At 71.0% G+C, this 111,821-nt stretch carries 107 protein-coding genes, 3 tRNA genes, 1 other RNA gene and 1 riboswitch (2 of these 112 cut by a window edge); of the genes, 44 read left to right on the plus strand and 67 right to left on the minus strand.

All coding sequences use genetic code 11. The features are described from left to right. The 4 genes from IM770_RS15260 to IM770_RS15275 form a co-directional block, all read right to left on the minus strand. Positions 1–54, minus strand: partial view of a glycoside hydrolase family 43 protein gene (locus IM770_RS15260; protein ID WP_203582015.1) — the 5' portion only. The gene continues 1,485 nt to the left of window position 1, outside the view; only the first 54 of its 1,539 coding nucleotides appear in the window; its start codon is at positions 52–54; the stop codon falls past the left edge of the window. A gap of 63 nt (positions 55–117) precedes the next feature. Further along, entirely contained in the window at positions 118–1,401 is a 1,284-nt protein-coding gene (locus tag IM770_RS15265) for a DUF1593 domain-containing protein (protein WP_203582016.1), read from the minus strand. Continuing rightward, positions 1,398–2,513 (minus strand): Gfo/Idh/MocA family protein, encoded by a 1,116-nt coding sequence (locus IM770_RS15270; RefSeq protein WP_203582017.1) that lies wholly within the window; start codon positions 2,511–2,513, stop codon positions 1,398–1,400. The genes IM770_RS15265 and IM770_RS15270 overlap by 4 nt, the downstream gene beginning before the upstream one ends. Beyond that, on the minus strand, positions 2,510–3,412 hold the full coding sequence (locus IM770_RS15275) for a nucleoside hydrolase (protein ID WP_203582018.1): 903 nt from the start codon (positions 3,410–3,412) through the stop codon (positions 2,510–2,512). The genes IM770_RS15270 and IM770_RS15275 overlap by 4 nt, the downstream gene beginning before the upstream one ends. Before the next feature lie 247 nt (positions 3,413–3,659). Between IM770_RS15275 and IM770_RS15280 the strand changes: the two genes are divergently transcribed. Then, on the plus strand, positions 3,660–5,282 hold the full coding sequence (locus IM770_RS15280) for a M20/M25/M40 family metallo-hydrolase (RefSeq protein WP_307785480.1): 1,623 nt from the start codon (positions 3,660–3,662) through the stop codon (positions 5,280–5,282). A gap of 179 nt (positions 5,283–5,461) precedes the next feature. Here the strand turns inward: IM770_RS15280 and IM770_RS15285 are convergent. Continuing rightward, positions 5,462–5,537, minus strand: a tRNA-Thr gene (locus IM770_RS15285). 256 nt (positions 5,538–5,793) lie between these two features. Between IM770_RS15285 and IM770_RS15290 the strand changes: the two genes are divergently transcribed. The 3 genes from IM770_RS15290 (at position 5,794) to IM770_RS15300 (ending at position 8,480) form a co-directional block, all read left to right on the plus strand. Then, positions 5,794–6,702: a MetQ/NlpA family ABC transporter substrate-binding protein gene (locus IM770_RS15290; RefSeq protein ID WP_203582019.1), complete on the plus strand. Its 909-nt coding sequence runs from the start codon at positions 5,794–5,796 to the stop codon at positions 6,700–6,702. Positions 6,703–6,790: 88 nt separating this feature from the next. Beyond that, complete coding sequence (locus IM770_RS15295) at positions 6,791–7,828, plus strand: methionine ABC transporter ATP-binding protein (protein WP_203582020.1); 1,038 nt, start codon at positions 6,791–6,793, stop codon at positions 7,826–7,828. Beyond that, positions 7,821–8,480, plus strand: coding sequence for a methionine ABC transporter permease (locus IM770_RS15300; RefSeq protein ID WP_203582021.1), 660 nt, complete (start codon positions 7,821–7,823; stop codon positions 8,478–8,480). The genes IM770_RS15295 and IM770_RS15300 overlap by 8 nt, the downstream gene beginning before the upstream one ends. 73 nt (positions 8,481–8,553) lie before the next feature. On the opposite strand, the gene IM770_RS15305 is transcribed toward IM770_RS15300, so the two are convergent. The 9 genes from IM770_RS15305 to IM770_RS15345 all read right to left on the minus strand — a co-directional run bounded on the left by IM770_RS15305 (position 8,554) and on the right by IM770_RS15345 (position 18,421). Next, a complete protein-coding gene (locus tag IM770_RS15305; protein WP_203582022.1) occupies positions 8,554–10,137 on the minus strand; it encodes an alpha/beta hydrolase in 1,584 nt (527 codons plus the stop codon). A 5-nt stretch (positions 10,138–10,142) separates the two neighbouring features. Beyond that, positions 10,143–11,339, minus strand: coding sequence for a DNA polymerase III subunit delta' (locus IM770_RS15310; protein ID WP_203582023.1), 1,197 nt, complete (start codon positions 11,337–11,339; stop codon positions 10,143–10,145). A gap of 188 nt (positions 11,340–11,527) precedes the next feature. Next, positions 11,528–12,187 carry a dTMP kinase gene (tmk, locus tag IM770_RS15315; RefSeq protein WP_203582024.1) on the minus strand — a complete coding sequence of 220 codons (660 nt, stop codon included), beginning with the start codon at positions 12,185–12,187 and terminating at the stop codon, positions 11,528–11,530. Further along, positions 12,184–14,907: a type I DNA topoisomerase gene (gene topA / locus IM770_RS15320; protein WP_203582025.1), complete on the minus strand. Its 2,724-nt coding sequence runs from the start codon at positions 14,905–14,907 to the stop codon at positions 12,184–12,186. The genes tmk and topA overlap by 4 nt, the downstream gene beginning before the upstream one ends. A gap of 66 nt (positions 14,908–14,973) precedes the next feature. Continuing rightward, positions 14,974–15,291, minus strand: coding sequence for an Rv3654c family TadE-like protein (locus tag IM770_RS15325; RefSeq protein ID WP_203582026.1), 318 nt, complete (start codon positions 15,289–15,291; stop codon positions 14,974–14,976). A 37-nt stretch (positions 15,292–15,328) separates the two neighbouring features. Then, positions 15,329–15,661 carry a TadE family type IV pilus minor pilin gene (locus IM770_RS15330; RefSeq protein ID WP_203582027.1) on the minus strand — a complete coding sequence of 111 codons (333 nt, stop codon included), beginning with the start codon at positions 15,659–15,661 and terminating at the stop codon, positions 15,329–15,331. Continuing rightward, positions 15,661–15,903: a DUF4244 domain-containing protein gene (locus tag IM770_RS15335; protein WP_203582028.1), complete on the minus strand. Its 243-nt coding sequence runs from the start codon at positions 15,901–15,903 to the stop codon at positions 15,661–15,663. Before IM770_RS15335 ends, IM770_RS15330 begins: the two co-directional genes overlap by 1 nt. Positions 15,904–16,121: 218 nt before the next feature. After that, on the minus strand, positions 16,122–17,063 hold the full coding sequence (locus tag IM770_RS15340; RefSeq protein ID WP_307785481.1) for a type II secretion system F family protein: 942 nt from the start codon (positions 17,061–17,063) through the stop codon (positions 16,122–16,124). Beyond that, entirely contained in the window at positions 17,060–18,421 is a 1,362-nt protein-coding gene (locus tag IM770_RS15345) for a TadA family conjugal transfer-associated ATPase (RefSeq protein ID WP_372430687.1), read from the minus strand. Before IM770_RS15345 ends, IM770_RS15340 begins: the two co-directional genes overlap by 4 nt. Before the next feature lie 420 nt (positions 18,422–18,841). Between IM770_RS15345 and acs the strand changes: the two genes are divergently transcribed. Next, positions 18,842–20,836 carry an acetate--CoA ligase gene (gene acs / locus IM770_RS15350; protein WP_203582031.1) on the plus strand — a complete coding sequence of 665 codons (1,995 nt, stop codon included), beginning with the start codon at positions 18,842–18,844 and terminating at the stop codon, positions 20,834–20,836. Between the two features lie 171 nt (positions 20,837–21,007). On the opposite strand, the gene IM770_RS15355 is transcribed toward acs, so the two are convergent. After that, positions 21,008–21,475: a RidA family protein gene (locus IM770_RS15355; protein WP_203582032.1), complete on the minus strand. Its 468-nt coding sequence runs from the start codon at positions 21,473–21,475 to the stop codon at positions 21,008–21,010. Positions 21,476–21,477: 2 nt separating this feature from the next. Beyond that, positions 21,478–21,693 carry a Sp36 family protein gene (gene sp36 / locus IM770_RS15360; protein WP_109210113.1) on the minus strand — a complete coding sequence of 72 codons (216 nt, stop codon included), beginning with the start codon at positions 21,691–21,693 and terminating at the stop codon, positions 21,478–21,480. A 109-nt stretch (positions 21,694–21,802) separates the two neighbouring features. On the opposite strand from sp36, the gene IM770_RS15365 reads away from it, so the two are divergent. The 4 genes from IM770_RS15365 (at position 21,803) to IM770_RS15380 (ending at position 26,510) form a co-directional block, all read left to right on the plus strand. After that, positions 21,803–24,628, plus strand: a complete 2,826-nt coding sequence (locus IM770_RS15365) for a transglycosylase domain-containing protein (protein WP_203582033.1) — start codon at positions 21,803–21,805, stop codon at positions 24,626–24,628. Beyond that, positions 24,628–25,578 (plus strand): metallophosphoesterase, encoded by a 951-nt coding sequence (locus IM770_RS15370; protein WP_203582034.1) that lies wholly within the window; start codon positions 24,628–24,630, stop codon positions 25,576–25,578. The genes IM770_RS15365 and IM770_RS15370 overlap by 1 nt, the downstream gene beginning before the upstream one ends. Positions 25,579–25,607: 29 nt before the next feature. Further along, positions 25,608–25,684 (plus strand) — tRNA-Pro (locus IM770_RS15375). A gap of 52 nt (positions 25,685–25,736) precedes the next feature. Next, positions 25,737–26,510, plus strand: coding sequence for an HAD-IIB family hydrolase (locus IM770_RS15380; RefSeq protein ID WP_203582035.1), 774 nt, complete (start codon positions 25,737–25,739; stop codon positions 26,508–26,510). Positions 26,511–26,571: 61 nt separating this feature from the next. Here IM770_RS15380 and IM770_RS15385 read toward each other — a convergent pair whose 3' ends face one another. Together IM770_RS15385 and IM770_RS15390 are read right to left on the minus strand one after the other, a co-directional pair. Then, positions 26,572–27,957 (minus strand): alpha-hydroxy acid oxidase, encoded by a 1,386-nt coding sequence (locus tag IM770_RS15385; protein ID WP_203582036.1) that lies wholly within the window; start codon positions 27,955–27,957, stop codon positions 26,572–26,574. Positions 27,958–27,975: 18 nt separating this feature from the next. Continuing rightward, positions 27,976–28,758, minus strand: a complete 783-nt coding sequence (locus IM770_RS15390; protein ID WP_307785482.1) for a FadR/GntR family transcriptional regulator — start codon at positions 28,756–28,758, stop codon at positions 27,976–27,978. 140 nt (positions 28,759–28,898) lie between these two features. On the opposite strand from IM770_RS15390, the gene IM770_RS15395 reads away from it, so the two are divergent. Next, entirely contained in the window at positions 28,899–29,729 is an 831-nt protein-coding gene (locus IM770_RS15395; RefSeq protein WP_203582037.1) for a DUF1295 domain-containing protein, read from the plus strand. Positions 29,730–29,747: 18 nt separating this feature from the next. Here the strand turns inward: IM770_RS15395 and IM770_RS15400 are convergent, their stop codons facing one another. From IM770_RS15400 to IM770_RS15420, 5 genes are all read right to left on the minus strand, one after another. After that, positions 29,748–30,395 (minus strand): thymidine kinase, encoded by a 648-nt coding sequence (locus IM770_RS15400; protein ID WP_203582038.1) that lies wholly within the window; start codon positions 30,393–30,395, stop codon positions 29,748–29,750. 61 nt (positions 30,396–30,456) lie between these two features. Beyond that, positions 30,457–30,894, minus strand: a complete 438-nt coding sequence (locus tag IM770_RS15405) for a pyrimidine dimer DNA glycosylase/endonuclease V (RefSeq protein WP_203582039.1) — start codon at positions 30,892–30,894, stop codon at positions 30,457–30,459. 9 nt (positions 30,895–30,903) lie between these two features. Beyond that, positions 30,904–32,406: a malate:quinone oxidoreductase gene (locus tag IM770_RS15410; RefSeq protein WP_275403190.1), complete on the minus strand. Its 1,503-nt coding sequence runs from the start codon at positions 32,404–32,406 to the stop codon at positions 30,904–30,906. A 169-nt stretch (positions 32,407–32,575) separates the two neighbouring features. Then, a complete protein-coding gene (locus tag IM770_RS15415; RefSeq protein WP_203582041.1) occupies positions 32,576–33,646 on the minus strand; it encodes an aspartate-semialdehyde dehydrogenase in 1,071 nt (356 codons plus the stop codon). 250 nt (positions 33,647–33,896) lie between these two features. Further along, positions 33,897–34,466: a dihydrofolate reductase family protein gene (locus tag IM770_RS15420; protein ID WP_203582042.1), complete on the minus strand. Its 570-nt coding sequence runs from the start codon at positions 34,464–34,466 to the stop codon at positions 33,897–33,899. Positions 34,467–34,539: 73 nt separating this feature from the next. Here IM770_RS15420 and IM770_RS15425 point away from each other — a divergent pair, with 73 nt between their 5' ends. Next, entirely contained in the window at positions 34,540–35,136 is a 597-nt protein-coding gene (locus tag IM770_RS15425) for a TetR/AcrR family transcriptional regulator (protein ID WP_203582043.1), read from the plus strand. Positions 35,137–35,182: 46 nt separating this feature from the next. On the opposite strand, the gene IM770_RS15430 is transcribed toward IM770_RS15425, so the two are convergent. Then, entirely contained in the window at positions 35,183–36,484 is a 1,302-nt protein-coding gene (locus IM770_RS15430) for an aspartate kinase (protein WP_203582138.1), read from the minus strand. Between the two features lie 221 nt (positions 36,485–36,705). Between IM770_RS15430 and IM770_RS15435 the strand changes: the two genes are divergently transcribed. Beyond that, positions 36,706–37,194, plus strand: coding sequence for a hypothetical protein (locus IM770_RS15435; RefSeq protein WP_203582044.1), 489 nt, complete (start codon positions 36,706–36,708; stop codon positions 37,192–37,194). A gap of 30 nt (positions 37,195–37,224) precedes the next feature. Here IM770_RS15435 and IM770_RS15440 read toward each other — a convergent pair whose 3' ends face one another. The 3 genes from IM770_RS15440 to IM770_RS15450 all read right to left on the minus strand — a co-directional run bounded on the left by IM770_RS15440 (position 37,225) and on the right by IM770_RS15450 (position 41,341). Further along, positions 37,225–38,154, minus strand: a complete 930-nt coding sequence (locus tag IM770_RS15440) for a DMT family transporter (RefSeq protein ID WP_203582045.1) — start codon at positions 38,152–38,154, stop codon at positions 37,225–37,227. Between the two features lie 265 nt (positions 38,155–38,419). After that, a complete protein-coding gene (gene recR, locus IM770_RS15445; RefSeq protein ID WP_203582046.1) occupies positions 38,420–39,013 on the minus strand; it encodes a recombination mediator RecR in 594 nt (197 codons plus the stop codon). 3 nt (positions 39,014–39,016) lie between these two features. Then, on the minus strand, positions 39,017–41,341 hold the full coding sequence (locus tag IM770_RS15450) for a DNA polymerase III subunit gamma and tau (protein ID WP_203582047.1): 2,325 nt from the start codon (positions 41,339–41,341) through the stop codon (positions 39,017–39,019). A gap of 133 nt (positions 41,342–41,474) precedes the next feature. Beyond that, a riboswitch (TPP riboswitch) is annotated at positions 41,475–41,569 on the plus strand. Here IM770_RS15450 and thiM point away from each other — a divergent pair. The 3 genes from thiM to IM770_RS15465 all read left to right on the plus strand — a co-directional run bounded on the left by thiM (position 41,560) and on the right by IM770_RS15465 (position 44,560). After that, positions 41,560–42,390 (plus strand): hydroxyethylthiazole kinase, encoded by an 831-nt coding sequence (gene thiM, locus IM770_RS15455; RefSeq protein ID WP_203582048.1) that lies wholly within the window; start codon positions 41,560–41,562, stop codon positions 42,388–42,390. Its footprint overlaps the riboswitch before it by 10 nt. Continuing rightward, a complete protein-coding gene (thiE, locus tag IM770_RS15460; RefSeq protein WP_203582049.1) occupies positions 42,387–43,082 on the plus strand; it encodes a thiamine phosphate synthase in 696 nt (231 codons plus the stop codon). Before thiM ends, thiE begins: the two co-directional genes overlap by 4 nt. Further along, positions 43,079–44,560 carry a bifunctional hydroxymethylpyrimidine kinase/phosphomethylpyrimidine kinase gene (locus IM770_RS15465; protein WP_203582050.1) on the plus strand — a complete coding sequence of 494 codons (1,482 nt, stop codon included), beginning with the start codon at positions 43,079–43,081 and terminating at the stop codon, positions 44,558–44,560. The genes thiE and IM770_RS15465 overlap by 4 nt, the downstream gene beginning before the upstream one ends. 205 nt (positions 44,561–44,765) lie before the next feature. Here IM770_RS15465 and IM770_RS15470 read toward each other — a convergent pair whose 3' ends face one another. The 4 genes from IM770_RS15470 to pta form a co-directional block, all read right to left on the minus strand. Then, complete coding sequence (locus tag IM770_RS15470; RefSeq protein ID WP_203582051.1) at positions 44,766–47,291, minus strand: glycoside hydrolase family 65 protein; 2,526 nt, start codon at positions 47,289–47,291, stop codon at positions 44,766–44,768. Then, positions 47,288–48,019, minus strand: a complete 732-nt coding sequence (locus tag IM770_RS15475; RefSeq protein WP_203582052.1) for an HAD family hydrolase — start codon at positions 48,017–48,019, stop codon at positions 47,288–47,290. Before IM770_RS15475 ends, IM770_RS15470 begins: the two co-directional genes overlap by 4 nt. Before the next feature lie 94 nt (positions 48,020–48,113). After that, positions 48,114–49,361 carry an acetate/propionate family kinase gene (locus IM770_RS15480; RefSeq protein WP_203582053.1) on the minus strand — a complete coding sequence of 416 codons (1,248 nt, stop codon included), beginning with the start codon at positions 49,359–49,361 and terminating at the stop codon, positions 48,114–48,116. Between the two features lie 115 nt (positions 49,362–49,476). Continuing rightward, complete coding sequence (pta, locus tag IM770_RS15485) at positions 49,477–51,642, minus strand: phosphate acetyltransferase (RefSeq protein ID WP_203582054.1); 2,166 nt, start codon at positions 51,640–51,642, stop codon at positions 49,477–49,479. Positions 51,643–51,753: 111 nt separating this feature from the next. Between pta and IM770_RS15490 the strand changes: the two genes are divergently transcribed. Then, complete coding sequence (locus IM770_RS15490) at positions 51,754–52,425, plus strand: NUDIX domain-containing protein (RefSeq protein WP_203582055.1); 672 nt, start codon at positions 51,754–51,756, stop codon at positions 52,423–52,425. 124 nt (positions 52,426–52,549) lie between these two features. Here IM770_RS15490 and ffs read toward each other — a convergent pair. Further along, positions 52,550–52,646: signal recognition particle sRNA small type (gene ffs, locus IM770_RS15495), an RNA gene on the minus strand. 204 nt (positions 52,647–52,850) lie between these two features. Here ffs and IM770_RS15500 point away from each other — a divergent pair. The 4 genes from IM770_RS15500 to IM770_RS15515 all read left to right on the plus strand — a co-directional run bounded on the left by IM770_RS15500 (position 52,851) and on the right by IM770_RS15515 (position 57,523). Then, positions 52,851–53,861: an AAA family ATPase gene (locus IM770_RS15500; RefSeq protein WP_372430697.1), complete on the plus strand. Its 1,011-nt coding sequence runs from the start codon at positions 52,851–52,853 to the stop codon at positions 53,859–53,861. 7 nt (positions 53,862–53,868) lie between these two features. Continuing rightward, positions 53,869–55,128, plus strand: a complete 1,260-nt coding sequence (locus IM770_RS15505; protein ID WP_203582057.1) for a DUF58 domain-containing protein — start codon at positions 53,869–53,871, stop codon at positions 55,126–55,128. Then, complete coding sequence (locus tag IM770_RS15510) at positions 55,115–57,394, plus strand: transglutaminase TgpA family protein (RefSeq protein WP_203582058.1); 2,280 nt, start codon at positions 55,115–55,117, stop codon at positions 57,392–57,394. The genes IM770_RS15505 and IM770_RS15510 overlap by 14 nt, the downstream gene beginning before the upstream one ends. Before the next feature lie 41 nt (positions 57,395–57,435). After that, a tRNA-Ser gene (locus IM770_RS15515) sits at positions 57,436–57,523 on the plus strand. Between the two features lie 263 nt (positions 57,524–57,786). Here IM770_RS15515 and IM770_RS15520 read toward each other — a convergent pair. The 5 genes from IM770_RS15520 to IM770_RS15540 are packed head-to-tail and all read right to left on the minus strand — an operon-like array spanning position 57,787 to position 61,288. Continuing rightward, positions 57,787–58,203: an arsenate reductase ArsC gene (locus IM770_RS15520; protein ID WP_203582059.1), complete on the minus strand. Its 417-nt coding sequence runs from the start codon at positions 58,201–58,203 to the stop codon at positions 57,787–57,789. 49 nt (positions 58,204–58,252) lie between these two features. Further along, the gene (locus IM770_RS15525; protein ID WP_203582060.1) at positions 58,253–59,146 is read right to left on the minus strand and encodes a metalloregulator ArsR/SmtB family transcription factor; all 894 of its coding nucleotides are present in this window, start codon (positions 59,144–59,146) and stop codon (positions 58,253–58,255) included. Positions 59,147–59,178: 32 nt separating this feature from the next. Continuing rightward, entirely contained in the window at positions 59,179–59,457 is a 279-nt protein-coding gene (locus tag IM770_RS15530) for a hypothetical protein (RefSeq protein ID WP_203582061.1), read from the minus strand. Positions 59,458–59,459: 2 nt separating this feature from the next. Further along, the gene (locus IM770_RS15535; protein ID WP_203582139.1) at positions 59,460–59,972 is read right to left on the minus strand and encodes a GNAT family N-acetyltransferase; all 513 of its coding nucleotides are present in this window, start codon (positions 59,970–59,972) and stop codon (positions 59,460–59,462) included. Positions 59,973–59,974: 2 nt separating this feature from the next. Then, on the minus strand, positions 59,975–61,288 hold the full coding sequence (locus IM770_RS15540) for an NAD(P)-binding domain-containing protein (RefSeq protein ID WP_203582062.1): 1,314 nt from the start codon (positions 61,286–61,288) through the stop codon (positions 59,975–59,977). Positions 61,289–61,376: 88 nt separating this feature from the next. On the opposite strand from IM770_RS15540, the gene IM770_RS15545 reads away from it, so the two are divergent. From IM770_RS15545 to IM770_RS15555, 3 genes are read left to right on the plus strand one after another with little or no spacing between them, the layout of a single operon-like run. Next, positions 61,377–61,727 (plus strand): ArsR/SmtB family transcription factor, encoded by a 351-nt coding sequence (locus IM770_RS15545; protein WP_203582063.1) that lies wholly within the window; start codon positions 61,377–61,379, stop codon positions 61,725–61,727. After that, a complete protein-coding gene (locus IM770_RS15550) occupies positions 61,724–62,413 on the plus strand; it encodes an aquaporin (protein ID WP_203582064.1) in 690 nt (229 codons plus the stop codon). Before IM770_RS15545 ends, IM770_RS15550 begins: the two co-directional genes overlap by 4 nt. After that, positions 62,413–63,564 carry an MFS transporter gene (locus tag IM770_RS15555; RefSeq protein WP_203582065.1) on the plus strand — a complete coding sequence of 384 codons (1,152 nt, stop codon included), beginning with the start codon at positions 62,413–62,415 and terminating at the stop codon, positions 63,562–63,564. The genes IM770_RS15550 and IM770_RS15555 overlap by 1 nt, the downstream gene beginning before the upstream one ends. A gap of 71 nt (positions 63,565–63,635) precedes the next feature. Here IM770_RS15555 and IM770_RS15560 read toward each other — a convergent pair whose 3' ends face one another. Continuing rightward, positions 63,636–65,150 carry an FAD-dependent monooxygenase gene (locus IM770_RS15560; protein WP_203582066.1) on the minus strand — a complete coding sequence of 505 codons (1,515 nt, stop codon included), beginning with the start codon at positions 65,148–65,150 and terminating at the stop codon, positions 63,636–63,638. 359 nt (positions 65,151–65,509) lie between these two features. On the opposite strand from IM770_RS15560, the gene IM770_RS15565 reads away from it, so the two are divergent. Further along, positions 65,510–66,955, plus strand: a complete 1,446-nt coding sequence (locus tag IM770_RS15565) for a metallophosphoesterase (protein ID WP_203582067.1) — start codon at positions 65,510–65,512, stop codon at positions 66,953–66,955. 162 nt (positions 66,956–67,117) lie between these two features. On the opposite strand, the gene IM770_RS15570 is transcribed toward IM770_RS15565, so the two are convergent. Beyond that, positions 67,118–67,360 carry a hypothetical protein gene (locus IM770_RS15570; protein ID WP_203582068.1) on the minus strand — a complete coding sequence of 81 codons (243 nt, stop codon included), beginning with the start codon at positions 67,358–67,360 and terminating at the stop codon, positions 67,118–67,120. A 267-nt stretch (positions 67,361–67,627) separates the two neighbouring features. Here IM770_RS15570 and IM770_RS15575 point away from each other — a divergent pair, with 267 nt between their 5' ends. The 3 genes from IM770_RS15575 (at position 67,628) to IM770_RS18110 (ending at position 68,522) form a co-directional block, all read left to right on the plus strand. Further along, complete coding sequence (locus tag IM770_RS15575; RefSeq protein WP_203582069.1) at positions 67,628–67,987, plus strand: PRC-barrel domain-containing protein; 360 nt, start codon at positions 67,628–67,630, stop codon at positions 67,985–67,987. A 156-nt stretch (positions 67,988–68,143) separates the two neighbouring features. Beyond that, a complete protein-coding gene (locus IM770_RS15580; protein ID WP_203582070.1) occupies positions 68,144–68,335 on the plus strand; it encodes a hypothetical protein in 192 nt (63 codons plus the stop codon). A gap of 55 nt (positions 68,336–68,390) precedes the next feature. Next, entirely contained in the window at positions 68,391–68,522 is a 132-nt protein-coding gene (locus tag IM770_RS18110; RefSeq protein ID WP_275403184.1) for a hypothetical protein, read from the plus strand. Between the two features lie 52 nt (positions 68,523–68,574). Here the strand turns inward: IM770_RS18110 and IM770_RS15585 are convergent, their stop codons facing one another. The 4 genes from IM770_RS15585 to IM770_RS15600 all read right to left on the minus strand — a co-directional run bounded on the left by IM770_RS15585 (position 68,575) and on the right by IM770_RS15600 (position 71,775). Beyond that, on the minus strand, positions 68,575–69,636 hold the full coding sequence (locus tag IM770_RS15585; RefSeq protein ID WP_203582071.1) for a winged helix DNA-binding domain-containing protein: 1,062 nt from the start codon (positions 69,634–69,636) through the stop codon (positions 68,575–68,577). Positions 69,637–69,706: 70 nt separating this feature from the next. Further along, positions 69,707–70,288 (minus strand): dihydrofolate reductase family protein, encoded by a 582-nt coding sequence (locus IM770_RS15590; protein WP_203582072.1) that lies wholly within the window; start codon positions 70,286–70,288, stop codon positions 69,707–69,709. Positions 70,289–70,342: 54 nt separating this feature from the next. Further along, positions 70,343–70,804 (minus strand): anthrone oxygenase family protein, encoded by a 462-nt coding sequence (locus IM770_RS15595; protein ID WP_203582073.1) that lies wholly within the window; start codon positions 70,802–70,804, stop codon positions 70,343–70,345. Continuing rightward, positions 70,801–71,775, minus strand: a complete 975-nt coding sequence (locus IM770_RS15600) for an alpha/beta fold hydrolase (protein WP_203582074.1) — start codon at positions 71,773–71,775, stop codon at positions 70,801–70,803. The genes IM770_RS15595 and IM770_RS15600 overlap by 4 nt, the downstream gene beginning before the upstream one ends. Before the next feature lie 80 nt (positions 71,776–71,855). Between IM770_RS15600 and IM770_RS15605 the strand changes: the two genes are divergently transcribed. Beyond that, a complete protein-coding gene (locus IM770_RS15605; RefSeq protein ID WP_203582075.1) occupies positions 71,856–72,425 on the plus strand; it encodes a TetR/AcrR family transcriptional regulator in 570 nt (189 codons plus the stop codon). A 30-nt stretch (positions 72,426–72,455) separates the two neighbouring features. Here IM770_RS15605 and IM770_RS15610 read toward each other — a convergent pair whose 3' ends face one another. Further along, a complete protein-coding gene (locus tag IM770_RS15610; RefSeq protein ID WP_203582076.1) occupies positions 72,456–72,743 on the minus strand; it encodes a hypothetical protein in 288 nt (95 codons plus the stop codon). 83 nt (positions 72,744–72,826) lie between these two features. Further along, positions 72,827–73,351, minus strand: a complete 525-nt coding sequence (locus tag IM770_RS15615; RefSeq protein WP_203582077.1) for a TetR/AcrR family transcriptional regulator — start codon at positions 73,349–73,351, stop codon at positions 72,827–72,829. A 111-nt stretch (positions 73,352–73,462) separates the two neighbouring features. Here IM770_RS15615 and IM770_RS15620 point away from each other — a divergent pair, with 111 nt between their 5' ends. Continuing rightward, complete coding sequence (locus tag IM770_RS15620) at positions 73,463–74,176, plus strand: MBL fold metallo-hydrolase (RefSeq protein ID WP_203582078.1); 714 nt, start codon at positions 73,463–73,465, stop codon at positions 74,174–74,176. A gap of 25 nt (positions 74,177–74,201) precedes the next feature. Here the strand turns inward: IM770_RS15620 and IM770_RS15625 are convergent, their stop codons facing one another. The 5 genes from IM770_RS15625 to IM770_RS15645 all read right to left on the minus strand — a co-directional run bounded on the left by IM770_RS15625 (position 74,202) and on the right by IM770_RS15645 (position 79,562). Beyond that, on the minus strand, positions 74,202–75,596 hold the full coding sequence (locus IM770_RS15625) for an FAD-binding oxidoreductase (RefSeq protein WP_203582079.1): 1,395 nt from the start codon (positions 75,594–75,596) through the stop codon (positions 74,202–74,204). A gap of 137 nt (positions 75,597–75,733) precedes the next feature. Continuing rightward, positions 75,734–76,225 carry a bifunctional nuclease family protein gene (locus tag IM770_RS15630; protein WP_203582080.1) on the minus strand — a complete coding sequence of 164 codons (492 nt, stop codon included), beginning with the start codon at positions 76,223–76,225 and terminating at the stop codon, positions 75,734–75,736. Positions 76,226–76,322: 97 nt separating this feature from the next. Continuing rightward, positions 76,323–77,189 (minus strand): alpha/beta fold hydrolase, encoded by an 867-nt coding sequence (locus IM770_RS15635; RefSeq protein WP_203582081.1) that lies wholly within the window; start codon positions 77,187–77,189, stop codon positions 76,323–76,325. Further along, the gene (locus tag IM770_RS15640; RefSeq protein ID WP_203582082.1) at positions 77,189–78,430 is read right to left on the minus strand and encodes a glycosyltransferase; all 1,242 of its coding nucleotides are present in this window, start codon (positions 78,428–78,430) and stop codon (positions 77,189–77,191) included. The genes IM770_RS15635 and IM770_RS15640 overlap by 1 nt, the downstream gene beginning before the upstream one ends. Positions 78,431–78,485: 55 nt before the next feature. Then, positions 78,486–79,562 (minus strand): class I SAM-dependent methyltransferase, encoded by a 1,077-nt coding sequence (locus IM770_RS15645; protein ID WP_203582083.1) that lies wholly within the window; start codon positions 79,560–79,562, stop codon positions 78,486–78,488. A gap of 124 nt (positions 79,563–79,686) precedes the next feature. Here IM770_RS15645 and IM770_RS15650 point away from each other — a divergent pair, with 124 nt between their 5' ends. After that, positions 79,687–82,452: a helix-turn-helix transcriptional regulator gene (locus IM770_RS15650; RefSeq protein ID WP_203582084.1), complete on the plus strand. Its 2,766-nt coding sequence runs from the start codon at positions 79,687–79,689 to the stop codon at positions 82,450–82,452. Positions 82,453–82,470: 18 nt separating this feature from the next. On the opposite strand, the gene IM770_RS15655 is transcribed toward IM770_RS15650, so the two are convergent. Further along, complete coding sequence (locus IM770_RS15655) at positions 82,471–82,776, minus strand: monooxygenase (protein WP_203582085.1); 306 nt, start codon at positions 82,774–82,776, stop codon at positions 82,471–82,473. 299 nt (positions 82,777–83,075) lie between these two features. Here IM770_RS15655 and IM770_RS15660 point away from each other — a divergent pair, with 299 nt between their 5' ends. Further along, positions 83,076–84,107, plus strand: coding sequence for an LLM class flavin-dependent oxidoreductase (locus IM770_RS15660; protein ID WP_203582086.1), 1,032 nt, complete (start codon positions 83,076–83,078; stop codon positions 84,105–84,107). Between the two features lie 30 nt (positions 84,108–84,137). Here the strand turns inward: IM770_RS15660 and IM770_RS15665 are convergent, their stop codons facing one another. Continuing rightward, positions 84,138–85,832 carry a Na+/H+ antiporter gene (locus tag IM770_RS15665; RefSeq protein ID WP_203582087.1) on the minus strand — a complete coding sequence of 565 codons (1,695 nt, stop codon included), beginning with the start codon at positions 85,830–85,832 and terminating at the stop codon, positions 84,138–84,140. Positions 85,833–86,026: 194 nt separating this feature from the next. On the opposite strand from IM770_RS15665, the gene IM770_RS15670 reads away from it, so the two are divergent. Together IM770_RS15670 and IM770_RS15675 are read left to right on the plus strand one after the other, a co-directional pair. Then, complete coding sequence (locus tag IM770_RS15670; RefSeq protein ID WP_203582088.1) at positions 86,027–86,968, plus strand: helix-turn-helix domain-containing protein; 942 nt, start codon at positions 86,027–86,029, stop codon at positions 86,966–86,968. An 84-nt stretch (positions 86,969–87,052) separates the two neighbouring features. Then, positions 87,053–87,388 (plus strand): cupin domain-containing protein, encoded by a 336-nt coding sequence (locus IM770_RS15675; protein ID WP_203582089.1) that lies wholly within the window; start codon positions 87,053–87,055, stop codon positions 87,386–87,388. 25 nt (positions 87,389–87,413) lie between these two features. Here the strand turns inward: IM770_RS15675 and IM770_RS18115 are convergent, their stop codons facing one another. From IM770_RS18115 to IM770_RS15685, 3 genes are all read right to left on the minus strand, one after another. Then, complete coding sequence (locus IM770_RS18115) at positions 87,414–87,542, minus strand: hypothetical protein (protein WP_275403185.1); 129 nt, start codon at positions 87,540–87,542, stop codon at positions 87,414–87,416. A 95-nt stretch (positions 87,543–87,637) separates the two neighbouring features. Continuing rightward, the gene (locus IM770_RS15680) at positions 87,638–88,723 is read right to left on the minus strand and encodes a DNA glycosylase AlkZ-like family protein (protein WP_203582090.1); all 1,086 of its coding nucleotides are present in this window, start codon (positions 88,721–88,723) and stop codon (positions 87,638–87,640) included. Positions 88,724–88,753: 30 nt separating this feature from the next. Continuing rightward, positions 88,754–89,962: an epoxide hydrolase family protein gene (locus IM770_RS15685; protein WP_203582091.1), complete on the minus strand. Its 1,209-nt coding sequence runs from the start codon at positions 89,960–89,962 to the stop codon at positions 88,754–88,756. Positions 89,963–90,023: 61 nt separating this feature from the next. On the opposite strand from IM770_RS15685, the gene IM770_RS15690 reads away from it, so the two are divergent. Then, complete coding sequence (locus IM770_RS15690) at positions 90,024–91,004, plus strand: helix-turn-helix transcriptional regulator (RefSeq protein ID WP_203582092.1); 981 nt, start codon at positions 90,024–90,026, stop codon at positions 91,002–91,004. Here IM770_RS15690 and IM770_RS15695 read toward each other — a convergent pair. Further along, entirely contained in the window at positions 90,980–91,582 is a 603-nt protein-coding gene (locus IM770_RS15695) for a dihydrofolate reductase family protein (protein ID WP_203582093.1), read from the minus strand. The genes IM770_RS15690 and IM770_RS15695 overlap by 25 nt on opposite strands. Positions 91,583–91,771: 189 nt before the next feature. On the opposite strand from IM770_RS15695, the gene IM770_RS15700 reads away from it, so the two are divergent. Then, the gene (locus IM770_RS15700; RefSeq protein WP_203582094.1) at positions 91,772–92,761 is read left to right on the plus strand and encodes an LLM class F420-dependent oxidoreductase; all 990 of its coding nucleotides are present in this window, start codon (positions 91,772–91,774) and stop codon (positions 92,759–92,761) included. 30 nt (positions 92,762–92,791) lie between these two features. Here IM770_RS15700 and IM770_RS15705 read toward each other — a convergent pair whose 3' ends face one another. The 3 genes from IM770_RS15705 to IM770_RS15715 all read right to left on the minus strand — a co-directional run bounded on the left by IM770_RS15705 (position 92,792) and on the right by IM770_RS15715 (position 95,500). Next, entirely contained in the window at positions 92,792–94,021 is a 1,230-nt protein-coding gene (locus tag IM770_RS15705) for a glycosyltransferase (protein WP_203582095.1), read from the minus strand. Between the two features lie 45 nt (positions 94,022–94,066). Continuing rightward, positions 94,067–94,834 carry a 23S ribosomal RNA methyltransferase Erm gene (erm, locus tag IM770_RS15710; protein WP_203582096.1) on the minus strand — a complete coding sequence of 256 codons (768 nt, stop codon included), beginning with the start codon at positions 94,832–94,834 and terminating at the stop codon, positions 94,067–94,069. 264 nt (positions 94,835–95,098) lie between these two features. Next, positions 95,099–95,500 carry a PPOX class F420-dependent oxidoreductase gene (locus tag IM770_RS15715; protein ID WP_203582097.1) on the minus strand — a complete coding sequence of 134 codons (402 nt, stop codon included), beginning with the start codon at positions 95,498–95,500 and terminating at the stop codon, positions 95,099–95,101. Positions 95,501–95,574: 74 nt separating this feature from the next. Here IM770_RS15715 and IM770_RS15720 point away from each other — a divergent pair, with 74 nt between their 5' ends. Then, entirely contained in the window at positions 95,575–96,150 is a 576-nt protein-coding gene (locus IM770_RS15720) for a DUF2510 domain-containing protein (RefSeq protein ID WP_203582098.1), read from the plus strand. A gap of 10 nt (positions 96,151–96,160) precedes the next feature. Here the strand turns inward: IM770_RS15720 and IM770_RS15725 are convergent, their stop codons facing one another. The 4 genes from IM770_RS15725 to IM770_RS15740 all read right to left on the minus strand — a co-directional run bounded on the left by IM770_RS15725 (position 96,161) and on the right by IM770_RS15740 (position 100,294). Further along, positions 96,161–96,910 carry an NUDIX hydrolase gene (locus tag IM770_RS15725; protein WP_239066312.1) on the minus strand — a complete coding sequence of 250 codons (750 nt, stop codon included), beginning with the start codon at positions 96,908–96,910 and terminating at the stop codon, positions 96,161–96,163. Positions 96,911–97,020: 110 nt separating this feature from the next. Further along, complete coding sequence (locus IM770_RS15730) at positions 97,021–97,611, minus strand: hypothetical protein (protein WP_203582099.1); 591 nt, start codon at positions 97,609–97,611, stop codon at positions 97,021–97,023. Between the two features lie 21 nt (positions 97,612–97,632). Then, a complete protein-coding gene (locus tag IM770_RS15735) occupies positions 97,633–98,778 on the minus strand; it encodes a zinc-dependent alcohol dehydrogenase (RefSeq protein ID WP_203582100.1) in 1,146 nt (381 codons plus the stop codon). A gap of 220 nt (positions 98,779–98,998) precedes the next feature. After that, a complete protein-coding gene (locus tag IM770_RS15740) occupies positions 98,999–100,294 on the minus strand; it encodes a M18 family aminopeptidase (protein ID WP_203582101.1) in 1,296 nt (431 codons plus the stop codon). Positions 100,295–100,539: 245 nt separating this feature from the next. On the opposite strand from IM770_RS15740, the gene IM770_RS15745 reads away from it, so the two are divergent. After that, a complete protein-coding gene (locus IM770_RS15745) occupies positions 100,540–101,523 on the plus strand; it encodes an aggregation-promoting factor C-terminal-like domain-containing protein (protein ID WP_203582102.1) in 984 nt (327 codons plus the stop codon). A gap of 110 nt (positions 101,524–101,633) precedes the next feature. On the opposite strand, the gene IM770_RS15750 is transcribed toward IM770_RS15745, so the two are convergent. After that, positions 101,634–101,978 carry a DUF2200 domain-containing protein gene (locus tag IM770_RS15750; protein ID WP_203582103.1) on the minus strand — a complete coding sequence of 115 codons (345 nt, stop codon included), beginning with the start codon at positions 101,976–101,978 and terminating at the stop codon, positions 101,634–101,636. 338 nt (positions 101,979–102,316) lie between these two features. Between IM770_RS15750 and IM770_RS15755 the strand changes: the two genes are divergently transcribed. Next, positions 102,317–103,165: a glycosyltransferase family A protein gene (locus IM770_RS15755; protein WP_203582104.1), complete on the plus strand. Its 849-nt coding sequence runs from the start codon at positions 102,317–102,319 to the stop codon at positions 103,163–103,165. Here IM770_RS15755 and IM770_RS15760 read toward each other — a convergent pair. Together IM770_RS15760 and IM770_RS15765 are read right to left on the minus strand one after the other, a co-directional pair. Then, on the minus strand, positions 103,117–104,778 hold the full coding sequence (locus IM770_RS15760; protein ID WP_203582105.1) for an alpha-amylase family protein: 1,662 nt from the start codon (positions 104,776–104,778) through the stop codon (positions 103,117–103,119). The genes IM770_RS15755 and IM770_RS15760 overlap by 49 nt on opposite strands. After that, positions 104,775–105,740 (minus strand): TIGR03885 family FMN-dependent LLM class oxidoreductase, encoded by a 966-nt coding sequence (locus IM770_RS15765; protein ID WP_203582106.1) that lies wholly within the window; start codon positions 105,738–105,740, stop codon positions 104,775–104,777. The genes IM770_RS15760 and IM770_RS15765 overlap by 4 nt, the downstream gene beginning before the upstream one ends. Before the next feature lie 341 nt (positions 105,741–106,081). On the opposite strand from IM770_RS15765, the gene IM770_RS15770 reads away from it, so the two are divergent. From IM770_RS15770 to IM770_RS15780, 3 genes are all read left to right on the plus strand, one after another. Beyond that, the gene (locus IM770_RS15770; protein ID WP_203582107.1) at positions 106,082–107,587 is read left to right on the plus strand and encodes a SulP family inorganic anion transporter; all 1,506 of its coding nucleotides are present in this window, start codon (positions 106,082–106,084) and stop codon (positions 107,585–107,587) included. 122 nt (positions 107,588–107,709) lie between these two features. Further along, on the plus strand, positions 107,710–108,552 hold the full coding sequence (locus IM770_RS15775; protein ID WP_203582108.1) for an endonuclease/exonuclease/phosphatase family protein: 843 nt from the start codon (positions 107,710–107,712) through the stop codon (positions 108,550–108,552). Beyond that, entirely contained in the window at positions 108,549–109,136 is a 588-nt protein-coding gene (locus IM770_RS15780; protein ID WP_203582109.1) for a DUF2238 domain-containing protein, read from the plus strand. Before IM770_RS15775 ends, IM770_RS15780 begins: the two co-directional genes overlap by 4 nt. On the opposite strand, the gene IM770_RS15785 is transcribed toward IM770_RS15780, so the two are convergent. Beyond that, positions 109,102–109,617 carry a metallophosphoesterase family protein gene (locus IM770_RS15785; protein ID WP_203582110.1) on the minus strand — a complete coding sequence of 172 codons (516 nt, stop codon included), beginning with the start codon at positions 109,615–109,617 and terminating at the stop codon, positions 109,102–109,104. The two genes, IM770_RS15780 and IM770_RS15785, sit on opposite strands and share 35 nt — an antisense overlap. A 229-nt stretch (positions 109,618–109,846) precedes the next feature. On the opposite strand from IM770_RS15785, the gene msrB reads away from it, so the two are divergent. The 3 genes from msrB to IM770_RS15800 form a co-directional block, all read left to right on the plus strand. Further along, positions 109,847–110,353 carry a peptide-methionine (R)-S-oxide reductase MsrB gene (msrB, locus tag IM770_RS15790; RefSeq protein WP_203582111.1) on the plus strand — a complete coding sequence of 169 codons (507 nt, stop codon included), beginning with the start codon at positions 109,847–109,849 and terminating at the stop codon, positions 110,351–110,353. After that, entirely contained in the window at positions 110,350–110,904 is a 555-nt protein-coding gene (gene msrA / locus IM770_RS15795; protein WP_203582112.1) for a peptide-methionine (S)-S-oxide reductase MsrA, read from the plus strand. The genes msrB and msrA overlap by 4 nt, the downstream gene beginning before the upstream one ends. Before the next feature lie 126 nt (positions 110,905–111,030). Continuing rightward, positions 111,031–111,821, plus strand: the 5' portion of a protein-coding gene (locus IM770_RS15800) for a hypothetical protein (RefSeq protein ID WP_203582113.1). It continues 133 nt past the right edge of the window; only the first 791 of its 924 coding nucleotides appear in the window; it begins with the start codon at positions 111,031–111,033; the stop codon falls past the right edge of the window.

Below are 111,821 nucleotides of genomic sequence, written 5' to 3' on the forward strand. Positions count from 1 at the left end.
ATCGGCGTCGATGATCGGGTTGCGGTACAGGCTCGCGTCGTCGACGAGTGACATACGCTTCACGCTAGCCGAGAAACCGGTTCCTGTCCAAGCGATACGGGGGTGCGGCACGGCGGTTCACGCGCCAGGCACGGGCAGCTCAGCCGCGCTGCGGCACCACTCCAGCCGCTGGGCGAAGTCGGCCATCGCCGCGGTGCGCCACGGGCTCAGCGTGCCGGTCCCGGGCATGCCTCCCTCGGCCAGGTCGGCGCGCTGATCGTCGCACCACCAGTCCGCGTAGGCGTCGGAAGGATGCTTCCAGCGCTCGGGTGGCGGCGGCGCGCTCGTGAACGACCCGGTGATGCCGTCCAGGCCGGGGTGCGTGCTGCGGATGAGGTACGGCATCCGCCGGTAGTCGCGGGGGGCGAAGCGGAATCGCAGCGTCGACTCGTCCACGCGGACCGCAGGCGAGAACGGCCCCTGCACGCGATTGTCGAACATGAGGTCGGTCACGTGATCGGCCGGGAGGTCGCCGGGGGCTTCCACCAGGAGCTCGACCACGCCGTAGTTCTCGACGACATCGGCATCGGCGTGAGCGGGGTGCCGCAGCACCGAGTGGCGACCATCCCAGATCCGAACGAACCGGCCTCCCCAGCTGTCCTGATCCGGACGCTGCGCACCGCCCAGCACCCAGGTCACCGTGGGCGTGTCGCCCATCTTCGCGTACCAGTGCTGACCGGCGAAGAACTCCCCGAGCGCGCCCCGGCCCTCCGCGTGAGCGGCGATGAACTCCTTCGGCGCCAGCGTCCCCTCGCCGGCCCGGAAGAACCCGAGGTACGTCGAATTGGACTCGATGAACGACAGGTCGCGATGGTTCTGCTCGAGGTAGTGATAGGCGTCCACCCCCATCGTCTTGTTCGGCCCGCCGACCCAGTGGATGCGGACCCGGCCGGCGATATCGGGCGCATCGTGCAGGGCTTGCGCGATGTCTTCGAGCCCGCCCCACGCGAGCACATGAAGTGGCCGCGGATCTTCACGACGCGCAGCGCGGACGAGCAGCTCCGAACCCTCGGTCGCGTCTGAGACACCGCCGTCGGGCGGAAGCTCGAGAGCCCCTTGCGCCACCACGGCGCGGAGCTGATCAGCGTCGGGGTACGTCGGGCGATGCGTCCGCAGGTTGCGCAGATCCTCGGCATAGGCGTCGATCACGGCGTGGATGTCGGCCGCACGCCCGTTCCCGTACGGTGACGAGATCAGCCCTTCGATGTCGAGCATGTCGGCGTAGAGCAGCAGATGGACCATCGACTGGAAGTCGTCGGGATCCGTTCCGCCGATGTCAGTCGTGACGACCACACGCGTCCGCTCGCCGAGGCCAAGGGAAGGGGCGGGACCGATCGAGGGCTGCGAGTTCGCGTCGTTCACCAGGACACCCCCGCCTCTGCGAACGTCCGGCCTTCCCACGCCGCTCGCTCGACCAGCTCCTCGATGCCGCGCACCACGCGGAAGACCTCACCGCCCCGCTCGACGACGTCGATGTGCTCGGGTGAGATCCTCACGGGCTCGGGCGAGGCCACGATCGCTTCCAGCACCCGCGTGAACGCGCCGGTCGTCGCGAGTGGGACCGACAGCGGCGCGCCGCGGCGGATGTGCGCGACCATCTCGTCCAGCAGATCCGACCGCTCGAACGCGTACGTGCGCGGAACGGGAGCGCCGCCGGGGTGCACCTGCAACAGGTCGCGCGTGTAGAAGTAGAGCGCGTGACCCCCCGATCCCCGGAGCAGGACGTAGGGCTCCTGCTGCAGCGGAGCGGTGACGCTCAGAGCCGCCGCGATCCGAGTGCCCGAGGTCAGCTCGATCACGAGCGAAGACGTATCGTCGGTGTCGATGTCGTTCGCCCGCCGCATATCGGTGCGGACGTCGCGCACATCGCCCGATTCCGCCGCACCGGCGATCGCGAGCGCCGTCGCGATCGCATGACTCAGCGGATTGGTCGCGGCGCCGTCGGCACTCACCCGACCGTCCGGCAGGCGACGCCGCCCGGCCCACGGACTGCGACGCCAGTACTCCTCCGAGCGGGACCACAACCCGACAACGCCGATGTGGTGGAGCTCGCCGAGTCCGCCCGACGCGATGAGCTCGCGCGCGGCGGGGACCCCTGTGCTCGCCAGCGATTGGAAGCCGACCTGGACCGAGCGGCCGGCGGCCCGGGCCGCGGCATCCACTCGACCGTGTTCCGCCGTCGAGACCACCGGCGGCTTCTCGAGGAGGACGTGCGCGCCGGCTTCCAACGAGAGCACGGCGAGATCGGCGTGGTACGGGATGGGGGTGCTGACGACGGCGAGGTCGACCTCGGTCGCCTCGAACATGGCCGACGCTTCCGTGAAGACCCGCACCCCCTCCGGCAGGTCTCCTCCGCCGCGCGGATCAGCAACCGCGACCAGCTCCAGTTCGTCGCCGCGCGTGAGCACTCGGTCGATATGCCTGCGTCCGTACCCGTGCGCGCCGATGACGCCGACTCGCAGTCGTCGCGTCATCGCTCCGCCTCCGCCTCGGCGAACTCGGCGAGCTTGGCGAACATGTCCTCGAGGAAGAAGCGCACGTCGATCTGGTCCACCACGAGCACGTCGCCGCCCTTCTCCGACGGGACGCAGTGCCCGTCCGGGGTGAACGAGACGGGGCTCTGGCGGCGGAACGAGGCGCACCACGGGTCGAGCATCAGCGCGATCGCCGGCGAGTCGCCGAGCGACCGCGACTCGACCGGTACGCGGTGGTGCGCGGTGTTGAAGTCGACCACCGTCTGCGCGAGGTACCGACCCAGCTCCCCGCACGGCTCGACCCGGCGACGCAGCTCGGCATAGCTCACGCTCGCCAGCCTGTAGATGTTCGACGGCACCTGCCAGATGTCGATGCCGGAGCCGAACACGACGTTGGCGGCGGGGATGTCGTTGCGCAGGTTGAACTCCGGCCACGTCCCGCGCCACTCGCGGTCGCCGTACGGTGGGCCGCCGATCCAGATCACGGTGGTGTCGCTCTCGGCGATGTCGGGCGCCAGCAGCAGCGCGCTGGCCATATCGGTGAGCGGGCCGAGAAAGCCGATGAAGAGCGGCCCGGCATCCGTTCGCCGCGCCTCCTCGATGATCAGCTGCGCCCCGGGACTGTCGACCGGAGTCGCCTCGTCGGGCAGCGGGTCGGCGGCGCCGTTGGCGATCGTCACATCGCTGCCGCCCAGCAGGGTGATGAGGTGGTCGAGCTCCTCGCGGGAGTCGAGCATCGAGCGCTGCGAACGCCCCGACCCGAAGTGCGCGGGGATGATCCCGCGGATGTCGAGACTCGGCGACAGCAGCGCGTGCACGACCGCGAACTGGTCGTCGGCCTCGTTCTTCACGTCGGAATTGATGATCACACGACGGGTGCGTGGGTCGTCGATCTTCATTGATCCTCCTTCGGCCCCCGATCCGTGGTGATGAGACGGAGGGAGGCTGGGAAACCGGTTACTCACCGAGTCTAGCGAAGGCGAACAGTCGCGCCAACCGCGTCGGCCGGATCCCGCCGTGGCGATCGCACAGTCGAGCATGCTGTGTGCGCGCGAACGCTAGGCGATCGAGCCGATCCGGACTACCGTCGTTCTCGTCGGTGCCCACAAGAGCATCGCACCGCAGAGATAGGCAAAGGAGCCCGTCGTGAACAAATCCACCACCCTGGAACGCGTCAAGAGCACGAAACGCACGGTCGGCGCCGTGGCAGCCGTGGGAGCGATGGTGAGCATGACGCTCATCGCCGCAGCTCCGAGCGCCGCCGCGCCCGCCCAGAACGGCTGTGACTCCCGCACCAACAACACTCAGCAGAAGCTCCTGGAGTGCGTGCGAGTCGACGGAGTCGTCGAGCACATGGCGCAGTTCCAGGCCATCGCCGACGCGAACGGCGGGACCCGTGCCGACCAGACGCCCGGTTACGACGCCAGCGTGGATTACGTCGTCGGCGTGCTCGAAGACGCGGGATGGTCGGCCGATGTTGTGCCGTTCACATATGAGGCCGCGGAGGTCGTCCTCAAGCAGACAGCCCCTGTCACCGCCACCTACGAAGCCAACGACGCGACCGGGACGGGCGAGGGCGATGTCACGGGCAACGTGATCCCCGTCGACATCGTGCTCACGGGAGACCGCGTCAACTCCAGCGGCTGCGAGGCCACCGACTTCGACGCGGCGCTCTTCGCCGGACCGGACGACATCGCCCTCATCCAGCGCGGCACCTGCGGATTCATCGTGAAGGCGCAGAACGCGCAGGCAGCGGGTGCCGAGGCCGTCGTCCTGTTCAACCAGGGCGACTCCATCGGCGCAGGCGACCGGTTCGGTGCGGTGAATCCCACCCTGGCCCCGTTCGAGGCCTCGATCCCGGTCGTGGGCACGACGTTCGCAGCCGGTGTGGCGCTGGCAGTGCCTGGTTCCACAGCGCAGGTCAAGGTCGACTTCTTCGAGGTGACCTCGGCCAACGTGATCGGCGAGCTGGCGGGCACCAACGACTCCAACGTCGTGATGGCAGGTGCGCACCTCGACTCGGTGCCGGCAGGACCGGGCATCAACGACAACGGCAGCGGCTCGGCCGCGCTGCTCGAGGTGGCTCAGCAGATGGCCAAGACCACGCCGCAGAACACGGTGCGCTTCGCATGGTGGGGCGCGGAGGAGCTGGGACTCATCGGGTCCACGCAGTGGGTCGCGCAGCGCACCCCCGCCGAACTCGAGGAGATCGCCCTCTACCTCAACTTCGACATGATCGGCTCGCCGAACTACTACTTCGGCGTGTACGACGCGAACGAGTCGAGCTTCGTCGCGCCTGTGGTCGTTCCGGAAGGGTCCGTCGACATCGAGCAGACCTTCGAGGAGTTCTATACCCTGCTCGACGAGCCCTACGACGACTCGGCGTTCAGCGGACGCAGCGACTACTCGGCCTTCATCGCTGCGGGCATCCCCTCCGGCGGCCTCTTCACCGGTGCCGAGCAGGTCAAGACCGCCCAGCAGGCGGCGATCTGGGGCGGCACCGCGGGAGCGTGGTTCGACCCGTGCTACCACCAGGCGTGCGACACGATCGCGAACTACAGCCAGCACGCGCTCGAGGTCAACTCGGATGCGGTCGCGTTCGCCGTCTCGACCTACGCGGCTTCGACGGAGAGCGTCAACGGCGTGGCGGGTGTCAAGATCCCGGGCAACTTCCCGGTGCCCGCACCGGCCGGACCGGAGCACACCTTCGCCGGCCCGCTGGGCGGAGATGACCACGGTCACGACCACGGTCACACCGACAGCGAGTGAGCTGACCTGATCGAGGGGTGGGCGGACTGACCGTCCACCCCTCGATTGCGCATGGCTGCCCGCGTGCACCGGGCCCGATCGCGGGTCGAGCAATGCGGAGATCACCGAAGAGCGCGGTCCGTTGCCGACGTGCACCGCGCGCCGACATCGAGGCGATACCGTCGCCCGATCAGAGGATGTGGAGCCACCTAAGGGAATCGAACCCTTGACCTATTCATTACGAGTGAATCGCTCTGCCGACTGAGCTAAGGTGGCGCGCTTCGCTTGCGCGATGCACAAGCAACGATCTTACAGGGTCTCGAGAGTGCTCGCGAACACGGCGCATCCGACTCGCACCGCGGCACCCGATGCCGCTGCCGTCGCGACTCGGTGTCGACGTGTTACGCCTCGGTTCGAGATGCCCCTGCCGCCCACGTAGGTTCGTACGCGGTCCGCGACGAAGCGTGCGCGGTCCGTGGATCGTGTGCGCGGTCACAAGCCGAGACGGACCTCGATCCACAGGAGCACGCACATGTCCACACCGAAGAAGCTCACCGCCGCCGCAGCGCTCGCCCTTCCCCTCGCTCTCCTCCTCGCCGGCTGCGCCGGTGGCGGAGCGGATGCCGACGCCTCCGGCTCGGCCGCAGAGAACGAGGTCGTCCGCATCGGCGTCGTCGGCGCCGGCGACCCCTACTGGGAGACCTACACCGAGGCCGCCGCCGAGGAGGGCATCGAGGTCGAGCTCGTGGACTTCAGCGAGTACTCGCAGCCCAACCCCGCACTGTCGGCGGGCGAGCTGGACCTCAACCAGTTCCAGCACATCATCTACCTCGCCACGTACAACGTGCAGAGCGGCGACGATCTGCAGCCGATCGGCGCCACGGCGATCTACCCGCTCGGCCTCTACTCCACCCAGTACGACTCGGTCGACGACATCCCCGAGGGCTCGACGATCGCGATCCCCAACGACGAGTCCAACGGCGCACGCGCCCTGCTCGTGCTCCAGTCCGCGGGCCTCATCGAGCTCGAGGACGGCGGCTCGGCCTTCTCGACACCGGCCGAGGTCATCGAGGACGAGTCGAAGGTGCGCGTCGAGGCCGTCGCCGCGGACTTCACCGCCTCGTCGCTGCCCGACTTCGCGGGCGCCGTCGTCAACAACGACTTCGTCACGAAGTCGGGCCTGACCGAGGACGAGCTGCTCGCGCAGGACGACCCTGCCGACCCGTCGGCCTTCCCGTACATCAACATCTTCGCGGCCAAGGCCGAGGACGCCGACAACCCGACGTACCTCAAGCTCGTCGAGATCTACCAGAACACCCAGGCGGTGCAGGACGGCGTCCTCGACGTGTCGGGCGGGACCGCCGTGCTCGTCAAGACGCCCGTCGACGACCTGCTGACGTCCCTGAAGGACGTCGAGGACGACATCCGCGCCGACTCGTAAGACCCGCCACACCGCGGCACCCGGCTGTGCGGTCCGTCGCGCTTCGCGCGCACGGGCCGCACACGCGCGTTCCGCCCAGGAGCATCGAATGACCCTCATCCGCCTCACCGGCGTGACCAAGACCTTTCCGCCGTCAGGCAAGGGCGGCTCCCCCGTCCTCGCCGTCGACGACGTCTCGATCGACATCGCCGCCGGCGAGGTGTGCGGCATCATCGGCTACTCGGGGGCTGGCAAGAGCACCGTCCTGCGCCTCGTCAACGCCCTCGAGACGCCGACCGCCGGCACCGTCGAGATCGACGGGCGCGACGTGACGAACCTGCGCGAGCGCGAGCTGCGCGAGCTGCGGGGCGACATCGGCATGATCTTCCAGCAGTTCAACCTGTTCGACTCGCGCACGGTCGCGGGGAACGTCGCGTATCCGCTGGAAGTGGCCCGACGGCCCCGGGCCGAGATCGCCGCCAGGGTCGACGAGCTGCTGCGGTTCGTCGGACTCTCCGACAAGGCGCGCAACTACCCCGAGCAGCTGTCCGGCGGGCAGAAGCAGCGCGTCGGCATCGCCCGCGCGCTCGCCACGAGCCCTCGCATCCTCCTCGCGGACGAGGCCACCAGCGCTCTCGACCCCGACACGACGCAGGAGGTGCTGGGCCTGCTCCAGCGCATCAACCGCGAACTCGGCGTCACGATCCTGGTGATCACGCACGAGATGGACGTCATCCGCACGCTGGCCGACCGCGTCATCGTGATGGAGCACGGCCGCATCATCGAGAGCGGCGACGTCTTCGACGTGTTGTCGGCGCCGCAGCACCCCGCCACGCGGCGGTTCGTGGCGAGCATCATCGAGGACGTGCCGGTCGGCGACCAGCTGCGGACCCTGCACGACCGCCACCCCGGACGCATCGTCACCTTCTCCGTCCGCGACGGCAATGTGACCCAGGCCGACGTGTTCGCCGCGCTGTCGTCGCACGGCGTGCGGTTCGAGCTCGTGCACGGCGGCATCAACGACATCGGAGGTCGTGTCTTCGGGCACCTCACGCTGGCGCTGACCGGAGAGGCGGATGCCGTGCAGCAGGCGATCCGGGCCGCATCGGCGTTCGCGCCGCTCATCGAGGAGGACGTCCGTGGATAGGCTCCTCGATCTCCTCCCCGAGCTGTGGGCCGCCACGGCCGAGACGCTGTACGTGGTGTCGCTGAGCCTCGTCTTCGGCGGCATCGCGGGGCTGTTCGTCGGCCTCGCGCTCTACGCCACGCGCCCCGGCAGCCTCTTCCCGAACCGGTTCCTGTTCGGGACGCTCAACGTCATCGTGAACTTCTTCCGGCCCATCCCGTTCGTGATCCTGCTCGCGGCGGTGCAGCCGATCGCCCGCAGCCTCGGCATCCCGGGCATCGGCCCCGAGTTCGGCATCTTCGCGATCACCATCGCCTCCCTCTTCGCGATCAGCCGCATCGTCGAGCAGAACCTGCTGACGGTGCGGCCCGGCGTGATCGAGGCAGCCCGCGCGACGGGAGCGAGCCGGTCACGGATCCTGCTGCGTCTCCTCCCCCGCGAGGCCCTCGGCCCGCTCATCCTGGGCTACACCTTCATCGTCGTCGCGCTGGTCGACATGACGGCCATCGCCGGTGCCGTCGCCGCCGGTGGTCTCGGCGAATTCGCGATCGTCTACGGCTTCAAGCAGTTCAACCCGTGGGTGACGTGGGCGGCGGTGCTGGTCATCATCGTGATCGTCCAGCTCGTGCAGTTCGTCGGCAACGCCCTCGCCCGCCGCGTGCTGCGCCGCTGAGCGAGCTGCCCACCCGGATTGAGGAGAGCGGATGCCGCGGGTCGCGGCATCCGCTCTCCTCATCCCTCGCTCGTCACTCGCAGCGCAGGTCGTCCTCGGGGGCGGTCCCTTCGAGCAGGTAGGTCTCGACGGCGGTGTCGACGCAGTCGTTGCCCTTGTTGTAGCCGGTGTGGCCCTCACCCACCCGCGTCACCAGCACGCCCGAGGAGAGCTGCTCGGCGAGTGAGACCGACCACTCGTACGGCGTGGCGGGATCGTTCGTCGTGCCGACGACGACGATGGGCGCGGCCCCGTCGGCGGCGATGGGCTCACGCACGCCCGTGGCCGGATACGGCCAGACCTCGCAGGGATCGGACCCGCCCCAGAAGGGAGCGATCGTCGGAGCCTCGGCGGCGAGGAGCGCCTCGGCCTCGGCGCGGTCGTCCTCGGTCGCTTCGAGCGGATAGTCCATGCAGTTGTACGTCGTGAACGCCTCGGTCTGGTTGTCGACGTAGACGCCGTCGACCCGGGAGTTGTAGTCATCGGCGAGGAGGAATGCGAAGGTCGGGTCGCCCTCCAGCACGTCCGTCAGTGCGGTGGTGAGATAGGGCCACGTTCCCTGCGAATACAGGGGGCGGATGATCGCGGTCATGAGCGTGTCAGCCCCGAGCATCCTGCCGTCGGCGTTCGGCAGCGGATCACGGTCGACGCTTGCGAGCAGGGTGCCGAGGTCGGCCATCGCGTCGTCGACGCTCCCCCGGAAGGGGCACTCGTCGTCGGCGAGGCACGACGCCATGTAGGCGCGCAGGGCGGACTCGAAGCCGATGGCCTGCGTCGTGCCGATGTCCTCGCCCGGGATCGCCGGGTCCACCGCACCGTCGAAGACGAGGCGGCCGACCTTCTCGGGGAAGAGCTTGGCGTAGGTCGCCCCGAGGAAGGTCCCGTACGAGTACCCGAGGTAGTTGAGCTCGGTATCGCCGAGCACGGCGCGCATCAGATCCAGGTCGCGCGCGGCGTTGTCGGTGGTGATGTACGGCAGGATGCCGTCGCTGTTGGCTTCGCAGGCGTCCGCGAAATCGCGGTTGCGCTCGCGCAGCTCGTCCGACCACGCCTCGGTCCCGCGAGGGTCGGCCGGGATGTCGTAGAGGTACGCGTCCATCTCCGGGGCGTCCAGGCAGGTGACAGCCGTGGACTCGCCCACTCCTCGCGGATCGAAGCCGACGGTGTCGAACTGCGCGCGCACCGCGTCGCCGACAGCGAGCTGCACCGCGTCGCGGACGTACGCCACACCGCTCACGCCGGGTCCGCCGGGGTTCATGAGCAGCGAGCCGATCGGCTCGTCCGTCGCCTCGGCGCGGCTGCGGATGAGCGACAGCTCGATGTCGCCCTTCGTCGGGTCGGCCCAGTCGAGCGGCGCGCGCACCGTCGTGCAGTCGAAGTCGGCGCACGCCTCCCAGTCGAGGGTCTGCTCGTAATACGGCAGCAGCTCGGCAGGCACCCCGTCGACATCGGGAGCCTTGCTCGTCGTCGGACGCGGTGCGGTGTCGGGGATCAGGGCCGAGAGGCAGCCGCTGAGGACGAGGGATGCGGCGACCAGCCCGGCGAGCACCGACGGGATGCGGAATCGAGCACGACGCGTCGACGTGCGCTCGAGACGCGCGGGACGACTCCTGGGCATACGGTTCACGGGATCCTTCCGCTCGCGACGGTGACGAGCATGCTCTCGAGGGCCAGTGCGGGCGCGGCGTTGAGCTCGAGGTTCTCGCGTGTGACCCCGATGCGGTCGACGACCGTCAGCGTCCGCTCGGGAGTCCACGCGGTCGCCAGGGCGCGCAGCTCGGACTCGAGCTCGCGATTGATGAGAACGCCGTCCCGGCCGAACTGCAGCATGAGCACGTCGCGGAACATCGACTCCAGGTCGGTGAGCACGCGGTCGATGCCGTCGCGGAGGCTGCGGGTCGCGCGACGCTTCTGCTCGTCCTCCAGCGCCGACAGCTGGGACCGGACCGCCGGCGGGACCGGCGCCCCCTCGGCGATGCCCAGCGTGCGCAGGAGCGTCGCGCGCTCCGCCTCGTCGCGTTCGGCCGTCAGCGCCTTCGCGTCGTCGGTGGCCGCGGCCACGATCGCGCCGGCGACCTCGACCGCGTCGCCCACGCCACGCACCGCGAGCACGCCGCGCAGCGTGGCATCACGGCGGGCGCGGGCCGCGGCATCCGTCGCCAGCCGCTGCGCCATGCCGATGTGGCGCTGGGCGTGCCGCGCGGACTGCTCGGCGATGGCCGGGTCCACGCCGCTGCGGCGCACGATCAGATCCGCGACATCGTCGACGTCGGGCTCACGGAGCCGCAGGGTGCGCACGCGTGAGCGGATCGTGGGGAGCAGATCGGCGTCGCTCGGCGCGCACAGCACCCACACGGTGCGCTCGGGCGGCTCTTCGAGCGCCTTCAGAAGGACGTTCGAGGTGCGCTCCGCCATGCGGTCGGCGTCCTCCATGACGATGACGCGATACCGCCCCAGCGACGGCGCGAAGTACGAGCGCTCGACCAGGGCGCGGGCGTCCTTGATGGAGATGATGACGCCCTCGGTGCGCAGCGCGGTCAGATCCGGATGGGTGCCGGCGAGCACTTGGCGCATCGTGCGCTCGTCACCGGGCTCGGCGATGAGCGCCGCGGCGAACGCGTGCGCGAGTGTCGAGCGACCCGAACCGGGCGGACCGGTGATCAGCCACGCGTGCGTCATCGATGCGGGGTCGGATGCCGCCTCGCGAAGCGCCTGGACCGCGGCGTCCTGCCCCCACACGTCGCCCCACGGGACGCCGTCGACCGTGGCGTCGCGCGCATCGGGTGCGCTCGCGTTCGCGGGCTGGGTCGCGGCATCCATCCCGCCCAGCCTAACCGGGGCCGCCGACGCCCCCGCTCGTCTCCGAGATCAGGCGATCTGGCCTGCGCAGGACGATCTCGCGCACAGCGTCCTGCCTCCGCCGGATCTCCTGATCTCGGAACCAGTCAGGCGGGCGCCGGGCGCCGGGCGCCGGGCGCCGCGGCCACGGGGCGTCGGGATGCCGGATGTCAGACCAGCAGCGCGGCGAGGCGCTCGCGCACTGCCGCCGCCAGCTCCTCCGCCGGGAGCGAAGCGTCGAGCACGAGGAACCGGCCGGGCTCCGCGGCGGCGAGCGCGAGGAACTCCTCCCGCACGCGGGCGTGGAAGTGCTCCTTCTCGGCCTCGAGCCGGTCGAAGGGCTTGTCGTCGGCGTCCAGCCGGGCACGCGCGACCGACGGATCGAGGTCGAGGAGCACCGTCACGTCGGGCAGCAGGCCGCCGGTCGCCCACAGCGAGAGCTCGCGCACCTCGTCGCGCCCGAGGACGCGACCTGCGCCCTGATACGCGACGGAGGAGTCGAGGTAGCGGTCCTGGATCACGACCTCGCCGCGCGCGAGCGCCGGCCGCACGAGCGTCTCGACGTGATGCGCGCGGTCGGCCGCATACAGCAGCGCCTCGGCGCGCGGCGCGACCTCGCCCCGATGGTGCAGCACGATGTCGCGGATGAGCACGCCGACCTCGGTGCCGCCCGGCTCGCGCGTGCGCACGACGGTGCGTCCGGCATCCGTCAGCCACCGCTCGAGCAGCGCGGCCTGCGTCGTCTTGCCGACGCCGTCGCCGCCTTCGAATGTGACGAACAGCCCTTCGACCGGATCAGGGACCGGTGCGGTGTCGCTGCCGACCGTCACTTCTTCGCCGCGGGCTTGCGCGTGGTGGTGCGGCGGGCAGGACGCTTGGCCGGGCCCTTGGCCCGCTTGTCGGCCAGCAGCTGCACCGCGCGCTCGAACGTGACCTCCATCGCGTCCTCGCCGCGCGGGATCGTCGCGTTCGTCTCGCCGTCGGTGACGTACGGGCCGAAGCGGCCGTCCTTCAGCTTGATCGGCTTGCCGCTGGTCGGGTCGGCGTCGAACTCCTTGAGCGCCGAGCTCGCGCCGCGTGCGCCGTACTTCGGCTGCGCGTACACGGCGAGCGCCTCCTCGAGCGTGATGTCGAAGATCTGCTGCTCGCTCTGCAGCGTGCGCGAGTCGGTGCCCTTCCTGAGGTACGGTCCATAGCGCCCGTTCTGTGCGGTGATCGGGGCTTCCGTCTCGGGGTCGATGCCCACGGTGCGCGGCAGGTCGAGCAGCTTCAGCGCGGTGTCGAGGTCGATCGTGTCGACCGACATCGACTTGAAGAGCGACGCGGTGCGGGGCTTGGGCGCCGCCTCCTTCTTGGCGCCGCGCTTCTTCGGAGCGGGCGCTTCGACGGGCTCCGCGACCGGGAGCACCTCGCCGGTCTCCTCGTCGACCTCTTCGGCCGCGGGCGGGTCGGTCTCCTGCACGTAGGGCCCGAAGCGGCCGTCCTTCACGACCACGAGCTTGCCGTTGGCCGGGTTCTCGCCGAGGACGCGGTCGCCCGCGACCGGCGCATCGATGAGCTCCTGCGCCTTGGCCGGGGTCAGCTCGTCGGGCGCGAGATCCTCGGGGATGTTGACGCGGCGGGGCTCGGCCTCCGGGTTCGCCGTATCGGGCACCTCGAGATACGGGCCGTACTTGCCGAACCGCAGCGTCGCGACATCGCCGATCGGCGTGGAGTTCAGGGCACGCGCGTCGATCTCGCCGAGGTTGTCGACGATGTTGCGGAGCCCGACGTGATCGGTCGATCCGAAGTAGAACTCCCGCAGCCAGTCCTGGCGCTTCTGCTCACCGCGGGCGATGGCGTCGAGGTCGTCCTCGAGCGCCGCGGTGAAGTCGTAGTCGACGAGGTCTGCGAAGTGCTGCTCCAGCAGCCGGACGACACTGAAGGCGAGCCAGCTCGGGATGAGCGCCTGACCTCGCTTGGTGACGTAGCCGCGGTTGAGGATGACGTCGATGATGCTCGCGAACGTCGAGGGGCGGCCGATGCCCTTCTCCTCGAGCGCCTTGACGAGGCTGGCCTCGGTGTAGCGCGGCTTGGGGCTGGTGGCGTGCCCCTTGGGCTCGACGTCGCGCAGTCGCAGCACGTCGCCCACGGCCATGGCCGGCAGCGCCTGGTCGTCGGTCTTGTCGGCGTCGCCGCGCTTCTCGTCGCGGCCCTCCTCGTAGGCCTCGAGGAATCCCTTGAACGTGTAGACGGTCCCGGATGCCGCGAACTCGGCGCGGCGGCTCCCCGCCGCGACCTCGAGCGTGACGGTGGTGGTCTCGTACTTCGCGTCGGACATCTGGCTGGCCATCGTGCGCTTCCAGATGAGGTCGTACAGGCGCAGCTCGTCGCGGTCGAGCTGACCCGACACCTCGGACGGCGTGCGGAAAGTCTCACCCGACGGGCGGATGGCCTCGTGCGCCTCCTGCGCGTTCTTGCTGTTGTTGCGGTACGAGCGCGGGTTGGGCGGAACCGCCTTGTCGCCGTACAGCGCCACCGCCTGCTCGCGCGCGGCCTGCACGGCCTGCGTCGACAGCGCGGTCGAGTCGGTGCGCATATAGGTGATGTACCCCTTCTCGTAGAGACGCTGTGCGACGCCCATAGCGTGCTTGGCGCTCATCGAGAGCTTGCGCCCGGCCTCCTGCTGGAGGGTCGAGGTGGTGAAGGGAGGCTTGGGGCTGCGGGTGCCCGGCTTGGATTCGAGAGCGGTGACGGATGCCTCGGCCGCCGCCTCGATCGCGGCAGCGAGTTCGCGCACCTCGGCCTCGTCGAGGACGAGCACCGCCTTCTTCAGCTGACCGCGGTCGTCGAAGTCGGTGCCGCGGGCGAGGCCCGCGCCGTCGACCCGGGCAAGACGCGTGGAGAAGGACTCGTCGAGCCCCTGCGGCCGGTTCGGCGCGGCGAGCGCCTCGATGTCCCAGTAGGACGCGGAGACGAACGCCATGCGCTCGCGCTCCCGGTCGACCACCAGCCGGGTCGCCGCCGACTGGACGCGGCCGGCGGATGTGCCCTGCTGGACCTTGAACCAGAGCACCGGGCTGACGTCCCACCCGTACAGACGGTCGAGGATGCGCCGGGTCTCCTGTGCGTCGACCAGGGCGAGATCGAGCTCGCGCGTGTTGCCGACGGCCGCCTGGATCGCGTCCTTGGTGATCTCGTGGAACACCATGCGCTTGACGGGGACCTTCGGCTTGAGGGTCTGCAGCAGGTGCCACGCGATGGCTTCGCCCTCGCGGTCTTCATCGGTGGCGAGCAGGAGCTCGTCCGCCCCCTTCAGCGCGCGCTTGAGCTCGGCGACGGTCTTCTTGCCGCGCTCGCTCTCGACGTAATACGGGTCGAAGCCGTTGTCGATGTCGATCGAGTACTTCCCGTACGCCTGCTTCTTGTCTGCCGGGATGTCGCGCTTGTCCGCGAGGTCGCGGATGTGGCCGACTGAGCTGAGCACCTCGTAGCCGTCGCCGAGATACCCCTGGATCGACCTCATCTTCGTCGGTGACTCGACGATGACGAGCTTCTTGCCTTCTGCCAACGGGGGCGTCCTTTCTTCGACGCAAACCATACACGCCGCTGATCGGTGCGGGCGCTGTGAGCCGGATCACGGGGGCGGTCCGGCACGGGCCGAAGCCCGGGCGTGGAGCGGTCCGAACCGCGTGGAGACCGTCACCGTCGCGATGAGTTCGTCGAGATCGCACGTCTCGATCTCGACGCCGTGGGCGGTGGCGATCTCGTCCGCCCGATCGCACGGGACGCCGGGAACCGCCCCGGAGGCGGCGTCCGCGGCGGCGAGCGCGCCGGCGTCGGCGGCCGCCGCGAGACGCTGGCCGGCGACCGCCGCGGCGCCGACCGCGGCGAGACCGCCCGCGAGCACGACGCACGCCGCCACAGCCCCCACCGCCACCACCGTGCCGGCCATCAGCCCACCCGCCGCCGGGCGGCCGACGCGCCGCCGTTCACAGCCCGCCCGCCAGCGCGCATCCCGACGCCGTCACGGTGAAGCCGAGCAGCACGGGCGCCGACGCGGTGACGCACACGAGGTCGCCGCGCGGCTGGATGTCGACGGTGGCCTGCGCCACGGCGCCGGCGACAGTGCCCCGCACCCGCTCGTGGGACTCGCCCCGCGCGCTCAGACGGGCCGCGTCGGCGACGGCGTCCTGCAGCCGCACCTGCCGCCCGGCCGCGGCGAGCGCGCCGACGCCGAGCACCAGTACCAGAGCGATCGCGGGGAATGCGACCGCGAACTCGGCGACGACCGACCCGCGGTCGTCGCCCAGCCGCGGCCGCATCACGCGACCGTGAGCGCGCGCCGGACGAGCTCGGTCAGGATGCCCCGCACCTCATCGGACCTCATGATCACGACGAGAAGGCCCGCGAACGCCACCGCCGCCATCGTCGCGATCGCGTACTCGGCGGTGGCGGCACCGGTGTCATCGGAGCCGGCGGGATCCTCGCCGCGCGGGGCGAACAGGCGCTCCGCGCGACGCCGAGTGAGGCGCGGGATCGTGGTCGGGTTCGGGGTGTGGGACATGATGTCTCCGTTCGATCGATCGAGTGGTGTGGGCACGGTCTGGGGGCGATGCGCACGGCGGTGCGATCGCGCGGGGTGCAGCCGGTCGGACAGCGGCGGAGCGACGCCGCTCGCGGATCGCCGGCGCCGGTCGGGCGACGCTGAGGTACGGCGCGACACGCATGGGTGCCGTGCGACGCGACGCGGGCGGGGCGGCCCCTCGCGAACCCGGCGGCCGATCACAGCGACACCGACATCGTCGACATGACGCTGAGCAGCATCGGTCCCACGCCGAGGACGAGGAAGGCGGGCAGCGTGCACACGCCCAGCGGCAGGAGCAGCCGCGACGAGAGCCTCGCCGCCCGCAGCCGTCCCTCGATGCGCGCTCGGTGACGCGCATGCGCCGCCGAGGCGCGCAGCAGCTCGACAGCCGGAAGGCCGGCCGTCCGCGAGAGCGCGAGCACCTCTTCGACGTCGTCGACCGCGGGTTCGACCGGTCCATCGCCGTCGCCCCCGGCACCCGCGGCGCGCAGCGTGGCCGCGGCCCGCACGACCGCTCGCGCGCGGTCGATCGACACGCCGCCGCTGAGCGCGATGGCCACGAGCTCGGCGTCGAGCCCCGGCATCCTGTCCCCCGCCTCCGCGCCGCGCACCAGGCGTGAGGTCCAGCGGCGCGAGAGCGCGATGAGCACCGCCCCCGCGACGAGGCAGGCGATCCCGAGGGGCTGGGTGAACAGCGTGCCGAACGTGTCGAACCCCAGTGCGGCGCCCAGGCCGACCGCGAGGAGCGGGAGCCAGCCCATGAGCCGTGCCGTCGCGGCGGGCTCGGCCAGCGCGACGCGGACGTCATCCGCCGCCTCCTGCGCGTCGCGCAGAGCGGCGGCGAGCCCGCGGAGGGATTCCGCGAGCGGCGCGCCGACCACCACGGCGACCTGGCACGCCACTCCCACCTCGCGCCAGGCCCAGGTCCCCGCCGTGGCGATCGCCTCGGCCAGCGGCATCCCGTCGCTCATCGACGACACGACGCGGGCGGCGGCCGGATCCCCCGCACGCGCCAGGTGCTCCCACGCGCGGGCGGGCGCGACGCCGGCCTGCAGCAGCACGGCGAGGCGGAGAACCGCTTCGGCGGCATCCGCTTCCCGGTGCGTGCCAGTGACGCGACGCCGAGTCCGGGCCGTCACGCGGCCTCCCATCGCTCCTCCTCGATGGAGAGCCGGCCCGCACCGTCGACGACCGGGCGACCCAGACCCGCGACGCGGCGCGCCCCGTCCGCGCCGCGCTGGACATGGACCACGACGCCGATCGCGCTCGCGGCCTGACGGGCGAGCGCCCGATCGTCCAGTCCGGCGAGGGCGCCCAGCGCCTCGAGGCGTGCGGGCACGTCGTGGAGACTGTTCGCGTGCAGGGTGCCGGCCCCGCCGTCGTGGCCCGTGTTCAGCGCACCCAGCAGCTCGCGCACCTCTTCACCTCGGCACTCGCCCACCACGAGCCGATCCGGGCGCATGCGCAGCGCTTCGCGCACGAGCCGCGCGAGATCGATGCCGCCCGCGCCCTCGATGTTGGGCTGCCGGGCTTCGAGGCGCACGTGGTGCGGATGAGAGATGCGCAGCTCGGCGACGTCTTCGATCGTGACGATGCGCTCTTCGGCCCGGGCCTCGCCGAGCAGCGCGGCGAGCAGGGTCGTCTTGCCGGCGCCGGCGGCTCCGGTCACCAGCAGGTTCTCGCGGCGAGCGATCGCCGCATCGAGGCGGCCCCGCACGCGGTCGTCGAACATGCCCGCGCGCTGGAGGTCGGCCAGCGTCGCCTCCCCGAAGCGGGGTACACGGATCGAGAGAACGGTCCCCTCGGGAGAGATCGGGGGCAGCACCGCGTGCACACGGATGCCGCCCTCCACGCGCACGTCGACGCACGGCGACGCGTCGTCGATGTGCCGCCCGCCGAGCCCGATCAGTGCGACGGCGAGGTCGCGCACCTCTTCTTCTGTCGCTCGCCACTCCCGGGCCGCGACCGCCCCCGCCCCGCGGTCGACGAACAGCCCTGCCGCGCCGTTGACGAAGAGGTCGGTGACCTGGGGATCGTCCAGGTACATGGCGAACGGCTCCAGCGCCGCATGTCGCTGCGCCGGCGCCGCCGCGCGCTCCCCGCCCCGGCGGCTCGTCGGCGCCGACCCGCGGGGGGCGTCCCCGGCCGAGCGGCCGGGCACGACGCGAAGCGCGCCCTCGAGGTCTTCCCCACCCTCAGTGCGCTGCGGAACCCACGCCCGCGCCGCTGCCACCGGCCGTTCCGACTCCGTGGAGCCGATCCGCCGAGCACACTCCCCCGTCGGGACGGTCGCCAGCGCCGTCGGGCCGACCGCCCGAGCCGGCGGGACAGTCGCCAGCGCCGTGGGTCCGACCGCCGGAGCCGCCGGGACACCCGCCCGCACGCTCGGGCCAGCAGCGCGGGCCGCTCCCCCGCTGGTCGCGGCATCCCTCCCGCTCACACCGCCGGGTCGTTCGCCCGCCCACGCGCGGGGGCTGACGACGAACGGTACGGACATGCTTCGACGCTAGGAGCGTGCGTTGCGCCGGCAACGGCGCCGGAGAGCATCCGTGGAAGACCGCGCTCACTCGCTCGATGTGGAGGAGCCGAGGGCAGAGCCAGCGTCGGGATCGCTCCCAAGAATTGAAGGCGGCATCCCATGGGGGGAATGGGATGCCGCCGTGCGCGGACCCGAATTCGGGGGGTGACGTCGGGTGCCGCAATGCCAGAATCGATGTTCGGCCACCGGTCAGCATATGCGAGGCAGGGATCCTGACAAAACGAAAAGGAGAGGATTCTCACTGATATATCGGTCGAGTCCAAAATTCCGGCACACCCACTATCGGGGGTAGTCCGCTCCGGAAGCCCTGGGTACATTTCCTGGCAGACTCGCCGACACTCTTCGGCCTCCACCTCAGCCCGCAAAGGAGCGCGCTCGATGAGCGAACAGACCCCTGTCACTCAGCCCGCAAGCAGCCAGATCGATCACCTGCTGAACGAGGACCGGCGCTTCGCGCCCGCGCCCGAGTTCGCGGACAACGCGATCGCGAACGCGGCGCTCTACGAGCAGGCCGCGACCGACCGGCTCGGGTTCTGGGCCGACCAGGCGCGCGCCCTGCACTGGCACAAGCCCTTCACGGAGGTGCTGGACTGGTCGAACCCGCCGTTCGCCCAGTGGTACGCCGACGGCGAGCTGAACGTCGCCTACAACTGCCTCGATCGCCACGTCGAGGCCGGCAACGGCGATCGCGTGGCACTGCTGTGGGAGGGCGAGCCGGGCGACGAGCGCCGCGTCACCTACGCCGAGCTCACCGACGAGGTCAAACGCGTCGCGAACGTGCTGCAGGGCCTCGGCATCGGGCAGGGCGACCGCGTCGCCATCTACCTGCCCATGATCCCCGAGGCCGTGGCCGCGATGCTCGCCGTGGCGCGCATCGGAGCGATCCACTCCGTCGTCTTCGGCGGCTTCTCGGCCGACAGCCTGCGCGCCCGCATCGACGACGCCGGCGCGAAGCTCGTCATCACGGCGGACGGCGGCTACCGCAAGGGCAAGGTCTCGCCGCTCAAGCCGGCCGTCGACCTCGCCCTCGCCGACCGGGGCAACGGCGCCCAGGAGACCGTGGAGCACGTGCTCGTCGTCAAGCGCGGCGAGAACGAGGTGGACTGGACCGACGGCCGCGATCTCTGGTGGCATGACGCCGTGCCCGCGGCGTCGGCCGAGCACGAGGCGCAGCCTTTCCCGGCCGAGAACCCGCTGTTCATCCTCTACACCTCGGGCACCACCGGCAAGCCCAAGGGCATCCTCCACACGTCCGGCGGCTATCTCACGCAGGCGGCGTTCACCAACAAGGTGGTGCACGACATCCACCCCGAGACCGACGTCTACTGGTGCACCGCCGACATCGGCTGGGTGACGGGTCACAGCTATGTCACGTACGGCCCGCTGGCCAACGGTGCGACGCAGGTGCTCTACGAAGGCACTCCCGACACCCCCCACCCGGGCCGCTGGTGGGAGATCGTGCAGAAGTACGGCGTCACGATCCTCTACACGGCGCCGACGGCGATCCGCTCGTTCATGAAGCTCGGCCGCGCCATCCCGAAGCAGTTCGACCTCTCGTCGCTGCGCCTGCTCGGATCGGTGGGCGAGCCCATCAACCCCGAGGCGTGGATGTGGTACCGCAAGATCATCGGCGGCAAGACGGCACCGATCGTCGACACCTGGTGGCAGACCGAGACCGGCGCGATGATGATCTCGGCACTGCCGGGCGTCACCGAGACCAAGCCGGGCTCGGCGCAGGTGCCTCTGCCGGGCATCTCGATCGACGTGGTCGACGAGGACGGCACGCACGTCGGCAACGGCAACGGCGGACTCCTCGTGATCACCGAGCCCTGGCCGTCGATGCTCCGCGGCATCTGGGGCGACCCCGAGCGCTTCGTCGAGACGTACTGGGAGAAGTTCCAGAAGCAGGGCTACTACTTCGCGGGGGACGGCGCGCGCCTCGACGACGACGGCGATGTGTGGCTGCTCGGCCGCGTCGACGACGTGATGAACGTCTCGGGACACCGCCTGTCGACCACCGAGATCGAGTCCGCGCTCGTGGGCAACGAGGCGGTCGCCGAGGCGGCGGTCGTCGGAGCCTCGGACGAGACCACCGGTCAGGCGGTCGTCGCGTTCGTCATCATCAAGCAGTCCTACCTCGACGAGAACCCCGTGGAGGGCCTCGGCGACACGCTGCGCCGGTGGGTCGGCGATCAGATCGGCCCCATCGCGCGCCCGCGCGACGTCTACATCGTGGGCGAGCTGCCGAAGACCCGCTCCGGCAAGATCATGCGCCGCCTGCTGCGCGATGTCGCCGAGGGCCGCGAGGTCGGCGACACGACGACCCTCGCCGACACCGCGGTCATGTCGGTGATCTCGGCGCAGGTCAAGTAGCGAACGACAGAGCGGATGCCGCAGCCCGGAGCTGCGGCATCCGCTCCGGCATTCCACCCGGTCGTTGAGCGGAGGGCTCCAGCGCCTGCAGACGAAACGCCCCGGACTGTTCGGACAGTCCGGGGCGCTTCGTCTCGCTCGTTCCTCGCTCGCGCAACGAGCGGGCACACCTCAGGCGTACGTGAAGACGACCTCGACCTCGACGGGGGCGTCCAACGGCAGCACCGGGACGCCGACGGCCGAGCGGGCGTGCTTGCCCGCGTCGCCGAAGACCTCGCCGAGCAGCTCGCTCGCGCCGTTGATCACACCCGGCTGGCCGGTGAACTCGGGGACGGATGCCACGAACCCCGTCACCTTGAGCACGCCGGTGAGGCGGTCGACGCCGCCGACGGCGGCCGCGGCCGCGGCGATGGCGTTGAGAGCGCTCTGCCGCGCGTAGCCCTGGGCGTCGGTCGCGGGGACGAGTCCGTGCCCTTCCCCCACCTTGCCGGTCGCCGGCAGCGCACCCTGGACCATCGGCAGCTGTCCCGCCGTGTAGACCAGGTCGCCGTGGGCCTTGGCCGGGACGTAGGCCGCCACGGGCGGGACGACGTCGGGCAGGAGGATGCCGAGCTCGGCGAGGCGGTCGCTCACGGCCATGCTCAGGCCTCCTCGAACTGCTTGGCGGCCTGAGCCGCGGCACCCAGCCCCGCGTTCTGCTCGCCGCCGCCGGCGGGCCGCTTGAAATAGGCGACCAGACCGCCCTCGGGGCCGGGCACCACCTGGACGAGCTCCCACCCCTGCTTGCCCCAGTTGTTGAGGATCGCGGCGGTGTTGTGGATCAGAAGGGGCGTGGTGAGGTACTCCCACGTCGTCATCGCGACTCCTCGAGTAGGCGGAAGGGGACGGCTGGTGAAGGCTGGGAAACACCTTGGCGGGCGCACGTCGGTGGGGGATCGCCCAGGTAGTTCCCCTACGATCAAGCCTATGCCTGATACCAAACGCACGGCCACCGGTGTGCTCGGCGGTCTCGCCGGGCTCGTCGGGCTCAGCGCCGCAGCCGGTGTCCTCATCGCCGCGACCGTCACCCCCGCCGTCGCGATCACGAGCACCGCGGCAGAGCGCGCGATCACGATGTTCGACAATCTGCCGAGCTCGCTCGAGATCGACAAGCTCATGCTTCCGAGCAACTTCTACTACACGAACCCCGACACGGGTGAGTCCGTCCTGCTGACAAAGTTCCTGGAGCAGGACCGCACCACGGTCAACTACGACCAGATCAACCCGGCCATGTACGACGCGCTCCTCTCGAGTGAGGATCCGCGCTACTACCAGCACGGCGGCATCGACCTCATCGGCACGACCCGTGCGCTGCTCTCCAACGCCGGCGGCGCAGCCGAGACGCAGGGTGGTTCGTCGGTCAGCCAGCAGTACGTCAAGAACGTGCTGATCCAGAAGTGCGAGCAGGACGCCAAGACGATCTATGTGCTCGACGGCGAGGGCAAGCAGGTCCTCAACGAAGACGGCACGCCGAAGACCGAGATCACCCGCGACGAGGCTCTCCGCAAGTGCTGGGAAGAGGCGACCACGGCCGAAGGCTCCGACGGTTACGCCCGCAAGCTGCAGGAGATGCGCTACGCCATCGCGCTCGAGCAGAAGTACTCCAAGAACGACATCCTGCTCGGCTACATGAACATCGCCAACTGGGGCGGCGTCACGTATGGCATCGAGTCCGCATCTCGTCAGTACTTCGGCACGACGGCCGCCAACCTCACCGTCGCGCAGGCCGCGACCCTCGCCGGCATGGTGCAGAACCCGAACAACTACCGCATCGACAAGCCCGAGGGGTCGATCGTCGGCGCGGACGGCGCGAAGTTCAACAAGCAGGCGGACGGCGTCATCGACGAGGGCGCGAACCTTGTGGCGCTCGACAAGCTCGTCGAGTCCGGTGACATCACCGAAGAGCAGAAGTTCGCCGCAGCGGACGGCTACACCTCGACGAAGGTGCGCCAGTTGTACGTGCTGAGCCGCATGCTCGAGGACGGCAAGATCACTCGTGAGCAGTACGTCGAGGCCGCGGTGTGGCCGATCACCCCGAACGTCGTCCGCGCCCAGACGGGGTGCGTCAACGCCGCCGGCGCCGAGTACTTCTGCCAGTACGTCAAGTACGTGATCCTGAACGACCCCGCGTTCGGCGAGACCGCGGACGACCGCCGGAAGACGCTCGAGCGCGGCGGCCTGAACGTGTACACCACTCTCGACCCGCGCATCCAGGGTTCGGCCCAGCAGGCGATGGCGGAGAACGCGCCGACGAGCGCCACCAACATGCCGACTTCTCCGGACTACAACCCGGGTCGCTTCGGATCGACCACCGTGAGCGTCGAGGCGACCACAGGCCGCGTTCTCGCGATGGCACAGAACACCATGTTCAGCGAGGATGCTGCGCACGCCGACGACTGGAATTACTCTGCCCAGGTCTACGCCGGCGATCAGACGTTCGGCAACTCGCGAGGATTCAACGCCGGTTCGACGTTCAAGCTCTTCACGCTGATCGATTGGCTCGAGAAGGGGCATTCGGTCAACGAGACGCTGAACGGCTCCACTCGGGTGTTCAAGCGAATGAAGACGTGCCAAAGCGACTGGGTCAATACGACCAACACGGTGGTCAACAACTTCAACAAGCAGCGCGGATACGTCGGCACACCGATGCAATTCACCCGCGACTCGCTCAACACCGGCTACTTCGCCATGGCAGAGAAGCTGAATCTCTGCGACATCGGAAATGTCGCGACCAAGATGGGAGTCATCGACGCCTACGCGAACGAGCCGGCGAACTTGAACACCCTCACCTCGGTCATCGGCATCACGTCGGTGTCTCCCCTTGCGATGGCCGAGGCGTATGCGACGGTCGCCAACAACGGCGTCTACTGCCAGCCCCAGGTGATCGACCGCGTGACCGACGCCGAAGGCAATGAGCTCGCCAAGCCGGCGCGCGCGTGCACGCAGGTGATCGAGCCCAGGGTCGCCGCCACGGCGGCGTATGCGCTGCAGGGCGTCATGAACGGCGGCACGGGCGCGGCCGGAAGTCCGCGCGACGGTGTTCCGCTCATCGGCAAGACGGGCACGCACGAGTCGATCCAGTCGTGGCTCGTCACCTCGAGCACGAAGGTCGCCACCGCGACCTGGGCCGGCAACGTCGACGGCGGCGGCGACATCTTCAAGACCTGGCACAACGGCAACAAGCTCTCCGACATCCGGTACCGCATCACGAGGGCAGTGCAGGGCACGGCCAATGATGCGTACGGCGGCGACCGGTTCGCTCGGGAGGACTCCGAGCTGACGAAGCAGGTGCTCACGGATCTGCCGAGCGTGGTCGGCAAGTCGATCGACGAGGCGACGGCCATCCTGACCGAGGCTGGCTTCACCGTCGAGGTGGGGGCACCGGTCGACTCCGACCAGCCCGAGGGCGTCGTCGCCGCGCAGAACCCCGGCGCCGGCAAGGTGGCGGGCGGCAGCACCGTGACGATCAGTCCCAGCAACGGCCAGGGCGTCACCGTGCCCGATGTCTCGGGCCGCTCGCTCGACGACGCCAAGCGGGCCCTGCGCAGCGCCGGCTTCGGGAACGTGAGCGACGGCTCCTGCACCGCCGACGCGAGCGCCGGCGCGCAGCCGAAGGCGACCGCGACCAACCCGGGCGCCGGCAGCGTCGTCAATCGCAACACCGCGATCAGCGTCAACTACAGCGCCGCCGACTGCGGCGGCGGCGGCGGTGGTGGCGGCGGCGGTGGCCGCGGCGGCGGTGGTAACGGCTAGTGCCTTCCGCTCCGACTCGTACCGCCCTCACCGCGCTCGGCGCGGTGGGGGCGGTCGGCGTGGGCGCCGCGGTCTGGGGCGTCGGCGTCGAGCGCTACCTGTTCACCGTCCGCTTCCATGAGGTCCCGGTGCTCCCTGAGGGTGCCGCAGCGGTCCGCGTCCTGCATCTGTCCGACGCGCACATGGCGCCGTGGCAGCACCGCAAGCAGCGGTGGATCGCCGCACTCGCGGAGGAGCTGCAGCCCGACCTCGTCGTGAACACCGGCGACAACATGGGTCACGCCCAGGGTCTGCGCGGTCTGCGCGCGGCATTCGACCCGCTCCGCGGCATCCCCGGCGTCTTCGTCCACGGGTCGAACGATCATTCCTCCCCTGCTCCGCGCAACCCGCTGCGGTACTTCACGGGTCCCTCGAAGGTGAAGCACACGGCTGAGCCGCTCGACACCGAGGCGCTCGACGGCTACCTCACCGACGAGCTCGGCTGGCTCGACCTCAACAACAGGACGGGATCGCTGGATGCCGCGGGCCTGCGCATCGCCGCCTTCGGCGTCAGCGACGCCCACCGCAACTGGGACGATCTCGACGTGCTCCCGGGCCTGCTGTCGACGCTCCGCGCGGAACAGAGCTTCGACCTCGCGATCGGCGTGACCCACGCCCCGTACCGCCGCGTGCTCGACGACTTCGTCGACCTCGGCGCCGACGCGATCTTCGCGGGTCACACGCACGGCGGCCAGGTGCGTCTGCCGGGGTTCGGAGCGCTCGTCGCCAACTGCGACATCCCGCTGCGGCAGGCGCGCGGCCTGAGCACCTGGGAGCACGACGGCCGCGCGGTGCCGCTCAACGTGAGCGCCGGCCTCGGCCACTCCATCTACGCCCCGGTGCGGTTCGCGTGCCGTCCGGAGGCGTCGCTGCTCACGCTCGTTCCCCGGCGTGGTCAGCAGCACCCCTGACGATCGGTTAGACTCGGAGGGTTGCAAAACGGGGTGTGGCGCAGCTTGGTAGCGCGCTTCGTTCGGGACGAAGAGGCCGCAGGTTCAAATCCTGTCACCCCGACCACAGAGAGGCTCCGCCGGAAGGCGGAGCCTCTCGCATGAAGGGAGCGCACCTGATGACCGACCCGGCACCTCGTCTCGTCGCCTTCGATCTGGACGACACGCTCGCCCCATCGAAGAGCCGCATCGACCCCCGCATCGGCGAGCTGCTCGTATCCCTCGCGGAGCGCGTCGAGGTGGCGATCATCTCGGGGGGACAGCTCGCGCAGTTCACGAGCCAGGTCGTCGATCAGCTCCCGGATGCCTCAGCTGAGGCTCGCGCCCGCATGCATCTGCTGCCGACGTGCGGCACCCAGTACTACCGGCTGACCGACGACGAGGTCGTGACGGTCTACCAGCGATCGCTCACCGACGATCAGAAGTCCCGCGCGCTCGCGGCCGTCGAGGGCGAGGCACGGCGCCTCGGGCTCTGGGAATCCGAGACCTGGGGCGACATCCTCGAAGACCGCGGCTCGCAGATCACCTTCTCCGCGCTCGGCCAGCAGGCTCCCGTCCCGGCCAAGATGGCCTGGGACCCCACCGGCGAGAAGAAGAACACCCTCCGCGCGGCCGTGCAGGCGCTGCTGCCCGATCTCGAGGTGCGCTCGGGCGGGTCCACCTCGGTCGACATCACCGAGCAGGGCATCGACAAGGCCTACGGCATGCGCCAGCTGGCCGAGCAGACCGGCATCGCCCTCGACGACATGCTCTTCCTCGGAGACCGCCTCGACCCCGACGGCAACGACTACCCGGTCCTCGCGATGGGCGTGCGCTGCCACGCGGTCGGCGGCTGGGAAGACACGGTCACGTACCTGGAGCAGCTGATCCCCACGCTTCCGGTCCGCGTCTGACGCAGCCGACATGCCGAAGGGTGGCTCCCCGTGGGGAGCCACCCTTCCGCGTCTCGTCGGTTCAGGCCTTGGTCGCCGACCCGGTGGTCTTGGCGGCCGAGGGCTTCGCGGGGCGGGATGCCGCGGCATCCGTCTTCGGGGCGCTCGTCGCCGTCGTCCGCGGCGCACGGGCGCGCGGGGCCGACGTGGCCGGGGCTTCGGCCGCAGGCGCCGACACCCCGACGGGCACGAGACGCTGCAGCTGCGTGACGTGGCGAGGTTCGAGCTCGGCGATGGACGAGACGCCCAGGAGCTTCATGGTGCGCTCGATCTCGCTGCGCAGGATCGCGATGGTCCGGTCGACGCCCTGGCGCCCGCCCGCCATCAGGCCGTACAGGTAGGCGCGCCCGATCAGCGTGAACTTCGCACCTAGCGCGATCGACGCCACGATGTCGGCGCCGTTCATGATCCCGGTGTCGACCATGACGGTCGCGTCCTTGCCGACCTCGCGGACGACCTCGGGCAGCAGGCGGAACGGGATGGGCGCGCGGTCGAGCTGACGGCCGCCGTGGTTCGACAGGATGATGCCGTCCACCCCGGCGTCGATGAGACGCTTCGAGTCCGCGACGTTCTGCACGCCCTTGACGACGATCTTGCCGGGCCAGATGTCGCGGATGATCGCGAGGTCGTCGTAGCTGATCGTCGGGTCCATCGCGGCATTGAGCAGCTCGCCGACGGTGCCTCCGGTGGTCGAGAGCGAGGCGAACTCGAGCTTGGGCGTGGTGAGGAAGTCGTACCACCACCACGGACGCGGGATCGCGTTGATGATCGTGCCGAGGGTCAGCTGCGGCGGGATCGAGAAGCCGTTGCGCTTGTCGCGCAGACGAGCGCCCGCGACCGGGGTGTCGACCGTGAACTGCAGGGTGTCGAAGCCGGCCTCGGCGGCACGGCGTGCGAGGTTGTACGAGATCTCGCGGTCGCGCATGACGTACAGCTGGAACCAGTTGCGCCCGTTCGGGTTGGCCGCCTTGACGCCCTCGATGGACGTCGTGCCGAGCGTCGAGAGCGTGAACGGGATGCCGGCGGCACCGGCCGCGCCGGCACCGGCGATCTCACCCTCGGTCTGCATGAGCCGCGTGAAGCCGGTGGGCGCGATGCCGAAGGGCAGAGCGGACGGGCCGCCGAGGATCTCGGTGGACATGTCGACGTTCTCGGCCGGACGCAGCACATCGGGGTGGAACTCGACGTCTTCGAACGCCTGGCGGGCGCGCGCGAGCGACAGCTCGCCCTCGGCGGCGCCGTCGGTGTAGTCGAAGGCGGCCTTGGGCGTACGGCGCTTGGCGATCGTGCGCAGGTCGTAGATCGTGAGCGCGGCGTCGAGGCGGCGCTTGCGGGCGTCGAGCTCGGGCTTCTTGAACTGCATGAGCTCGAGGAGCTCGGCGGGCCTGGGGAACTGGCGGGTGACCATGAATCTCTCTCCGATGGGTCAGGTCTGCGGCGGGGCTGAGGCGACGGCGGCGGCAGGGGTGCGAGCGAGGCCCGCTGCCGCGTAGTAGCCGACGATGTGGTCATGGACGAGGCGGCGTGCGCCGGCGGCGTCGCCGGCGTCGACCGCGTCGAGGATGGCGTGGTGCTCGCGGCGCAGGCGGGCGGCCGCGGCATCCCACTCGGCGATACCGGCCGCTCCCGCTTGCACGTACGACTCGATCGCCGTGCGCAGGCCCGCCATCATCGCCCCGATGACGACGTTGCCCGACGCCTCGGCCAGCGCCAGGTGCAGCTGCGCGTCGAGGGCAAGGAACTCCGGGGGCGTGAGGTCGTCCACGTCCATGGCGTCGAGCACCGCACGCGCGCGGTCGGTCGAGCGGTCGGGATCGGCCGCCACGGCGTCGACGACGGCGGTCTCGAGCACCAGGCGCGTCGCGACCACGTCGTCGAGGGGGAAACCCTGCGCGGCCACCTGCAGGCGCAGCAGCGCCGACATGCCGCCCTCGGGCGTCGCGATGATGATGGCGCCCGACGTCGGCCCCGAGCCCGTGCCGGTGCGGATGAGCCCCATCACCTCGAGCACCCGGAGCGCCTCCCGGACGCTCGATCGGCCGACGCCCAGCGTGCTCGCGAGCTCACGCTCGGGCGCCAGCCGGTCGCCGGGCTTGAGGGTGCCGTCGAGGAGGTCGGTCTCGATCTTCTCGAGCACGACCCGCCACGCGCGCGCGGGCGCCACCGCGGGCGCAGGCGCAGGCGCAGGCGATTCGGGGATACCGGCCACGGATCTCCTCGTCGATGTCGGATCCGGCGCCCTCCCCTTCGAAGGGCACGGTGTGGTCAGACCACGATAGCCTGTGGTCGGACCACAGGCAACCCGCGGGACCGCGGATGCCGCGCGGCCCCGGGCGCTAACCTGACCCCATGGATCCCCTCGCCCTCGTCCTGATCGTGGCCGGCGTGTCCGCCGCATTCTGCTGGATCACCTCCCTCATCACCCACGAGACGTCGTGGATCGACCGGCTCTGGTCGATCGTCCCCGTGATCTACGTGTGGGTGTTCACCGTCTCGGCGCTGCTCTCCGGCGCCGACGCCACCCGCCTTGTGGTGATGGCGGTGCTCGTCACGGCGTGGGGCGTCCGGCTGACCTTCAACTTCGCCCGCAAGGGCGGCTACACCGGCATGGAGGACTACCGCTGGGCGATCCTCCGCGGCCGCATGACGACGTGGCAGTTCCAGCTCTTCAACCTGCTGTTCATCGTGGGCTTCCAGAGCGCGCTGCTGGTGCTCATCGCCCTGCCCGCCTACATCGCCTGGCAGCATCCGGCGCCTTTCACGGGATGGGATGCCGTGTTCTCGGTGCTCTTCGCCGCGTTCCTCGTGGGCGAGACCGCGGCCGACGAGCAGCAGTGGCGATTCCACCAGGCGAAGAAGGCAGCCGGCGGCACGCTCGCGCCCGGCTTCCTCACCACCGGCCTCTTCGCCTATAGCCGCCACCCCAACTTCTTCTTCGAGCAGGCGCAGTGGTGGGCGTTCTACGCGCTCGGAGCGGTAGCGCTCGTCGCGGACGGCGGCAGCTGGCTGAACTGGACGATCGCGGGGCCGGCGCTGCTGACCGTGCTGTTCATCGGCTCGACGGTCTTCACCGAGTCCATCTCGGCGGCGAAGTACCCCGCCTACCGGGAGTACCAGCGGACGACCTCGATGCTCGTGCCGCTCCCCCGCCGACGCGGACGGGCGCCCGAGCCGGCGTGACCCGAGGTGGCGCGGCCGCTACTCGAGGCGGCCGCCGGACGCGCGCAGGTAGTCCTCCGCGCACAGCGATTCATACGTGACGCGCGCGGTCGAGAGCTCGTCGATGGCGACCTGGTCGCCGTCGAAGACGAACCGGCCGCCCACCAGGCGCGCGTTGAACAGCGCCTTGCGACCGCACCGGCAGATGGTCTTGAGCTCTTCGAGGCTGTGTGCCAGTTCGAGCAGGCGCGCTGAGCCGGGGAACGCCTGGGTCTGGAAATCGGTGCGGATGCCGTAGGCCAGCACCGGCACGCCGTCCATCACGACGATCCGCAGGAGGTCGTCCACCTGGCGGCGGGTGAGGAACTGCGCCTCGTCGATGAGAAGGCACGCGACGTCGACCTCGTGCTCCTCGGACTCCGGCACGAGCGTGGCCGCGGCATCCGCCTTCACTCGGGCGCGATGCTCCGCGAACAGCGCGCGGAGGTCGTCGTCGGGGCCGATGAGGAAGTCGACCGTCCGCTTCACGCCGAGGCGGCTGTCGATCTGGTCGGCGCCCTTGGTGTCGATCGCGGGTTTCGCCAGCAGCACGTGCTGGCCGCGCTCCTCGTAGTTGTACGCGGCCTGCAGGAGCGACGTCGACTTGCCGGAGTTCATCGCCCCGTAGCGGAAGTAGAGCTTGGCCACGGATCGAGCGTAGTCGGTGGCCGGCGCCCGCCTGATCGCCGTGGCATCGGCCCGGCGAACCCTAGGCGCCGAGCGTGCCGCGCTCCCACGACTCGACGTCGCCGGGCGTCTCGAAGAAGCTCGGCGCGGGCGGTGCGATCCCGGGGAGGCGCGGGAGCCACGCCGCATCACGCTCGCTCACCTTCGCGCGCAGGTGCGCGAGCTCGAACGCGAGCTGACCCGTCGTGACGGGAATGCCGGGGTTCGCGGCATCCGTTCGCAGCACGCGCGACTCGTCGAACGCGTAACCGCGGCGCGACGCCTCCGCACGCAGGGCCATGAGGAAGTGGCCGATCGCATCCAGCGGGTCGGCGGTCGCGCGGAAGCGCACCAGCTGCGGGTGGTTCGTGTACCCGCGGGTGCCGCCCGCGAGCACGCGCTGGGCGAGCAGCCCCTCACGCCAGGAAGCGATCAGCGCCATCCTGTCGAGGACCGACGGATGCACCGACCACAGCCGCATGGGCGCGCGTCAGGCGGTGAGTGCGAGGGCCTCGGCCGTCTCGTCGAGCGTCTCGCGCGCGACCTCGGGACGGGCGTTGAGCGTGTCGCCGTAGCTCGGGATCAGCTCGCGCAGGCGGGGCTCCCAGGCGTCGATGCGGTCGGGGAAGCAGGTCTTCAGCAGCCCCAGCATGATCGACACGGCGGTGGAGGCTCCCGGGGACGCCCCGAGAAGACCCGCGATCGTGCCGTCGGCGCCGGTGACGACCTCGGTGCCGAATTGGAGGATGCCGCCCTTCTCGGGGTCCTTCTTCATGACCTGCGCGCGCTGACCGGCCTGGATGATCTCCCAGTCCTCGTCCTTCGCGGTGGGCATGAACACGCGAAGGCTGTCGACCTTCTTCTTGTGGTTCTTCAGCAGCTCGCCGACGAGGTAGGAGATGAGGCTGGGGTTATCCCATGCGACCTTCAACATGGGACCGAGGTTGCCGGGACGCACCTGGCCGACGATGTCGAACCACGAGCCGGTCTTGAGGAACTTCGGGCTGAACGTCGCGAACGGGCCGAACAGCAGCGACGCCTCGCCGTCCACGACACGGGTGTCGAGGTGCGGCACCGACATGGGCGGCGCGCCGACGGAGGCCTGCGAGTACACCTTGGCCTTGTGCTGCGCCACGACCGCGGGGTTCGAGGTCTTCAGGAACTGGCCGCCGATCGGGAACACCCCGTAGCCCGAGATCTCGGGGATGCCCGAGCGCTGCAGCAGCTTGAGCGCCCAGCCGCCCGCGCCGACGAAGACGAACTTCGCCCGGATCTCGCCCGGCGTGCGGCCCACGGTGCGACGGTACTTCACGCGCCAGGTGCCGTCGGGCAGGCGCTTGAGGCTGCGCACCTCGGTGTTGGTGCGGACGTCGGCGCCGTTCTCGGCGAGGCGGTCGACCAGCTGGCGGGTGAGGGCGCCGAAGTCGACGTCGGTGCCGGCCGGCACGCGCGTGGCGGCGAACGGCTCGCCCTTGCGGCGCTTCTGCATGAGCAGCGGCGCCCAGGTGTTGATGACGCGGGAGTCCTCGCTGTACTCGATGCCCGCGAAGAGCGGCTCATCCTTCAGCGCCTCGTAGCGCTTCTTGAGGTAGGCGACGTCCTTCTCGCCGCGCACGAACGTCATGTGGGGCGTCGAGTTGATGAACGTCGACGGCGCGTCGAGGACGCCGGCCTCGACGAGCGACGACCACAGCTGGCGGCTCTGCTGGAACTGCTCGTTGATCGAGATGGCCTTCGCCGGATCCAGCGGGCCGCCGTCCTTGCTGTCGGGCATGTAGTTCAGCTCGCAGAGCGCGGCGTGGCCCGTGCCCGCGTTGTTCCACGGGTTCGAGCTCTCCAGCGCGACGTCGCTCAGCCGCTCGAACAGCGCGATGTCGAGATCGGGCTGCAGCTGCTGGAGCAGGGTGCCGAGCGTCGCGCTCATGATGCCGCCGCCGATCAGCAGGACGTCGACGGTTCCCGTGGGGAGATCGCTGTCGTCAGGGCTGGGCAGGGCGTCGGAGGGCTTCTCGGTCACCAGACGATTCTAGTTCGGCTGGAAAGCACCCCTGACCGGGGGCGGGGCCTCCCCCGGCAAATTCGGGGGTTCTTGCCGGAATGACAAGCGAGCGGATGCCGCGGCCCGCGGAATCCGCTCGCTTCCGAGTCGTCGGGAGGGAACGTCAGGCGCTCACGCCGAGGTTCGCCGCGACGACCTCCGCGATCTGCACGGCGTTGAGCGCGGCGCCCTTGCGGAGGTTGTCGTTCGAGATGAACAGGACGAGGCCCTTGCCCTCGGGCGCGGACTGGTCGGCGCGGATGCGGCCCACGTAGCTCGGGTCGTTGCCGGCCGCCTGGAGCGGCGTGGGAACCTCTTCGAGCGCGACGCCGGGTGCCGAGGCCAGGATGTCGCGGGCGCGCGCGGGGGTGATGTGGCGCGCGAACTCGGCGTGGATCGAGAGCGAGTGACCCGTGAACACGGGGACGCGCACGCAGGTGCCGGCCACGCGGAGGTCGGGCAGCTCGAGGATCTTGCGGCTCTCGTTGCGCAGCTTCTTCTCCTCGTCGGTCTCGTTCCAGCCGTCGTCGACGAGGCTGCCCGCGAGCGGGATCACGTCGAAGGCGATCGGGGCGACATACTTCTCCGGCTGCGGGAAGTCCACCGCCGAGCCGTCGTGCACCAGGTCGATGGTGTTCCCCTGTGCGAGCACGCCCTCGACCTGCCCGAGCAGCTCCTGGGCGCCGGCGAGGCCCGAGCCCGACACGGCCTGGTAGGTCGACACGATGAGCCGCTCGAGGCCGGCCTCGGCGTCGAGCACCTTGAGCACCGGCATCGCGGCCATCGTGGTGCAGTTGGGGTTCGCGATGATGCCCTTGGGCGGGTTCGCGATGGCGTGCGGGTTGACCTCGCTGACGACGAGGGGCACCTCGGGGTCCATGCGCCAGGCGCTGGAGTTGTCGATGACGATGGCGCCGGCCTCGGCGAAGCGCGGCGCGTGGGCGCGGCTGCCGGTCGCGCCGGCCGAGAACAGCGCGGCGTCGATGCCCGACGGATCGGCGGTGGCGACGTCCTCGATGATCACGGTCTCGCCGCCGAACTCGACGGCGGTGCCGGCCGAGCGGGCGGTGGCGAAGAGCCGCAGCTCGCGGATCGGGAAGCTCCGCTCCGCGAGGATCTCGCGCATGACCGTCCCGACTTGGCCGGTGGCGCCGACGACGGCGACGGAGAGTCCTGAATCTGAGATGCGGGTCATGGGTCTTCCTCAGCGTGGGAGCACAAGCGTGGAGCGGACGCGCGGGCACCGTCGGACGCGCGGGGTTTGGGCGATTCTACCGGCCCTCTCTGCGGGGCGATGCGGTGTTACCGGCCCCGAGCGGCCAGTGTGCGTGCGAATCCTGCCTTTCGCCGGCGCGGGAGCGCCCGGATCAGGAGATCTCGCCGGTACGGGACGAATGTGCGGGGGTCGACCTGTTCCCGCCGGATCTCCTGATTCCGGATGCCTCTCACCGGCGCCGGTACTCGTTCATCACGACGCCCGACTCGAACGCGCGCGAGCGCTCGAGAGCGAACGCCTCGGGGGCATACCCGCCGGCGAACAGCGGCAGCCCGTCGCCGAAGACGATCGGATTCACCTTGAGCACCAGGCGGTCGATGTCATCCCGGAGCTGCGCGGCGAGAACTCCCCCGCCGCACAGCCAGATGTCGGCGCCGGGCCGCGATCTGAGGTCGGCCACGACGCCGCGCGGATCGTCGGCGGTGACACGGACGGCCCCGCCGACCTCGCGCGAGGCGGGCGTCCGCGAGAACACGATCTGCTCGAGATGGGGGTAGGGGTCGTCGGTGAGCGGCAGACCCGCCGCGAACGTGTTCCAGCCCATGAGCACCGTCGAGAAGCGGCCGCGCGGCTGTGTCATGCCCAGCGCGTCGTACAGCGGGCCCGGCACCGTGTCGGCCCAGTCCGCGTTGATCACGTCGAAGTGGTCGCCTTCGACCGGGAAGGCGTCGAAGGCGCCGTCCGGCGCGGCGATGCGTCCGTCGAGCGAGACGGCGGCGTAGTAGACGAGTTCGCGCATGCGATTCCTTTCACAACAGATGTCGTGGTTACGAATCTACGACATCTGTCGTGGATTCGCTAGAGTGACGTGCATGGCACGCAACGACGATCGGCGACAGCTGCTCGCGGACGCCGGCATCGCGGTCCTTGCCGCTGACGGGATGCGCGGACTGACGCACCGGGCGGTGGACGCCCGCGCGGGCGTGCCCACGGGCACGGCGTCCAACTACTTCCGCAGCCGCGAGGCGCTCGTGGCGGCGCTGGTGCAGCGGATCGGCGAGCGGCTCGCTCCCGATCCGGCGGTACAGGCGAAATGGCGGGATCGCGCCCCCGGCCCCGCCCTCTTCGCGGACTACACGCGCGACATCGTGCGCCGGCTCACCGCCGAGCGCGACGTCACCCTCGCCCTCTTCACGCTGCGGCTAGAAGCGGCACGCTCCCCCGCGATCGCGACAGCGCTCGGCGACTGGATGCGCGCGGGCTTCGCGGCCGACGTCGCGTTCAACCGCGCGGCCGGCCTACCCGGCGATGCGTTCGAGATCGCGCTCTTCCACTACGCCATCGAGGGGCTGATCCTGGATCGGCTGACGGTGTCGATCGACCCGCAGACCTCGACGGACACGATCGTCGAAGCCCTCGTGGAAGGGCTGCTGGGCGACCCTGCCGGCGACGGCGAACGCCGGGAATGAGCGGATGCCTCGGGTCGAGGCATCCGTCATCCGCGATCTCGTGGGGTCAGCGGCCGGTGCCGGCGTAGACCGTCGCCTCGATGTCGCCGTCGAGTCCGTACGCCGTGTGGACGACGCGTGCGGCCTCGGCGAGGTCGTCGCCACGCACCACGACCGAGATGCGGATCTCGGAGGTAGAAATCATCTCGATGTTGATGCCCGCGACCGACAGCGCCTCGAACAGCGTCGCCGAGACGCCCGAATGCGTGCGCATCCCGGCGCCGACGACCGACAGCTTGCCGATCTGGTCGTCGTGGACGAGGTTCTGGAAGCCGATCTCGGCCTGGTCGCCGGCGAGAGCCTTGAGCGCCGTCGCGGCGTCGGTCTTCGGCAGCGTGAAGGAGATGTCGGTGCGGCCGGTGGTCGCTGCCGACACGTTCTGCACGATCATGTCGACGTTGGCGCCGGACTTCGCGACGACCTTGAAGATCTCGGCGGCCTTGCCAGGCACGTCCGGCACGCCGATCACGGTGATCTTGGCCTGGCCGAGGTCGGTGGCGACGCCGGCGACGATGGGCTCTTCCATCGCTTCTCCCCCTCTTCCGTCGGGAACTGTGGCCTCGGGGACGTTCATCCCGGGGCCGAGCACATAGGTCCCCACGCCCGAGCTGAACGTGGAGCGGGCGTGGATCAGCACGCCATGGCGGCGTGCGTACTCGACGGCGCGGATGTACAGCACCTTCGCACCGTTGGCGGCGAGCTCGAGCATCTCCTCCGCCGAGACGACGCTCAGCTTCTTCGCGTTCGGCACGACGCGCGGGTCGGCGGTGAAGATGCCGTCGACATCGCTGTAGATCTCGCAGACGTCGGCCTCGAGCGCCGCGGCGAGCGCCACCGCGGTGGTGTCGGAGCCGCCGCGGCCGAGCGTCGTGATGTCGCGGGTGTCGCGATTGAAGCCCTGGAAGCCGGCGACGATGACGATCGCACCCTCGTCGAGCGCCTCTCGCAGGCGGATCGGGGTGACATCGACGATGCGCGCCGAGCCGTGGTCGGCGGTCGTGATCATGCCGGCCTGGCTGCCGGTGAACGAGCGAGCCTCGAAGCCCATCGAGTGGATGGCCATCGCCAGCAGCGCCATCGAGATGCGCTCGCCGCTCGAGAGCAGCATGTCGAGCTCACGCGGCGCGGGGATCGGCGCGACCTGCCCGGCGAGGTCGAGCAGCTCGTCGGTCGTGTCGCCCATCGCGCTCACGGCGACGACGACGTCGTGGCCGGCACGGCGCGTGTCGACGATGCGCTTCGCGACGCGCTTGATGCTCTCGGCATCAGCGACCGAAGATCCGCCGTACTTCTGGACGATCAGCGCCACATCGAACTCCACGCGTGTCAAGGGCAGGCGAGAACGGATGCCGCACCCAACCGTCCATCTTACGGATGAGCTCATGCGCCCCCGGCCATGTGTCGGGCGCGGGCCGTGAGCACAGAATCGGAGTTCCTGGTCGACACGCCGTGTGAGGGACGCTGCTCCCGGCGTGTCGGCGAGAGGTTCCGATTCTGTGCTGCGGCTTTCGCCGCCGCTAGCATCCGAGCATGGAGCAGATCGAGGCGTGGTCGGAGTTCAACGTCGCGATGGTGGGCGCGACGGCGGCGCTCGCCGGCCTCGTGATCGTCGCCGCGAGCGTGAACATCGGCGACATCATCAAGGAGGCCTCGCTCACCGCCCGCCTCGCCGCCGGCATCTCGGGGCTGGTGCTCGCGCTCATCGGCTCGGCGATCGGCCTGATCCCCGAGGTCGGCGCGCTCCCCTACGGCGTCGCGATGGTGGTGCTCGCCGTGGGTGCCGGGGTGTTCCAGGCGCAGGCGGCGCGTCGCATCTTCGACAATCGGCATCCAGCCAACCGGCTGAGGGGGCCGAAGGCGGCGATCGGCTTCCTCGCTCCGCTCGCCTACGCGATCGGCGGGGCGATGCTGGCGGCGGGCGTGCCGGACGGGCTCGTGTGGTTCGCTGTCGGCTCGATCGTCGCGATCGTCGCCGCCCTGCTCGTGTCGTGGATCGTCCTGGTCGAAGTGCTGCGCTGACTCGGCCGCGCGGATGGGGCAGCGGGCTGTTCAGCCGGAGGCGACCGGAGGCAGCTCCGTCTCGGGCTTGGCGGCACGGAACGTTCCACCAGTCGCCGCGAGCCAGCATCCCGCGATCACGAGCGGGAAGCCGATCAGCAGTCCCACCGTCAGCGGTTCGCCCAGGATCAGCGTGCCGAGCACGATCGCCACGACGGGGTTGACGTAGGTGAAGAGCGGCGCACGCACCGGGCCCACGCGGGCGATCAGGGCGAAGAACGCGATGAAGGCGAGCGCGGTGCAGAGCACCGCCAGGAGGACGAGCGACACCGTGCTCTCGACCGTGGGCACCTGGTGCTGGGTGAGGAAGGCGATCGGCGTGTAGAAGATGCCGACCGCGAGGAGGGCCAGCGTGATGGACCCGAGCGAGGGCACGTCGCGCAGCTTGGTCGCGATGACGAACGGGGCGATCGCGTAGAGCAGCGCAACGAGGAGCACCTCGCCGACGGCGATCAGCCCGCCGCCGCCCTCGACCGCGAGGCCCGGGCCGGCGACGATGACGAAGACGCCGACGAAGCCGATGAACAGGCCGATGCTGCGCGCCGGGCTGAGGACCGAGCGGTCACCGCCGCCGAACGCGATGATGGCGGCGAAGAGGGGCACGGTCGCGACGAGCAGTCCGGTCAGCCCCGACGGCAGCGTCTGCTCGGCGTGGCCCAGCAGCAGGAAGGGCCCCGCCATCTCGATGGCGCCGAACAGCAGCACCCAGCCGATCTTCTGGAACGCCGGGCGAAGGGCCTTCTGCTTGAGCGCGAAAGGGAGCAGCAGCACGGCGCCGAGAAGCGTGCGTCCCGCGACGACCGCCGCGGGCGAGTAGGACTCGACCGCGACGCTGATGAACAGATACGGGATGCCCCACAGCACCGCCATCGCACCGAAGAGCAGCCACGCGCGCGTGTCGAAGCGCTGTGAGGGGTTCATCCGAGGTGTCTCCGTAGTTCTCGCCGTAGTTCTCGCCGTAGTTCTCGCCGCTGTTCTCGCTGCGGTCGTTCCTGCCGCTGCACTTCTGGCCGCTGAGGTTCTCGTCGCCGTTCTCGGGGCCGACGTGCGGGCTGCGAGTCTGCGTCGCGAGGCGCGTTCCGGCCGCCCCGCCGTCGGTGGCCGCACCGCTCAGGATGGCGCACCGCCCCACCGCCGCACGAGACGGCCGACGGCCAATCTACGGCGGGGATCGGACATCGCGGTCTCAGACGGAGCGTCTGCCCTCGAACGCGCGACCGAGCGTCACTTCGTCGGCGTACTCCAGATCGCCCCCGACGGGAAGGCCCGAGGCGAGCCGCGTGACGCGGATCTCGAGCGTGTGCAGCAGGCGGCTCAGGTATGTCGCCGTCGCCTCCCCCTCGAGGTTCGGGTTGGTGGCCAGGATGACCTCCTGCACCGTGCCGTCGGCCAGTCGCTGCATGAGCTGGGCGATGCGCAGGTCGTCGGGTCCGATGCCGGCGATGGGGCTGATCGCGCCGCCCAGCACGTGGTAGAGCCCACGGAACTCGCGCGTGCGCTCGATCGCGGCGACGTCCTTCGCGTCCTCCACGACGCAGATGAGCGTCTCGTTGCGACGCGGGTCGCGGCAGATCGAGCACCGGTCCTGCTCAGAGACGTTGCCGCACACCTCGCAGAAGCGCACCTTCTCGCGCACGTCGCGCAGGAGCTCGGCGAGGTGCGAGACGTCGAAGTTCGGGGTCTGCAGGATGTGGAACGCGATGCGCTGCGCCGATTTCGGACCGATCCCGGGGAGGCGGCCGAATTCGTCGATGAGGTCCTGGACGATGCCGTCGTACATGGCCTAGCTGAACCTCGTCGGCGGCTCGTAGGGCTCCTCGCGCACGAACGTCGCGCCGAGCACCTGTCGCACCACCGCCTCGCCGTAGCGCTGCACGCCGCCGTTGCGGGTCGTGACGACGGGCGTCATCGGGGGCACGACCGTCGGGGGCACGGGCACGTCGGCGACGGCATCCGTCGCGTCGTCCTCGTTCTCGTCGTCGTCGTCGCGTTCGATCGACGGGACGACCTCGGCGGGCGGCAGCACGTCGCCCTCGCGCGGCGGGGCGAGGGTCGCCACGCGCACGTGGGTCTCGGTCGCGGCCTCCTCAGGCTCGTCGTCGACGGCGAACTGTGCGGGCACGGAGGCGGGCACGGCCGCGGGGCCCGGGTCGGGCGGCGGCGCGTCGTCATCGGACGGGATCGCCGCGACGGCCCAGTCGGTGACGGGCGCGGCAGACACGGACGCGGATGCCGCACCCCGCGGCACGGGAGCGGCGGCGCCCTGCGGAGCACCGGTCGAGGGGCGGGACGCGGACGGCGACGCAACCTGAGGGCGCGACGCGCCGGTCGCCGCTGAGCCACCCTGTCGCGCAGGGGCGCGATCGGGCGGAGTCGTGGCGGCCTCGCGCGGCGGCTCCGCCGGGGACGTTACCGCCGGAGCCGGTGCGGCCGGACCCGACGCACCCTGGGGCCCGGCGCCACCACCGGCGTCGTGGCGGGCGATGTACTTCACACGGATGCCGAGCACGGCCAGGATCGCTTGCCGCAGGTCTTCGCTGGGCCCCTTGCCGGCGGCCAGCTGCTTGAACTTCGCGACGTCGCTCTGACTGGCGAAGGCGAGCGTGAGCACGTCGCCGTCGAGCGCGACGATGCGCGCGCCCGACGCGAGCATCCACGATGACCGGCTGACATCCTCGAGACGGCCCAGGACCTGGCTCCACGCCTGCTGGAGGCGCTCGAGCGTGACGGGTCCAGCCGGAGCCGGGGACGGGGCGACCCCGGCGGGTGCCGAAGTCGTCGGCTGTGACGCAGGCTCCCCCGGGCTCGCCGAAGCGGGGGCCGCCGCAGCAGCGCGCGGCGGTGCAGCCGACGCAACGGGGGCCTTCGCCGCCGCAGCGGGAGGCGCCGTCGCCGCCGCAGCGGGAGGCGCCGTCGCCGCCGCAGCGGGCGCCGACACAGCGGGCCCAGCCGCGGCAGGTGCCACGGCGGACGTCGGCGACGCCGCAGAACCGGCGGGTGCGGCATCCGTCCCCCGCGCCAGCACGCGGGCCACCATGAGCTCGAGCTGCAGGCGAGGCGAGGTCGCGCCGGTCATGTCGTCGAGCGTCGCGATCACGAGGTCGGCGATGTGCGACAGGCGCGACGGCCCGAAGGCATCGGCCTGCCGCTGCATGCGCGCGAGGTCTTCGGCCGAGATGCCGCGCAGCACGGCCGACGCGCCCTGCCCGGTGGCGGCGACGACGATGAGGTCGCGCAGGCGCTCGAGCAGGTCGTCGACGAAGCGGCGCGGGTCCTGACCGGTCTGCACCACGCGGTCGACGGCGGCGAACGCCGCCGAGGCGTCGGATCCGGCGAACGCGTCGACGACTTCGTCGAGCAGCTCGGCGTGGGTGTACCCGAGCAGCGCCACGGCGCGCGCATAGGTCACCTTGGCGTCTTCGGAGCCGGCGATGAGCTGGTCGAGGAGCGACAGCGTGTCACGCGGCGACCCGCCGCCCGCGCGCACCACGAGCGGCAGCACGCCCTGCTCGACGTCGACGCCCTCCTGCGCGCACAGCTGCTCGACGTACTCGAGCATCGCGCCGGGAGGGACGAGCCGGAACGGATAGTGGTGGGTGCGCGAGCGGATGGTGCCGATGACCTTCTCGGGCTCGGTCGTCGCGAAGATGAACTTGACGTGGTCGGGCGGCTCTTCGACCAGCTTCAGCAGGGCGTTGAAGCCCTGCGGCGTGACCATGTGCGCCTCGTCGAGGATGAAGATCTTGAAGCGGTCGCGGGCCGGCGCGAACACCGCGCGCTCGCGCAGATCGCGGGCGTCGTCGACGCCGTTGTGGCTGGCGGCGTCGATCTCGACGACGTCGAGCGAGCCTCCGCCGCCGCGACCGAGCTCGACGCAGCTGTCGCACGTGCCGCAGGGCGTGTCGGTCGGCCCCTGCGCGCAGTTGAGGCAGCGCGCCAGAATGCGCGCCGACGTCGTCTTTCCGCACCCGCGGGGACCGGAGAAGAGATAGGCGTGGCCCACTCGGTCGCCGCGAAGAGCGGTCATCAGCGGCTCGGTGACCTGCGACTGACCGATCATCTCGCCGAACGACTCGGGCCGGTAGCGGCGGTAGAGGGCGGTGGTCACTCCCCCAGCCTACGGCGTGGCGCCGACACTTCGGCAGGCGCATCGCATCGCATCGCGACCGCCCGCTTCCACCGCGTGGTCGGCGGCGATGACACGTGGCGACGGTCACCGACGAACGCCTGCTAGATTGCTCGGCAGTGACACGGGGTGCCCGCGCGGCGGGCTGAGAACACACCCGTCGAACCTGATCTCGATCATGCGAGCGAAGGGATGTCGCGATGAACGCGCGCGCCGAAGACCACCCGTCCGATCTGCCCCGCCTGAGCCCCGCCGCCGCGCTGACCGCGCTGCGGGAGGCCGCGCCGCTGGTGCAGTGCCTCACCAACGCGGTGGTGACGAACTACACCGCCAACGCGCTGCTCGCCGTGGGTGCCGCCCCGGCGATGTGCGACATTCCCGGCGAGGCGGGCCTGTTCGCGGGCATCGCCGACGGCGTGCTGGTGAACCTCGGCACGCCGACCGCCGAGCAGCGCGACGCTGCCCGCGAGGCGGTGCGGGCCACCAGGCGGTGGGTGCTCGACCCGGTCGCCGTCGGCACGCTTCCGGTGCGCACCGCTCTCGCCGCCGAGCTGCTCGAGCACCGTCCCGCGATCATCCGCGGCAACGCCTCCGAGATCCTGGCGCTCGCAGGCGCCGGCGCGGGCGGTCGCGGAGTCGACGCGACGGACGGACCGGATGCCGCGGCCGATGCGGCGCGTGCGCTCGCGGTCCGCACGGGCGGCGTGGTCGCGGTGTCGGGGCCTGTCGATCTGATCACGGACGGAGACCGAGTGGTCCGTGTCCCCGGCGGCGATGCGCTGCTCACCCGCGTCACGGGTGGCGGATGCTCGCTCGGCGCGGTGATGGCCGGGTTCCTGGGCGTGTGCGCGCCGCTCGAAGCGGCGGTGGCGGCATCCGCCCTCTATGCGGCCGCGTCCGAACGGGCGGCGGCCCGCGCAGACGGCCCGGGCTCGTTCGCGGTGGCGTTCCTCGACGCTCTCGACGCCGTGGCGGCCGCCCCCGGCGACCTCGACGAGCGTGTCGCCGACGCCCTGGCGGCGACACGATGAGCGGCCAGGCCTGCCGCCTCGCGCTGCATCTCGTCACCGACGATCGTGTGCCCTTCGAACGGCTCGTCGAGATCGTCGACGCGGCCGCGGGCGCGGGTGTCGACGTCGTGCAGCTGCGCGCCAAGTCCGTTACGGCGCGCGAGCTGCTACGGCAGGCGCTGGCGCTGTCGGACGTCATCGACCGCCGCTGCCTGCTGCTCATCAACGACCGCGTCGACGTGGCGGTCGCCGCGCGCGACGCCGGGGCCCGCGTCGACGGCGTGCATCTCGGCCAGGGTGACCTGCCGCCCGAGACGGCGCGGCGGCTGCTCGGCCCGCACGCCGTCATCGGCTGGACCGCGAACGCGCCGGCGCACCGGGATGCGGCATCCGCTTTCCCGCCCGGCACGCTCGACTACCTGGGGGTGGGCGTGATCCGTCCCACCTCGACCAAGCCCGACCATCCGCCGGCGCTCGGCGTCGACGGGTTCGCCGCCTTCGCGGCCGAGGCGCCGCTCCCCTGCGTCGCGATCGGGGGCGTGGGCCGGGACGACGTGCTCGCACTTCGCGTCGCGGGCGCCGCCGGCATCGCCGTGGTGTCGGCGATCTGCGGCGCCGACGACCCTGCGGCGTCCGCACAGGCATTCCGCGCGGCGGCCGACGCCCCCGAGCCGGCGGCGGCCGACGCCCCCGAGCCGGCGGCGGCGCGATGAGCGGCCTCGCCACATCGGCGGCTGCCCCCGCGCCGGCACCGGTCCGGGGGACGGCCGTCCCCCGCGTGCTCAGCATCGCGGGCACCGATCCGACCGGCGGCGCCGGCGTGCAGGCCGACCTCAAGTCGATCGGTGCGCTCGGCGGGTACGGCATGGCCGTCGTGACCGCCCTCGTCGCGCAGAACACCCGCGGCGTGCGTGAGGTGCACGTGCCGCCGGTGGCGTTTCTGACGGCGCAGCTCGACGCGGTGTCGGACGACGTCGACATCGACGCCGTGAAGATCGGCATGCTGCAGTCCGCCGAGATCATCGCCGCCGTGCGCGAGTGGCTCGCGCGTGCGCGTCCGCCCGTCACGGTGCTCGACCCGGTGATGGTGGCCACGAGCGGTGACCGCCTGCTCGACCCCGCCGCCGAGTCGGCGCTGCGCGGCCTCTGCAGCGACGCCGACCTGGTCACGCCCAACCTGGCGGAGCTCGCCGTGCTCACCGGGCGCGCCCCGGCCGGGACGTGGACGCAGGCCCTCGACGACGCCCGGTCGCTCGCGCGCGAGACCGGCACGACGGTGCTGCTCAAGGGCGGGCACCTCGACGGCGCCGACTGTCCCGACGCCATCGTCGCGGCCGACGGCACGGTGCACGAGGTCGCCGGCGTGCGCGTCGCGACCCGCAACACCCACGGCACGGGCTGTTCGCTGTCGTCGGCGATGGCCACGCTGCGGGCGACGGGGCTTACGTGGACGCCGGCGCTGGAGCGCGCGAAGGCATGGCTCACCGGCGCGCTCGCGCACGCCGACGCGCTGCGCGTGGGCACCGGGAACGGCCCGATCGACCACTTCCATGAGCAGCGGGGCGCGGCATCCGTCTCCGTCAGACCATGGTCTGCCCGCGCGTGGGATGCCGCGGCCACCGTGCGCGCCGCCGTCGACGATCTCGAATTCGTCTGCGGCCTCGGCGACGGCACGCTCGCCCGCGAGACGTTCCTGCGCTACCTCGCGCAGGACGCCGTCTACCTCGGCGAGTACTCCCGCGCGCTGGCGAGGGCCAGCGCTCTCGCGCCGACCTCGGAGGAGCAGGCGTTCTGGGCGCGCGCGGCGGAGTCGTCGATCGTCGAGGAGCGCCGGCTGCACGAGGCGCACCTCGGCTCGGAGGCCGTCACCCCCGCGCGGCAGACTCTCGCGTACACGAACCACCTCCATGCGTCGGCGCGTTCCTATGGAGAACTCGTGGCCGCGCTGCTGCCGTGCTTCTGGCTGTACACCGACCTCGGCACCCGGCTCGCCGCCCGGCGGCACGACGGTCACCCCTACGACGACTGGCTCGCGCTGTACGGCGACCCGGCGTTCGCGACGGCGACCGCCCGCGCGATCGGGATCGCGGATGCCGCGGCACGCGAGGCCGGCCCCCTCGAGCGGGCGCGCATGGATGCCGCCTTCGCCCGCTCGATGGCGCACGAGCGGGAGTTCTTCGCCCGGGCCTGACGCCGGGGGGCAGCTGACGGCGAGCGCGGACTACCGGGGTGCGCGGCCGACCCGGCGAGCGCCGACTACCGGGTGCGCGGCTCACCCGCGTGCGCGTCCGCGCCGAATCAGGGGATCTGGCGGAGGCAGGACGATCGCGGCCGAATCGTCCTGTTCTCGCCAGATCCCCTGATCCCGGAAAGCTGCCTACGGCTCGGGGGCAGTGCTACACGTCGGCGCCGTGCTCGACGTCGGCGGCGCCGACCACGATCGGGATCGTGGAGGTGACGGTCGGCACCGAGGCCGACAGCAGCGACCCGTCCTCGCGGCGGGCGTCGCCGAGCTCGCGGAGGGTCGGGCGCCCGGCGATCACCGGCCCCTGTCCGTCGAGCGGCGCGACGACCTCTTCGCCCGCGCCGACCACGTAGCCGACTCCCCGCACGCTGAAGCCGACGGGGTCGCCCTCGGTCGCGCGCACGCGGAGCTCTTCGCGGGTCACGGTGACGACGAGACGTGTGCCGTGCCAGTGCAGCACGAACTCGAGCGACGGCCAGGCCGCGGGCAGCCGCGGGTCGAACGACAGCTCGCCGAAGTGGTCGCGCATGCCGCCGAAGCCCGCCACGAGAGCCGTCCACACGCCGCCGGCGGAGGCGACGTGCACCCCGTCCGCGGCGTTGTGGTGCAGGTCGCCGAGGTCGACGAAGATCGACTGCCGGAAGTACTCGAGCGCGAGGTCCTGATAGCCGACCTCGGCGGCGAGGATCGCCTGCACCACCGCCGAGAGCGTCGAGTCGCCGGTGGTGAGCGGGTCGTAGTACTCGAAGTCGGCGAGCTTGTCCTCGTCGGAGAAGTGGTTGCCCTGCAGGTACAGCGCGAGCACGACGTCGGCCTGCTTCAGCACCTGGTAGCGGTAGATCACGAGCGGGTGGAAGTGCAGCAGCAGCGGCCGCTTGTCGGGCGGCGTGTTCTCGAGATCCCAGATCTCGCGCTCCAGGAACACGTGATCCTGCGGATGGATGCCGAGGGTCGGGCTGAACGGGATGTGCATCGCCTCCGCGGCATGCTCCCACGCCTCGGGCTCCCCGGGCTCGAGCGCGAGCCGGTCGACCATCTGGCGGTACACCTCGCCGTCGACCTCGGCCATCTCTCGGATGGTCCGGGCTGCGAAGCGCAGGTTGAAGCGCGCCATGACGTTCGTGAACAGGTTGTCGTTCACGACCGTCGTGTACTCGTCGGGTCCGGTCACGCCGTGGATGTGGAACGTGTCGCCCTCGCCGTCGAGCACCCCGTCGCTCGAGCGCCAGAAGCCGAGCGTCGCCCACAGTCGAGCCGTCTCGACGGCGATGTCGACGCCCTCGCGGTAGAGGAACTCGTCGTCGCCGGTCGCACGCACGTACTTGGCGAGCGCATAGCTGACGTCGGCGTTGATGTGGTACTGCGCCGTGCCGGCGGCGTAGTAGGCCGAGGCCTCCTCGCCGTTGATCGTCCGCCACGGGAAGAGCGCGCCCGCCTCGTTGAGCTGGAAGGCGCGACGGCGCGCGGCCGGAAGCATCAGGTATCGCATCCGCAGCGCGTTGCGGGCCCAGAGCGGCGTCGTGTACGCGAGGAAGGGCAGCACGTAGATCTCGGTGTCCCAGAAGTAGTGGCCCGAGTAGCCCGACCCGGTCATGCCCTTCGCCGGCACACCCTGCCCGTCGGCGCGGGCAGAGGCCTGCGCGAGCTGGAACAGGCACCAGCGGGTCGCCTGCTGCAGGTCGTCGTGGCCTTCGATGCGCACATCCGACCGCTCCCAGAACGCGTCGAGCCACGCGCGCTGCTGAGCCCGCACGGCCGCCACGCCCTCGTCGAGGGCACGGTCCAGCGTGCGGCGGCACCGGTCGACGAGCTCGCGCGCCGGCACGCCGCGAGAGGTGTGGTAGCTCACGAGCTTCGTGACGTGGACAGGCACGCCCGCCTTCGCCTGCACGCGGAAGACGTTCTTGGCGATGTCGGGCTCAATGAGGGTGCGGGTGGTGTAGTCGTTCTCGGTCTCGACCAGGTGGTCGGCGACGACCGCGATGGTCATCCCCGAGTCGGTCACCCGGTACGACAGCGCCGAGCGCAGCTTGTCCTGCCAGTACTCCTGCGGCTGCAGCACGCGCTCCTGGAACTTCTCCGTCTTGCGCGGATCGAAGCCCGCGCGCTTGGGCGCGGTCGGGGTGCCGCCGTAGACGTCCTCGCCGTCCTGCCGGTTGATGATCTGCGAGCTGATCGTGACCGGCGCGTCGGCGTTGAGCACGGTGACCGCGACGCTCATCACGGCCAGGTGCTTCTCCTCGAACGACACCAGCCGTTCGATCTCGATCCGCACCTCCTTGCCCGACGGCGTCACCCACACCGTGTGCCGGCGCATCGCACCGTCGCGCATGTCGAGCACACGCTCGTACTCCCGCACGTCGGCGACATCCAGCGACAGCGGCTCGTCGTCGACGTAGACCCGCATGACCTTCGCGTCGGGGGCGTTGATGATCGCCTGCCCCACCTCGGCGAAGCCGTAGGCCTGCTCGGCGTGCCGGATCGGGAACGTCTCGTGGAACCCGTTGATGAAGGTGCCGTGCTCGTGTGCGAACCGCCCCTCGGGCTGGTTTCCGCGCAGGCCGAGGTAGCCGTTGCCGACGGCGAACAGCGTCTCGGTGACGCCCGCGTCGTCGAGGTCGAACGTCTTCTCCACCAGTCGCCACGGGTCGACGGGGAACCGGTCGCGATCCATCATCGTGCGAACTCCTCCAGGTCCTGGACCACCACGTGCGCGCCGGCTTCGACGAGGTCCTCCTCGCCGGCACCGCGGTCGACCCCCACCACGAGCGCGAAGCCCCCGGCGGCAGCCGACTGGACGCCGCTGATGGCGTCCTCGACGGCGACGCTGCGCGCCGGCTCGACCTGCAGCATCCGCGCCGCCTCGACGAAGACGTCGGGGGCGGGCTTGGAGGCGAGGTGGTCGCGCTCTGCGATGACGCCGTCCATCACGACGGCGAAGCGGTCACGGATGCCGGCTGCCGCGAGCACCTCTTCCGCGTTCTTGGAGCTCGACACGACGGCGACGGGGGTGCCGGCCGCCGCGAGCAGATCGAGCAGGCGCAGGGAGCCCGGGTACGGCGCGATCCCCTCCGCGCGCAGCACGCGCTCGAACACGGCGTTCTTGCGGTTGCCGATGCCGCACACGGTGTCGGCCGTCGGCGGATCGGAGGGATCGCCCCACGGCACCTCGACGTCGCGGGACCTCAGCAGGGCGGCGACGCCGTCGTAGCGCTTCTTGCCGTCCAGGTGGTCGAAGTAGTCGCGCTCGGTGTACGGCGGGGTGATGTCCCACGCGGCGAAGAGCTCTTCGAACATGGACTGCCACGCGTGCATGTGCACTTCGGCGGTGGGCGTCAAGACGCCGTCCAGATCGAACAGCACGGCGTCATAAGCGGTCAGATCGGGCAGGGCGTCGTGTGCCACAGAACCTCCGGGTGCGGGTGCGGGTGCATCGGCACTCCTTCGCGCCGTCCAGCAAGCGTAATGCGGGCGCGTGTCGGGTTCACACCCTTGACGGTTACGTCGCGGCAACGCTCAGGGTCTGCCGGGCGATCTCGAGCTCCTCGTCGGTCGGGACGACGAGGACGGTCACGGTCGAGGCATCCGTCGAGATCACACGGATGCCGCGCTGCGGGCTCTCGTTGCGCTCGGGGTCGATCTCGACCCCGGCGAAGCCGAGGGTCTCGAGCGCTCCCGCGCGCACGTGCGGCGCGTTCTCGCCGACACCGGCCGTGAAGGAGATGACGTCGGCGCCGCCGAGCTGGGCGAGATAGGCGCCGGCGTACCCGCGAAGCCGGTGCACGTACACCTGGAACGCGAGGAGCGCTCTGGGGTCGCCCGCCTCGATGCCCGCCCGGATGTCGCGCAGGTCGTTGGAGCCCGCCAGGCCCAGCAGGCCGCTGCGCTTGTTGAGCAGATCGTCGAGGTCGTCGATCGACATGCCCGCGCGGCGGGCCAGCTGGAACAGCACGGCCGGATCGATGTCGCCCGAGCGCGTGCCCATCACGAGGCCCTCGAGCGGGGTGAAGCCCATCGAGGTGTCGATCGAGCGGCCGCCGTCGATCGCGGTGACCGACGCTCCGTTGCCCAGATGGAAGACGATCTGCTTCAGCTCGCCGAGCGGCCGCCCGACGAACGCCGCGGCGGCCTCGCTGACGAACTTGTGCGACGTGCCGTGGAAGCCGTACCGGCGAATGCGGTGGGATGCCGCGACCTCGGCGTCGATGGCGTACGTGTAGGCCGCCGGCTCCAGCGTCTGGTGGAACGCCGTGTCGAACACCGCGACGTGCGGCACGTCGGGGAACGCCTCTCGCGCGGCGACGATGCCGGCGAGGTTCGCCGGGTTGTGGAGCGGCGCGAGCACCGACAGCTCGTCGATGTTGATCTCCACCAGCGGTGTGATGAGCGTCGGCTCGAAGAACCGGGCGCCGCCGTGCACCACCCGGTGGCCGACCGCGATGGGGGGCGTGTCGGCGAGCGACGGGCCGTCCGACGCGAACGCCTCGAGCATGACCGCGAACCCCGCGGTGTGATCGGGGATCGGCAGCTCGCGCGTGCGCGTCGCGTCCAGGAACGTCGGTGTGCCGGCGACTTCCCCGCTCGCTGAGCTTGCCGAAGCGGTCGCGTAGACCGTGTGGCGCGCGACGCCGGATTCGGCGCCGATGCGCTCCACGAGACCCGAGGCGAGCGTGCGCTCGGTGCTCATGTCGATCAGCTGGTACTTGAACGACGACGACCCGCTGTTGATGACGAGGACCGGTGTCATCGCGTTGTCTCCTTGATGCGGGTCGTTGAGCGAGCGAGGAACGAGCGAGACGAAACGTGGCGAACGCGCGAGAGCGTTTCGTCTCGCTCCGCTCGCTCAACGACCGAAGAGCGCATCACTCCCCCTGCGCCTGGATCGCGGTGATGGCGATCGTGTTGACGATGTCGTCGACCAGCGCGCCGCGGGAGAGGTCGTTGATGGGCTTGTTGAGCCCCTGCAGCACGGGCCCGATCGCGACCGCACCGGCCGACCGCTGCACCGCCTTATAGGTGTTGTTGCCCGTGTTGAGGTCGGGGAAGACGAACACCGTCGCGCGTCCCGCGACCTCGGATCCCGGCATCTTCGCCGCCGCCACGGCGGCGTCGGCCGCGGCGTCGTACTGGATCGGCCCTTCCACGAGCAGCTCCGGCGCCCGCGAGCGGACGAGGGCCGTGGCATCCCTCACCTTCTCGACGTCGGCACCCGACCCCGACTCCCCCGTCGAGTACGACAGCATCGCCACGCGGGGATGGATGCCGAACTGAGAGGCCGTCGCCGCGGACGAGATCGCGATGTCGGCGAGCTGCTCGCTCGTGGGGTCGGGGATCACGGCGCAGTCGCCGTAGACAAGCACGCGGTCCGCGAGCGCCATGAGGAACACGCTCGAGACGACCGAGACGCCCGGGCGGGTCTTGATGATCTCGAACGCCGGGCGGATCGTGTGAGCCGTCGTGTGCGCGGCGCCCGACACCATGCCGTCGGCGAGTCCGAGGTGCACCATCATCGTGCCGAAGTACGACACGTCGGTGACGGTGTCGGCCGCCTGCGCCACCGTCACGCCCTTATGGGCGCGCAGGCGCGCGTACTCCTCGGCGAACTTGTGCACATGGACGGCGTCCAGAGGCGACAGCACCTCGGCGCTCTGCAGGTCGATGCCGAGTTCGACGGCGCGCGAGCGCACTTCGAACGGCTCGCCCAGGATCACGAGGTCCGCGATGCCGCGCTTGAGCACCGTCGCGGCCGCCCGCAGCACCCGGTCGTCGTCGCCCTCCGGCAGCACGATCTTCTTCCGCTGCGCGCGCGCCCGCTCGATGAGCTGGAACTCGAACATGAGGGGGGTCACCACCGTCGCCCGCGCGAGCCCGAACGCGACGAGGAGCTCGTCGGTGTCGACGCTCTGCTCGAAGAGCGACAGCGCCGTGTCGTAGCGGCGCTGCGAGTCGGCGGCCAGCCGGCCGCGGGTGCCCATGATGCGCACGGCCGTCTCGTAGGTGCCGAGGTCGGTCGTGATGACCGGCACGCTCGATCCGAGGCCGTCGATGAGGCGGGTGACGGGCTCGGGCAGCTCGAAGCCGCCGTTGAGGACGATGCCCGAGATCGACGGGAATGTGCCCGAGGCATTGGCGAGCAGGGTCGCCAGCAGGACTTCCGAACGATCGGCGGGAATGATGACGACGGCGCCCTCGAGCAGGCGCGGCAGCACGTTCACCATCGACATGCCCGCCACCACGACGGCCAGCGCCTCGCGCGTGAGCCGGTCGGGGTCTCCGGCGATCAGCTCGCCGTCGACCGAGCGCATGATGCCGCGGATCGAGGGGGCGACGAGGTAGCGGTCCTCGGGAATCGCCCAGACCGGAACCGAGGCCTTCGGCCCGGCGGCCGGGACGGGCGTGCGCGGCGCACCGCCGAGGTGCGCGTCGATCGAGCGGCGCAGCGCCTGGAGGGTCTCGTCGGTGCGCACCGGATCGGCACGGTTGGCGACGACCGCGAAGAGCTGCGCGCGCCCGTGCTCGAGCTCGGCGAGCGCGAGATCGGCGATCTGGCCCATCTCGGCCGGCGTGCGGGCGAGCGACGAACCGAGCTGCTCGGGCTGCGTCTGGTTCTGCGCCGATCGGCCGCCGAGCACCAGCAGCACCGGGGCGCCGAGGTTCGCGGCGATGCGCGCGTTGTACGCCAGCTCTGCCGGGCTCCCGACGTCGGTGTAGTCGCTGCCGACGATGACGACCGCATCGCACTGGGCTTCTACCGCCTTGTAGCGCTCGACGATCGTCGCGAGCGCGGCATCCGGATCCCGTCGCACGTCGTCGTACGTGACGCCGATGCAGTCGTCGTACGGCAGGTCGACGCCGTCGTGATCGAGCAGCATCTCGAGGACGTAGTCGCGCTCGACGGTCGACCGTGCGATGGCGCGGAACACGCCGACCCGCGGCGTCGCATGACTCAACGCGTCCAGCACGCCCAGCGCGACCGTGGACTTGCCCGAGTGACCTTCCGCCGACGTGATGTAGATGCTCTGCGCCACCCGTCCAGCCTATGGGCGAGCCGGATGCCGCGGCCAGGCGTGCCACCGGATCAAAAGCAGGACGCCGGCCCGAGGCGGGGGCGACGCCCTCCGGCGGATACCCTCGACGGCATGCACGAGCCTCGCCCTGGAACCGACATCCCCGACCATCGCGGACGCACCGGCCTCGACCGGACAGGCCGAGACCTCGACCGCAACCCCGATGTGAAGATCACGGATGTCGAGCTGCTGGCATCGGCCTGGCACGTGCTGCGGCGCACCACGCTGGAGTACCGCACGCCCTCGGGGCGCTGGGAGACCCAGCAGCGCGAGACGTACGACCGCGGCAACGGTGCCACCGTGCTGCTCTACGACGCCGCTCGCCGCACCGTGCTGCTGACGCGGCAGTTCCGCTACCCCGTCTATGTCAACGACCACCCCGACGGAATGCTCATCGAGACCGCCGCAGGGCTCCTCGACGAGGACGATCCGGCCACGGCGATCCGCCGTGAGGCGGCGGAGGAGACGGGAGTCGAGATCGGCGAGCTGCAGCACGTGTGGGACGTCTACATGAGCCCGGGTTCGGTCACCGAACGGCTGCACTTCTACGCGGCGCCGTACGACGGCGCCTCCCGCTCCGGCGATCGCGGCGGCCTCGCCGAGGAGGGCGAGCACATCGAGCTGCTCGAACTCGACATCGACGAGGCGCTCGCGATGGTGCGGGACGGGCGCATCCAGGACGCGAAGACGGTCATGCTGCTGCAGTGGGCGGTGCTCGACGGCCCCTTCGCCGCCGGTCGCTGAGCGAGTTCCGGCCGCCGCGATGTCCGGCCGCCGAGACGTCTCACCGCTGAGGCGTCTCGCCGCTGAGGAGTCCGCCGGTCGCTGAGCGGGTTCCGGCCGCTGAGCTCGTCGAAGCGCCCGGGAAAAGTAAGACTCTCCGCGAACCCGGCAGAGCCTGGTTACCCTTGCTACGTTTCCGTCCTGGGGGAGTTGGCCTGGATGCCGCCTCGCGGAGAGCTGGGTCAAGTCTAACCCGTCGCGGGGTGGCCCCGTGTCACACGACCAGCGGACCCAGGCGCACGGCCACCCAGGCTTCTCCCAGCGCGAGCGATACCGTTCCGTTATCAGCGCGATTAGGATCGGTCGCGTGGGCGAGGGAGCCCGCGCCTCACCCGAGAACCGCTCGCCGGACGGCGGAACAGGAGTTCGCGATGGCCGATACCGCGATGACGGATGCCGCACCCCGCGATGCGGGTGGGCGCGAAGCTCTGACGGCGGACGGTTTCGCGCGTGTCACCGACGCGATCCTCGACGCGGTCGGCAGCGTCATCGACGGCAAGCCCGACGCGGTGCGCAGCGCGCTGGTGTGCCTCCTGGCCGAGGGGCACCTGCTCATCGAGGACGTTCCCGGCGTGGGCAAGACCATGCTGGCCCGTGCCCTGGCGACCTCCGTCGACGCGACGGTGCGGCGCATCCAGTTCACGCCCGACCTGCTGCCCGGCGACGTGACGGGCGTGAGCGTCTTCAACCCCGTCGAGCGCGAGTTCGAATTCAAGCCCGGAGCGATCTTCGCGAACATCGTCATCGCGGATGAGATCAACCGCTCCTCCCCCAAGACGCAGTCGGCTCTCCTGGAGGCCATGGAGGAGCGCCAGGTGACGGTCGACGGGCGGACGCACTACGTGCCCGACCCCTTCCTCGTCGTCGCGACCCAGAACCCGCTCGAGATGGAGGGCACCTACGCCTTGCCCGAGGCGCAGCGCGACCGTTTCATGATGCGGATCTCGATGGGCTACCCCGACGCGCGGTCGGAGGCGCTCATGCTGCGGCAGCGCGACACCGTGAATCCGCTCGACCAGCTCGCACCGGTCGTCTCGGCCGACGAGGTGGCCGGGCTCGTCGCGTGGGCCCGCGCGGTCCACGTCGCGCCGGCCATCGAGGACTACGCCGTCGCGCTCGCTCAGGCCACCCGCACCCACAGCGACCTGCGCCTCGGCGCGAGTCCTCGTGCGACGCTCCAGCTCGCCCGCGCCGCCAAGGTGTGGGCCGCGCTCGACGGTCGGTCGTTCGTCATCCCGGACGACGTGACCGCGCTCCTCGCGCCGGTGTTCGCACACCGGCTCATCCCCACCCGCGCCGCGGGTGGAGCAAGGGCGGCCAACGCCTCCGAGGCGATCGCCACGATCCTGGACCGCATCGCCGCGAGCGTGCGCGTGCCGATCGCCTCTCGTCAGTGAGCCGAGCATGAGACGCGTGTGGCCGCTGACCGTCCGGGGAACCGGGGCGGTGGTCCTCGCGGTCGCCTGCTTCATCGTGGCGGGTGAAGCGGGGCTCGTCGAGCTGATGTACTTCGGCATCCTGCTGATCGCGGTCGTCGCCGCGAGCGTCGCCTCGCTCTACCTCGGCCGCCGTACCGAGACCGTCACACGCTCTCTGGTGCCCGACGTGGCCTCGGTGGGCGGCGAGTCCCGGGTGTCGGTGCGCGTCGAGGTGCGCACGGCCCTGCCGACCGCCCCGGGCACGTGGCACGACACGCTTCCCAAAGGTCTCCGCGGCACGGCCGAGGGCGCCTTCCCGGCGCTGGGCTCGGGCCTCCGGGCCGGTGAGCGCGGCGGCGTCCGCAGCATCGACCTGGTGTACACCGTCACCGGCGCCCGGCGCGGGGTCCATCCGATCGGCCCGCTCACCGTGCGCTCCTCCGATCCGTTCGGTCTCGCGCGGCGCACCGTCGTCTTCCATCACCGCACGCCCGTCACCGTGGCCCCCGCGGTCATCGACCTGGCGCCGCTGATCGACTATGCCGGCGCCACCGGCGGACTGCTCCACACCACCACCGACCAGCTCGGTCAGGGGGCCGATAACCTGGTCGCGCGGCCGTACGCGCCAGGCGACTCGATGCGCCGCATCCACTGGCGGGCGACGGCGCACCGCGACGAGCTCATGGTGCGTCAGGAGGAGCAGGAGTCCACGCCCGAGGCGACCGTGGTCCTCGATCGCGCGGCGCTGCGCTGGTCACCCGAGGCGCTGCGCGCACCCGGGGTCGACCCGGGTTTCGAGGCGGGCGTCTCGGCGTGCGTGTCGGCGGTCGCGCGCCTGGTGCACGACGGCTATGCCGTCGAGGTCCTCGATTCGGAGGGCAACGTGCTCGTCGAGCGCATCGACGGCGGCGACATGACCGAGGTCGACGCGATGCTCGTGCGGTTCGCGACGGTGACGGCGCAGCGCGATGACGCACTGCCGCGGCTCGGCCGCCAGTTCGCCGGGATCTCCACAGGGCCCGTCGTGCTGGTCGTCGGCCGCCTCGACCCCGCCGATGCGGTGGCCCTGGGGTCGATCGCCCACCACAGCACTCTGCCCGTGCTGCTCAGCACCAGTCCGGTCGGCGATTCGCTCGACATCGCCGCCGACCACGGATGGCACGTGGCGGCGATCCAGGCCGACCGCGACCTGGCCCTCCCGTGGGCGAACGCGATCGGCCGGGGGGTGCATCATGTCGTCGGCTGACCGGGTGCGGTCCCCGCGGGCCCGCGGCGGCGAGCGCCTGCTCGCCTTCTCGATCCTGGCGGCGCTCGTCGCGGCCCTCCTCCCGGTGGTGCGCGTGGTCGATCCCGGCTGGTGGCTCGTCGGTGCCCTCGCGCTGGCCGCGCTGGTGCTCGCGGCGGGCTACACCGCGCGCCGCTACCGGCTGCCGGCCGTCGCCGTCACTCTCATCGAGGCCGCCGTCTGGGTCGTCTTCATGACGCTCGTCTTCCTCAACAGCACGGCGCTCCTGTGGGTGATCCCCACGCTCGACACCTTCCGTGCCGTCCCGGTGCTGGTCGAGTCGGCCATGGAGGAGATCGCGGTCGGCGCCGCCCCGCTCGAGACCACGCTCGCACTGGCGTTCGTCGTGGTGGGGGCGATGGGACTGCTGGCGATCGTCGTCGATCACGTCGTGGTGACCGCGCGGATGCCGCTGCTCGCGTCGGTCGGGATCATCGCGGTGTCGCTCATCCCCGCGATCGCGGCTCCCAGCGACGTGGACGTCATCGGGTTCGTCTTCCTCGCCGTGACGGTCCTCTTCCTCATCAGATCCGAGACCCGGTCGCGCGAGAAGCCGCTGGAGCGCGAGGCCGAGCGCACCGCGGGTGTGCCCGCGACCGCGCTGGGGATCGGCGCCATCGCCATCGTCGTGGCGGTCGTCGCGACGCCGGTGCTGCCGCAGCCCGGTGCCCGCGCGGGCAGCGGCATGGGCCCGGGGCCCGGCATCGACGCGACCCTGCAGCTGGGCGACGACCTGAGACGCCCGCAGGAGACGACGGTGCTGCGCGTGCGCACCGACGCACCCACCGTGCCGTATCTGCGGGCCACCACGCTTTCACGGTTCGAGGGCGGGGTGTGGGAGCCGGACCGCTCGCAGACGGTGTCGCTCGACAGCGAGCGCGCCTTCGGCGAGCTCGCCTCGGGCGACGACGTCCGGCTCGGGGACTACACCGCGAGGGTCGACGTCGTGAACCTCGACTCGCCGTGGGCGCCGGTGCCCTACCCCGCGGTCGGCATCAGCGGGCTCGCCGGCGGGCTCTGGGGAGCCGTCCCCTACAACCACACCGTCGCCACCACGAGCGGCTCGACGCAGGGCCAGTCCTACGAGGTGGTGTACACGCCCCCGCGCCCGACACTCGAGCAGGTGCGAGCCGCCGCGTCCGTCGGCGCGCAGGTGCGCGACGAGACGACGGAGCTGCCCACCGACGTGTCACCGGCCATCGCCGAGCTCGCCGCGCAGGTCACCGCCGAAGCGACCAACGACTACGACCGCCTGACGGCGCTGCAGCGCTGGTTCCGGGGCACCGACTTCCGCTACTCGCTCGAGGCGCCCGTCGAGGAGGGCTTCGACGGCAGCGGCGCTGACGCGGTGGCCCGCTTCCTCGAGGTGCGTGAAGGCTACTGCGTTCATTTCGCCTCCGCCTTCGCGCTGATGGCACGCACGCTCAACATGCCGTCGCGCATCGTCGTGGGCTACCTTCCGGGCACCCCCACCTCGGAGAGCGTCGACGGGCAGCCGGTGTTCGCCGTGTCGAGCTCGCAGCTGCACGCGTGGCCGGAGGTGTTCTTCGAGGGCATCGGCTGGATCCCCTTCGAACCCACATCCGGGCTCGGCGTGCCGACCACCTTCTCCCCCGCGGCGACGACACCCGGTCAGTCCACCGATCCCGATGCGCCGTCGCCGCAGGCCACGACGACGCCGACCGCCGCCGGCGACGCCGCGCAGATCGACCTCGAGGAGCAGCGCAGCGGAGCAGCCGGGTCGTCGACGCGCACCACCCTCGACCCGATGCCCATCTTCGGAGCGGTCGCGGCCGTGCTCGTGCTGCTCTCGCTCCCCTTCCTGATCCGCGAGCTGCGCCGGCGGCAGCAGGACCAGGCGGCACGCCGCGGCGACGCTGCGGCTGCGTGGCAGGCCCTTCAGGAGGCGGCGATCGATGTCGGCATCGCCGTGCCCGCGAGCGAGACCCCGCGCACCTTCGCACGCCGGCTCATCGACGAGCACGGGGTTCCGGCATCCGAGATGAACACCGTCCTCACCGCGATCGAACGCGTCAGCTATTCGCGTGCGGGCACCCGGTCGTACTGGATGGGGGATGCCGCGGCCGACGCGGCAGCCGCCGTCCGCGTCGCTTTGCTCGCCTCGGTGCCGACGCCGCGCCGCATCCTCGCTCTCGTGGCCCCGCGTTCGCTCGTCATCCGCCCCGGCAGCGTCTACGCCGGCACCGCGCCGGTTCGGGCACGGTAGCCGATCAGGGTAGGATGGTCGACGGCCCTCCGGGGCCTCCTGGAGGATTCGCCTAGTGGCCTATGGCGCACGCTTGGAAAGCGTGTTGGGTGCAAGCCCTCGGGGGTTCGAATCCCCCATCCTCCGCCACTGGGTTTCGTGCAGCCAAGCGACATGCACCCTGCATGCCGCCCGGATCGGTCGGTCGGCTCACGCTCCGCCCGCCCCACTCTCGGTCTGGAGCGCGTTCTCCGAAGAGCCGCGCCGCGCGGATCCGAACATCGTCGAGCACGCGGCGCGCGCCATCGAGATCGAGCTCGGCAGGGCTGTCGAGAATCGGATGGCGAGGCGTTCCGCCGCGCGATGCAGGACCGGACCGGGCGACATCAGGACATCCTGCCCGGTCGCCGCCATCATGCCGCACCGCGCGTGGGAAGAATCTCCGCCAGCAGCGCCTCTACGCGACCACGGATCTCATCCCGGATCGGTCGCACGGCTTCGATCCCCTGACCTGCGGGATCATCGAGCTCCCAGTCCTCGTAGCGCTTGCCGGGGAAGATCGGGCACGCGTCGCCGCAGCCCATCGTGATCACGACATCCGATTCCTTCACAGCGTCGACGGTCAGCACCTTGGGAGTGTTGCCGGCGATGTCGATGCCTTCCTCGGCCATCGCCTCGACCGCGACCGGGTTGATGACGTGCTTGGGCGCGGACCCCGCGGAGAGCACCTCGACATCGTCGCCGCCGAGCGCACGAAGGTACCCGGCCGCCATCTGGGAACGGCCGGCGTTGTGGACGCAGACGAACAGGACGGTGGGCTTGTCGCTCATGGCGGTCTCGCTTTCTCTCACCAGAAAGCATAGACCGTGATCTATCTATTTATCGTGTCGCTGCAGGTGAACTTTCGGGGAACAACTCATCGAGCAGCCTGCGGACGCGCCCTTCGATGTCGTCCCTGATCGCACGAACTCGCTCAGGTGACTTGCCGACCGGGTCCTCGAGTTCCCAGTCCAGATAGCGGCGGCCGGGGTAGACCGGGCACGCGTCGCCGCAGCCCATCGTGACGACGACGTCGGCCGCGCGTACGGCTTCATCGGTGAGCGGCTTCGGGAACTCGCCACCCAGCGAAACGCCGATCTCATTGAGCGCGGAGACGATGCTCCGGCGCACATCACTGACCGGCTCCGAGCCGGCCGTTCGCACCGCGACTCGGTCACCGGCGAGCTGTCGGAGGATTCCCGCGGCGATCTGAGAGCGACCGGCGTTCTGCACGCAGACGAAGAGCACTGTGGGTACGGCCGGGGTGGGTACGTCGTCACGCTGGAGTGCCTCCAGCCGCGAGGCGGCAAACGTCGCCGTGCGGCTGGCCAGCATCGGGGACTGCGAGTGACCGGCCAGGAGCTGGTGGCTGTCCAGGACGATCGCACGGACGGTCTCACGGCTGAACACGCCGTGGAAGCGCACGGAAAGGTCGTCGGCGATGCGCTCGAGATCAGGCTCGTCGACGCGCTCTGCGCCACCGAGGATCGAGTCGACAAGATCGGCGTGGGCAGGGGCGATCGAGTACCAGACGCGGCGCCCGTCCGGCTCTCGCACGACGATGCCGTCGTCGTGCAGCGCCTTCATGTGGTGACTGACCGTCGGCTGCCGCAGTTCCAAGGACCTCGCCAGCGCCCCGACGAGGGCCCGCCCATCCTGCGAATCACGGATCAGTCGGACTATGCGGACACGCGTCGGATCCCCCAGTGAGGTGATACTCACCGCTGGATTCATAGACGAAAGTCTATCGACGACCCCGGGCGGCGTCACACGAGCGCGGACGCCAGATCACGGGCATGGAGCCCCCGACCGGTCACCGCCCACTCTCCGTCCGAACGCTCGATCCACTGCATGCTCGCCAGCTGCCAGAGAATCTGGCCGGCGACCCGCGGCAGTCGGCGCATATGAGCGGAGGTGAGAGCCGTCCGGCGCTCAGCCCACACCCGCGCGACATCGTCGCCGTCGCGAGCACCGCCGCCGTGCACGATGTCGAGCACGATGAGGCGGGACTCGCTGAGGTACCGCCGGATGGTCGCGTCATCCACGCTCAGTCGCGCTCTACGGTGGCGCTGCGGCGCTCGATGAGGAGGGTGTCGCGCCAGCAGCCGGCGTGCGGGCCGGCCCCCGATCGGGCGATGCGTTCGCGCCGCCCCACCACTCGGAAGCCCGCCGCTTCGTGGAGCCTGAGGCTCGCGGCGTTCTCAGGGAAGATGCTCGACTGGATCGTCCAGATCCTCGCATCCTCGGCAGCGTCGATGAACACATCAAGCAGGCGGCGGCCGATGCCTTGTCCGCGAGCGCTGCGATCGATGTAAACCGAGTGCTCGACGACGCCGCGGTACGCCGGACGGGAAGACACCGGCGACGCGGCGATCCATCCGACAAGCACACCGGCGGCGTCGACGGCGACGAACCGCAGCACGGGCAGCTTCCCGGCATCGAACGCCGCCCAGGTCGGGGTGGCCACCTCGAAGGTCGCCTCCCCGTCCTCGATGCCTTGTGCATAGATCCGCTCGACTGCCGGCCAATCAGCCGGCATCATCTCGCGCAGTTCCGTCATCATCAGCAGCAGCCACCGCCGTTGGCCGCGTCGGTGGAGCAGACCCCCGTCGCGGGAAGCACCAGCTCGACGTTCGACGCGGATGCGGTGTCGCCGGCGAGCCATGCCGTCACCGAGCGCACCTGCTCGTACCCGGTGGCGAGGAGGAATGTCGGCGCGCGTCCGTAGGACTTCATGCCGACGATGAAGAACCCTTGCTCCGGGTGGGTGAGCTCCCGGAATCCATGCGGCTCGACGGTGCCGCACGAGTGCACGTTCGGGTCGATCAGCGGCGCGAGGCGCTTGGGTGCTTCGACGATCTCGTCCAGCTCGAGGCGGATCTCGCGGAGGATGTCGAGGTTCGGCCGGAACCCGGTGGCATTGACCACGATGTCGGTCTCGTGGGCGACGACCTCTCTCTGGCGGTGGCCGACCAGTTCGACCGCGTCGCCCGCTCGGCGGGCGCGGATGATCTCGAAGCCGTCGACGAGGGCGATGTCGCCACGCTCCACCGCCCCATCGACCCGGCTGCCGAGGTTCGCCCGACCGGTGAGCTCATCGTCGGGAGAGGACGAGACCCGCACCGCCTTGCCGTTGCGGATCAGCCAGGTCACCGTGGTGCCCGGTTCCTCGCGCGCGAGCCGCACCAGGGCCAACAGCGTGTTGGCGGCGGAGTGCCCGGCGCCGACCACTGTCACACGACGGCCCGCGAACTCCGCACGATCCCTGCCGAGCACATCGGGAAGCGCGGGCGCGACACGGTCAGCGATGTCCGCCATCCCCAACAGCTCCAGCCCACTCGACGAGAGCGAATTCGGAGACGTGTACGTGCCGGACGCGTCGATCACAGCGCGCGCGGAGAAGTCCTCGACGTCGCCCCCTGCGGTGCGGATCCGCACCGCGAAAGGGGTGGAGGCGCGGCGGGCGGAGCGGGTCCGGTCCATCCCGTCGCGGGTGACGCCGATCACCTCGACACCGGTCCGGATGCGCCCGGCGATGTCGTCCAGAGCGGCCAGCGGCGCGACGTAGTCGTCGACCAGTTCAGCCCCGGTAGGCGCACGCTCCGGGTCGCGCAGTTCCCAGCCGGTTTCTTCCAGCAGCCGACGGGAGGCGGGATCCACCAGATGCTTCCACGGCGAGAAGAGCCGGGTGTGGCCCCAGGCCCGCACGTTCGCTGCCACCTCGTCGCCGGATTCGAACACGATGAAGTCGATGCCGCGCTCGAGAAGGTTCGCGGCCGCGGCCAGTCCGATCGGGCCCGCCCCGATGATCGCGACAGGCAGGGTCGAAGACGGGCCGGCGTCAGCGACTCGGGGGGTCAGGTCGAGAAGGGTCACAGCATCCTCCAACGGATATCGACGAACTTCGATACCCAGATTCTGAACCCACCTATTGACATCTGTCAATATCGACTAGTCTCGATGCATGACCACGATGCTCGACGTGACGGACATCACCGCCGGTGTGTGCTGCGCGCCCCTGGTGCGCGAGCCGCTGAGTGCGGAGGAGGCCGACCGGCTCGCCGCAACCATGAAGGCGCTCGCTGATCCGACTCGCCTGCGTCTGCTGTCCATCGTCGCGGCATCCGAGGATTCCGAAGCCTGCGTCTGTGATCTGATCGAACCGGTCGGGCTCAGTCAGCCGACGGTCTCGCACCACCTGAAGATCCTCACCGCTGCCGGATTCCTCACCCGCAGCAAGCGCGGCACGTGGGCCTATTTCAAGCTCGTGCCCGGCGCCCTCGACCGCGTGTCGCAGCTCCTCGTCGCCTCGTGACGCACACCATTCGCGCTGCCGCCGGAGAGTTCCTCGGCAGCACAGGACTCACCGCTGTCGTGATCGGATCGGGGATTGCGGCGCAACGCCTCTCCCCCGGCGACGTCGGACTGCAGCTCTTCGAGAACGCGTTCGCCACCGCCCTCGGACTGGCAGTCCTGATCCTCGTCTTCGCGACCGTCTCGGGATCGCATTTCAATCCCGTCGTCACGCTCGTCGACATCACGCTGCACCGGCGGACATGGTCGACCGCCGCGGTCTACGTGCCCGCGCAGGTGCTCGGATGCATCACGGGAGCGATCCTCGCCAACGTCATGTTCGGCGCCCCCGTGATCGCGTGGAGCACCACCGACCGTTCTGCCTGGCCTCTGCTGCTCTCCGAGGTCGTGGCGACCGCCGGACTCGTCCTGCTGATCTTCGCGCTGGTGCGAACCGGCCGCTCGCACCTTGCTGCACCGGCCGTCGGCGCTTACATCGGGGCGGCCTACTTCTTCACCTCCTCGACGAGTTTTGCGAACCCCGCCATCACGATCGGCCGCATGTTCAGCGACACGTTCGCCGGCATCGCTCCCGCGTCAGTGCTCCCGTTCATCGGAGCCCAGCTCGTCGGCGCAGCTCTCGGCTACGCGGCGATCCAGTTTCTGTTCCCCGTGGCAGTGCCCGCGCCCGCTGTCACACGGAACTGATGACAAGACGTTCGCGCGGCGCCCGCTTGGCTGTTCTCGCGTTCGCGCAGATCGTCGCGTGGGGTGTCCTGTACTACGCCGTTCTTGTCGCCGCGCCGGGGATCGCGGACGACACCGGATGGGACGCCGGTGCTGTCTTCATCGCCATCACCTCGGGATTGCTGACCTCGGCCGTGTGCGCGATTCCCGTCGGGCGATGGCTGGACCGGCATCCAAGACGCATCATGTCGATCGGGGCGGTCGTCGCAACCGTCGCGCTGCTCGCGGCCGCAGCCTCGCCGACGATCTGGGTCTTCGTCGCAGCGTGGATCGTGTGCGGCGCAGGTCAATCCGCAGTGCTCTACCAGGCGGCCTTCACCGTGATCACTCATCGCTACCGATCGGAGCGACGGGGACCATTGACACTGGTGACGCTCGCAGGTGGTCTCGCATCGACCATCTTCGCGCCACTCACGGGGTGGCTCGTGCTCGAACTCGGCTGGAGGACGGCTTTCATCGTGCTCGCCACGATCCTGATCGTCACGGCGCTTCCTGCATACGCCTTCACCGTCGAGAGCCGGTGGGCTCACATAGACGCGCGGGCAGCCGGCAACGGCGAGGCGCGGCGAGTGCTGCTGTCCGCTCGCTTCTGGATCGTCACCGGCTCGTTCGCGCTCATGTCGTTCTCGCTCTACGCGGTGACCCTGTCCGCGGTCCCTTTCTCGGTTGAGAAAGGGCTGGACCTGCAGGCCGCGGCATGGGTGCTCGGACTCATCGGCGCAGGCCAGGTGCTCGGGCGCCTCCTGTACCTGATGATCCCCCACATCAGGGCGCCCTGGATCGCGCCTGCATCGGTCGGCGCACTCGGTGCGGCCGCGCTGACCGCCTACGGATTCGCTGCGGGCGCCGCGGGGATCTTCGTCGCCGGGATCGTCGCCGGCGCGATCCGGGGTGCGCTGACGCTCGTCCAGGCGTCGGCCGTCGCCGACCGGTGGGGTGCGGACTCGTACGGCAGGCTCAACGGGGCCCTCGCGGCACCGGTCACAGCGCTCACCGCACTGGCACCAGGACTTGCGGCGCTCATCGCCGGGGTGGTCGGGTCATACCAATCGATGGCGTTCACGATGGCGGGGGTCTGCGCGCTCGGCGGCGCGCTCGCGGTTCGCCGATGATCACCGGGTGGCCTGACCGACTCGAATGAAGCCCGCGAGGGACGGGCGTCGACACGCGGTGCATCGAGCTTTCATGCGCACGCGATCTGCCGAAGGTGGCCGGCGAAGTCTGCATGCGCGTGCTCTGCTCGAGATTCAGCCGCGACGAAGCCGTCCGGTCTGACGAGGTAGCACGCTCCGCGGCGTAGTCTGCGGTTTCGCACGACGGGAAAGAAGCGCACACGCAGCCCGAGACGGACGCCGACGCGGCGAAGCGCACGGCGATCGAGAGCGCCGTATCCGTGCACCTGCCAGGTCATCGTGCGCAGCGACTCGTAGTTGTCGCCGTTCCATGGGAGGCGACGGCCGACCACCCGTCCTCGCCGTGCGCGCGCGGCGATGCGCTGCTGCTCGGTCATCCAGTAGTGGATCCGTGTCTGCGACAGGTACTCGAAGATGCGCGGCGATCGGACGACCCGTGGCACGAGCGACGCGCCGATGGGTGCTGCGAAGCGGACGACGAATCGTCGGAGCGCTCTCGCGACCCGGCGATCGGACGTGATCATCGCGAACATGGCATCTGTCGTGGTGACGAGCCTGCGCGCGACCGGCCTGCGCTCAGCGGAGTACCGGTCGAGGTAGGCATCGCTCGCCCTGCCGGCAACGACGTCGGCGATCTTGCAGGCGAGGTTATGCGCATCTTGGAGACCCGTGTTCATTCCCTGTGCGCCCACCGGGGAGTGGACGTGGGCCGCATCGCCCGCGAGGAACACCGGACCGTCGCGAAACCGCGCCGCGACCCGATGATGAACGCGGTAGGTCGAGAACCACCGCGACGATCCATACGTCACTTCGAAGACACGACGGAGTGTGCTTCGCGCGGAATCCTCGGTGACGCCCTCAGCGGGGCCGCGAACCACGCCGAGCAGCCGATGGTCGGCCTGCCCGCCCATCGGAAAGGCGAGGAGGAAATCGTCCACTCCGAAACGCAGGTTGATCGCATCTGCGGGCAGGCCTGCTACGTGGGTGGCGTCGGCGACATAGAACGTGCGCACGTTCGTCTTGCCTTCGAACGGGATGCCCATCATCTCTCGCACCGCCGACGACGCGCCGTCCGCACCCGCGCAGAATCTGGCGCGGATCACCCCCACTTCGTCCCCGTCGGTCACGCACTCCAGACGGCCGTCGGCTGTCACCGCCATCGACTGAAGCCGATGGGACCACCACACGCGCGTGCCGAGCCCCTGGAGGTGGTCGACCAAGAGGCGCTCGTTCCTGCTCTGCTCGAGCACGTAGAGGTGGGGATAGGGCGTCGTCCCCGTCGCGAGTCGCTGAAGGTTGATCGCCCGAAACCTCCGGCGTTCGAAGCCGGGAACGATCTCGCTCGCGATCTCCGCCTCGGCAAGTACCCGATCGACGAGACCGATCTGGTCGTAGACCTCCATCGTGCGGGCCTGCAGGACGAGCGCGCGAGACTCGCGCGTCGGGCCCGACTTGCCGTCGACGATGACGCAGCGCACGCCGAGTGCCGCGAGGCAGGTCGCGAGCATGAGCCCGGTCGGGCCAGCACCGACGACGAGCACATCCGTTTCGACTGTGTCGGTCATGCTCGCCTCCTTCGTGTCTCGCACAGCAAGTCGAGCGCCGGGTCGCGTGAGCTCGAGAGGATCCACCCCGAAGAGTCGACGCTCCTTCACGAGCGAGATGACCTGGTGGCTCTTCTCCGAGCGATCTCGTGAGAATGCTCTCACGGCCGGTCCGACGAGGCACCGGTGGGGTTAGCGTTGCCCACCTGGGACAGGTGCCTGTCGCCCGAGTACAGGCCGGCCCAGCCGTGCTCTTCGGATCAGTTGCTCGACTGCTTCTCCCCCGGCGCGCGCGGGCGACGAAGGGCAGGCCGATGACGTCTTCAGCGAAAACTCGAGCGGCGACTCGGCGTCAACGGTGGCGCTCGATCGCGTCCGTCGTGCTCGTCAGCATCGTGGTCAGCGGATCGGCTCTCACCGCCGGCACGGCGCACGCGGCGGAGACCGGATGCTTCACGACCGACCTCACGGTGGAACGGTGGGAGGACGGTCGAGGAGTCGTCGTCTTCACAACGACCGAGGGACAGGAGGCTGCCGCCACCGCGGCAGGCTTCGCGCCGACCGGTGACGCTTTCGCCGCGTCCAGCGAACAGACTCCCGGTCTCCTGCCGCTCTACGACGCCTACCGGCCAGCAGCGCAGGACCACGCATGGATCCTCTGGGCGAGCGAGTACAACAGCGCCGTGGCTGCGGGCTGGGAGGGTCGCGGCCCCATCGGCTGGGTCTCCTCACGGTCGCTCGCCGACTGCGACTCCCAGGTGCAGATGACTCGAGCAGTGAAGGGCTCTCTGCACACCGTGGCGGTGGGACAGACCGAGGCGACCCGCGTCACCGACGCCGGCTACGCTCTCGAATACTCGTGGTTCGCCCCGTCGGCACCATCGCGCTTCGCCGAGCCGGCCCCACCGGCTCCGCCCACGAACGGCGACGGCGACGGAAGCTTCACCGTCGCCACCATCCCCGATACCCAGAACGAGGTCTACGCCTCATCGAACACACGATTCCGGGACCGCTCGGAGTGGCTGGTCGCACAGCAAGCGGGGCTGGATCTGCGGTTCGTGATCCACACCGGTGATGTCGTCAGCTGGGACACCGATACGCACGACCAGTACGTGCGGGCCGAGACCGCGCTGGATCCGCTGGAGGATGCGGGCATCCCGTACCAGCTGAGCATCGGCAACCACGACACCTGGGCCGTCGGAGTCGGGGGCAGCGCCCGCGATCCGCTGCGAACCTACGAGTACCTGCGCGAGACCACGACGTTCAATCAGTTCTGGTCAGCGGCGGACTACTCAGCGGTCGCCGGTGCGTTCGAATCAGGCAAGGTCGACAACACTTATTCCACGTTCGCCGCCGAGGGTGCCCGGTGGCTGGTGCTGAACCTCGAGCTGTGGCCGCGCCTGGGCGCCGTGAACTGGGCGGAGAACGTGATCGCCACGCACGCGGGCCACAACGTCATCATTCAGACGCACTCCTTCCTCAACTCCGCAGCCGACATCGACGGGGCAGGGCAATCCTCGACGCGTTGGCAGTACGGTGATGCATCCCCGCAGTACGTCTACGACCGCCTGGTTGCGCCGTACGGCAACGTGAAGGTCGTCACGAGCGGGCACGTCGGCCTCGCGGCGTCGAAGGTCATCACCACGGCCCGCGGCAACCACGTCGCCTACCTCCTGCAGGCGATTCATTCCAACACGAACAACCCGGTGCGACTGTCGGAGTTCGATGTCGCCGACGGGACGATCAGCACGCGCGTCCTCGCCCCGTCCGACGGCACGACGTGGGACTCGAACACGCTGACCGGGCTGACCTTCATCCGAAGCTGAAGACGCTCGGGCGCGCCCCCTCGCACGCCGGATTCGCGCGGGTGACGGCCTCACCCGAGGCAGCAAGGACCCGATGCCGGATGAGCGCGGACGAGGTCCTCGTGAGTCCCGCTTCTGAGTGAGCGAGTCCCCCCGCAGCCCTCCCGCGCGTCCGCTCTCGGATCAGTCGTCGCTCGGCCGACCGGCCTTGCGACGTTCGAGCCGCCAGTGGATCTCGTGCGTGGAAGGGTGACGCCACTCGATGATGCGGTATTCGAAGCCGGGCAGCAGCACGATCGGAATCGGGTCCGGCGATGCCGGCGCGACCGCCCCGACCACGATCTTCGCGTCGGCCGGGATGAAGGGCGACTGCGCCGGGATGGGTGCCGTGATGATCTCGACCGGGTCTCCGTAGGGGCGCGCCATACGCGCAGGTTAGCAGGCGGTGCGGGCGGCCAGGCTGGAACAGCATTCGCGATCAGCTGACGTCTCTGCATCCGCGCTGCGGCTCGTATGAGCGCTGTATCGCGAGCGGGCGCCCGCGTGAGGACCTCGACGTTCCGACCCATTACGCCTCTTGCTCGGATTGCGCCAGGGGGTGCCGTGCCGCGGCGACGGTGCCTAGCGTGGATATCAGATCGACCGCTCTGGTCGACACCCGAAATCCCCTCGCAAGAAGAAGAAGGAGGAGTCATGTCCTCATCTTGGGACGCCTGGGACTACCGCCAGTCGGTCGGCCGCGGGCCCGGTTCGCGCGACCTCGTGGGATACCACGTGCACGCCACCGACGGCGACATCGGAAAGATCGATGAAGCCAGCGACGACGTGGGCGGCAGCCGCCTGGTCGTCGACACCGGCCCGTGGATCTTCGGCCGGAAGGTGATCCTTCCCGCCGGAACGGTCCAGCGCGTCGATGACGCGGACGAGAAGGTCTACGTCGATCTGACGAAGGACCAGATCAAGAACTCTCCGGAGTGGGACCAGACGACCACGGGCACCGATGACGCGTACCGTGGCCGCCTCGACACCTACTACGGCGACTTCTACCGTTGATCCTCAGGACGGTGCCCGGCCATCGGCCGGGCACCTTCGTCGCGTCGCGGGTATCGCCTCGCCGTTTGTCAAACCCCTGATGTGGCCCGACCGGAGCGCAGTACCGTGTCGTCGGGTTGCCCGGCGTGATGCGCTCGCGGCGAGAAGGGGGACGACATGCAGGTCTGCTATTGGGCGCGTGAGCGCGGCGAACTGCTGCGCGAGGACGTGGACCGCGTCCCCGTCGCAGGAGAGATCCTCTCCCGACCCGAACTCGGCGTCACGGGGCAGGTCGTCGAGTGCGTGCCGGGCGCCGACGCAGACGGCACCGAAGAGGTTCGCGTCGAGGTCGCCCTCGCCAGCGCCTGACGCCACCGTGCGATCGCGCGATGACGTCGGTCCATGCGGAACGGGAGGTGCCCGCGTGAGCCGCATACCCAAGGTCTGGAAGTTCGACGCCCCCGCGGGCCAGGACGCCGCCACCGTGCGCCGCATCCGCGACGAGATCCGCCGTCGCGTCGAGACGCTCATCGACGAGTTGACCCCGACGACCTGACCCTCATGCTTCGCAAGATCGCGTCCGTGGCGGGCGGCCCGAGGATTCGGGCTCACACCCACACGAGCCGCGGCTCCAGCGCGAGGTACCGCGCATATCGTGCGGCGGCGTCTTCGATCGCGGCCGTCTCGTCGGAATCCAGGCCTCGCAGCGGGCGGATCTGGAACGTGGCCGCCCGCTTGTCGAGCGTGCGCTTCATCGCGGCGAGCATCTGCCCGTCGACGAGCGCCATGCCCATCGCGGTCTCGCGGCCACGCGCCAGCAGCCCTTCAGCATCGAGCGTCCAGCGCGAATCCTGGTATCCGCGGTACATCTCGTCGAGCACCTGGAGGAGATGGCCCGCCGGCGATGCGGACGCCGGAGGTGCGCCCGGGGCGTGCCAGTACGTGCGGCCGTCGTGGTCGAACGATTCGAGCCGATCGGCGGCTCCCGACAGCCCCCGGCGCACGTCGGTGAGCGTCAGCGTCGCCCAGTACGCGAGGTCGCGCACCGTGGCGGGTCCGTGCGAGGTGAAGTAGCGCAGGGCGAGCTCGACGAGCGCTTCGTCCCGGTCCAGCCGCCGCGGGGCGATCACCCGATCCGAGAAGAGCGCGTACGTGTGCTCGCCGTCGCGCGGGGCACCGCTGCAGATCAGCGCGTGCAGCTCGAGGTGGGCCGCCAGGAGCATGAGCTGCATGCCGGACAGCTCGTGCCCGCGCTGAGCGAGCGCCTCCGCGAGCTCCGCACGAGTCCGGTCCGGCTCCGCGGCGAGGATCTCGAGCACCGTGTCGGCGATGGCGGGCAGGCGATCGCCGAGGGGAACGAGCTGCTGGTCGATCGTGGGCAGCACCCGATCGCGTGTGAGTTCGATCAGCCAGAGCACGTCCTCTTGGTGGACGTAGTGCCAGGTGGGACGCAGGACGTGGGTCCGCACCACTCGTCCGTGCTCCAGCAGGCGGGCGAGCTCGCCGGCCTGCGGTTCGCGCGTGCGCGTGGCGACGGCCCACGCGGACTGCGACGGGTTCTCGGCCTGCACGGCGAGCAGCGATCGCACCACGTCTTCGGCCGCGCCGACCGGTTCAGCGAGATGCTGCGAACGAAGCCGCCATCGGGCGATGTCACGGTCGGTGATCACACCACGAGCGTAGGACCCGCTGGCGGACGCGGGCAGAGGAGGTCCCGTCGCCCGCTCTCCGCCGTGACGGTCAGTGGCGGGTAGGACGGTAGAGGAGCTCCTTGGTGCCGCCGTCCAGCGTGCGCTCGTCGACGAGTTCGAGGTCGAAGTCGTCCGCACCTTCGAAGACGCGGTCGGTGCCGGTTCTTCCCGAGATGACGGGGAAGACCGTCAGCTGGATGAGATCGACCAGGCCCGCCGCCATCAGTGAGCGGTTCATCGAGAGGCTCCCGTGCGAACGCAGGGGAATGGGCGAGGTCGCCTTCAGTTCGGCCACGACATCGGCGGCGTCTCCGCGCGCGAGCGTCGCGTCGATCCAGTCCAGCGGGTCTGCCAGCGAGTTCGACACGACGGTTGTGGGCATCGATCGCATGCGCGTGTTCACCGGATCGTCGACCTTCGGGCCTTCGGAGGCCGATCCGAGGTACTGGACGAACTGCCGGAACGTGTTCGCGCCGAGCACCAGTCGCTGCTCCTGCTCGTACTGGGCGATGCGTCGCTCGAGGAACTCCGGGCCCTGCTTGCTCCAATACCCGCCCCAGTCGCCCTCCTCGGAGTAGGAGCCGAAGCCGTCGAGCGTGGCGAAGACATCGAAGGTGTAGGTGACGCTCATGATTCTCCTCTGTGGTGATCGAGCGGTTACGGCATTCCTGAGCGGGTGAGCCGCTCACACGAGAGTGGCGAGCGCGGCCGCTCCCGCCGCGAGCGACAGGACGGCTCGGGCGACGTTGGCGCGGCCCCAGACGCGCGAGAAGTCCGCCCACGTCCCGCGGGGGCCGCGCTCGCGCAGCAGACGCTCGTTCCATGGGATGTTCACGGCGACACTGACGACGAAGGCCGCGAGGGTCGCCGCGATCGCACCCAGCGCCCACAGCAGGTCCTCGGCCCCGCCGTTCATCACCAGCAGCACGGCCCCGACCACCGCGAGGAGCGGCGCACCCAGGAACGACACCATGAAGATCGAGCGCGGTGCCCGCAGGTTCATGTCGCGCATGATGTCGGACGCCGCGCCCGGGTCGCGCGACCCGGCGAGCGCCGGCGTGACCATGGTGGTGAAGGCGAGGAACACCCCCGCGTTCGCGAAGCTCAAGGCCCCGAGGACGAGCATCGTGGTGGTGAGAAGCGTCATCTCACGCTCCTGTCGATCGTCGATCCGCTCGCGTCGCGGTCGCGGTCGCGGCCGGCGCCGCCGTCGTCCACTGCGGGGCGGGAGGTGTGGTCGACACGATCCCAGAACGCCCGGAGCGCCTCGCCGATCCGCACGGGCTCCTGCATCGGCAGCGAGTGGGTCGTGTGCGGCCAGATCTCCACCTCGGCACCGGCGAGTTCTGCACGGGCGCGCGCCGCCGCCTTCGCTCCGCCGGCGAGCGATCGATGGTCTGCGATCGCGACATAGATCGGCAGGCTCAGGCCTGCGAGCTGAGCTTGCGAGAGCGGCTGCGGCGTGGGAAGGGCGCTTCGGAAGGTCTCCGAGCCCACCGAGATCAGCGAGCCGATCGGGCTCGGCGTGCGCACCTCGGCGACCGAGACGCCGCCCAGCGCAGCGAGCGCGTGGTCGCGCCACGACCGGGGCACCGGAAGGCTCGCGAGCGCCGCCCACGCGAACGTCGACGCGGGCGGCCAGCGGAGCGTGAAGACGGGTTCGATCAGAGTCAGGGAGGCGAGCCGACCCGGGTGGCGGACAGCGAGACCCGCCGCGGACGCCCCTCCGAAGGAGTGGCCCGCCGCATGGACACGAGGGTGACCGAGCCCGTCGATCGCCTCCGAGAGCCACTGCGCCTGGTCGGCCATCGAGCGGATCGGCGCCGTCTGCACCGACATCCCGATGTCGCCGAGGGCGTCGACCGCGATGACGGTGCGCCCCGACTCGAGGATGCCCGGCAGGTTGTCGGACCACATGGGTGCGCCCGCGTTCATGCCGGGCAGCAGCAGCACCGGGGGCCGACCGTCGTCGCCTCGCCATGTATAGGCGCGCACGCTGCCGAACGCCGTGTCGACGTCCGAGATCTCGGCGTCCGCCGGCAGCGCGGCCATCGCCGCGTCATAGGCGACGGCGAAGCGAGCGCGCGCCGCCGCGGAGCGGTATCGGCCGAGTCTCATTCGTCACCTCTTGGGATTGGGGGAGGAACTGCAATACGATCGTATTGTCATCACGGTAGCAAAGACGGAGGCAGGACGGAATGGACAGGCGGGCCGAGATCATCCTCGGGGTCTGGCGCGTGATCCTCGAGCGGGGAATCTCCGGCGTATCCGTCCGCGCGGTCGCCGACGCCGCGGATGTCTCGGTCGGGCTGGTGCAGCACTACTTCCGCAGCAAGGACCTGCTGATCCGGGCGAGCGCGCGGGCGATGGTCACGGGCGCGGCGAACCGATACGAGCGGGTGCCGACGCAGGACTCTGTCCGGCACCTCGTGACGCATGCCATCCCGAGCTCCGACCGCGAGCGAGAGGGCGTCGTGATCTGGCACGCGTACCTCGCGGCGTGCGTCGCCGATCCCGAGCTGGCGCGCATCCTCTGCGAGGCGAAGGCAGGCCAGGAGCGCGAGCTCACGGACCGGCTCGCCGCGTCGATGCCGGCCGCGAGGGCGTCGATCGTCGCGCGTGCAGTCATCGCCCTCGCCGACGGGCTTGCCGCGCGGGTCATCACGGGCGATCTCTCCGGCGACCAAGCGGTGGCGGCCGCCCTCGCCGCGCTGGACACGCTCTCTCCCGGCGCCGACCAGGGGTCGGACGACCGCTCCGACGGATGATTCCACGGCGCGGACTGATCCGATCGGCGGTCACGCCTGCCGCGTCGCCGGTCGGCGGCCCTCGCCCCAGTCGGCGATGGGTCCGCCGGCGGGGCCGTGGGCACGCAGGTACGCCATGTGGACGCGCCAGCAGGCGTCGCGCAGGGTGACCGCCCACCCGATGACGTCGCCGCGCCAGACCGCCTTGTAGCGCAGATCCGCGCCGTCGCTCACCCGGCGGAGCTCGATGCGGCCGTACTCGCTTCCGTCGGGCGCCACCATGCGCCACACCCCCGTGGGCCCTTCGACGGCGGCCATGATCGGGTGCCACTCGGCCATCGATCCATCCCGCTTCCTCCGGCCGAGGACAACAGGCTACGCCGCGGGCACCGACATCCGCTCCCTGCGGCGCAGACGCAGGGTCAGGGGGTGAGTCCGCGCTCCACCGCCGCGAGTCCGTACTCGAACGCGGCGTCGATGTCGCCGCCCAACCGGAACGCCCCGGCCAGCTCCATCTGCAGGAAGCCGGTGGCCCAGGCCGTCACGAGGCGCGCGCCGTCGAGCGCGTGCTCCTCGCCGGTGATCGCTCCGACACCCGTCACGAGCGTGGCGCCCGTGCGATCCAGCAGCTCCTGTGGCACGGAGCCCGCGAACAGGAGGCGGAACCCTTCCGGCCGCTCGTGCGCGAACGCGCGATAGGCCCGCGCGAGCGCCGCGATGGAGCGGTCGGATGCCTCCAGCCGAGCGGCCAGGTCCTCCACGGTCGCGGCCGCCACCGCCGCCACGAGCGCTTCTCGATCGCGCACGCGCTTGTACAGCGACGGCGCGCGCACTCCCACGCGCTGCGCGACCGCCTGCATCGTCAGCCCGCTCGCTCCGGACTCCTCGAGCAGATCGCGGCCGGCCGCGACGATGGCGGCGTAGGAGGTGCGTTCGGGCGTCGGCATGAGGCATCCCTTCGATGGCTATTGACAGTAGCCATGATAGCTACGTATCGTAGCCATGCCAACCCGGTCATCGGCACCCAGCCGACCGAACCCCGCGACGAAGGACCCGCCATGAAGCTCGGACCGCACCTCCACCGCATCGGCAACGACATCGTCGCCGCCTACCTCGTCGTGACCGACGACGGAGTGACCGTTGTCGACGCGGGGCTGCCGGGCCACTGGAAGGAGCTGGTGCGCGAGCTCACGTCCCTCGGCCTCACACCGGGCGACGTGAAGGGTGTCGTGCTGACCCACGGCGACAGCGACCACCTCGGCTTCGCGGAGCGGCTGCGTCGCGACCACGGCGTACCGGTCTTCGTGCACGAAGCCGACGCCGAGCGCGCGCGGACCGGCGAGAAGCCGAAGGTGGCGACCGGCCCGATGAAGCTCGGTCCGACGTTCGGCTTCTTCGTCTACGCACTGCGCAAGCGCGCGGTGCCCACCACCTATGTGGCCGAAGTCACCGAGGTGCACGATGGCGACGTGCTCGACCTGCCGGGCTCACCCGTGATCATCGGGATGCCGGGCCACTCCCCCGGCAGCATCGCGGTGCACGTCCCCGTCGCCGATGCGGTGTTCGCCGGCGATGCCCTCACGACGCGTCACGTGCTCACCGGTCGCGCGGGGCTGCAGCCGGCACCGTTCACCGACGATCCGGCCGAGGCGTCCGCCTCGCTCGAGCGCCTTGCAGGGCTGGCGGCGTCGTGGGTGCTGCCCGGCCACGGCGCGCCGTGGCGGGGGTCGCCCGCCGACGTCGCGGCGGCCGTGCGGGAGGGCGCGCCCTGACGCCCGCCCTCCCGCCGGCACGCGGTCAGACCGGTCGGGCCGCGGCGAACAGGTTCGCCGGGTCGTAGGCGAGCTTGAGCTGACGCAGCCGCGCCGAGGCCTCGCCGAACGCCGTCGCGCGGTCGGCGCCCGGCCCATCGATGAACGTCAGCGCGAGCGCGTCGATCTGCCAGGCGTCGAGGGCCGCGACGCCGGCGCGCACGGCCGCGGCGGCCGCGTCGGCCGCCTCCGGCACCGGCACCATCGCGAGCGAGTGCACCAGGTAGTCTCCGGCGACCGCGGCGACGGCACCCCCGCCCACCGGCCGGCGAGCGGCCGCGCCGCCGAGGTGGCGCAGTTCCTGCCCGAACACGCCGGGGATCTGTGCGGCGGCGACGAACGCGTCGACGGCCGCCGGCGGCAGCTCGCCGAGCATCGCGTGCCGCGTCGCCGACGGCGTCGGCTCGGGCGGATCCATGTGCACGCCGATCAGCGCGGGCGCGGGCATGCGGCCGAACGTGTCGACCTCGGGGCCGAGCGCGCGCAGCGGTTCGAGGAGAGCCGATGCCGCGGCATCCGTCTCCTGGATCGCCCCGTCGATGACGACCACCGAGCGGCCCGAGAGGAACGGCGGCAACTCGGGCAGGGGCGGAAGGTGCAGGATGCGCAGCGCCGTGGTGGCGGACTCGGGCGCGGATCGCGTCCACTCGGCCCACGCGTGCGACACCTCGACGGCGCGCGACGCATCCCACAGCAGCATGCCGGCGAAGACGTCGGCGACGGGCAGCAGGTCGATCTCGATCGCCACGACGACGCCGAACGCGCCGGAGCCTCCGCGCAGCGCCCAGAAGAGCTCGGGTTCCTCGTCCGCGCTCGCGCGGACCAGCGAGCCGTCGGCGGTGACGACCTCGACGGCCCGCACGGCGTTGACCGCGAGGCCGTGGGCGCGGGCGTAGAACGACAGGCCGCCGCTCAGCGAGTAGCCGACGACCGACACGTCGCCGGCGCTGCCGTGCAGCGCGGTGAGCCCGTGCGGCGCCGCGGATTCGAGCACGTCGTTCCAGAGCGAGCCGCCCAGCACGCGAGCGGTGCGCGCCTGCGCGTCGACCTCGACACCGCGCAGCTCGCGCAGAGACAGCAGCAGCGTGTGCGAGAGATCGGTGCCGGCGAGGGCGCCCGCCGCGTGGCCGGTCGACTGGGGCGCGATCCGCAGGCCCGCCAGGGTCGCGGCGCGGACCGCATCGACGACATCCTGGGCCGTCGCGGGCAGGGCGACGGCGAACGGATGCTGCGCCACGGCGAGGTTCCACGGCGTGCGGGCGCCGTCGAATCCCGGGTCGCCGGGCAGGTGCACGCGGGCACCGAGGGCGGCTCGCAGCTCTGCCGCGGCGGCGCCGGCGGCGGCGTGCGGGACGTCGATCGCGAGGTCGTTGAGAGACATGGAACACCTTTCGCAGGAGGGGGTGCGACGGGGGCGGTCACGGCCGACGGCGTCGCGGTGCCCGGCGCATCCGGCGCGGGCCACCCCAGCAAAGAGCGGCGGATGGCCGCGCAGATACACGCGACCGCGGATCGGCCTCAGGCCTCGAAATCCTCGGGCTCGACGTCGTCGAGGAACCGCTTGAACTCGTCGAGGCGCTCGCTGGCGTCCGTCTCGGTGAGCACGTCGGGCACGCCGGCGTCGGCGAGCACTTCGTCGGCCACCCACATCGACGCGCCGACGCGCGAGGCGAGCGCGACGGCGTCGGAGGGCCGCGCATCGATCACGCGATCGCCGAGGGGCGTCGAGAGGGTGATCTCGGCGTAGAAGGTGCCGTCGTCGATGCGGGTCACCTCGACCCTCGTGGCGGCGGCGTCGAGGGCGGCGAGCATCAGCGCCATCAGATCGTGCGCGAGCGGCCGCGGCACCTCGGCGTTCTCGACCGCGACAAGGATCGACGTCGCCTCGAGCTGGCCGATCCAGATCGGCAGCACCAGGCCGTCACCGGGGATCTGGTCGACGGGCTTGAGCAGCAGCACGTGCTGACCGGACGCGTCGAGCGCGACGCCGGCCACGCGGACCTGGACCATCTCGCCCCCCCTCTCGGCCCATCTGCCATCGTTCGCGGCACCGGTCGAGGTGCGCTGCTGCCATCGTAGGCACGCCCGGGCGACGACGGACAGGGGGTCAGACCCGTGAGATGAAGTCCCGCAGCAGCAGGTTGACCTTCACCGGGTCGCGCGCCTGCGGCAGATGTCCCGCACCGTCGATGACGACCAGCTCGCCCCCGGTCAGCTCGGCGACGATCGGGCCGCGCAGCGGGTTCTGGCAGCGGTCGAGCGACCCGGTGATCACCAGCACGGGACACCGTACGGCCTCGCACACCGCCGTGGCCGTGTCGGCCGCGTTGGCGAGATAGGGCGGAGAGTCGTGCTCGAGCAGCATCGTCTCGGGACCGGCCCCCATCGACCACCGGACGCAGTCCTCCCGCTGCTTCGTCGAGTGTGGCTCTGGGAACATCTCGCCGAAGAAGAACTCCGAGAACGCCCGCCAGTCCTCGCGCCAGAAGTGACGGTTCTGCATCTGCCAGCCCTCGTAGGTCTCGCGCGGCTCGTCGAAGTCGAAGGCGACGCGGTGCGGCAACGGGTCTGTCAGCAGCAGTCCGGGATTGATCGCGCAGACGCCGCGCACGCGCTCGGGCGCCTCCGCCGCCATCATCAGGGCGTGCCCCGCGCCCGTGCAGACGCCGACCAGCACAGCCTCCTCGGCGCCGACGGCGTCGAGCACCGCCCACTCGTCGTCGAGCAGCAGCCGGTCGGCGAACTGGGCCGGCTCGTCCGGCCGGCCGCTCAGCCCGTTCCCGCGAGGGTCGCTCACGACGACGCGGAACGACCGCGACAGGAACGGGATCTGCGCCTTCCAGGCCTGGCTGTGCACGATGACATCCGGCATGAGCAGGTACACGGTCGGCGACCCGTCGCCGTAGACCTCGTAGTGGACCGCGATGCCGTCGCGATCGACCACCCCGGCGGACGTCGGCTCCAGGGCCCGCATCAGATCAGCTCCCCCAGCATGGCGGCCGCTCGCGCCGCACCGTCGGTCTCGACCGGTCGATAGTCCACCGGGCGGGACACCTCGGCGACCAGCTCCCGCGCCAAGACGGCGGGGTCGCCGATCTCCGCATAGCGCACGCAGCGTCCGGCGCCGTAGCGCTCCAGGCGATGGCGCACGTGGAAGTTCTGCTCGAAGTGGTTCTCGAGCGGCACGTACAGGAAGGGGCGGCGGGCCGCCGCGAGCTCCATGCACGTGGTCAGGCCACCCTGGACGACGGCGACGTCGCACGCGGCCAGCGCGAGGTACAGGTCGGGCACGAACCCCCGCACCCGTACGCCCTGCCGCCGCGGCAGCGAGGCCGGATCGATGCGCGGTCCCGTCACGACCAGGAACCGCAGGGCCGGCAGCATCCGGCGCGCGAGCGGCACGGCATCCATCACCCGGCGCAGGAGTGCCGCACCCACTCCCGAGCCGCCCACGGTGACGATGCAGACGAGGTCGTCGGGCCCGAAGCCGAGACGCCGGCGCGCGCGCTCGCGCTCGCCCTCGCTCGGCGGAGTGAAGCCGGTGACGTAGCCCGCGAAGTCGTAGTTCGCCTCGGTCCACTCCCGGATGCCGGGCAGGCCCGGACCGAAGTCCGCCTCGACGACGTCATCGGGGTTTCCGACGAAGATCGAGCGATCGCGCAGGCGGCGGTAGCGCGCGCGCTGCTCGAGCATCTCGGCGTTGTAGTCGGCGGTGAGAGCCGCCTCTGCCTCACCGCCGGCCGGCATCGGCAGCCAGCCGACGAAGTCCGTCAGCCATGCGAACGCGAACCGCTTCAGCTCGGGGTTCTCGTGCAGGAAGTAGTCGACGTCCCACGCCTCGTCGCCGATGACGAGGTCGTAGTAGGTCTCGTCGACGACGTCGTTGAAGACCATGAAGTTGTTCACCAGGATCTCGTCCATGCGCCGGATGGCGTGGAAGGCGTGCAGGTCGTGGTCGGCGGTTTCGTCCTCGATGTGCGCGGACTCGTTCGAGAGGAGAGCGGATGCCGGGTGCACAGGTTCTCCGGCATCCGCCAGCACACGCGTGACCGGGTGCTGCGCCAGCCACTCGATCTGCAGGTCGGGGTGCAGCCGGCGCAGCTCCTGCGCGATCGCCACGTCGCGTCGCGCGTGCCCGAGCCCGATCGGCGATGACAGGAACAGTGCCTTGCGCGGACGGCGCTGCGCCCTCACCCACGTACGGCGGTCGCCCATCCCGGCATCTCCCTCGCGCTCCCAGGGTCAGTGTGCTCCTCCCGCCCGGCTTTCGTCAGGGCCGCACCTCGATCACCCGGTTGAGGGGCGTCTCGGCCACCGTGCGGAACCGCGTGAAGCCGGCCGCGGCGGTCACGTCGCGGATGCGCGCGGGTCCGGCCTGGGTGCCCAGCGCCAGGCCGACGTCCTGCGACAGCGACGACGGCGTGCACAGCAGCGTCGAGAACCCGTAGTACGCGCGGCCGACGGGAGTGAGGTTGTCTTCGACGTGATCGCCGGCCATCGGCTCGACGATCATCCACGTGCCGTCGTCGGCGATCGCCTGGCGGACGCGCCGCGCCGCGCCGACCGGGTCACCCATGTCGTGCAGGCAGTCGAACATCGCGACCAGGTCGTAGCCGCGTCCGCCGAGCTCCTGGGCCGGCGCGACCTCGAAGCGGACGTTCTCGACGCCGGCCTCGGCCGCGCGGGCGCGGGCGGTCTCGATCGACTCGGGGTGGTAGTCCGATCCGACGAACGTCGAGGCGGGGAACGCCTGGGCGAGCAGGATCGTGGAGGCGCCGTGTCCGCAGCCCACGTCGGCCACGAGCGCGCCCTCGGCGAGCTTCTGCGCGACGCCGTCCAGCGCCGGGATCCACGCGTCGACGAGGTGGGCGTGGTAGCTCGGCCGGAAGAACCGCTCGCACCCGACATGCACGTCGGTGCCGTGCTGATGCCAGCCGTAGCCGGCGCCGCTGCGCGCCGCATCGACGATGTGCTGCGTGTCGTGCACGGTCCCGAGCGCGATCTGGAAGAAGCCGGGCAGGAAGGCGGCGCTGTCGGGGTCGGTCATGGCCAGCGCGTGCTCGGCCGGCAGCGTGTAGCGGCGGGTGGCAGGGTCGTAGGTGACGTACTCTCCAGCCGCCTGGGCGTTCAGCCACTCCCGCGCGTACGGCTCGGCGGTCTGCGTGCGCTCGGCGAGCTGCGCCGGGGTGGTCGGACCGTGTTCGGCGAGGTCCCGGTAGTACCCGAGCTTGTCGCCCATCACGACCAGTGCGGCGTTGAGGGTCGCGCCGACTTCGTCGACGGCGCGGAAGACGAAGCTCATCAGCTTGTCGGTGTCGATCTGCGCGGGTGGGGCGGTAAGGGACATCGGAGGCTCCTTCAGTCAGGTGATCCACGGCGGTCGCCGACGGATGCCTCGACGTTAGGAATTCGCCGGTCGACGGCGCATCCGGGGACCCCCCTAGTCCTGGTCGCGGTCGTAGACTCGGGCCATGCTGGTGGGTCGGGAGGCCGAGCAGCACGTGATCGATCGGCTCGGGGCCGCCGCACGTCTGGGGACGAGCGGCGTGCTCGCGGTGCGCGGCGAGGCGGGTGTGGGCAAGACCGCCCTGCTCGACGACGCGGTGTCGCGGCTGGAGGGCATGCGCGTGCTGCGCGCGACCGGGCTCGAGTCGGAGAGGGAGATCCCGTTCGGCACGCTGCTGCAGCTGCTGCGGCCGGCGCTCGGCGCACTCGGCGGCATCCCGGCGGTCCAGGCCGACGCCGTGGCGGCCGCGCTCGCGCTGCCCGGAGCGACGGCGCGTGACGAAGGCCGCGACCGGTTCACGATCGGCGCGGCGGTGCTGAGTCTGGTCTGCCGGTTCGCCGAGGACGGTCCCGTCGCGGTCGTCGTGGACGACCTGCACTTCGCCGACGCGCCGTCGTCCAACGCGCTCGTGTTCGCGGCGCGGCGGCTCGCGGCCGACCCCGTGGTGGTGCTGCTCGGCGTGCGCAGTCCGGAAGGGGACGCCCTGGTGGAGGGCCTGCCGGGGCTCGTCCTCGGCGGCGTCGACCTCGCCGCCGCGCGGGCGATTCTGGTCGGCGCCGAGGGAGAGAACGTCTCCGACGATCGCGTGCGCGCCCTGCATCGCGCCACCGACGGCAACCCTCTCGCGATGCTCGAGCTGCGCGGCGCGGGGCTCGACGTGGTCGAGGCCCTGGAGACCGACCTGCCGCTGCGCGTGCCGCGCGCCGTGTCGGACGCGTTCGGCCGCCGCCTGGCAGGGGTGGACGCCGACTGCCGCGCGGCTCTCCTCGTCGCCTCGGTGTGCGGCGCCGATCACCGCCTCATCGCCGACGCGTGCGATGCCTACGGCGTGGACGTCACGCAGCTCGACACCGCCGAAGACCTCGACCTCGTCGCCGTGCGCGACGGACGTGTGGAGTTCCGTCATCCTCTGCTGCGGGCCGCGGTCTACTCCGGTGCCTCGGCGCAGGCCCGCCGCGCCGCCCATCACGCCGCAGCCCTGGCCACGCCGCAAGGCGACGCGGATCGCCGGGCGTGGCACCTCTCCGAGGCGACGTCGCACCCCGACGCCGGGATCGCGGACCTCCTCGCCCAGGCGGGCGACCGGGCGCTGTCACGCGCGGCGTACTCGGTCGCCTCGGGCGTCTACGAGCGAGCCGCCCGGCTCACGCCGGGTGGCGGCCCCCGAGCCGCCCGCCTGCTGCAGGCGGCCGACGCCGCGTGGGAGTCCGGCGACGGGGAGCGAGCGGTCCGGCTCCTGGATCGCAGGGCGCGGGACGCCGGCGCGGAGGCCACGGTTCTCGACGACCCCGACGCGACCCGCGACGTCGAGCTGCGCGCGTCGGTCGCGGCTCGCACGGGGTCGCTGCGCGAAGCCCTCGACATCCTCCTGCGCGCAGCGGACCGCACCGCGTCGGCGGACGCCGCCACGGTCGCGCTGGCCGATGCGGTGCATGCGACGTATTACCTCGGCGACGCCCGCACCGCCTCGGGCCTCGCCGACAGGATCGCGCGTCTGCGGCCGGACGTGCGGACCAGCCGCGCGCGGGCCCTCGGGCTCATGGCGTCGGGGATGGCGAAGACCCTCGCAGGACGCGGCGGCGCCGACGAGATCCGCGCCGCCGTCCCGCTCTTCGAGGCCGATCCCGAGCTGAGCCGCGACCCGCGGCGGCTGTCGTGGCTGATGCTCGCTCCCCTGTATCTGCGCGATGCCACGAGCGGGGTGAGGCTGCGCACGCTGGTCGAGGAGGTGCGTGGCAGCGCAGGCATCGGTGCGCTTCCCGCGCTGCTGTTCCATATGGCCGTCGACCAGGCCACGACGGCAGCCTCCTGGGTGCGCGCGGAGGCGAGCTTCACCGAGGCGATCCGCCTCGCAGCCGACACCGGCCAGACCACCGAGCAGGCGATGTCGCTGGCGGGGCTCGCTCGGCTCGACTCGCGCGCCGGACGCGCGGAGGCCTGCCGCGTGCACGGCGAAGCCGCGCGTGAGCAGTGCGCGGCGCGCGATATCCACATCGGCGAGGCGTGGGTCTGGCATGCCCTGGGGGATCTCGAGCTCTCGTTCGGGCGTGCCGCCGATGCGGCCGGCCTCTTCGCCGAGCTCATCGCGCTGCTCGGCCGGCTCGGGCTCGACGACGTCGATCTCGCCCCCGGCCCCGAGCACGCCGACGCGCTGACGCGCATCGGTCGCCGCGAGGAGGCGATGGCCGCCGCCACGGCCTACCGCGCCCGTGCGATCGCGAAGGGGCAGCCGTGGGCGCGCGCCCGGGCGGATCGGGCGATGGGGATCGTCGGCCCGGACGAGGGGGGCGACGAGTGGTTCTCATCGGCACTCGAATGGCATGACCGGACGCTCGACCGCTTCGAGAGGGCGCGGACCCGCCTGGCCTACGGCGAGCGACTGCGCCGCGCCGGACGCAGGATCGACGCGCGCGCTCAGCTGCGGGCCGCGCTCGACGACTTCACCGAGCTCGGGGCCGCGCTGTGGCGCGATCGCGCGGCCGCCGAGCTCACCGCCACCGGCGAGCATGTGCGCCCCTCCGTGGGCAGTGCCGTGTCGGACCTCACGCCGCAGGAGCTGCAGGTGAGCGTGCTCCTCGCCGAGGGCCGCACCACGAGAGAGGCCGCCGCCGCGCTGTTCCTCAGCCCCAAGACCGTCGAGTACCACCTCCGCAAGGTCTACACGAAGCTGGGCATCGGCTCGCGCGCCGAACTCGCCGCGGCGCTGGCCGGCACGGCAGAGCCGCGCTGACGGCCGCGCGAGAGCCGCTCAGCGGGGCGGGATGCCGGTGATCGCCGAGAGTCCGTCGTTGACCGGATAGCTGCGCGCGTCGATGTCGGTGACGCCGAAGCCGTTCAGCCGCTCGGTGTGGAACGCGAGATAGCGTTCGGCGTCCGCCTTCGTCTCGAAGAGGTACGCGCCGCCGGCGATGCCGGTACCGGGATCCTCGGTCCACACCTTGAACACGAGTCCCTGCTCGCCGGCGATGTCGCGCGCGAGGTCGCCGAACGCGGCGACGGCCTCGTCGCCGTACGGCCCGGGTGAGGGGAATTCGAAGACCAGCAGATGCGCCATGGCTCGTCCTTTCGTCGGTGCTTCGAGGCAACCACGTCACCCGCTGATCTCTTCCCGTTGCTCGCTCAACGGCCGCGCGAGAACACCGGCCACCGGCCGTTGAGCGGAGGGCGCTCCAGCGCCCGCAGACGAAACGCGTTGAGGTTTCCGACACCGCCGAGGCGTTTCGTCTCGCTCGTTCCTCGCTCGCTCAGCGGCCGCGCGAGACTCCCGCATGACGCGGATGACACGTCAGACGCGCTGCACGCCGGCACTGCATTCACCGGAATGGATGCCGCGCGCGTACGGTTGCAGTCGACATGCAGCGATTCGGCACCCTCTCCTTCGGACACTACGGCCCGCTCGGCGGCGGGCGTCAGCTCACGGCCGGGGACTCGATGCTGCAGGCCATAGACCTCGCGCAGGGAATGGACGAGCTCGGCGTCGACGGGGCGTACTTCCGCGTGCACCACTTCGCGCGGCAGCAGTCGTCGCCCATGCCGCTCCTCGCGGCGATCGCGGCGCGCACCGAGCGCATCGAGGTGGGCACCGGCGTGATCGACATGCGCTACGAGAACCCGCTCTACCTCGCCGAGGAGGCCGCCGCCGTGGATCTCATCTCGGGCGGGCGACTGGCGCTCGGCGTGAGCCGGGGCTCACCCGAGACGGTCGTGCGCGGCTATGAGGCGTTCGGCTACACCGGCTCGCAGGATCCCCGCGGAGCCGACCTCGCGCGCGAGCACTTCGACCTGTTCCTGCGGGCGATCGACGGCGAGGGTCTTGCGGAGCGGGATGCCTCCTCGCCGTTCGGCACCGGAGCCACCGGCCTGCAGCGCATCGAGCCGCACTCCCCCGGTCTGCGCTCGCGCGTGTGGTGGGGAGCCGGCAACCGTGACAGCGCCGAATGGGCCGGCCGCGTCGGCGTGAACCTGATGTCGTCGACCCTGCTGACCGAGGCGGACGGCACCCCGTTCGACCTGCTGCAGGCGCAGCAGATCGACGCCTTCCGTGCCGCGTGGCGCGAGGCCGGTCACCCCGGCGAGCCGCGCGTGTCGGTGAGCCGGTCCATCTTCCCGATCACCACCGCTGAGGAGCGGATGTACTTCGGCGGTCGCCAGGACGGCGACCAGATCGGCGTCATCGACGGCATGAGGTCGACGTTCGGCAAGACGTACGCCGCCGAGCCCGACGAGCTCGTCGAGCAGCTCGCGGAGGACGCCGCCATCGCTTCGGCCGACACGCTGATGCTGACGATCCCGAGCCAGCTCGGTGTCGAGTTCAACCTCCGCGTCGTCGAGTCGTTCGCCAAGTACGTGGCGCCCGCGCTGGGCTGGCGGTCGACCCGCGCCTGAGTCCGGCGAGCGAGACCGTCGGGTCCGCGATCAGTCGAGCACCTCGACGCCGGTGATGCGCAGCTCCTCGACGTCGAGGCGCGCCTGGATCTGCGTCACCACCGCATCGTCGACAGCGCCCTCCCGGCGCAGACGGTAGAGCACCTCGCGCTTGCGGTCGAGGACGGCGATGCGCAGCCGCGAGTACTCCTCGTCGCGCTCGCGCGGCGAGGGCAGCGGCGCGGGGCTCTCCAAGACCGCGGTGGCGGTCGGGGACGACTCGGCCGCGGCATCCGTCACCTCGATCAGCTGGTCGAGATCCGCGATCCGGCGGTCGACCTCGGCCTGCTGGCGCGCCTGGACCCGTTCGTTGTTGCGCTCGAGGTACTCGTAGTAGTCGCGCGTGAGCCGGTCGCGGATCTCCTCGCTGATCCCGTGGTCGCGCGCCAGCTCCTTCACCGCGGTGAGGGCGGCGCCGGTGATCGCCCGCTCGGCGAGCTCGAGCTCCTGCTGCATGGCCTGGTCGTCGGGGAACCGCGCCCACCGCACGATCGCCGGCAGCAGCGGCCCCTGCACCAGCAGGGTGAGCAGGATGACCCCGGCGGTGACGAAGATGATCTCGTCGCGGCCCGGCATCGGCGCCCCGGAGGTCATGGTGAGCGGCACCGACAGTGCGATCGCGAGCGACACGGCGCCGCGGAAGCCCGCGAACGCGCTCACGATGCGCGCGCGGTACGTCGTGCGACGCAACCGCTGCGAGGGCCGGCGGTCGAGCATCCGGATGATCATGACGGCCGTCGTCTGGAAGACGAAGCGCGTCAGCAGGAGGACGAGCCACGCGGCGACGGTGATCATGAGCAGCCAGCCGATCTCACGAGCCGGGATCTCGTGGGCGACCGCCTGGACCTCGAAGCCGATCAGCACGAACAGCGAGCCGTTCAGCAGGAACGAGCCCAGGGGCCAGGTCCACGCCGCCTGGCGGCGGGACGCGGCGGTGCTGATGCGCGGGCTGACGTACGCGACGATGAGTCCCGCCACCACGACCGCCAGCACCCCCGAGGCGTGGATGAGCTCGGCGAGGAGGAACGCCGTGAACGGCACCAGCAGCAGCGCGATGTTGAGGTGCAGGGTGTTGCGCAGCCGCCGCATCACCAGATACGCGATGCCCGCCACGACCAGGCCGGCGGCGGTGCCGCCCAGGTACGACGTGAGCACGAGGCCCGTGATGTCGAGCGGCGTGTACTGGCCGCCGACCGCGATCCCGACGGCGACGCCGTAGATCACGAGGGCCGTGCCGTCGTTGGTGAGGCTCTCGGCCTTCAGGTTCATGAAGTTGCGGCGCGGCAGCAGACGGCCGAGCGCCGCGACGGCTGTCGCATCGGTGGGTGCCACCGCGGCGCCGAGGATCAGCGCGGCCTCCCACGGCAGCCCGAGCGCGGACGCGATGCCCGCGACCGCGAACGCGCTGGCGACGACGAGCAGCGTGCTCATCAGCACGATGCCGCGGAAATCGCGCCGGATCGAGCGCAGCGAGGTCGTCATGCTCTCCCAGAAGAGCAGCACGGGGAGGAACAGCAGCAGCACCGTCTCGGGCGGCAGCTCGATCTCGCGCACCTCGGGGAGGAAGCCGAGCGCGAGCCCGGCCACGACGAGCAGCAGTGGCACGGCCACGCGCAGTCGCGGCGCGAGGATCGCACCGGTGAGCACGGTGATCCCGAGCAGGACGGTGACTTCGAGTCCATTCATGCGGGCTCCCTTCGGTGGCAATGATCCTCCAACCGCACGGACGGTGACGGGATTCCCGGATGCCGCGCCACTCGCTGGGACGGAGCGGGCCGCCCGCTCCGGCCGGGCGGGCGCTCACGCCGAAGGGACGAGACGCGGGTTAGAGTGTCCGGACCGGATCGCGGCCCTGCGACCGGTCGGCCGGAGGGGGCGGATTGGGCGAGCTTCTCACGCTCGCGTCGCGGGACGTCCGCGATGTCGAGGAGACATGGCGGCAGTTCGTGCCCTCTGCGGCGCTGCAACGCGTGGACCCGCGCACGTTCGCCTTCTCGTGGAAGTCCGCCGCCGCTCCAGGCTTCTCGATCGTCAGCTACGGCCTCTCGGCCTCGGTGCAGTCCGCGATCGAGCCGGACGACCAGCTGATGGCGTGCCGTGTGGAATCGCGCGGTGCCTGGGTGGGCACTCCGCGAGGCGACCTGAACGCCGGGATGCCGTGGCTCGCGCTGGACGGGCAGACCAAGGCACGGTGGCAGCGGCACGCCGACGTGCGCGCACTCATCTTCGACCGGACGATGGCTGAGGCCGATGCCCGCCGGATCACCGGCGACGACCGGTTCGTGCTGCGCTCGCCTGCGCTGACGACCTCACCGGTCGGCCGCGACCTGGCGGCGCACTGGGAGCGGGTCTTCCGGCACCTGTCCGCGTCGCTGCTGACGCCCGGGCCGAACTCGCCTCTGATCGAGACGGAGCTCCGTCGTCATGCCTTGCACACCACGCTGGCGGTGTTCTCACCCGGGTTCGGCGATGCGCTCGAGCGCTCGGCCCAGCGGCGGGCGGCTCCGCGCAGCGTCCGCCGAGCGATCGCCTTCATCGAGGCGCACGCGCACGAGCCCATCACGGTCGACGACGTCGCCGAGGCGGCCGGAATCTCCACCCGGGGGCTGCAGTACGCGTTCCGCCGGGCTCTCGATCAGACGCCGACGGACTATCTGCGGCGGCAGCGGCTCGCCGGCGCGCACGCCGAGATGGAGCAGGGCGCCGCAGCGGGCGTCGCCGACATCGCGCATCGATGGGGCTTCTCGAGTGCGTCGCGGTTCGCCAGGCACTACCGCGAGGCGTACGGGCGCACCCCTCGCCAGACGCTGCGCGGAGGCTGAATCCCATTAGTGCGCGGTCCGAGCACGGCACCTGCGAGGGCGCGGGTAGACTCCGGCGCAGCGGAGGCGATGGAGGCGATGCGCATGGACAGCACAGACCTGGCCGACCTGATCGATGAGCTGGCGGCGAAGGCGCGTGAGGCCTCGAGCGGCCGCGCCGCCCGGACGATCCGCGGCGGGCACGAGCACGCCCTGCGCGAGACCGTGATCGCGCTGCGGGCGGGTCACGAACTCGGTGAGCACGAGAGCCCCCATGAGGCGACGTTGCAGGTGCTGCGCGGGCGGGTGCGCCTCGTCGCCGGCGACGACGCCTGGGACGGGGCATCCGGCGATCATCTCACCGTGCCGCCCCAGCGTCACAGTCTCGAGGCGCTGGAGGACGCCGTGGTGCTGCTGACGGTGTCGAACCGCGTGCCGTGAGCCCCGGATCGGGCGCCGCCCGGCCTCAGCCCGGCAGCAACGCAGCGAGGGCGGCCAGCGCAGCACCCGTCAGGCGCTGAGTCGTCCACTCCTCCAGGGGGACCGCGCCGATGGCACGGTAGATCCCGATCGCCGGCTCGTTCCAGTCCCGCACCGTCCATTCGAAGCGGGAGTGGCCCCGCTGGAGTCGCGCCGTCGGCGAGCGTTCGAGGATTCACGCGATCGAGCGTGCCGAGCGGGGCGGCGGGCTCATTGCAGGCCGGTCACCGCGACGCCGAGCCACTCCGCGAGGTCCGTGATCTCGGCGCGCACCATCTCGGTCTCCTCCGGGTCGAACGGCAGGAACTCGTGGACGGCGTTGACCCGGAGCACTTCGCGCTCGCGGTCCACTTCGGCGTCGAGCATCCCGACGAACCGGTCGCCCATCAGGATCGGGTGCGCGAAGAAGCCGTAGCGGCGCTGCGGTTTGGGCTTGAACTGCTCGAGCACGTAGGTGAACTCGAAGAGCTCCTCGAGGCGCCTGCGATCGAACAGCAGGCTGTCGTAGGGGTTGAGGAATGCGACGCGCCCGCCGTCGTCCTCGTCGAGCGCGGCGAGCGCCTCCGGGTCGACGCGGTACTTCACCGTGCTCCCCTCGACGACCGCGGGCTCGCCGGTGTCCTTGCCCACGCCGCTCCACCAGCGGTGCGGTCGAGCGATTCCCGCCGCCTGAAGCCGGCGCTGCTCCAGCAGGCGCTCCGCCTCGTCCTCGTCGTACACCGGCAGGTCTTGCGGATACACGCGCTCCGCGAGGTCCCAGCGGCGGTGACGCCCCTCGCGGCCGACGATCGCCACCTCGCCCTGCCTGCGGAGGAACTCGAGCATGTGTGGCACCTGGTTCGATCCCGACCAGCCGTCGGGCGCCTGGCTCACCTGCGCGGTGTCGGGGATGTCGCTCGCCAGCAGCGGCCCCTCGGCGCGCAGACGCGCCAGCACATCCGACCGGAAGCGCGCGTTCACCTCGAGCCACTGCCGGCTGCTCTCGCGCTGCGGCCACCGCCGCATGCCGGGCAGCAGGAGCGGCAGCAGGCTCATCGGGCGGAACGTTCCGTCGAATTCGAACAGCAGGCGGTCATCCTCGACGACCTTGCGGAGCTGCCCCGGCTCGTACGACCAGCCGATGCGCGACCACAGCACGGTGTGCTCGCACGGTGCGATGGTCGCGGTCGGGTCGATCTTGATGTAGCCCAGCTGCTCGGCGACCTCCACCACGTCGCCGGGGCGGTCGGCGTCGAGCAGCTGGGCGCGCACCACGAGGCGGCGTGCCTGATCGCGGGTGAGCTGGTGCGGGGTCATGGGAAGAAGGTAGCCCGCGACCGGCCGCCCTCACTCGCCGTCCACGACGACGAGCCGGGCGAACGCGTCGAGGTCAGCCACCAGCAGGTCGGGTGTCTCCATCCCCGGGAAGTGACCACCCCGGTCGTACTCGTTCCAGTGCACCATCGCGTGCGCCGGGTCGAGGACGCTTCTCACGGTGTTGTCGGCGGCGAACACCGCGACGCCGGTCGGCGGACCCGACGGCGCCTCGGACCCGGCATCCGTTCCCTGCCCCTGCGCCGCCGCCATCTGCCGGTAGACCTGCATGCCCTCGTAGGTGGCGTGCGCGGAGGAGCCGCCGGCCCCCGTGAACCATGCGATGCTGACAGCGGTGAGCAGCGCGTCGCGATCGACCGCCTCGTCGGGAAGCTCGTGCGCGGGGTCGGTCCACTCGTGGAACTTCTCCGCGATCCACGCGAGCTGCGCGACCGGCGAGTCGGCGAGCGCGTAGGCCAGCGTCTGCGGCCGGGTCGACTGCAGGTGCAGGTAGCCGTACGCGTCCTGCTGGGCCGCGTTGAACCGCTCGGCGCGCTCGCGGTCGGCGCCGGTGAGCGAGGCGGTGTCGATCGGAGGGCCGAACGGCATCGCCGGGGCGGTGCCGGTCATATGGACGCCGATCACGCGGTCGGGGGCGACCATCCCCAGGAGGCCGGCCACACCCGCCCCCGCGTCGGTACCGTGCACCAGGTACCGCTCGTAGCCGAGGCGCTCCATGAGCTCGGCGAAGGCCTGGGCCACGCGGAACAGGTTGCCCCACCCGGCGCCCGCCAAGGGCGTCGAGAAGCCGTAGCCCGGCAGGGAGGGTGCGACCACATGGAAGGGGGTCCGCCGTCCGTCGTCGCCGCTCGCAGGCTCGGTGAGCGGGCCGATGACGTCCGCGAACTCGAAGGGCGTGCTCGGCCAGCCGTGGATCATCAGCAGGGGCACGGCGTCGTCGTGCGACGAACGGACGTGCACGAAGTGCACGACCTGCCCGTCGACGTCGGTCGCGAACTGATCGAGCCGGTTCAGGCGCTCCTCCTGGCCGCGCCAGTCGAAACCCTCGGCCCAGTAGTCGGCCAGGCCGCGCAGATAGTCCGCCGGCACCCCGCGCTCCCACCCGTCGCCGACGGACGCGGAGGGCCAGCGGGTGCGGCGCAGACGGTGACGCAGATCGTCGACGGCGGCGTCGTCGATGTCGATGCGGAAGGAACGGATGTCGTTCGCTGTCGTGTTCATACCCTCACGCTACGACTGAAGGAGGAGCAGTTCGTTCCTCCTTTCGTGGCAATCTGGAGCCGTGCTCGAAACCTCCGCCCGCCTGCTGCGACTGCTCGCGCTGCTGCACGCCCACCCCGATCTGTCGGGGCCCGAGCTCGCCCGACGACTCGATGTGACGACCCGCACGGTGCGCGCGGACGTCGAGCGGCTTCGCGCCCTCGGGTACCCCGTCGAGGCGACGGTCGGCCGCATCGGCGGGTACCGGCTCGGATCCGGCGGCGACATGCCGCCGCTGCTGCTCGACGACGACGACGCGATCGCGGTGGCAGTCGGCCTGCGTCTGGCCGGCACGTCGGGCGTCGCGGGGATCGATGAGACGTCCGTGCGGTCGCTCACCAAGCTCGAACAGGTGATGCCCTCGCGGCTGCGGCATCGGGTCGACGCCCTGCACGGCGCGATCCTCGCGCTCCACGGCACGCCGTCGCCGGTCTCGACCGAGGTGCTCACCGCCGTCGCGACCGCGATCCGTGCGCGCGAGCGCCTGCGCTTCCACCTCGTCGCACCGGACGAGCCGCAAGAGCGCTTCGACGTCGAGCCCCACCGGCTCGTGAGCAGCGAGGGCCGCTGGCACCTGCTCGCGTGGGTCCCCGCCGTGGCCGACTGGCGCCTGTTCCCGCTGGAGCACCTCCGCCCGGTGATCCCCACCGGTCCCCGGTTCTCACCCCGCGGCGAGCCGGACGGGGGCGTTGCCGCGTATGTCGATCGGCAGCTCGGGCGCGCTCACTGGCGCTATCGCGCGACCCTCCGCGCGCACGTCGCCGCCGACGTCCTCCAGCGGCGCATCCCGTCGTCGATCCTCGTGGAGCCGGTCGACGAGTCGACGTGCCTCGTGCACGTCGGCTCGGACGACCCGCACCAGCTCGCGCTGTGGGTCACGATGCTCGACGCGGAGATAGACGTGCTCGACGCCCCCGAGCTGCGCAGCGCTCTGGCCGCGCTCGCCGACCGCCTCGCGCGCGCCGCCAGCGGGCCGGCTCACTCCGACCGCAGCACCCGGTAGCGGACGTGCGTCACGAGCGACGCCTGCCGTCCCGAGATCGGCTCGAGCCGAAGCGGCCCGACCGCCGTGAACGGGCTCAGGCCACCGCCGATGATGCTCGGCGAGATCTGCAGAGCGAGCTCGTCGATGAGCCCGGCTGCCAGGTAGGCGTTCGTGGTCGAGGGGCCGCCGGCGACGTGCACGTCGAGATCGCCCGCCGCATCGCGGGCACGATCCAGGGCGGCGTGGATGCCGTCTGTCACGAAGTGGAACGTCGTGCCGCCGTCCATCTCGACGGACTCGCGCGGATAGTGCGTGAGCACGAAGACCGGCCGGTGATACGGCGGGTCGGATCCCCACCAGCCGCGCCAGTCCCGGTCCCACTCGCCGCGCACGGGGCCGAACATGTTGCGTCCCATGATGTAGGCGCCCGCCGAGACGATGTCGTCGATCTCGGCGCGGTTCTCGTCGGGTGTCTCGAACATCCACCGGTGCAGCGCGTCCTCGGGCACCTCGCCGAACGGACGTTCCTCGGTCTGACGCACGCCGGCGCCGATCCCGTCCAGCGAGATCGACATCGTGGCGACGACGGATGACATTGCGCACCTCCGAGGTTCGTTTCCGCCCACGCTAGCCCGCGGCGTCCGCGCCCGACAGGGCGCCCTCGACGGCGACCTAGCATCGGCACCCCGGGCCCGCAATCCCCCGGCGGCGGGCTCGCGTCGTCCGTATCGTGCCGAAGACCGGCCACCGTCCGGTGGCCGTGCCGCAGACGCGGAGGAGCGATGATGGTGCGATTCGGATACACCCTGATGGGCGAGCAGAGCGGTCCGCGAGAGCTGGTGCGCTATGCGCAGGCGGCCGAGGACGCCGGCTTCGACTTCGAGGTGTCGAGCGATCACTACTCCCCCTGGCTCGTCAGCCAGGGTCATTCGCCGTATGCCTGGACCGTGCTCGGAGCGGTCGCCCAGGCGACGTCGCGCGTCGAGCTCATGACCTACGTCACCTGTCCCACCATGCGCTATCACCCCGCGGTGGTCGCCCAGAAGGCCGCGACCCTGCAGATCCTCAGCGACGGCCGGTTCCTCCTCGGCCTCGGCTCCGGCGAGAGCCTCAACGAGCACGTCGTCGGCCAGGGCTGGCCCAACGTGGACGTGCGCCAGGACCGACTGGTCGAGGCGATCGAGATCATCCGCGAACTGCACTCGGGCGAGCTGCTGACGTACGTCGGCGAGCACTTCCGGGTGGACTCCGCGCGCATCTGGGACGTCCCCGACGCTCCCGTCGAGATCGGTGTCGCGGTCTCGGGGCCGGAGTCGATCGGCGCCTTCGCGCCGCTGGCCGACCACATGATCGCGGTCGAGCCGCAGTCGGAGCTCGTGCAGCAGTGGAACGACGTGTACGGCGCCGAGTCCGGCCTCGGCGCCGGCGACTCCCGCAAGATCGGGCAGGTGCCGGTGTCGTGGGATCCCGACGAGAAGACGGCGATCGAGCGCGCGCACGACCAGTTCCGCTGGTTCGGCGGCGGGTGGCCGGTGAACGCCGACCTGACGACCCCCGCCGGCTTCGAGGCCGCCAGCAAGTTCGTGCGGCCGGAAGACGTGGCCGAGTCGATCGTGTGCGGACCGGATCTCGACGCCATCGCCGAAAGCGTCCGCCCCTACCTCGACGCGGGCTTCACCGACGTCGCGATCGTGCAGATCGGCGACGAGGCACAGGACCGTTTCCTCGCCGAGGCGGCCGAGCCGCTGCTCGAGCGGCTGCGCGCGCTCGGCTGAGCGCAGGTCGCGGCATCCGTCGTCGCCCCATCACGGCGCGGCGACGGCCTCTTCGATGAGGCGGGCGGATGCCGCGGCCCCGTCCTCGTCGGCGAACTCGGCGCGTACGCGCTCGGCGGCGGCCCGAATGCGGGAATCCGACAGCAGCCGCTGGACGGCCGCGGCGAGCGCGGGGGTGCCGGCCTGCTTCGGCGACAGCGCGAGGGCGTTGCCCCGGCGGACGCACTGGTCGACGTTCCACACCTGCTCGGGCTGCAGCCCCATGCCGACGAAGGGGATGCCGGCGGCACACGCCGTCTGCACCGTGCCCTGGCCGCCGTGCAGCACGGCCGCATCGACGAGGCCGCCCAGCCGATGCGCGGGCAGGAGGTCGGTGACGTGCACGTTCGGCGGGAGGTCATCGCCGTCGCGAAGGTAGTGCCGCACCGGCGCCACGACATTGACCGGCAGCGTGCCGAGCTGAGACGCCGCGGCCAGCACCATCTCGCGGTCTGCCGACGAGCCCAGGCCCAGGTACACCAGCGGCTCCTCGCGCGCGGCGAGCTCGGCGACGATCGGCGGCATCGGCGCGTCGAGGTGGGCGAAGATCGGTCCGACCCGCTGATACGCGGCCGGCAGCGTGTAGCCGCGGAGCTCCCACGCCATCACGGTGAGCAGGTTGTGGTCGGCCTCGAGGAGCGACACCACGGTCTTGAGGGGCGGCACGCCGTTGGCCGTCGCGACCCGGGCGAACGCGCGCGGCGCCAGCGGCGCGCGGTTGTACGCCCAGCGCAGCAGGCTCGTCGCGACCCGGTCCGCCGCGTGCGCGACCCGGCCGCTCCCCCGCACCAGGCCGAGGCGCCGGGTCTGCGCCACCTGCGGGCGGGTGAGCGCGAACGGCACTGCGTAGAACAGCGGCACCCGCTCTGCCCGCGCCGAGATCATCGACGTCACGTTGGTGCCGATCACGACGGCTGCAGCATCCGTCTCCCTGATCAGCGCCCGCTCGACGTCGACACGTGCCGAGACGAGTTCGTCGGTGAGCGGGCTGCGCAGCGTCTTGCCCTGGTCGAACCGCATCATCTGCTCGCGCTGCGCGTCGCTCATCGCCGGTTCGCAGGCGCGGTACTCGAAGCCGGCATCGACGATGAGGTGCGCGAAGTCGGACTCGTAGCCCATGAACACCGCGCGGTGCGCGGGGTCGAGGGCCCGCGCCACCTCGATCATCCGCGTGACCTCGGCGAGGTTGAAGGTGATGGGGCAGAAGACGACGGTCGCCATGGACGTCATCCTGTCAGCACGCATCCGAAGCGCGCCAGCGTGCCGTCATCGCCCGCTCACCCGGCACCACAGCCTCGCCCACTGCTCGGCGCCGAGATCACGAGGGAGGCGATCCAGGCCGATGCCGGAGTCCGCGAGGACCGCGCGCGCTCGCGCCCGGGCGAACCCGGCGCTCGTCTGCACGAGCGCGGGCAGTCCGCTCCCCCGCCCGGTGAACATGCGCCGGACGAATCGCTCGTACGCGTCACGCTCTCGCGGATCGACCAGCGGAGCCTCCCGACGCGTGATGCGGAGGATGCCACCGTCCACGCTCGGCATCGGGACGTAGTGGCGCGCCGGCACGCGACCGTGCAGCGAGAAGTCGAACCACGGCGCCGCGGCGGCGGTCATCATCGTGCCGCCGCCCACGCCCGCGCGCTTCCGCGCGACCTCCCATTGCGTGAGGAGGATGGCATGCTGCCATCCGTTCCCCTCCAGCAGGCGACGGAGGATCGGCGTCGTGAGGTGGTACGGCACGTTGCCGACGACGACGGGATGGTCGAGCGGATACCGCAGGGCATCGGCCTGCTGAACGCTCGCGTGCGGCAGACGCCGGCGCAGCGCGCGGATGCGGTGCTCGTCGACGTCTATCGCGGTGAGCTCGCGGCCGAGGCTCGCGAGAGGGACGGTGAGGGCGCCGTCACCGGCACCGATCTCGAGGATCGGACCGCGAGTGGCCGACACCAGGTCGACGATGCCGCGGATGGTCGGGCGATGGGTGAGGAAGTTCTGGCCGAGTTCGTGCCGGCCGCCGTGGGAAGAACGGTTTCGCATGGGAGCGCTCCAGGACGTGGTGGAGCACCCGGCGCACGCCGTGGGGTATCGGCCGAAGAAGCCGGAGGGGCGCGCGACCGGATGCCAGGGCATCCGGATGACGGCGCGCTGCCGCGGTTTGTCGCGAGGGCGCCGTCAGGCGCGGCGCTCGCGGATGAAGCACGGGCACGCCATCATCGGCGCGCTCTTGATCATTCCCATGCGACCAAGTGTACGGGGCTGCGCCGTCGGCGGCGCGCAGCCCCGCGTACGGGTCGGTGCCGCTTACTGCCGAGTGGCCCGCTCGATCGACATGACGAGGATCACGCGGTCCTCCTTGTCGCGCGGCGGCGTGCTGCTCGGGTTGCCATAGCGGTTCTGCAGCCGCACGTAGAAGGCGCCCTCGGGGTCGGGCACGACGTCGACCAGCCGGCCCGCGACTTCGAGGTAGTGGAACGGGTTCTCGGGGTCGAGGATCGACAGCGACATCGAGGGGTTGTGCTGCAGGTTGCGGTACTTCTGCCGGTAGTTCGTGTGGGTGAAGCGCACGTGCTGCCCGTCGAACTCGAACCACATGGGATTGACCTGCACCGAGTCGTTCGGGCGGATGGTGCCGAGGTGCCCGTACACCGGCTGGTCGAGGAGGCGGCGGCGGTCGGCGGGGACGATGTCATCGACGGAGGGCATCCGCCCAGTCTGCCGTGACGGCGGAGGCCGAGGGCCGATCGCCGACGATCCGCGTCACGAACTACCCTCGGACCATGGCGACGCAACCCGCCCCCGGGTGGTACGACGACGGCACCGGCAAGCAGCGCTGGTGGGACGGCTCACGCTGGACCGAGCAGTTCATCGACCTGCGCGAGGCCGACATCGAGCTGCGGACGGATGCCGGACCCGCCGCGTCCGCTCCCGCCGAGCCCGGCTGGTACGACGACCAGCGGGGTCGCACTCGCTGGTGGGACGGCCGGCGCTGGACGGGCGAGGTGCGCTACAGCGGCCAGGAGCAGGACTTCGCCGGCATCGTCATCGACGGACGCTGGATCCACTTCGGCGACCTCAGTCAGCGCGTGAGCGAGGTCGCGGCCTCCGTCGATTCCGGCGACGCGCTGCTGCGCCGCCCGGACTTTACCCGGACGGCCGTCGAGCGACGCCTGTTCGGGCCGGCGGGGCAGATCACCCCGCGCATGCTCAACCGCTCGATCAACCGGATGCTGCCGTACGTGGTGATCGGCGGCGCGCAGGTGTGGGTGGTGCCGTTCGAGCCGCCCCGTGACGCCGAGGCGCGGCGCTTCGCCACGTGGGTCAACTCCAGCGCGGAGCACTACCGCTACCGGTGACCGGGTCGCGTCAGCGGCTGGGCGTCTCGGGCAGCACGAGCGGCAGCTCGCGCGCGTCGTCCCACGGCTCGCTCCAGCCGAGCCGGTCGAAGAGCGCGTCGAGCACCATCCCGGTGAAGCCCCACACCAGGTGCTCGCCGGTCGCGTGCCGGACGAGGAAGCCGGGCCCGCGCCACTCCTGCCCGTCGCGGCGGATGACGGTCACGCCGCGGTTGGCGGGGTCGAGCAGATCTGCCACGGGCGCACGGAAGACGTCGGCGGACTCCGCTTCGTCGACCACGCGGACGGGTGACGGATACCGCCACCACGCCAGCACCGGAGTCACGAGGTGCTGCGAGAACGCGAGCGGGATCTCAGGCAGGACGCCGAGAACCTCGACCCCTGACGGATCCAGTCCGGTCTCCTCCTGGGCCTCGCGCAGCGCCGCATCCTCGGGACCGCCGTCGCCCGGGTCGATCCGGCCGCCGGGGAAGGCGACCTGCCCGGGGTGCGCGCGCAGCGTCGTGGCGCGGGAGAGGAGCAGGACGTCGAGGTCGCGCGAGACCGCGCGGTCGTCGGCATCGTGCGCGCTGGGGTGATCGTCGAGCACGCCGAACAGCATCAGCACCGCCGCCGGGCGCGGGTCGGCCGGCATGGGCAGGTGCAACAGCGGCCCGGTGGTGCCGTGCCGCGCACCCGCGAGGGCGGCCAGCTGTGCGCGGGCGCCCTGCGTCGGGGCGGACTGCATCTCGCCGTGCGGCGGAGTCGTCGGCTGCGGCATCCGTTCAGGCTACGCCGCCCCGGCGACGTCGTGCCGTCGGCCGGGCTCAGCCGACCGGGCCCTGGTAGCCGAGGCCGGCCCGCGACAGCTGGTCCGGTCCGAGAGCGGCGTCAGGACGATGCCTGCCGCCGCCCGAGGACGTGCCGCAGGATCGATCGACCGATGGCGACGACGGTCACGCCGGTGAGGATCCACGGACCGAACACGAGCAGCGGATCGAGCCACATGTGCTTCAGGTCCGCCCGCCCGCGGCCGAAGCGCGACGAGATGGGCCGGTGCCCTCGCTCGCCGAGGATGCCCGACTGGGTGAGCGGGTCGTCGGGCCGGCGTGAGAAGAGCGACCGGGCGTGGGCCGTCGCCGAGTCGATGCGATCGCCCAGGATGAGCAGCAGCCAGTGGGCCGTCTGCCCCTCGCTGTACTTGTCGTAGGCGTACCGCTTCACGGCGCCTGCGACGCCGTGCAGCGGCTGTGCGGTGCCGAAGACAGGCGTGAGCCGGTCGTGCTCCACCGACTTCTCTCGCGGCCCCGAGGCCTGCTGCTGTTCCGGCAGGTCCCAGCGCGCGCCGGTCTCGATGCCCGGCTGCTCGCGCGGGAACGCGGGCCGGTCTGCGGCGGCCAGGTCGGCACCCCAGCCGGGGATGCGGGCGCGGAGTTCCTCCGCGCTGGGCGTGGAGCCGGGCTTGTCAGCGGTGTACGGCATGTCGTCCTCCGTGATCCTGGATCAGGCCGCCGGCACGATGACCGGCTTGATGATGTCGTCGAGCTTCGACGAGAAGATGTGGTACCCCTCCGCGATGTGGTCCAGCGGGATGCGGTGCGTGATCAGCTCGCTGGGCCGCAGGTGGCCGGCGCGGATGTGGTCGAACAGGCGCGGCCACTGCCGCTTCACGGGCGCCTGGTTCATGCGGAGCGTGAGGCCCTTGTTCATCGCGTCGCCGAAGCGGACGGCGCTGAACATCGGACCGTAGGCTCCCATGACCGACACCGTGCCGCCCTTGCGCACCGAGTCGATCGCCCAGTTCAGCGCGACGGGTGAGCCGCCCTGCATCTTGAGCTTCGCCGACGTGAGGTGCTGGATGACGTGACCGTCGGCTTCGGCGCCGACGGCGTCGATCACGACGTCGGCTCCGAGCCCGCCGGTCATCTTCTTGAGCTCGCGGACGATGTCACCCACCTGCGAGAAGGCCACCGTCTCGGCGAAGGCGAAGTCGCGGGCCTTCTCGAGCCGATAGCCGAGGTGATCGACCACGATCACGCGACCGGCGCCCATCAGCCAGCACGAGCGGGCCGCCGCGAGGCCTACCGGTCCTGCCCCGAACACGACGGCGGTGTCGCCCTCGACGATGTCGGCGAGCTGGGCGCCGAAGTACCCGGTCGAGAACGCGTCCGTCAGCAGCAGCGCGTCCTCGTCGGGGATGTCGTCGGGGATCACCGTCGGCCCGACGTCGGCGAAGGGCACCCGCACGAGCTCGGCCTGACCGCCGTCGTAGCCGCCGGTCGAGTGCGAGTAGCCGTAGATACCGCCGATCGCGGTGGCGTTGGGGTTGACGTTGTGGCAGTTGGAGAAGAGCCCGCGGGCGCAGAAGAAGCACGAGCCGCAGTAGATGTTGAACGGCACCATCACCCGGTCGCCGACCTGGAGGTTCTGCACCGAGCCGCCGACCTGCTCGACTGTGCCGATGAACTCGTGGCCGAACGTGTGGCCCACCCGGGTGTCGGGCATCATGCCGTGGTAGAGGTGCAGGTCGGACCCGCAGATCGCGGCCAGCTCCACCCGCACGATCGCGTCGTTCGGGTGCTCGATCTTCGGGTCGGGCTTCTCCTCGACGCGGAGCTTGTACGGTCCGCGGTACGTCATCGCCTTCATGCGCGCCTCCAGGTGTTTCAGAACACCCTGCGCGGGCGGCGCGGACTCACGGAGGGGGTTGCGCTCGCGCCGATCACCTGCCACGCACGTGAACCGCCCGCCGCGCCATCGCGCCCGAGCACAGAATCGGAGGTGTCCGGCGACACGCCGGGGTGCGGCATCCGTTCTCGGCGTGTCGCCGGAGAGCTCCGATTCTGTGCCCCGCCGCGCGGGACGGCGGTCAGCCGCGGAAGAACGTCTCGGCGACCCGCGCGAGGTCCCAGAGGTCGCTCACGCCGGCGAGCTCGCGGGCGGAGTGCATCGAGAGGATCGGGATGCCGACGTCCACGGTGCGGATGCCCAGACGCGTCGCGGTGATCGGCCCGATCGTCGACCCGCACGGCACCGCGTTGTTCGAGACGAACTCCTGACTCGTGACCCCGGCCTGGGCGCACCAGCCGTTCCAGGCGGCAGCGCCGGCGGCATCGGTCGCGTAGCGCTGGTTGGCGTTGATCTTGAGGATCGGGCCCGACCCGAGCACCGGCCGCACCACGGGGTCGTGCTTCTCGGCGTAGTTCGGGTGCACGGAGTGGCCGACATCGCTCGAGATGCACCACGACGCGGCGAGGGCGCGGAGCTGCTGCTCGCGGTCGGCGCCGAGAGACAGCCAGAGCCTCTCGAGGACGTCCGAGAGGAACGGCCCCGCCGCGCCGGAGCGCGTGCCCGAGCCGACCTCTTCGTGATCGAAGACGGCGAGCATCGCGATGTGGTCGGCGTCGTACCCGTCCGCCGCGCGCTCGAGCGCGACGACCCCGGCATGCACCGACGCGAGGTCGTCGAGTCGTCCCGACGCGAAGAAGACGTCGTCGTGCCCGAAGACGGCGCCGCGCGCGGAGTCCGCCGTCATGATGTCGTAGCCGCGGATGCGTGCGGCATCCACGCGCGCCGCGCGAGCCAGCTCGCCGAGGAGGTCGGCGGACTCGGTCGTGCCGAGTCCCCACACGGGCTGGGTCTGCGACTGCTTGTCGAGCGCGAGGCGGTCGTTGGCCTCGCGGTCGAGGTGGATCGCGAGCTGTGGCAGCCGCAGCAGCGGGCCGGTCGCCGCGAGCACGCTCGTGCCGTCCTCGAGCACGAGGCGTCCGGCCAGGCGCAGCTCACGGTCGAGCCACGAGTTCAGCAAGGGTCCGCCGTAGACCTCCACGCCGGCCTGGAGCCAGCCGAGCCGGCCCGTGGTCGGCCGCGGCTTCAGCTTGAAGCCGGGCGAGTCGCTGTGCGCTCCGAAGATGCGCACGCCCGTGGCCGCGGTCGCCGATGGCGGAACCACCCACGCGATCGCCGCACCGTCGCGCACCACCACATACCTTCCGCCCTCCGGCGCCGGCCACGCGTCTGCCTCGTCGAGCCGCGCGAATCCCGCCCGCTCGAGACGGTCGGCGACCTCGGCCGCGGCGTGGAAGCTCGACGGCGACGCCGCCACGAACGCGGCCAGGTCCTCGGCGTGCGCGAGCGCGGCGGTGGGTGCGGTGGATGAGGGCACGAGCAAGCCTCCTCGGGCGATGGGCGGTGGTTCGATCGTAGTTCGGAGGGGCTTCACAGCCGCCTCCGCGACCCCTGCGCGACCCGTTGATCTGGCCTTTTCAGCGTTCGCGCTCACATGTAACGTTCAGGTAACGCACCGGAACCGTCCAGAAAAGCCGTAAAGACTCGGGGACTTGTGTCCGCCCGAACGGTCACGACGCGCCTCCCGATGGCGCACATCGTCGATACGGAACCCGGTTCTTCATGCGCAGCCATACGTCTCTCCTTCCTTCCCGTCGCACCGCGCGACGTGCCGAACGACGCATCCGCCGCCGCCCGGCTCTCGTCGCCGCGACGCTCGCGATCGGGGTTCTGGCCACCGCCGGCTTCACCACTGCGGCCCCCGCGACGCAGGCCGAGGCATCCGGTTCCCTGACCAACTTCGCCCTCGCGTCGTACACGACAGCGACGCCCGAGGTCGCCGCCGAGCAGGCCGCGCCGACGGCGTTCGAGAAGGCGGTCGCCGACGCCGACGCGGCCCGGACCGCGGCGACGACCGTCGCGTCGGACATCGCGTCGTCGGGCCTCGACGTCGGCAGCACCGAGACGACCGTCGACACGGCCGAGCTCGAGGCTGCCGTGGAGCAGCTCCGCCGCGCCCAGACCCTTCCTGCGATGTACTCGACCGAGATCACCGAGACCGTGACGACGCTCACGGCGTCGGTCAGCGAGCAGGCACAGGGCCTCCGTGGCAAGCTCGACGCCGCCATCGCGCTGAAGGCGCAGCAGGAGGCGGAGGAGAAGGCACGCAAGGAGGCCGAGGCCGCCGCAGCCGCCAAGGCCGCAGCCGAGGCGGAGGCTGCCGCCGCCGCGAAGAAGTCGTCCTCGTCGTCGGCCGCGCCGCGCCCGGTGTACGCCACCGGCGGCGCCGTGGGAGGAACCAGCCCCGCCGACGCCCAGGCGACCGCCCGCGCGATGCTCGGCGGCTACGGCTGGGGCGACGACCAGTTCGGATGCCTCGTGTCGCTGTGGCAGAAGGAGTCGGGCTGGAACTACCAGGCCTACAACCGCTCGAGCGGTGCCTTCGGCATTCCGCAGGCGCTCCCCGGCAGCAAGATGGGCAGCGCCGGCGCCGACTGGCAGTCCAACCCGGCGACGCAGATCGCGTGGGGTCTCGGCTACATCTCGGGCCGCTACGGCAGCCCGTGCGGCGCGTGGGGCCACTCGCAGTCGACCGGCTGGTACTGAGTCCCGCACCACGGGCAGAGGCGTCGCACCGCCCCTGGCATTCGAAGAGGGCACGTCCACGAGGACGTGCCCTCTTCGTCGTCTGCGCCACCGGAACCCGGCGGCCGCGGTCAGGGCGTCCGGAGGATCTTCGCCATCGCCTTGCCGCGGGCGAGCTCGTCGACGAGCTTGTCGAGGTAGCGGATCTTCTGCATCAGCGGGTCTTCGATCTGCTCGACCCGCATGCCGCAGATCACGCCGGTGATGAGCGAGGCGTTCGGGTTCAGGTCGGCGTCGGCGAAGAAGTCCTCGAAGGTCGTGTGCTCGTCGAGGTGGCGCTTCAGATCGGCGTCGTCGAAGCCGGTGAGCCACTCGATCACCTCGTCGACCTCTTCGCTCGTGCGCCCCTTCTTCTCGACCTTCGTCACGTAGAGCGGGTAGACCGAGGCGAAGCTCATCGAGTAGATGCGGTGCATGCCGCCAGGCTAACGCCGCGTCCCCCGGCACGTCAGCGGCGGACGCCTCCGGATCACGCCGGAACAGCGATGGTCCCGGTGGGGTAGCCCTCCCCACCGGGACCATCCGCGCGTATCGCGGGAGTCTGGCCGGCGACCCGAACGCCGATGCTCGACCGTCTCGCGCTGAACTGCCTTCCTTGCCCTGCCAGCCTAGGTCGCGGCATCCGCGGCCACCTGCCCGTTGACACGCCCCCGCCCGTCCTGCTACCGCTTCGGGAGCCCGGAAACGATGCGCGCCACGCGCTCCCTGAGTCAAGTCCCTTCTTCCGGGAGCCCGGCTGCGGTGGACTCGGAAAATGACCGACCCCGTGAGCATCTCCGTCGTCATCCCGGTGAAAGACGACGACACCGAGCTCGCGCGGTGCCTCCAGGCTCTGGCCCGGCAGACGCGCCCGGCCGACGAGGTGATCGTGGTCGACAACGGATCGACGGATGCCTCGGCCGGCGTCGCACGCGCGCTGGGCGCCCGCGTCGTCCGCTGCGACGCCCCGGGCATCCCCGCGGCGAGCGCGACCGGATACGACGCCGCCGTCGGGGATCTCATCCTGCGGCTCGACGCGGACTGCGTGCCCGATGCCGCATGGGTGGGCGCGATGGCCGATGCCTTCGCCGCGCGACCCGACGTCGCGGCGTTCACCGGCGGCGCGCGCTTCCTCGACGGTCCGCGCGTGCTCCGCACCCCGCTCGCGGCGGTGTACCTCGGCGCCTACGCGGCGGTCATGATGCCGACGCTCGGGCACCTTCCGCTGTTCGGCTCGAACCTGGGGATGCGGCGCGCGGTGTGGCGCGGCATCCGCTCGTCCGTCCATCGTGACGATCCCGACCTGCACGACGACATGGACCTCGCCTTCCACCTCGGCGAGTTCGGCCGCGTCCGGCTCCTCCGCGGCGCGACGATGGCGATGTCGATGCGGCCCTTCACGAGCGACGGCGCGTTCGGCCGCCGCGTCGCACGAGGGCTCCGCACGGTGCTGGTGCACTTCCCGCGCGACTTCCCGCCCGTGCGCTGGATGCGCCGGGCGCTGCGCGCGGCGCTCCGCCCGGCACCCGGCCCGGTCTCTCGCGAACGACGCTCACCGAGGGCCGCAGCGAGGCGCTACGACACGCGGCCGTCGCCCACGCGCGACACCCTCAGCCACCGGTAGCCGTACGGCGGCACCTCGATCTCGACGGCGCCGCGCTCGTCCAGCGGAATGCGGTCTGCGCCCAGCAGGTCGACGAGCTTGGTGCCTTCGGGCTCGTCCTTCAGGGCGAACCGCGTCGTCGCCGGCACGTCGGCGAAGTTGTGGATCGCGACCATGCGGCCGACGTCGGCGCGCAGCGAATGCACGAGGATCGCCTCGACGGGCTGGTCCAGCACCTCGAACTCGCCCCAGCCGAGCTCGGGCGAGATGCGGTAGCGCGACGTGAGGTCGCGGAAGAAGTGCAGCAGCGAGTCGCGGTCCTCGATCTGGTCGGCGACGTTGACGTGCTCCGGCGCGTAGCCGTCGCCCGGCGGCTGCGCCACCAGCCTCGACGGCGGAGCCTGCGAGAACCCGCCGTTCTTCTCCCCCGTCCACTGCATCGGCGTGCGCACGGCGCTGCGACCGGGGATGTCGATGTTCTCGCCCATCCCGATCTCTTCGCCGTAGAACAGCACCGGCGTGCCGGGGAGTGCGAACATGAGGCTGTACGCCATGCGGATGCGGCGCGGGTCGGCGAGCATCGGGGGCAGCCGGCGCGTGATGCCGCGCCCGTAGACCCGCTGCCGCTCGTCCGGTGCGAACGCCTCGAAGACCTCTTCGCGCTCGTCGTCGCTCAGCTTGTCGAGGGTCAGCTCGTCGTGGTTGCGCAGGAAGTTCGCCCACTGCACCTCGACGGGCAGCCCCGGCCGCGAGGTGATCGCCTTGATGAGCGGCGCAGGGTTCTGACGCGCGAGCGAGAGGTAGAACGCCTGCATGCCGATGAAGTCGAACTGCATGGAGAGCTCGCTCGCGTCCTGCCCGCCGAAGTAGTCGACCTGCTGGTCGTACGGCAGGTTCACCTCGCCCAGCAGGATCGCCTCGCTCGCGCGCCGCTGCAGGAACCGCCGGAAGTCGCGCAGCAGCTCGTGCGGGTCCGCGATCTCCGCGCCCTGCGGCATCTCGAGGAAGAACGGCACCGCGTCCACCCGGAAGCCCGACACCCCCATCTGCAGCCAGAACCCGATCACGCGCGCGAGCTCGTCGCGCACCGCGGGGTTGGCGATGTTCAGATCGGGCTGGTGCTCGTAGAAGCTGTGCTGGTACCACTGCCCCGAGGCCTCGTCCTTCGTCCAGATGCCGTCGGCCTCGCCGGGGAAGACGGTGTTCTTCTGGCCCTTGGGCGGCGGGTCGTCGCGCCACACGTAGTAGTCGCGGTACGGCGAGTTCACGCTGCGCTTGGCCTTGACGAACCACGGGTGCCGGTCGGAGGTGTGGTTGACGACGAGATCGACGATCACGCGCATGCCGCGGTCGTGGGCGGTGCGGATCATCTCGACGAGCTCGCCGTGGTTGCCCAGCCGCGGATCGACGCCGTAGAAGTCGCTGACGTCGTAGCCGTCGTCGCGATCAGGGGTCGGGTAGAACGGCATGAGCCAGATGCACGTCACGCCGAGCTGCGCCAGGTAGTCGATCCGCTGCGCGAGACCGCGCATGTCGCCAGTGCCGTCGCCATCGGCGTCGAAGTACGTCTCGACGTCGAGGCAGTAGATGATGGCGCTCTTCCACCACAGGTCGCTGGTGTCGGTGATCTTCATCGGTTCTCCTTGAGACGGGGAAGGATGCCGGAGGCCGCCGCATCGAGGAAGTACTCCTGCTCGCGGCCGACGTGGTGGAGGTAGACGCGGTCGAAGCCGATGCGGGCGAGCTCGGCGATCCGCTCGGCCAGCGAGACCGGGTCGGCGTCGACGAGCACCGCCTGGCGCAGCTTCGCCTCGTCCACCTCCCCGACCGCGGCGTCGAAGTCCTCGGGCTGCTCGAGATCCCACGCGAGCGGCGGCGAGATCAGGCCGTTGCGCCACTGGTCCTTCGCGATGGCGTAGGCCTCGGCATCCGTCTCGGCGATGCTCACGTGCACCTGCAGGGCGCACGGGCCGGTGCCGCCCTGCGAGCGGTAGGCGTCCACCACCCGCTCGAGCGCGTCGGGGGCCTGCACGACCGTGGCGAGCCCCTCGGCCCACGACGCGGCCCACGCCGCCGTCTCGGGGCTCACGGCCGTCGCGAGGAGCGGCGGCGGCGCGACGGGCCTCGTCCACAGCCGCGCCCGGTGCACGGTCACGAGCCCCTCGTGCGTCACTTCCTCGCCCGCCAGCAGCCGGCGGATCACGTCCACGCTCTCGCCCAGCCGCTGGGTGCGCACGTCCTTCGGCGGCCACGGATCGCCGGTGATGTGCTCGTTCATCGCCTCGCCGCTGCCGAGCGCCGCCCAGAAGCGTCCGGGGAACATCTCCTCGAGCGTCGCGAACGCCTGAGCGGCGATCGCGGGGTGGTAGCGCTGCCCCGGGGCGTTGACCATGCCGATCGTGAACTCCGTGCGGGCGAGGGCGGCGCCCAGCCAGCTGAACGCGAAGCCGGACTCGCCCTGCCGCGGGTTCCACGGCGCGAAGTGGTCGGAGCACATGGCCCCGTCGAAGCCGGCGGCCTCGGCCCGCTGGACAGCCGTCAGCAGCTCGCTCGGGAGGATCTGCTCATGGGACGCGTGAAAGCCTATGAACACCATCCCCCGAGTCTGCCGAGGCCCCCTCGATCCCGGGAGGCTCTTGAGATCCGGTGCGGTGTCGGATAAGTCGCGCGGACGCTGCCGCACCGCGGCGCGGGCGGGGTTCGGACCACGCCGCGGGCCGGGGAGACCCCGCCACGCCGCGGGCCGGGGAGACCCCGCCACGCCGCGGGCCGGGGAGACCCCGCCACGCCGCGGGCCGGGGAGTCACCGCGGCCCGGCGCCGGAAGGCACCGCGAGACGCCGCGACTAGAGTCGATGGTGCTGCGCGGGTCGCGGCATCCCTCCACTTCCCCACCCCCTGCGGGCGCAACGGTGCGCACGAGAACCGAGGAGCAGCCGTGTCCACCGTCGCCGAATCCGCCGACCGCTACCGCATCGAGCCGACCGTGCGGCAGGCGCTGCGGCGCCCCCGACTTCTCACCCGAGAGGTGCTCGCCGGGCTCGTGGTCGCCCTGGCGCTGATCCCCGAGGCGATCGCCTTCTCCGTCGTGGCGGGCGTCGACCCGCGCGTGGGCCTGTTCTCGTCGTTCGTGCTGGCGGTCGTCATCGCCTTCACCGGCGGCCGCCCCGCGATGATCACGGCCGCGGCCGGCGCCGTCGCCCTCGTGATCGCTCCGGTCGCGCGCGAGCACGGCCCCGACTACCTCATCGTCACGATCGCGCTGGCGGGCATCATCCAGGTGCTGATGGCGGTGCTCGGCGTGGCGCGGCTGATGCGGTTCATCCCCCGCAGCGTCATGGTCGGCTTCGTCAACGCGCTGGCGATCCTCATCTTCCTCTCGCAGCTGCCGCAGCTGATCGACGTGCCGTGGGCCGTGTACGTGCTCGTCGCCGTCGGCCTCGGCATCCTGGTCTTCTGGCCGCGCCTCTCGCGCGCCATCCCCGCGCCGCTCGTCGCGATCGTGCTCCTCACGGTGGCCGTCGTCGTGTTCGGCCTGTCGGCGGTGCCGAATGTCGCCGACCAGGGCGAGCTGCCGCGGAGCCTTCCCGAGCTGCTGATCCCGAACGTGCCCTTCACGTGGGAGACGCTCGAGATCGTCGCGCCGTACGCGTTCGCCGCCGCGCTGGTCGGCCTTCTCGAGTCGCTCATGACGGCGAAGCTCGTCGACGACATCACCGACACGCACTCGCGCAAGACCCGTGAGGCGTGGGGCCTCGGCGTCGCCAATGTCGTGTCGGCCTTCTTCGGCGGCACCGGCGGGTGCGCGATGATCGGCCAGACGATGATCAACGTCAAGACGTCGGGCGGCCGCACCCGCATCTCGACGTTCTTCGCCGGGGTGTGGGTGCTGATCCTGGTCGTCGTGCTCGGCGACATCGTCGGGCTCATCCCGATGGCGGCGCTCGTCGCGGTGATGATCGTCGTGTCGTTCATGACCTTCGACTGGCACAGCATCCGACCGTCGACCCTGAAGCGGATGCCGGTCAGCGAGACGCTCGTGATGCTCGTCACCGTCGTGGCCACGGTGTGGACCCACAACCTCGCGGTCGGCGTCATCCTCGGCGTGCTCGCGGCCATGGTGCTGTTCGCCCGGCGCGTGGCGCACTTCACGACCGTGACGCGCACCGTCGAGGACGGCACGGCCCGCTACGTCGTCGACGGCGAGCTGTTCTTCGCCTCGAGCAACGACCTCACGACCCAGTTCGCGTACTCCGCCGATCCCGCCCGCGTCGTCATCGACCTGTCGCGGACGCATGTGTGGGATGCCTCCACGGTCGCCGCCCTCGACGCGATCGTCACGAAGTACGAGCAGCGCGGCACGACCGTCGAGCTGCACGGCATGAGCGACGCGGCCGCCTCGTTCCATGGACGGCTGAGCGGCGGGCTCGGCTCGGCCGGGTAGCCGCAGCCTGCGCACGGCGGGTTCCCTCCGATCACCCTTGGCGCGTCCCGGCCGGCTGCGCAACCCCTTTCAACGGCACCCCTCCCCCGCGTACGGTGACCAGAGCAGACGCGAGGAGGGCCATGGCCGACGATCCTGCCGGCGGGCCGCTCATCGGGCCGGTCCCGGCGCCCGCGCTCCATGTGATGTCGTTCAACATCCGCCGGCGCATGACCGGCCTCTCGTGGCGACGCGCCGACCGCTGGCGCCACCGCGCCCCGGCGGTGCGGGCGCTGCTGCAGCAGGAGCAGCCGACGATCCTCGGCACGCAGGAGACGATGCCCGACCAGGCGCGCGCAGTGCTCGCGGCGCTCGGCGGCCGTTACCGCTTCGTGGGCCGCGGTCATGGCCGCGACGGACGCGGCGAAGGGTGCCCGCTGTTCTTCGACGACGAGCGGCTGGAGCTCGAGGACTGGGAGCAGACCGCGCTGTCGAACCATCCGTGCAAGTCCGGCTCGCGCACCTGGGGCAACTTCATCCCCCGGATCGCGGTCACAGCCCGCTTCCGCGACCGCGTCACCGGCGACTCCTTCATCGCGGTCAACACGCACCTCGATCCGTTCTCACCGCGCTCGCGCGTGCGCTCGGCGGACGCCCTGAAGACGATGGTCGGCTCCGGCCCGGCCGTGTTGACCGGCGACCTGAACGCCGGAGCCGGGTCTCGGACCCTGCGCGAACTGCTCGACGACGGGCTGCGCGACTCGTGGGCCGTCGCGGAGCAGCGCGTGACGGCATCCGTCGGAACCTTCGTCAACTACCGCGCACCGCGACCCGATCGCGCACGCATCGACTGGATCCTCGTCACGCCGGGAGTGGCGGTCGAGCGGGCGGCGATCAACGCCCGGGTGTTCGGCGGCGTGTGGCCGTCGGACCACCTCCCCGTGCACGCGGTGATCGCCCTCCCCGTCGGACGGGGCCACGCATGATCGAGCGCTTCCTGCGGCCCCCGCGCCGCCCCGGCGAGTGGGTCGCGGACGTGATCCGGCTCGTCGGCGTGCTGAGCGTCGCCGCCACCTTCATCTGGTGGGAGCCGTCCGACGCCGGCATCATCGCGCTGTCGCTGCTCGCCCTCGTCGTGCCGCGATTCGCCGGCGCGCGTGCCGGATTCGACATCGTGTTCTGCGTGACCGTGCTCGTCGCCGCGTGGAGCAACGTGCTGGGCCTCTACGAGTCGATCGCGCTGTGGGACCTCGTCGTGCACTTCGTCTGCACCGGCGTGCTGGCGGCGATGACGTACCTCGTGCTCGCGCGCCTCGGCATCGTGCCCTCGCCGCTCGCCGACGGAGCGCGGCGCGCGACCCCGGTGGTGCTGGTGACCGCCCTCGGCCTCGCACTCAGCGCCGTCTGGGAGATGGTCGAATGGGTCGGCTGGAGGTTCGTGTCCGACGAGATCTTCGTGAGCTATCAGGACACGATCGGCGACATGGCCGCCGGCGGACTCGGCGGACTCCTCGCGGGTGTCGTGGTGTCGAGGGTCAGGCTGACGGACGATCCGGCGCGACCTCGATGAGCCGCACGTCCACGAGGTCGCCGTCCGCGACCACGGCGGTCATCATCGTGTGCACGGGCTGACGGCGTCGGTCGGTGGGCGAGCCCGGGTTCAGCAGCCGCAGGCCCCGGGGCGTCGTGGTATCCCACGGGATGTGGCTGTGACCGAAGACGAGCACGTCCGCGTCGGGGAGCGCGGCCTCCATGCGCGCCTCGCGCCGCTTCGCGTCGCCCGTCTCGTGCACGACCGCGAAGCGCACGCCGTCGATCGTGCGCTGCGCCATCTCGGGAAGCCGCGCGCGGAGGTCGGGGCCGTCGTTGTTCCCCCACACGCCCAGCACGTCGCCGTGCTGCTCCAATTCGTCGAGAACGGATGCCGCGACCCAGTCGCCGGCGTGGATCACGAGGTCGGCGGCGTCCGCTGCGCGCAGCACCGCGCCCGGCAGCCGCCGGGCCCGCCCGGGGATGTGGGTGTCGGAGATGAGCAGCAGCCGCGTCGCCATGCCCTTGATTCTCGCCCCCCGGCGCGCCGCGAAGATCGGAGATCCCGCCGGAATCGGCCCGATCCGGTGAATCCGTCCGATCTTCGCGGGATCGCCGATCTCGGCGGCCCGCGACCACGCGACCCGGCCCAGAACTCGAAGCTCGCTCCCAGGTTCGCGGGACCAAAACCGGCGAGGCTGCCGTTCTCTCCTATGACGCCGCAGCCAGCGGCGTCGAACTGGAGGAATCGTGAGCAACGACTACCGCAGAACCCCCGAGGCGCTGAGCCGCCTCACCGATGTCCAGTACCGCGTGACCCAGGAGGACGGCACCGAGCCGGCGTTCCGCAACGCGTACTGGAACAACCACGAGCCCGGCATCTACGTCGACGTCGTCTCGGGCCAGCCGCTCTTCTCGTCGACCGACAAGTACGACAGCGGAACCGGATGGCCGAGCTTCACCAAGCCCATCGAGCCCGACGCCGTCTCGACCAAGAAGGACTGGAAGCTGCTGCTGCCGCGCACCGAGGTGCGCTCATCGGGCGCCGACAGCCACCTCGGTCACGTCTTCGCCGACGGCCCCCGGCAGGCCGGTGGCCTGAGATACTGCATGAACTCGGCCGCACTGCGCTTCGTGCCCGCCTCGTCGCTCGACGACGAGGGCTACGGCGCCTACCGACACCTCTTCGACAGGCTCAGCGACCAGCGCACCGAGTCCCACGATCACAACCCCGAGAACCAGGAGCACGCATCATGACCAGCGGTCCCTTCGACACCGGCGAGATCACCCGCACCCCCGGCACCGAGACGGCCGTCCTCGCCGGCGGCTGTTTCTGGGGCATGGAGGACCTCATCCGCCGCCAGCCCGGGGTGCTCGACACGCGCGTCGGCTACACCGGCGGCGAGAACGCCCACGCGACCTACCGCAAGCACCCCGGGCACGCCGAGGCGGTCGAGATCGTCTTCGACCCCGAGAAGACCACCTACCGCGACATCCTGGCGTTCTTCTTCCAGATCCACGACCCGTCCACCAAGGACCGCCAGGGCAACGACATCGGCTCGAGCTACCGCTCGGCGATCTTCCCGCTGTCCCCCGAGCAGGAGCGGGTCGCGCGCGACACCATCGCCGACGTCGACGCGTCGGGGCTGTGGCCGGGCAAGGCCGTCACCACGATCGAGCCCGAGGGCCCGTTCTGGGAGGCCGAGCCCGAGCACCAGGACTACCTGATCCGCATCCCCAACGGCTACACCTGCCACTTCCCGCGTGCGGGCTGGGTGCTGCCCAAGCGCGCCGACGCCACGGCGTAAGCACTGCGGAACGGATGCCGCGACCCGGCCGGGTCGCGGCATCCGTCGTCTTCCCGTCCGTATCACCCGGCCGCCGCCGCCCCTCCTCGCAGTGTCGTGCACTGCGCAACGGTGAGGAGGCGCGACGTGGCAGAGGCAGCACACCCCGGGTCGGGCATCGGCGATGCCTCGTGGCTGACGTGGCTGAAGATCCAGCTCGCGCGCATCCCCAACGCCGCACGTCTGCGGGCCGCCGAACGGCATGACGACGCACTGGAGGAACCGCCGGTCGGCCTGCTGCAGGACGACGACCCCGACTTCCGCGAGGCGGCGCGCACGGTCGCGACGCTCGCGCCCGCACAGTTCGGCCGGCTCAACGAGGTGCGGCTCCGAGGCTGCTTCATCCTCCGCGGCGACGATGTGCGCACGCTCGACGAGCTCGTGCACGAGGCGGTGCGCATCGCGGCCGCCGGATTCGCCGCAGACCCCGAGCCGCGGCGCGCCGACATCGCGGCGCTCGACGAACGGCTGGCGTTCGCCCATGACTTCCTCACTCGCCGCGAGGGCGAGATCGCCCGGCGCCGATACGCGCGCGGTCTCTTCCGCGGCGTCGCGCTCACGTTCCTCGTGCTCGTGGGAGGGCTGGGCACCGCCGTGATGGCGCTCTGGCGCAACGGGTCCATCCCGTTCGACCAGGCGGACGCGGTGCGCGACGTCCTCGTCGCGGTGGGCGCCGGAGCGGCGGGAGCCTGCGTCAGCGTGCTCCTGCGCATGCACCGCATGCAGCACCTCACGATCGAGGTCGCCGACAGCGGCATCGCCATGTACCGGGTCTTCCTCGGCTGGTTCTTCGCCGCCGCGATCGTGTTCCTGCTCAAGAGCGGACTGCTCTCCGACGCCTTCGTCATTCCCGAAGGGCGGATCGAGAGCTGGTTCTT

The organism is Microbacterium hibisci (assembly GCF_015278255.1).
Classification (GTDB): domain Bacteria; phylum Actinomycetota; class Actinomycetes; order Actinomycetales; family Microbacteriaceae; genus Microbacterium; species Microbacterium hibisci.

Excerpts from the sequence above, each read along its gene's own strand:
- IM770_RS15270 (WP_203582017.1), bottom strand. The coding sequence starts at position 2,513 with ATGACGCGACGACTGCGAGTCGGCGTCATCGGCGCGCACGGGTACGGA.
- IM770_RS15275 (WP_203582018.1), bottom strand. The coding sequence starts at position 3,412 with ATGAAGATCGACGACCCACGCACCCGTCGTGTGATCATCAATTCCGAC.
- IM770_RS15290 (WP_203582019.1), top strand. The coding sequence starts at position 5,794 with ATGTCCACACCGAAGAAGCTCACCGCCGCCGCAGCGCTCGCCCTTCCC.
- IM770_RS15295 (WP_203582020.1), top strand. The coding sequence starts at position 6,791 with ATGACCCTCATCCGCCTCACCGGCGTGACCAAGACCTTTCCGCCGTCA.
- IM770_RS15305 (WP_203582022.1), bottom strand. The coding sequence starts at position 10,137 with ATGCCCAGGAGTCGTCCCGCGCGTCTCGAGCGCACGTCGACGCGTCGT.
- IM770_RS15310 (WP_203582023.1), bottom strand. The coding sequence starts at position 11,339 with ATGGATGCCGCGACCCAGCCCGCGAACGCGAGCGCACCCGATGCGCGC.
- IM770_RS15325 (WP_203582026.1), bottom strand. The coding sequence starts at position 15,291 with ATGGCCGGCACGGTGGTGGCGGTGGGGGCTGTGGCGGCGTGCGTCGTG.
- IM770_RS15330 (WP_203582027.1), bottom strand. The coding sequence starts at position 15,661 with ATGCGGCCGCGGCTGGGCGACGACCGCGGGTCGGTCGTCGCCGAGTTC.
- IM770_RS15335 (WP_203582028.1), bottom strand. The coding sequence starts at position 15,903 with ATGTCCCACACCCCGAACCCGACCACGATCCCGCGCCTCACTCGGCGT.
- IM770_RS15345 (WP_372430687.1), bottom strand. The coding sequence starts at position 18,421 with ATGTCCGTACCGTTCGTCGTCAGCCCCCGCGCGTGGGCGGGCGAACGA.
- acs (WP_203582031.1), top strand. The coding sequence starts at position 18,842 with ATGAGCGAACAGACCCCTGTCACTCAGCCCGCAAGCAGCCAGATCGAT.
- IM770_RS15355 (WP_203582032.1), bottom strand. The coding sequence starts at position 21,475 with ATGGCCGTGAGCGACCGCCTCGCCGAGCTCGGCATCCTCCTGCCCGAC.
- sp36 (WP_109210113.1), bottom strand. The coding sequence starts at position 21,693 with ATGACGACGTGGGAGTACCTCACCACGCCCCTTCTGATCCACAACACC.
- IM770_RS15365 (WP_203582033.1), top strand. The coding sequence starts at position 21,803 with ATGCCTGATACCAAACGCACGGCCACCGGTGTGCTCGGCGGTCTCGCC.
- IM770_RS15380 (WP_203582035.1), top strand. The coding sequence starts at position 25,737 with ATGACCGACCCGGCACCTCGTCTCGTCGCCTTCGATCTGGACGACACG.
- IM770_RS15385 (WP_203582036.1), bottom strand. The coding sequence starts at position 27,957 with ATGGTCACCCGCCAGTTCCCCAGGCCCGCCGAGCTCCTCGAGCTCATG.
- IM770_RS15395 (WP_203582037.1), top strand. The coding sequence starts at position 28,899 with ATGGATCCCCTCGCCCTCGTCCTGATCGTGGCCGGCGTGTCCGCCGCA.
- IM770_RS15405 (WP_203582039.1), bottom strand. The coding sequence starts at position 30,894 with ATGCGGCTGTGGTCGGTGCATCCGTCGGTCCTCGACAGGATGGCGCTG.
- IM770_RS15415 (WP_203582041.1), bottom strand. The coding sequence starts at position 33,646 with ATGACCCGCATCTCAGATTCAGGACTCTCCGTCGCCGTCGTCGGCGCC.
- IM770_RS15420 (WP_203582042.1), bottom strand. The coding sequence starts at position 34,466 with ATGCGCGAACTCGTCTACTACGCCGCCGTCTCGCTCGACGGACGCATC.
- IM770_RS15425 (WP_203582043.1), top strand. The coding sequence starts at position 34,540 with ATGGCACGCAACGACGATCGGCGACAGCTGCTCGCGGACGCCGGCATC.
- IM770_RS15435 (WP_203582044.1), top strand. The coding sequence starts at position 36,706 with ATGGAGCAGATCGAGGCGTGGTCGGAGTTCAACGTCGCGATGGTGGGC.
- IM770_RS15440 (WP_203582045.1), bottom strand. The coding sequence starts at position 38,154 with ATGAACCCCTCACAGCGCTTCGACACGCGCGCGTGGCTGCTCTTCGGT.
- recR (WP_203582046.1), bottom strand. The coding sequence starts at position 39,013 with ATGTACGACGGCATCGTCCAGGACCTCATCGACGAATTCGGCCGCCTC.
- thiM (WP_203582048.1), top strand. The coding sequence starts at position 41,560 with ATGAACGCGCGCGCCGAAGACCACCCGTCCGATCTGCCCCGCCTGAGC.
- thiE (WP_203582049.1), top strand. The coding sequence starts at position 42,387 with ATGAGCGGCCAGGCCTGCCGCCTCGCGCTGCATCTCGTCACCGACGAT.
- IM770_RS15465 (WP_203582050.1), top strand. The coding sequence starts at position 43,079 with ATGAGCGGCCTCGCCACATCGGCGGCTGCCCCCGCGCCGGCACCGGTC.
- IM770_RS15470 (WP_203582051.1), bottom strand. The coding sequence starts at position 47,291 with ATGATGGATCGCGACCGGTTCCCCGTCGACCCGTGGCGACTGGTGGAG.
- IM770_RS15480 (WP_203582053.1), bottom strand. The coding sequence starts at position 49,361 with ATGACACCGGTCCTCGTCATCAACAGCGGGTCGTCGTCGTTCAAGTAC.
- IM770_RS15490 (WP_203582055.1), top strand. The coding sequence starts at position 51,754 with ATGCACGAGCCTCGCCCTGGAACCGACATCCCCGACCATCGCGGACGC.
- IM770_RS15500 (WP_372430697.1), top strand. The coding sequence starts at position 52,851 with ATGACGGATGCCGCACCCCGCGATGCGGGTGGGCGCGAAGCTCTGACG.
- IM770_RS15505 (WP_203582057.1), top strand. The coding sequence starts at position 53,869 with ATGAGACGCGTGTGGCCGCTGACCGTCCGGGGAACCGGGGCGGTGGTC.
- IM770_RS15510 (WP_203582058.1), top strand. The coding sequence starts at position 55,115 with ATGTCGTCGGCTGACCGGGTGCGGTCCCCGCGGGCCCGCGGCGGCGAG.
- IM770_RS15520 (WP_203582059.1), bottom strand. The coding sequence starts at position 58,203 with ATGAGCGACAAGCCCACCGTCCTGTTCGTCTGCGTCCACAACGCCGGC.
- IM770_RS15525 (WP_203582060.1), bottom strand. The coding sequence starts at position 59,146 with ATGAATCCAGCGGTGAGTATCACCTCACTGGGGGATCCGACGCGTGTC.
- IM770_RS15535 (WP_203582139.1), bottom strand. The coding sequence starts at position 59,972 with ATGACGGAACTGCGCGAGATGATGCCGGCTGATTGGCCGGCAGTCGAG.
- IM770_RS15545 (WP_203582063.1), top strand. The coding sequence starts at position 61,377 with ATGACCACGATGCTCGACGTGACGGACATCACCGCCGGTGTGTGCTGC.
- IM770_RS15555 (WP_203582065.1), top strand. The coding sequence starts at position 62,413 with ATGACAAGACGTTCGCGCGGCGCCCGCTTGGCTGTTCTCGCGTTCGCG.
- IM770_RS15560 (WP_203582066.1), bottom strand. The coding sequence starts at position 65,150 with ATGACCGACACAGTCGAAACGGATGTGCTCGTCGTCGGTGCTGGCCCG.
- IM770_RS15570 (WP_203582068.1), bottom strand. The coding sequence starts at position 67,360 with ATGGCGCGCCCCTACGGAGACCCGGTCGAGATCATCACGGCACCCATC.
- IM770_RS15575 (WP_203582069.1), top strand. The coding sequence starts at position 67,628 with ATGTCCTCATCTTGGGACGCCTGGGACTACCGCCAGTCGGTCGGCCGC.
- IM770_RS15580 (WP_203582070.1), top strand. The coding sequence starts at position 68,144 with ATGCAGGTCTGCTATTGGGCGCGTGAGCGCGGCGAACTGCTGCGCGAG.
- IM770_RS15590 (WP_203582072.1), bottom strand. The coding sequence starts at position 70,288 with ATGAGCGTCACCTACACCTTCGATGTCTTCGCCACGCTCGACGGCTTC.
- IM770_RS15595 (WP_203582073.1), bottom strand. The coding sequence starts at position 70,804 with ATGACGCTTCTCACCACCACGATGCTCGTCCTCGGGGCCTTGAGCTTC.
- IM770_RS15600 (WP_203582074.1), bottom strand. The coding sequence starts at position 71,775 with ATGAGACTCGGCCGATACCGCTCCGCGGCGGCGCGCGCTCGCTTCGCC.
- IM770_RS15605 (WP_203582075.1), top strand. The coding sequence starts at position 71,856 with ATGGACAGGCGGGCCGAGATCATCCTCGGGGTCTGGCGCGTGATCCTC.
- IM770_RS15610 (WP_203582076.1), bottom strand. The coding sequence starts at position 72,743 with ATGGCCGAGTGGCACCCGATCATGGCCGCCGTCGAAGGGCCCACGGGG.
- IM770_RS15615 (WP_203582077.1), bottom strand. The coding sequence starts at position 73,351 with ATGCCGACGCCCGAACGCACCTCCTACGCCGCCATCGTCGCGGCCGGC.
- IM770_RS15620 (WP_203582078.1), top strand. The coding sequence starts at position 73,463 with ATGAAGCTCGGACCGCACCTCCACCGCATCGGCAACGACATCGTCGCC.
- IM770_RS15625 (WP_203582079.1), bottom strand. The coding sequence starts at position 75,596 with ATGTCTCTCAACGACCTCGCGATCGACGTCCCGCACGCCGCCGCCGGC.
- IM770_RS15630 (WP_203582080.1), bottom strand. The coding sequence starts at position 76,225 with ATGGTCCAGGTCCGCGTGGCCGGCGTCGCGCTCGACGCGTCCGGTCAG.
- IM770_RS15635 (WP_203582081.1), bottom strand. The coding sequence starts at position 77,189 with ATGCGGGCCCTGGAGCCGACGTCCGCCGGGGTGGTCGATCGCGACGGC.
- IM770_RS15640 (WP_203582082.1), bottom strand. The coding sequence starts at position 78,430 with ATGGGCGACCGCCGTACGTGGGTGAGGGCGCAGCGCCGTCCGCGCAAG.
- IM770_RS15645 (WP_203582083.1), bottom strand. The coding sequence starts at position 79,562 with ATGTCCCTTACCGCCCCACCCGCGCAGATCGACACCGACAAGCTGATG.
- IM770_RS15650 (WP_203582084.1), top strand. The coding sequence starts at position 79,687 with ATGCTGGTGGGTCGGGAGGCCGAGCAGCACGTGATCGATCGGCTCGGG.
- IM770_RS15655 (WP_203582085.1), bottom strand. The coding sequence starts at position 82,776 with ATGGCGCATCTGCTGGTCTTCGAATTCCCCTCACCCGGGCCGTACGGC.
- IM770_RS15660 (WP_203582086.1), top strand. The coding sequence starts at position 83,076 with ATGCAGCGATTCGGCACCCTCTCCTTCGGACACTACGGCCCGCTCGGC.
- IM770_RS15665 (WP_203582087.1), bottom strand. The coding sequence starts at position 85,832 with ATGAATGGACTCGAAGTCACCGTCCTGCTCGGGATCACCGTGCTCACC.
- IM770_RS15675 (WP_203582089.1), top strand. The coding sequence starts at position 87,053 with ATGGACAGCACAGACCTGGCCGACCTGATCGATGAGCTGGCGGCGAAG.
- IM770_RS15680 (WP_203582090.1), bottom strand. The coding sequence starts at position 88,723 with ATGACCCCGCACCAGCTCACCCGCGATCAGGCACGCCGCCTCGTGGTG.
- IM770_RS15685 (WP_203582091.1), bottom strand. The coding sequence starts at position 89,962 with ATGAACACGACAGCGAACGACATCCGTTCCTTCCGCATCGACATCGAC.
- IM770_RS15695 (WP_203582093.1), bottom strand. The coding sequence starts at position 91,582 with ATGTCATCCGTCGTCGCCACGATGTCGATCTCGCTGGACGGGATCGGC.
- IM770_RS15700 (WP_203582094.1), top strand. The coding sequence starts at position 91,772 with ATGGTGCGATTCGGATACACCCTGATGGGCGAGCAGAGCGGTCCGCGA.
- IM770_RS15705 (WP_203582095.1), bottom strand. The coding sequence starts at position 94,021 with ATGGCGACCGTCGTCTTCTGCCCCATCACCTTCAACCTCGCCGAGGTC.
- erm (WP_203582096.1), bottom strand. The coding sequence starts at position 94,834 with ATGCGAAACCGTTCTTCCCACGGCGGCCGGCACGAACTCGGCCAGAAC.
- IM770_RS15715 (WP_203582097.1), bottom strand. The coding sequence starts at position 95,500 with ATGCCCTCCGTCGATGACATCGTCCCCGCCGACCGCCGCCGCCTCCTC.
- IM770_RS15720 (WP_203582098.1), top strand. The coding sequence starts at position 95,575 with ATGGCGACGCAACCCGCCCCCGGGTGGTACGACGACGGCACCGGCAAG.
- IM770_RS15725 (WP_239066312.1), bottom strand. The coding sequence starts at position 96,910 with ATGCCGCAGCCGACGACTCCGCCGCACGGCGAGATGCAGTCCGCCCCG.
- IM770_RS15730 (WP_203582099.1), bottom strand. The coding sequence starts at position 97,611 with ATGCCGTACACCGCTGACAAGCCCGGCTCCACGCCCAGCGCGGAGGAA.
- IM770_RS15735 (WP_203582100.1), bottom strand. The coding sequence starts at position 98,778 with ATGAAGGCGATGACGTACCGCGGACCGTACAAGCTCCGCGTCGAGGAG.
- IM770_RS15745 (WP_203582102.1), top strand. The coding sequence starts at position 100,540 with ATGCGCAGCCATACGTCTCTCCTTCCTTCCCGTCGCACCGCGCGACGT.
- IM770_RS15750 (WP_203582103.1), bottom strand. The coding sequence starts at position 101,978 with ATGCACCGCATCTACTCGATGAGCTTCGCCTCGGTCTACCCGCTCTAC.
- IM770_RS15755 (WP_203582104.1), top strand. The coding sequence starts at position 102,317 with ATGACCGACCCCGTGAGCATCTCCGTCGTCATCCCGGTGAAAGACGAC.
- IM770_RS15760 (WP_203582105.1), bottom strand. The coding sequence starts at position 104,778 with ATGAAGATCACCGACACCAGCGACCTGTGGTGGAAGAGCGCCATCATC.
- IM770_RS15765 (WP_203582106.1), bottom strand. The coding sequence starts at position 105,740 with ATGGTGTTCATAGGCTTTCACGCGTCCCATGAGCAGATCCTCCCGAGC.
- IM770_RS15775 (WP_203582108.1), top strand. The coding sequence starts at position 107,710 with ATGGCCGACGATCCTGCCGGCGGGCCGCTCATCGGGCCGGTCCCGGCG.
- IM770_RS15780 (WP_203582109.1), top strand. The coding sequence starts at position 108,549 with ATGATCGAGCGCTTCCTGCGGCCCCCGCGCCGCCCCGGCGAGTGGGTC.
- IM770_RS15785 (WP_203582110.1), bottom strand. The coding sequence starts at position 109,617 with ATGGCGACGCGGCTGCTGCTCATCTCCGACACCCACATCCCCGGGCGG.
- msrA (WP_203582112.1), top strand. The coding sequence starts at position 110,350 with ATGACCAGCGGTCCCTTCGACACCGGCGAGATCACCCGCACCCCCGGC.